This is a genomic window from Zoogloea sp. 1C4 (genome assembly GCF_009469605.1).
In the GTDB taxonomy this organism is placed as follows: Bacteria; Pseudomonadota; Gammaproteobacteria; order Burkholderiales; family Rhodocyclaceae; genus Zoogloea; species Zoogloea oryzae.
The window spans coordinates 1-110,956 of the sequence record NZ_SSXU01000004.1; the positions used below are offsets into that span (position 1 = coordinate 1).

The 110,956-nt window shown below is 68.1% G+C and carries 109 protein-coding genes and 2 pseudogenes; 59 read left to right on the forward strand and 52 right to left on the reverse strand.

Annotated features, from left to right (window positions below):
* Positions 1-112, forward strand: a pseudogene (locus tag GH681_RS05930) (IS5/IS1182 family transposase); the annotation flags it as partial.
* Positions 113-988: 876 nt separating this feature from the next.
* Here GH681_RS05930 and blaOXA read toward each other — a convergent pair.
* The 3 genes from blaOXA to GH681_RS05945 all read right to left on the reverse strand — a co-directional run bounded on the left by blaOXA (position 989) and on the right by GH681_RS05945 (position 3,395).
* On the reverse strand, positions 989-1,768 hold the full coding sequence (gene blaOXA / locus GH681_RS05935; RefSeq protein WP_153160519.1) for a class D beta-lactamase: 780 nt from the start codon (positions 1,766-1,768) through the stop codon (positions 989-991).
* 113 nt (positions 1,769-1,881) lie between these two features.
* Positions 1,882-2,211 carry a hypothetical protein gene (locus GH681_RS05940; RefSeq protein ID WP_153160520.1) on the reverse strand — a complete coding sequence of 110 codons (330 nt, stop codon included), beginning with the start codon at positions 2,209-2,211 and terminating at the stop codon, positions 1,882-1,884.
* A 218-nt stretch (positions 2,212-2,429) separates the two neighbouring features.
* Positions 2,430-3,395 (reverse strand): hypothetical protein, encoded by a 966-nt coding sequence (locus GH681_RS05945; RefSeq protein ID WP_153160521.1) that lies wholly within the window; start codon positions 3,393-3,395, stop codon positions 2,430-2,432.
* A gap of 198 nt (positions 3,396-3,593) precedes the next feature.
* Here GH681_RS05945 and GH681_RS05950 point away from each other — a divergent pair, with 198 nt between their 5' ends.
* The 4 genes from GH681_RS05950 (at position 3,594) to GH681_RS05965 (ending at position 6,439) form a co-directional block, all read left to right on the forward strand.
* Positions 3,594-4,499, forward strand: a complete 906-nt coding sequence (locus GH681_RS05950) for a DUF2167 domain-containing protein (RefSeq protein WP_153160522.1) — start codon at positions 3,594-3,596, stop codon at positions 4,497-4,499.
* Positions 4,500-4,629: 130 nt separating this feature from the next.
* On the forward strand, positions 4,630-5,340 hold the full coding sequence (locus GH681_RS05955; protein ID WP_228111797.1) for a site-2 protease family protein: 711 nt from the start codon (positions 4,630-4,632) through the stop codon (positions 5,338-5,340).
* Between the two features lie 86 nt (positions 5,341-5,426).
* A complete protein-coding gene (locus GH681_RS05960; protein WP_153160524.1) occupies positions 5,427-5,753 on the forward strand; it encodes a hypothetical protein in 327 nt (108 codons plus the stop codon).
* Positions 5,750-6,439 carry a hypothetical protein gene (locus GH681_RS05965; protein WP_153160525.1) on the forward strand — a complete coding sequence of 230 codons (690 nt, stop codon included), beginning with the start codon at positions 5,750-5,752 and terminating at the stop codon, positions 6,437-6,439. The genes GH681_RS05960 and GH681_RS05965 overlap by 4 nt, the downstream gene beginning before the upstream one ends.
* A gap of 94 nt (positions 6,440-6,533) precedes the next feature.
* Here GH681_RS05965 and icmF read toward each other — a convergent pair whose 3' ends face one another.
* Positions 6,534-9,800, reverse strand: a complete 3,267-nt coding sequence (gene icmF, locus GH681_RS05970) for a fused isobutyryl-CoA mutase/GTPase IcmF (protein WP_153160526.1) — start codon at positions 9,798-9,800, stop codon at positions 6,534-6,536.
* A gap of 220 nt (positions 9,801-10,020) precedes the next feature.
* On the opposite strand from icmF, the gene GH681_RS05975 reads away from it, so the two are divergent.
* The 4 genes from GH681_RS05975 to GH681_RS05990 are packed head-to-tail and all read left to right on the forward strand — an operon-like array spanning position 10,021 to position 15,906.
* A complete protein-coding gene (locus GH681_RS05975) occupies positions 10,021-11,013 on the forward strand; it encodes an AraC family transcriptional regulator (RefSeq protein WP_228111798.1) in 993 nt (330 codons plus the stop codon).
* Between the two features lie 29 nt (positions 11,014-11,042).
* Positions 11,043-13,139: a bifunctional diguanylate cyclase/phosphodiesterase gene (locus GH681_RS05980; RefSeq protein WP_153160528.1), complete on the forward strand. Its 2,097-nt coding sequence runs from the start codon at positions 11,043-11,045 to the stop codon at positions 13,137-13,139.
* Positions 13,136-15,187: a PAS-domain containing protein gene (locus tag GH681_RS05985; protein WP_153160529.1), complete on the forward strand. Its 2,052-nt coding sequence runs from the start codon at positions 13,136-13,138 to the stop codon at positions 15,185-15,187. The genes GH681_RS05980 and GH681_RS05985 overlap by 4 nt, the downstream gene beginning before the upstream one ends.
* Entirely contained in the window at positions 15,184-15,906 is a 723-nt protein-coding gene (locus GH681_RS05990) for a response regulator transcription factor (RefSeq protein WP_153160530.1), read from the forward strand. Before GH681_RS05985 ends, GH681_RS05990 begins: the two co-directional genes overlap by 4 nt.
* A 66-nt stretch (positions 15,907-15,972) precedes the next feature.
* Here the strand turns inward: GH681_RS05990 and GH681_RS05995 are convergent, their stop codons facing one another.
* On the reverse strand, positions 15,973-16,977 hold the full coding sequence (locus tag GH681_RS05995) for a cytochrome-c peroxidase (protein WP_153160531.1): 1,005 nt from the start codon (positions 16,975-16,977) through the stop codon (positions 15,973-15,975).
* A gap of 273 nt (positions 16,978-17,250) precedes the next feature.
* On the opposite strand from GH681_RS05995, the gene GH681_RS06000 reads away from it, so the two are divergent.
* Both GH681_RS06000 and GH681_RS06005 read left to right on the forward strand, forming a co-directional pair.
* The gene (locus tag GH681_RS06000) at positions 17,251-17,724 is read left to right on the forward strand and encodes a VOC family protein (RefSeq protein ID WP_153160532.1); all 474 of its coding nucleotides are present in this window, start codon (positions 17,251-17,253) and stop codon (positions 17,722-17,724) included.
* A 95-nt stretch (positions 17,725-17,819) separates the two neighbouring features.
* Positions 17,820-19,742 carry a transporter substrate-binding domain-containing protein gene (locus GH681_RS06005; RefSeq protein ID WP_153160533.1) on the forward strand — a complete coding sequence of 641 codons (1,923 nt, stop codon included), beginning with the start codon at positions 17,820-17,822 and terminating at the stop codon, positions 19,740-19,742.
* Between the two features lie 31 nt (positions 19,743-19,773).
* Here GH681_RS06005 and GH681_RS06010 read toward each other — a convergent pair whose 3' ends face one another.
* On the reverse strand, positions 19,774-20,631 hold the full coding sequence (locus GH681_RS06010) for a neutral zinc metallopeptidase (RefSeq protein ID WP_153160534.1): 858 nt from the start codon (positions 20,629-20,631) through the stop codon (positions 19,774-19,776).
* A gap of 408 nt (positions 20,632-21,039) precedes the next feature.
* Between GH681_RS06010 and GH681_RS06015 the strand changes: the two genes are divergently transcribed.
* Together GH681_RS06015 and fliW are read left to right on the forward strand one after the other, a co-directional pair.
* The gene (locus tag GH681_RS06015; RefSeq protein ID WP_153160535.1) at positions 21,040-22,605 is read left to right on the forward strand and encodes a DEAD/DEAH box helicase; all 1,566 of its coding nucleotides are present in this window, start codon (positions 21,040-21,042) and stop codon (positions 22,603-22,605) included.
* 208 nt (positions 22,606-22,813) lie between these two features.
* Positions 22,814-23,242 carry a flagellar assembly protein FliW gene (fliW, locus tag GH681_RS06020; RefSeq protein ID WP_153160536.1) on the forward strand — a complete coding sequence of 143 codons (429 nt, stop codon included), beginning with the start codon at positions 22,814-22,816 and terminating at the stop codon, positions 23,240-23,242.
* A gap of 66 nt (positions 23,243-23,308) precedes the next feature.
* Here fliW and GH681_RS06025 read toward each other — a convergent pair whose 3' ends face one another.
* Positions 23,309-24,517 (reverse strand): exo-beta-N-acetylmuramidase NamZ domain-containing protein, encoded by a 1,209-nt coding sequence (locus GH681_RS06025; RefSeq protein WP_153160537.1) that lies wholly within the window; start codon positions 24,515-24,517, stop codon positions 23,309-23,311.
* Positions 24,514-25,080 (reverse strand): DOMON-like domain-containing protein, encoded by a 567-nt coding sequence (locus GH681_RS06030; RefSeq protein WP_153160538.1) that lies wholly within the window; start codon positions 25,078-25,080, stop codon positions 24,514-24,516. Before GH681_RS06030 ends, GH681_RS06025 begins: the two co-directional genes overlap by 4 nt.
* A 96-nt stretch (positions 25,081-25,176) precedes the next feature.
* Here GH681_RS06030 and GH681_RS06035 point away from each other — a divergent pair, with 96 nt between their 5' ends.
* From GH681_RS06035 to GH681_RS06050, 4 genes are all read left to right on the forward strand, one after another.
* On the forward strand, positions 25,177-25,626 hold the full coding sequence (locus GH681_RS06035) for a PACE efflux transporter (RefSeq protein ID WP_153160539.1): 450 nt from the start codon (positions 25,177-25,179) through the stop codon (positions 25,624-25,626).
* 26 nt (positions 25,627-25,652) lie between these two features.
* Positions 25,653-25,856 carry a heavy-metal-associated domain-containing protein gene (locus GH681_RS06040; protein ID WP_153160540.1) on the forward strand — a complete coding sequence of 68 codons (204 nt, stop codon included), beginning with the start codon at positions 25,653-25,655 and terminating at the stop codon, positions 25,854-25,856.
* A 237-nt stretch (positions 25,857-26,093) separates the two neighbouring features.
* Positions 26,094-26,942, forward strand: coding sequence for an archaetidylserine decarboxylase (gene asd / locus GH681_RS06045; RefSeq protein ID WP_153160541.1), 849 nt, complete (start codon positions 26,094-26,096; stop codon positions 26,940-26,942).
* Between the two features lie 119 nt (positions 26,943-27,061).
* The gene (locus GH681_RS06050) at positions 27,062-28,255 is read left to right on the forward strand and encodes an MFS transporter (RefSeq protein ID WP_153160542.1); all 1,194 of its coding nucleotides are present in this window, start codon (positions 27,062-27,064) and stop codon (positions 28,253-28,255) included.
* On the opposite strand, the gene GH681_RS06055 is transcribed toward GH681_RS06050, so the two are convergent.
* The gene (locus GH681_RS06055) at positions 28,200-29,093 is read right to left on the reverse strand and encodes a cation transporter (protein ID WP_153160543.1); all 894 of its coding nucleotides are present in this window, start codon (positions 29,091-29,093) and stop codon (positions 28,200-28,202) included. The two genes, GH681_RS06050 and GH681_RS06055, sit on opposite strands and share 56 nt — an antisense overlap.
* A gap of 68 nt (positions 29,094-29,161) precedes the next feature.
* On the opposite strand from GH681_RS06055, the gene GH681_RS06060 reads away from it, so the two are divergent.
* The 5 genes from GH681_RS06060 (at position 29,162) to GH681_RS06080 (ending at position 37,390) form a co-directional block, all read left to right on the forward strand.
* Positions 29,162-30,058 (forward strand): radical SAM protein, encoded by an 897-nt coding sequence (locus GH681_RS06060; RefSeq protein ID WP_153160544.1) that lies wholly within the window; start codon positions 29,162-29,164, stop codon positions 30,056-30,058.
* Positions 30,059-30,200: 142 nt separating this feature from the next.
* The gene (locus GH681_RS06065; RefSeq protein ID WP_153160545.1) at positions 30,201-31,748 is read left to right on the forward strand and encodes a class I SAM-dependent DNA methyltransferase; all 1,548 of its coding nucleotides are present in this window, start codon (positions 30,201-30,203) and stop codon (positions 31,746-31,748) included.
* Positions 31,749-31,902: 154 nt separating this feature from the next.
* Positions 31,903-33,192 carry a restriction endonuclease subunit S gene (locus GH681_RS06070; protein ID WP_153160546.1) on the forward strand — a complete coding sequence of 430 codons (1,290 nt, stop codon included), beginning with the start codon at positions 31,903-31,905 and terminating at the stop codon, positions 33,190-33,192.
* Complete coding sequence (locus GH681_RS06075) at positions 33,189-34,244, forward strand: YhcG family protein (RefSeq protein WP_153160547.1); 1,056 nt, start codon at positions 33,189-33,191, stop codon at positions 34,242-34,244. The genes GH681_RS06070 and GH681_RS06075 overlap by 4 nt, the downstream gene beginning before the upstream one ends.
* On the forward strand, positions 34,241-37,390 hold the full coding sequence (locus GH681_RS06080) for a type I restriction endonuclease subunit R (RefSeq protein ID WP_153160548.1): 3,150 nt from the start codon (positions 34,241-34,243) through the stop codon (positions 37,388-37,390). Before GH681_RS06075 ends, GH681_RS06080 begins: the two co-directional genes overlap by 4 nt.
* 407 nt (positions 37,391-37,797) lie before the next feature.
* Here the strand turns inward: GH681_RS06080 and hflX are convergent, their stop codons facing one another.
* Entirely contained in the window at positions 37,798-39,126 is a 1,329-nt protein-coding gene (gene hflX / locus GH681_RS06085; protein ID WP_153160549.1) for a GTPase HflX, read from the reverse strand.
* A gap of 197 nt (positions 39,127-39,323) precedes the next feature.
* On the opposite strand from hflX, the gene GH681_RS06090 reads away from it, so the two are divergent.
* From GH681_RS06090 to rodA, 5 genes are all read left to right on the forward strand, one after another.
* On the forward strand, positions 39,324-40,136 hold the full coding sequence (locus GH681_RS06090; RefSeq protein WP_153160550.1) for a CPBP family intramembrane glutamic endopeptidase: 813 nt from the start codon (positions 39,324-39,326) through the stop codon (positions 40,134-40,136).
* Positions 40,137-40,157: 21 nt separating this feature from the next.
* Positions 40,158-40,571 carry a secondary thiamine-phosphate synthase enzyme YjbQ gene (locus GH681_RS06095; RefSeq protein ID WP_153160551.1) on the forward strand — a complete coding sequence of 138 codons (414 nt, stop codon included), beginning with the start codon at positions 40,158-40,160 and terminating at the stop codon, positions 40,569-40,571.
* A gap of 82 nt (positions 40,572-40,653) precedes the next feature.
* Positions 40,654-40,914 carry a hypothetical protein gene (locus GH681_RS06100; protein WP_153160552.1) on the forward strand — a complete coding sequence of 87 codons (261 nt, stop codon included), beginning with the start codon at positions 40,654-40,656 and terminating at the stop codon, positions 40,912-40,914.
* Between the two features lie 160 nt (positions 40,915-41,074).
* Positions 41,075-43,009: an amidohydrolase gene (locus GH681_RS06105; RefSeq protein WP_153160553.1), complete on the forward strand. Its 1,935-nt coding sequence runs from the start codon at positions 41,075-41,077 to the stop codon at positions 43,007-43,009.
* Positions 43,010-43,162: 153 nt separating this feature from the next.
* Entirely contained in the window at positions 43,163-44,332 is a 1,170-nt protein-coding gene (gene rodA / locus GH681_RS06110) for a rod shape-determining protein RodA (RefSeq protein ID WP_153160554.1), read from the forward strand.
* On the opposite strand, the gene GH681_RS06115 is transcribed toward rodA, so the two are convergent.
* Positions 44,319-44,918 (reverse strand): response regulator transcription factor, encoded by a 600-nt coding sequence (locus tag GH681_RS06115; protein WP_153160555.1) that lies wholly within the window; start codon positions 44,916-44,918, stop codon positions 44,319-44,321. The two genes, rodA and GH681_RS06115, sit on opposite strands and share 14 nt — an antisense overlap.
* A complete protein-coding gene (locus tag GH681_RS06120; protein ID WP_228111799.1) occupies positions 44,915-46,474 on the reverse strand; it encodes a sensor histidine kinase in 1,560 nt (519 codons plus the stop codon). The genes GH681_RS06115 and GH681_RS06120 overlap by 4 nt, the downstream gene beginning before the upstream one ends.
* Positions 46,475-46,631: 157 nt before the next feature.
* Between GH681_RS06120 and GH681_RS06125 the strand changes: the two genes are divergently transcribed.
* Genes GH681_RS06125 through GH681_RS06135 form a run of 3 tightly spaced genes read left to right on the forward strand, consistent with a single transcriptional unit; the run spans position 46,632 to position 48,770 of the window.
* Complete coding sequence (locus GH681_RS06125) at positions 46,632-47,900, forward strand: putative Na+/H+ antiporter (protein WP_153160556.1); 1,269 nt, start codon at positions 46,632-46,634, stop codon at positions 47,898-47,900.
* Positions 47,900-48,271 (forward strand): hypothetical protein, encoded by a 372-nt coding sequence (locus tag GH681_RS06130; RefSeq protein ID WP_153160557.1) that lies wholly within the window; start codon positions 47,900-47,902, stop codon positions 48,269-48,271. The genes GH681_RS06125 and GH681_RS06130 overlap by 1 nt, the downstream gene beginning before the upstream one ends.
* A gap of 16 nt (positions 48,272-48,287) precedes the next feature.
* Positions 48,288-48,770 (forward strand): universal stress protein, encoded by a 483-nt coding sequence (locus GH681_RS06135; RefSeq protein ID WP_153160558.1) that lies wholly within the window; start codon positions 48,288-48,290, stop codon positions 48,768-48,770.
* On the opposite strand, the gene GH681_RS06140 is transcribed toward GH681_RS06135, so the two are convergent.
* Positions 48,763-49,416, reverse strand: coding sequence for a c-type cytochrome (locus GH681_RS06140; protein ID WP_153160559.1), 654 nt, complete (start codon positions 49,414-49,416; stop codon positions 48,763-48,765). The two genes, GH681_RS06135 and GH681_RS06140, sit on opposite strands and share 8 nt — an antisense overlap.
* 109 nt (positions 49,417-49,525) lie before the next feature.
* On the opposite strand from GH681_RS06140, the gene GH681_RS06145 reads away from it, so the two are divergent.
* The 3 genes from GH681_RS06145 (at position 49,526) to GH681_RS06155 (ending at position 51,793) form a co-directional block, all read left to right on the forward strand.
* Positions 49,526-50,812, forward strand: a complete 1,287-nt coding sequence (locus tag GH681_RS06145) for a TIGR03862 family flavoprotein (protein WP_153160560.1) — start codon at positions 49,526-49,528, stop codon at positions 50,810-50,812.
* 54 nt (positions 50,813-50,866) lie between these two features.
* Positions 50,867-51,115: a GlsB/YeaQ/YmgE family stress response membrane protein gene (locus GH681_RS06150; protein WP_368666700.1), complete on the forward strand. Its 249-nt coding sequence runs from the start codon at positions 50,867-50,869 to the stop codon at positions 51,113-51,115.
* Between the two features lie 96 nt (positions 51,116-51,211).
* Positions 51,212-51,793, forward strand: a complete 582-nt coding sequence (locus tag GH681_RS06155) for a LysE family translocator (RefSeq protein WP_153160562.1) — start codon at positions 51,212-51,214, stop codon at positions 51,791-51,793.
* Here GH681_RS06155 and GH681_RS06160 read toward each other — a convergent pair.
* The 3 genes from GH681_RS06160 to GH681_RS06170 are packed head-to-tail and all read right to left on the reverse strand — an operon-like array spanning position 51,790 to position 54,573.
* Positions 51,790-52,632: an AraC family transcriptional regulator gene (locus GH681_RS06160; protein ID WP_153160563.1), complete on the reverse strand. Its 843-nt coding sequence runs from the start codon at positions 52,630-52,632 to the stop codon at positions 51,790-51,792. The genes GH681_RS06155 and GH681_RS06160 overlap by 4 nt on opposite strands.
* The gene (locus tag GH681_RS06165; protein ID WP_153160564.1) at positions 52,613-53,359 is read right to left on the reverse strand and encodes an SDR family oxidoreductase; all 747 of its coding nucleotides are present in this window, start codon (positions 53,357-53,359) and stop codon (positions 52,613-52,615) included. The genes GH681_RS06160 and GH681_RS06165 overlap by 20 nt, the downstream gene beginning before the upstream one ends.
* 11 nt (positions 53,360-53,370) lie before the next feature.
* The gene (locus tag GH681_RS06170; protein ID WP_153160565.1) at positions 53,371-54,573 is read right to left on the reverse strand and encodes an NYN domain-containing protein; all 1,203 of its coding nucleotides are present in this window, start codon (positions 54,571-54,573) and stop codon (positions 53,371-53,373) included.
* A gap of 87 nt (positions 54,574-54,660) precedes the next feature.
* Here GH681_RS06170 and GH681_RS06175 point away from each other — a divergent pair, with 87 nt between their 5' ends.
* Positions 54,661-55,050 carry a hypothetical protein gene (locus GH681_RS06175; protein WP_153160566.1) on the forward strand — a complete coding sequence of 130 codons (390 nt, stop codon included), beginning with the start codon at positions 54,661-54,663 and terminating at the stop codon, positions 55,048-55,050.
* Between the two features lie 31 nt (positions 55,051-55,081).
* Positions 55,082-55,693 (forward strand): 2-hydroxychromene-2-carboxylate isomerase, encoded by a 612-nt coding sequence (locus tag GH681_RS06180; RefSeq protein ID WP_153160567.1) that lies wholly within the window; start codon positions 55,082-55,084, stop codon positions 55,691-55,693.
* A 63-nt stretch (positions 55,694-55,756) separates the two neighbouring features.
* Here the strand turns inward: GH681_RS06180 and GH681_RS06185 are convergent, their stop codons facing one another.
* Positions 55,757-56,407, reverse strand: coding sequence for a hypothetical protein (locus GH681_RS06185; protein ID WP_153160568.1), 651 nt, complete (start codon positions 56,405-56,407; stop codon positions 55,757-55,759).
* 70 nt (positions 56,408-56,477) lie between these two features.
* On the opposite strand from GH681_RS06185, the gene GH681_RS06190 reads away from it, so the two are divergent.
* The 4 genes from GH681_RS06190 (at position 56,478) to GH681_RS06205 (ending at position 61,398) form a co-directional block, all read left to right on the forward strand.
* Entirely contained in the window at positions 56,478-58,388 is a 1,911-nt protein-coding gene (locus GH681_RS06190) for an ATP-binding cassette domain-containing protein (protein WP_153160569.1), read from the forward strand.
* Between the two features lie 105 nt (positions 58,389-58,493).
* The gene (gene thrH / locus GH681_RS06195; RefSeq protein ID WP_153160570.1) at positions 58,494-59,102 is read left to right on the forward strand and encodes a bifunctional phosphoserine phosphatase/homoserine phosphotransferase ThrH; all 609 of its coding nucleotides are present in this window, start codon (positions 58,494-58,496) and stop codon (positions 59,100-59,102) included.
* A 56-nt stretch (positions 59,103-59,158) separates the two neighbouring features.
* Entirely contained in the window at positions 59,159-60,034 is an 876-nt protein-coding gene (gene purU, locus GH681_RS06200; protein WP_153160571.1) for a formyltetrahydrofolate deformylase, read from the forward strand.
* Between the two features lie 509 nt (positions 60,035-60,543).
* Positions 60,544-61,398 (forward strand): PEP-CTERM sorting domain-containing protein, encoded by an 855-nt coding sequence (locus tag GH681_RS06205; RefSeq protein ID WP_153160572.1) that lies wholly within the window; start codon positions 60,544-60,546, stop codon positions 61,396-61,398.
* Between the two features lie 68 nt (positions 61,399-61,466).
* On the opposite strand, the gene GH681_RS06210 is transcribed toward GH681_RS06205, so the two are convergent.
* The 6 genes from GH681_RS06210 to GH681_RS06235 all read right to left on the reverse strand — a co-directional run bounded on the left by GH681_RS06210 (position 61,467) and on the right by GH681_RS06235 (position 66,369).
* Positions 61,467-61,799 carry a zinc ribbon domain-containing protein YjdM gene (locus tag GH681_RS06210; protein WP_153160573.1) on the reverse strand — a complete coding sequence of 111 codons (333 nt, stop codon included), beginning with the start codon at positions 61,797-61,799 and terminating at the stop codon, positions 61,467-61,469.
* Positions 61,796-62,905 (reverse strand): tRNA (uridine(54)-C5)-methyltransferase TrmA, encoded by a 1,110-nt coding sequence (trmA, locus tag GH681_RS06215; protein WP_153160574.1) that lies wholly within the window; start codon positions 62,903-62,905, stop codon positions 61,796-61,798. The genes GH681_RS06210 and trmA overlap by 4 nt, the downstream gene beginning before the upstream one ends.
* A gap of 117 nt (positions 62,906-63,022) precedes the next feature.
* The gene (locus GH681_RS06220; protein WP_153160575.1) at positions 63,023-63,499 is read right to left on the reverse strand and encodes a hypothetical protein; all 477 of its coding nucleotides are present in this window, start codon (positions 63,497-63,499) and stop codon (positions 63,023-63,025) included.
* Between the two features lie 161 nt (positions 63,500-63,660).
* Positions 63,661-65,217, reverse strand: coding sequence for an ammonium transporter (gene amt / locus GH681_RS06225; RefSeq protein ID WP_153160576.1), 1,557 nt, complete (start codon positions 65,215-65,217; stop codon positions 63,661-63,663).
* 14 nt (positions 65,218-65,231) lie between these two features.
* Entirely contained in the window at positions 65,232-65,570 is a 339-nt protein-coding gene (glnK, locus tag GH681_RS06230; protein WP_153160577.1) for a P-II family nitrogen regulator, read from the reverse strand.
* 49 nt (positions 65,571-65,619) lie between these two features.
* Positions 65,620-66,369, reverse strand: coding sequence for a TorF family putative porin (locus GH681_RS06235; protein ID WP_153160578.1), 750 nt, complete (start codon positions 66,367-66,369; stop codon positions 65,620-65,622).
* Positions 66,370-66,634: 265 nt separating this feature from the next.
* On the opposite strand from GH681_RS06235, the gene GH681_RS06240 reads away from it, so the two are divergent.
* The 7 genes and pseudogenes from GH681_RS06240 to GH681_RS06270 all read left to right on the forward strand — a co-directional run bounded on the left by GH681_RS06240 (position 66,635) and on the right by GH681_RS06270 (position 72,715).
* On the forward strand, positions 66,635-66,892 hold the full coding sequence (locus GH681_RS06240; RefSeq protein WP_153160579.1) for an accessory factor UbiK family protein: 258 nt from the start codon (positions 66,635-66,637) through the stop codon (positions 66,890-66,892).
* A gap of 66 nt (positions 66,893-66,958) precedes the next feature.
* Positions 66,959-67,534 carry a YceI family protein gene (locus GH681_RS06245; RefSeq protein WP_153160580.1) on the forward strand — a complete coding sequence of 192 codons (576 nt, stop codon included), beginning with the start codon at positions 66,959-66,961 and terminating at the stop codon, positions 67,532-67,534.
* A gap of 61 nt (positions 67,535-67,595) precedes the next feature.
* A complete protein-coding gene (locus GH681_RS06250; RefSeq protein WP_153160581.1) occupies positions 67,596-68,846 on the forward strand; it encodes a hypothetical protein in 1,251 nt (416 codons plus the stop codon).
* Between the two features lie 65 nt (positions 68,847-68,911).
* Positions 68,912-70,411, forward strand: a complete 1,500-nt coding sequence (locus GH681_RS06255) for a YifB family Mg chelatase-like AAA ATPase (protein ID WP_153160582.1) — start codon at positions 68,912-68,914, stop codon at positions 70,409-70,411.
* Positions 70,412-70,438: 27 nt separating this feature from the next.
* On the forward strand, positions 70,439-70,834 hold the full coding sequence (locus GH681_RS06260; RefSeq protein WP_228111800.1) for a hypothetical protein: 396 nt from the start codon (positions 70,439-70,441) through the stop codon (positions 70,832-70,834).
* Between the two features lie 10 nt (positions 70,835-70,844).
* Positions 70,845-72,056, forward strand: a pseudogene (locus GH681_RS06265) (multidrug effflux MFS transporter); the annotation flags it as partial.
* Positions 72,053-72,715 (forward strand): ceramidase domain-containing protein, encoded by a 663-nt coding sequence (locus GH681_RS06270; RefSeq protein WP_153160584.1) that lies wholly within the window; start codon positions 72,053-72,055, stop codon positions 72,713-72,715. The pseudogene GH681_RS06265 and the gene GH681_RS06270, both read left to right, overlap by 4 nt.
* A 51-nt stretch (positions 72,716-72,766) precedes the next feature.
* Here GH681_RS06270 and GH681_RS06275 read toward each other — a convergent pair whose 3' ends face one another.
* Complete coding sequence (locus GH681_RS06275; protein ID WP_153160585.1) at positions 72,767-73,312, reverse strand: NUDIX domain-containing protein; 546 nt, start codon at positions 73,310-73,312, stop codon at positions 72,767-72,769.
* Positions 73,313-73,408: 96 nt separating this feature from the next.
* Between GH681_RS06275 and GH681_RS06280 the strand changes: the two genes are divergently transcribed.
* Together GH681_RS06280 and GH681_RS06285 are read left to right on the forward strand one after the other, a co-directional pair.
* Complete coding sequence (locus GH681_RS06280; RefSeq protein WP_153160586.1) at positions 73,409-74,119, forward strand: hypothetical protein; 711 nt, start codon at positions 73,409-73,411, stop codon at positions 74,117-74,119.
* 97 nt (positions 74,120-74,216) lie between these two features.
* Positions 74,217-75,167, forward strand: coding sequence for a hypothetical protein (locus GH681_RS06285; protein ID WP_153160587.1), 951 nt, complete (start codon positions 74,217-74,219; stop codon positions 75,165-75,167).
* A 39-nt stretch (positions 75,168-75,206) separates the two neighbouring features.
* On the opposite strand, the gene GH681_RS06290 is transcribed toward GH681_RS06285, so the two are convergent.
* From GH681_RS06290 to GH681_RS06325, 8 genes are all read right to left on the reverse strand, one after another.
* Positions 75,207-75,707, reverse strand: a complete 501-nt coding sequence (locus GH681_RS06290) for a putative metalloprotease CJM1_0395 family protein (RefSeq protein ID WP_228111801.1) — start codon at positions 75,705-75,707, stop codon at positions 75,207-75,209.
* Between the two features lie 69 nt (positions 75,708-75,776).
* Positions 75,777-76,430, reverse strand: a complete 654-nt coding sequence (locus GH681_RS06295) for a hypothetical protein (RefSeq protein WP_153160589.1) — start codon at positions 76,428-76,430, stop codon at positions 75,777-75,779.
* A 210-nt stretch (positions 76,431-76,640) separates the two neighbouring features.
* Positions 76,641-77,360, reverse strand: coding sequence for an ABC transporter ATP-binding protein (locus GH681_RS06300; RefSeq protein ID WP_153160590.1), 720 nt, complete (start codon positions 77,358-77,360; stop codon positions 76,641-76,643).
* The gene (locus GH681_RS06305) at positions 77,357-78,145 is read right to left on the reverse strand and encodes an ABC transporter ATP-binding protein (protein ID WP_153160591.1); all 789 of its coding nucleotides are present in this window, start codon (positions 78,143-78,145) and stop codon (positions 77,357-77,359) included. The genes GH681_RS06300 and GH681_RS06305 overlap by 4 nt, the downstream gene beginning before the upstream one ends.
* A complete protein-coding gene (locus GH681_RS06310; RefSeq protein ID WP_153160592.1) occupies positions 78,142-79,242 on the reverse strand; it encodes an ABC transporter ATP-binding protein in 1,101 nt (366 codons plus the stop codon). Before GH681_RS06310 ends, GH681_RS06305 begins: the two co-directional genes overlap by 4 nt.
* A gap of 14 nt (positions 79,243-79,256) precedes the next feature.
* Positions 79,257-80,189, reverse strand: coding sequence for a branched-chain amino acid ABC transporter permease (locus tag GH681_RS06315; RefSeq protein WP_153160593.1), 933 nt, complete (start codon positions 80,187-80,189; stop codon positions 79,257-79,259).
* A 114-nt stretch (positions 80,190-80,303) separates the two neighbouring features.
* Positions 80,304-81,416, reverse strand: coding sequence for a branched-chain amino acid ABC transporter substrate-binding protein (locus GH681_RS06320; RefSeq protein ID WP_153160594.1), 1,113 nt, complete (start codon positions 81,414-81,416; stop codon positions 80,304-80,306).
* A 93-nt stretch (positions 81,417-81,509) separates the two neighbouring features.
* A complete protein-coding gene (locus tag GH681_RS06325) occupies positions 81,510-82,616 on the reverse strand; it encodes a branched-chain amino acid ABC transporter substrate-binding protein (RefSeq protein ID WP_153160835.1) in 1,107 nt (368 codons plus the stop codon).
* Positions 82,617-82,740: 124 nt separating this feature from the next.
* Here GH681_RS06325 and bamE point away from each other — a divergent pair, with 124 nt between their 5' ends.
* From bamE to GH681_RS06360, 7 genes are all read left to right on the forward strand, one after another.
* Complete coding sequence (gene bamE, locus GH681_RS06330) at positions 82,741-83,226, forward strand: outer membrane protein assembly factor BamE (protein WP_153160595.1); 486 nt, start codon at positions 82,741-82,743, stop codon at positions 83,224-83,226.
* Positions 83,227-83,456: 230 nt separating this feature from the next.
* Positions 83,457-84,977: an aldehyde dehydrogenase family protein gene (locus GH681_RS06335; RefSeq protein ID WP_153160596.1), complete on the forward strand. Its 1,521-nt coding sequence runs from the start codon at positions 83,457-83,459 to the stop codon at positions 84,975-84,977.
* 86 nt (positions 84,978-85,063) lie between these two features.
* A complete protein-coding gene (locus GH681_RS06340; protein WP_153160597.1) occupies positions 85,064-85,432 on the forward strand; it encodes a DUF779 domain-containing protein in 369 nt (122 codons plus the stop codon).
* A gap of 176 nt (positions 85,433-85,608) precedes the next feature.
* Entirely contained in the window at positions 85,609-86,550 is a 942-nt protein-coding gene (locus GH681_RS06345) for an NADH:ubiquinone oxidoreductase (protein WP_153160598.1), read from the forward strand.
* Between the two features lie 7 nt (positions 86,551-86,557).
* Complete coding sequence (locus GH681_RS06350) at positions 86,558-88,093, forward strand: nickel-dependent hydrogenase large subunit (protein ID WP_153160599.1); 1,536 nt, start codon at positions 86,558-86,560, stop codon at positions 88,091-88,093.
* The gene (locus GH681_RS06355) at positions 88,083-88,583 is read left to right on the forward strand and encodes a hydrogenase maturation protease (RefSeq protein WP_153160600.1); all 501 of its coding nucleotides are present in this window, start codon (positions 88,083-88,085) and stop codon (positions 88,581-88,583) included. The genes GH681_RS06350 and GH681_RS06355 overlap by 11 nt, the downstream gene beginning before the upstream one ends.
* Positions 88,580-90,655 carry an ATP-binding protein gene (locus tag GH681_RS06360; protein ID WP_153160601.1) on the forward strand — a complete coding sequence of 692 codons (2,076 nt, stop codon included), beginning with the start codon at positions 88,580-88,582 and terminating at the stop codon, positions 90,653-90,655. The genes GH681_RS06355 and GH681_RS06360 overlap by 4 nt, the downstream gene beginning before the upstream one ends.
* Positions 90,656-90,663: 8 nt before the next feature.
* Here GH681_RS06360 and GH681_RS06365 read toward each other — a convergent pair whose 3' ends face one another.
* The 3 genes from GH681_RS06365 to GH681_RS06375 are packed head-to-tail and all read right to left on the reverse strand — an operon-like array spanning position 90,664 to position 92,447.
* Positions 90,664-90,987 (reverse strand): DUF2149 domain-containing protein, encoded by a 324-nt coding sequence (locus tag GH681_RS06365; RefSeq protein WP_228111802.1) that lies wholly within the window; start codon positions 90,985-90,987, stop codon positions 90,664-90,666.
* Positions 90,984-91,502: a MotA/TolQ/ExbB proton channel family protein gene (locus GH681_RS06370; RefSeq protein WP_153160602.1), complete on the reverse strand. Its 519-nt coding sequence runs from the start codon at positions 91,500-91,502 to the stop codon at positions 90,984-90,986. Before GH681_RS06370 ends, GH681_RS06365 begins: the two co-directional genes overlap by 4 nt.
* 3 nt (positions 91,503-91,505) lie before the next feature.
* A complete protein-coding gene (locus GH681_RS06375) occupies positions 91,506-92,447 on the reverse strand; it encodes a tetratricopeptide repeat protein (protein WP_194271153.1) in 942 nt (313 codons plus the stop codon).
* Between the two features lie 247 nt (positions 92,448-92,694).
* Here GH681_RS06375 and GH681_RS06380 point away from each other — a divergent pair, with 247 nt between their 5' ends.
* A complete protein-coding gene (locus GH681_RS06380) occupies positions 92,695-93,147 on the forward strand; it encodes a regulator (protein WP_153160604.1) in 453 nt (150 codons plus the stop codon).
* A 6-nt stretch (positions 93,148-93,153) separates the two neighbouring features.
* Here the strand turns inward: GH681_RS06380 and GH681_RS06385 are convergent, their stop codons facing one another.
* The 3 genes from GH681_RS06385 to GH681_RS06395 form a co-directional block, all read right to left on the reverse strand.
* Positions 93,154-93,789: a response regulator transcription factor gene (locus tag GH681_RS06385; RefSeq protein WP_153160605.1), complete on the reverse strand. Its 636-nt coding sequence runs from the start codon at positions 93,787-93,789 to the stop codon at positions 93,154-93,156.
* A complete protein-coding gene (locus tag GH681_RS06390) occupies positions 93,782-95,179 on the reverse strand; it encodes an ATP-binding protein (RefSeq protein WP_153160606.1) in 1,398 nt (465 codons plus the stop codon). The genes GH681_RS06385 and GH681_RS06390 overlap by 8 nt, the downstream gene beginning before the upstream one ends.
* Positions 95,180-95,315: 136 nt before the next feature.
* Positions 95,316-96,338, reverse strand: a complete 1,023-nt coding sequence (locus GH681_RS06395; protein WP_194271154.1) for a PEP-CTERM sorting domain-containing protein — start codon at positions 96,336-96,338, stop codon at positions 95,316-95,318.
* Positions 96,339-96,535: 197 nt separating this feature from the next.
* Between GH681_RS06395 and GH681_RS06400 the strand changes: the two genes are divergently transcribed.
* Together GH681_RS06400 and GH681_RS06405 are read left to right on the forward strand one after the other, a co-directional pair.
* Complete coding sequence (locus GH681_RS06400) at positions 96,536-98,020, forward strand: YdiU family protein (protein ID WP_153160608.1); 1,485 nt, start codon at positions 96,536-96,538, stop codon at positions 98,018-98,020.
* A gap of 145 nt (positions 98,021-98,165) precedes the next feature.
* Positions 98,166-100,520, forward strand: coding sequence for a PAS domain S-box protein (locus GH681_RS06405; protein ID WP_153160609.1), 2,355 nt, complete (start codon positions 98,166-98,168; stop codon positions 100,518-100,520).
* 9 nt (positions 100,521-100,529) lie between these two features.
* Here GH681_RS06405 and GH681_RS06410 read toward each other — a convergent pair whose 3' ends face one another.
* The 4 genes from GH681_RS06410 to GH681_RS06425 all read right to left on the reverse strand — a co-directional run bounded on the left by GH681_RS06410 (position 100,530) and on the right by GH681_RS06425 (position 102,981).
* Positions 100,530-101,018: a hypothetical protein gene (locus GH681_RS06410; RefSeq protein WP_153160610.1), complete on the reverse strand. Its 489-nt coding sequence runs from the start codon at positions 101,016-101,018 to the stop codon at positions 100,530-100,532.
* Positions 101,015-102,010: a 4Fe-4S binding protein gene (locus tag GH681_RS06415; protein WP_153160611.1), complete on the reverse strand. Its 996-nt coding sequence runs from the start codon at positions 102,008-102,010 to the stop codon at positions 101,015-101,017. The genes GH681_RS06410 and GH681_RS06415 overlap by 4 nt, the downstream gene beginning before the upstream one ends.
* Positions 102,007-102,399, reverse strand: coding sequence for a hypothetical protein (locus GH681_RS06420; protein WP_153160612.1), 393 nt, complete (start codon positions 102,397-102,399; stop codon positions 102,007-102,009). The genes GH681_RS06415 and GH681_RS06420 overlap by 4 nt, the downstream gene beginning before the upstream one ends.
* Positions 102,400-102,471: 72 nt before the next feature.
* Positions 102,472-102,981 (reverse strand): hypothetical protein, encoded by a 510-nt coding sequence (locus GH681_RS06425; RefSeq protein WP_153160613.1) that lies wholly within the window; start codon positions 102,979-102,981, stop codon positions 102,472-102,474.
* A 169-nt stretch (positions 102,982-103,150) separates the two neighbouring features.
* Here GH681_RS06425 and GH681_RS06430 point away from each other — a divergent pair, with 169 nt between their 5' ends.
* Positions 103,151-103,447 (forward strand): DUF2502 domain-containing protein, encoded by a 297-nt coding sequence (locus GH681_RS06430; RefSeq protein WP_153160614.1) that lies wholly within the window; start codon positions 103,151-103,153, stop codon positions 103,445-103,447.
* On the opposite strand, the gene GH681_RS06435 is transcribed toward GH681_RS06430, so the two are convergent.
* The 10 genes from GH681_RS06435 to GH681_RS06475 all read right to left on the reverse strand — a co-directional run bounded on the left by GH681_RS06435 (position 103,444) and on the right by GH681_RS06475 (position 110,920).
* Positions 103,444-104,511: an ADP-ribosylglycohydrolase family protein gene (locus tag GH681_RS06435; RefSeq protein WP_153160615.1), complete on the reverse strand. Its 1,068-nt coding sequence runs from the start codon at positions 104,509-104,511 to the stop codon at positions 103,444-103,446. The genes GH681_RS06430 and GH681_RS06435 overlap by 4 nt on opposite strands.
* Positions 104,512-104,533: 22 nt before the next feature.
* Entirely contained in the window at positions 104,534-105,610 is a 1,077-nt protein-coding gene (locus GH681_RS06440; RefSeq protein WP_153160616.1) for a PHB depolymerase family esterase, read from the reverse strand.
* Positions 105,611-105,766: 156 nt separating this feature from the next.
* Positions 105,767-106,345, reverse strand: a complete 579-nt coding sequence (gene phaP, locus GH681_RS06445) for a TIGR01841 family phasin (protein ID WP_153160617.1) — start codon at positions 106,343-106,345, stop codon at positions 105,767-105,769.
* 146 nt (positions 106,346-106,491) lie between these two features.
* A complete protein-coding gene (locus GH681_RS06450) occupies positions 106,492-106,812 on the reverse strand; it encodes a hypothetical protein (protein WP_153160618.1) in 321 nt (106 codons plus the stop codon).
* 4 nt (positions 106,813-106,816) lie between these two features.
* Positions 106,817-107,392 carry a flavin reductase family protein gene (locus tag GH681_RS06455; protein WP_153160619.1) on the reverse strand — a complete coding sequence of 192 codons (576 nt, stop codon included), beginning with the start codon at positions 107,390-107,392 and terminating at the stop codon, positions 106,817-106,819.
* Between the two features lie 90 nt (positions 107,393-107,482).
* Positions 107,483-107,833 carry an adenosylmethionine decarboxylase gene (speD, locus tag GH681_RS06460; RefSeq protein WP_153160620.1) on the reverse strand — a complete coding sequence of 117 codons (351 nt, stop codon included), beginning with the start codon at positions 107,831-107,833 and terminating at the stop codon, positions 107,483-107,485.
* Positions 107,830-107,970, reverse strand: coding sequence for a hypothetical protein (locus GH681_RS23335; protein WP_194271155.1), 141 nt, complete (start codon positions 107,968-107,970; stop codon positions 107,830-107,832). Before GH681_RS23335 ends, speD begins: the two co-directional genes overlap by 4 nt.
* Positions 107,971-107,984: 14 nt before the next feature.
* Positions 107,985-109,469 (reverse strand): DUF4178 domain-containing protein, encoded by a 1,485-nt coding sequence (locus GH681_RS06465; RefSeq protein WP_153160621.1) that lies wholly within the window; start codon positions 109,467-109,469, stop codon positions 107,985-107,987.
* 19 nt (positions 109,470-109,488) lie between these two features.
* The gene (locus GH681_RS06470) at positions 109,489-110,505 is read right to left on the reverse strand and encodes an SPFH domain-containing protein (RefSeq protein WP_153160622.1); all 1,017 of its coding nucleotides are present in this window, start codon (positions 110,503-110,505) and stop codon (positions 109,489-109,491) included.
* 28 nt (positions 110,506-110,533) lie between these two features.
* Positions 110,534-110,920, reverse strand: coding sequence for a DUF350 domain-containing protein (locus GH681_RS06475; RefSeq protein WP_153160623.1), 387 nt, complete (start codon positions 110,918-110,920; stop codon positions 110,534-110,536).
* Positions 110,921-110,956 lie beyond the last annotated feature (36 nt).

Genomic DNA, 110,956 nt, shown 5'->3' on the forward strand with positions numbered 1-110,956 from the left:
GCTTCGCACCATCGGCCAGGCGCGGGCGAACTTTGCGCTGACGATGATGGCGGCCTGCTACAACCTGAAGCGGCTGGTTTACTTCCAGAAGGCCGGAATCAGGGCCTTCTGACGCCCGAAATGGGCCGAATCGCCGCTGCCCGAGGCGATTCGAGACAAAAACGGGACGGCACCGCCGAAGAAGGCGGTGATTTGCCGCAGGAATTGAACCAGATTCGGTCGCGATCATCGTTGCGCGGTGGGAGTGACTGAAAACCTCGGGTTATTCGAGGTGCCCTTACATGTCGCAAAGGCGAATGGCGCACGATGAATGCCAGACGCGCTTCTCCGCGATCTCCGGCAGCGCCGGGCAAGGGTTGATTCCACGCGCATCGAGGCGCTGCAACTTGTCCGCAGGGGGCGGTGGGCGATCGTCTGCTCTGAAGGGCGCTTTTTTATACTTTTTATACATCGGCGGTGCTACAAGGTGGGCCCTGCCAGCCCCCCAAAGATCGATCTCCATGCCGCCTCCAGATACTTCGATCCATTGGGTTGATATCGACGGATGTCTTCACGAAGTGTCAGTCATCGTGATCTCGGGACCGACGTGGTTCGCATATGGGCAGATCGGGAAGATATCGATCGGCGTAACGGGTGCGTCGATTGATCAGGCGCTCAATACCTGGAAAAAAAATGCCACCGAACGGCGCTTCGCTCGCTAGGGCGCTGCGTACTTCCGCCCAGGCTTTTCTCGATCGCCGTCCACCGCCCGGGCTCGGCCCCACGCTTCAACTCGGCGAGGAAGTTGGCGGCGGGCCAGAGAGCCTAGCCCTGGCCGTCACCAATGCCCGGCAGCACGCTTAGGCGAGCGACAACCCGCTCATCGATCACGACGTTCAATCTAGGCAGTGGGTCCAGCTTTAGCTGGGCGATTCTTCGCGTGTATTCACGCGCCGGTTTTCGCCCGCGGCTTCAGGACGCGCGCGATTTGCCGGCCTTTCCCGGCACTTCAGGGCGTGTCGGGGAGGATGCCGAGGGCTTTCAGCGAGGCCCTGGTAAGCGCCGGGCGCAGGGCCAGATCGGCCTGCTGGCGGATGTCGATGTTGGTGGCGAAGACCCAGGTGTCGTCCGGGGTTTCCACGTAGCCCACGTACCAGCCGATCTGCGGTGTGGCGCGGGCGGCCCAGCCGGTCTTGGCGTAGAGGGCGTAGGCCGGAGTGCGCTCGGCGAGCATCACGGCCTTGAGGGTGGCGTAGTTTTCGGCATCGAAGGGCAGTTGCCGGCGGACCACCTGCTTGAGAAACGCCACCTGCTCCTGCGCGCTGATCTGCAGCGCCCCATCCAGCCAGAAGGTGGTGGTGTCGAAAGGTTCGGTGAGCTCACCATAGCCGGCCTTGCGGATGTAGCGGCGGTAGGCTTCGCCGCCGACCCGCTCGGCCATCTGCTGGTAGCACCACACGCAGGAGACGCGGAAGGCGCTGGCCAGGGTCTGGTCGCGGTTCCAGTCGGGGATGTCATGCTGCCGGCCGTCCCACTTGAGCACGCTGTCGGCGGTGATGGCCTTTTCCTGCAGGGCGATCAGGGTATTGAAGACCTTGAAGGTGGACGCGGAGGCAAAGCGCCGCGCCGCCCGGGTGTCGTCGTGAATGAACGTGCGGCCGTCGCGCAGGGCGCTCACCACCAGCGTCCCCTCGACCTGCTGGCCGGCAAACACCGCGGCGATGCGGGCGTCCTCGGCAGACGCAAGCTGGGCGAAGGCGAAAAGGGCGACGAAGACGAGGCGTTTCACGGGCGGGACGCAGGGCGTGGCGGGTCCGTCATCTTACCGGCGCGACGGCCGCCATCGCCCATGAAAACGCCGCCCTCAGGCGGCGTGGGGTGGAACGACGATCGGGCTGGCGGTCAATTGGTGTCGCGGCCGCCGATCGGGCCAAGCTGCTGGTTCACATCGGACCACTGGGTCCAGCCGTAATAGGTGCCCTGATAGTAGCCGCCGCCTTGATAGGCATCGGAGTCCTTCATCATGTCGGTCCTGACCGGGCCTTGCGAGCCACCCGCGGCGGTGGGCTCCATGCTGTCGTAGGGATCGCTCCCCATGCTGCGGTGCAGGCTCATGTCGTAGGAAAACGCCTGCAGGCTGTCGTAAAGATCGGCTGCGCCGGCGGGCGCGACGGCCAGAACGCTTCCCATCAGGAAACCGGCACCGATTTTCGCCAAGAGACTCTTTTTCATGTTGTCCTCCTTTGGGTTTTCCTCCCTGAAAAAGAGTGGTGGAACAGCGCCCGGATGGACCCGGGAGCCACCCCCGATTGCAGGCGGGCACCTGAATGCCCGCCTGCCATGACCACCAGATTGACCCGCCCAGGAGGCAGGTCCGGATCGGCTTCTGTCACCTTTTCATCATAGTCGACGGATTTACTCAACAAAGGAGAATCGCCACACCGGGGCGATCACTTGGCGGCGGTGCGCAGCGGGCCGCTGCCCCGCTCGGGCGGCAACACGTCATCCAGCGCCAGCAGGGCCAGCACGCCGGCCACCAGCGAGCGGTGGGCCAGCGGGGTATTGGCATACCAGCGGGAGAGATAGCTGCGCAGGCTGCTGCGGGCGTCGTCGGGGTCGAGGTTCATGTAGCCGAGGGCCTGCCAGTTTTCCGGGTTGCGCTCGAAGAGGGGCAGCAGCAGATTGGCCAGCACCTCGTTCTTCTCGCGCAGATAGGGGTTGTGGCGCAGCTCGTCCTCGTGGGCCTGCAGCCAGGCAGCCAGCGGCGCGTCGGGCGGCAGGCGGCGGTGGCCTTCGGAGACCAGCAGGTCGAAGAAGCGCCGCAGCCGGTCGGCCTCGCCCGCCCATTCTGGCCCGGGTGGCTCCGATTCCCAGCGCTGGGCGAGATGACGCAGGGTGAACAGGGAGGCCGTCTCGCAGAGGGTTTCCTCGAACCACTGGTTATCCCGCCGGGGCGGGCTGCCTGCCGGGTGGGCGTCGTGGTTGGACATCACGTGACACAGCTCGTGGGCGAACTCGTAGGCGTAGAGGTGCCAGTTCTCGTCGCGGGCGTGCAGGCGGATGCGGAACTCGCCGCCAGGCCCGCGGCCGTACAGCGCCATCGGCGGGCCATCGGTGTGGGTGACGACGATGGGCGCGGTGAGCCCGCTCGGCAGGCGGGGCAGAAGCTCATCGGCCACGGCGTTCAGCACCGTCTCGATGGATTCCTTGCGCCCGCGCCCCCAGCCGCCGCCCTGCACCTGAATGCTCAGGCCGAGCTTGCGGCCTTGGGATTTCTTGACCGGCACCTCGCCGCCGTCGGCCCAGGCCAGGGAGCACATCACCGAGGCCAGGATGAAGGGCACGCGCATGCCCCGCCGCAGCCAGTCGGCCGTGACGGCATCACGGAAGAACGAGCGTCTGCGCTTCCTGTTCATGTCACCCGCGATCCGGCGACGGAGCCGGCCGGATGCCCGCCCCTCGTTCCATCATAGATCGCCCCGAAAGAATGCCAAGACGACCGGCAATCCGCCCTCCGAGTGCCAATTAGCACACAAAGTCTCACCCACCGTGGGCGTTATCATCGGATGTGATCCGTTCTCGTCACACTTTTTCACCTCCGGATCGGCCCCTAGATGATGATCTCTGCCCTTCGCCGCTCCCTTCTCACGCTGGCGCTCTGCCTTCCCTGCCTGTCCACGGCCCTCGCCGTCGATGCCCCGCCGACGGCTGCCGAGGCACGCATCGAGGCCGCGGCCCTGGCCGCCCAGGCCGCCGTGCAGATGGGCCCGCGGGAGATCGAGCTGGGCGACCAGGGCGTGCTCAAGCTGCCCGAAGGCTTCGGCTTCATCCCGAAGGCCGAGGCCCAGGCGCTGATGGAAGCCCAGGGCAACAAGAACGGCGGAAAGGGTTTCCACGGGCTGGTGGTGAGCCCCGATCTGGCCGGCTTCGTGGCGGTGGAGTTCACCCCCGCCGGCTACGTGAAGGACGAGGAAGCCCGCGACTGGAACGCCGACGAGCTCCTCAAGAACCTCAAGGACGGCACCGAAGCCGCCAATGCCGAGCGTCGCAGTCGCGGCCTGCCAGAATTCAACGTGGTCGGCTGGGTCGAGGTGCCGAGCTACGACCCCGCCACCCACCGGCTGGTGTGGTCGGTGGCCGCCCGCGCCAAGGATCCCCAGGGCCGCGGCGACGGGGTCAACTACAACACCTACGTGCTGGGCCGCGAGGGCTACTTCTCGATGAACCTCGTCACCAGCATGGATCGGGTCGAACTGGAAAAGCCCGCTACCCGCGAACTGCTGGCCGCCCTGACCTTCAACGAGGGCAAGCGCTACGCCGACTTCAACGCCGCCACCGACCGCATGGCCGAATATGGCCTGGCCGCGCTGGTGGGCGGGATGGCCGCCAAGAAGCTCGGGCTGTTCGCCAGCCTCGGGCTGTTCGTCGCCAAGTTCTGGAAGGTCGGCCTGCTGGCGATGGTCGGTCTGGGCGCCGGCGCCAGCCGTGTGCTGGGCCGAAAGAAGGACACCACGCCCTGATGTGAGCGCTTTCGCCGCCAGTCGAGAACTTGCCCACAAGCGGCATGTCCAGGAGAATCCACTGGCAAACTAATTCGGCATCTCGGATGGACGGCCCTGCGCGGGCCGTTTTTCATGGATGCACCCGGTCATGAAACTCCTCCTGCTTCTCCTCGGCGGCGCCAAGTTCGGCAAGCTGCTCACCACCGCCGGCACCATGCTGCTGTCCATCGGCGCCTACGCCCTGATCTGGGGCTGGCGTTACGCCGCCGGTTTTGTCGCGCTGATCTTCTGCCACGAGATGGGCCACTACCTGGCCGCGCGCCGGCGTGGCCTCAACGTGGGCGCGCCCACCTTCATCCCCTTCCTCGGCGCGTGGATCGAGCTGAAGGAGCAGCCCATGAACGCCGAGACCGAAGCCTACGTGGCGATGGCCGGCCCCGTGGCGGGCACCGCAGCCTCGTTGCTGTGCTATTTCGTGGCCCGCTCGGAAGGCAGCGACCTGCTGCTGGCGCTGGCCTATTCCGGCTTCTTCCTCAACCTGTTCAACCTGATCCCGGTGCCGCCGCTGGATGGCGGGCGGATGACCGGCGTGGTGTCGCCGAAGTTCTGGCTCGTCGGCGCGCCGGTGCTGATCGGGATCTTCCTGTGGCGCCCCAGCCCGATGCTGGTGATCGTCGCCCTGCTGGCCGCCCCCCACATGTGGCGCGCCTTCCGCGGCGAGGCCGCGCCTGCCCCCGGCTACTACGACACTCCGCCGGCCAAGCGCATCGAATACGCCGTGCTCTACCTGGGCCTGACCGCCTGGCTGGCCGTGATGACCCACGACGTGCACGAGATGCTGTCCGCCGTGCGCGGCTGATCTCCCCTCCGGTCCATCGACATGGACTAAGCCGCGCCCCGATCCTATGCTGAACGGAAGACACCCCGTCTTCCGAGGATCGCGCCATGCAAGCCCGCCGCCGGACATCCCCCGGCCTCATCGCCATCGCCCTCGCCTGCGGCGCCGCCCTGCTGGCGTGCGGCTGCACCACCGTCGTCATCCACAGCGACGGCGCGGTGAAGACCGAATCCCGCTTCGGCATCCTCCACCTGAACCTCGCCCCCGAACGCACCACCGCCGTTGCGGTGACGAGCGTGGGCGTTGTCGCCCTGCCGGGCAGCGTGAGCGTCGGCTATACGCGCTGGCAGGGCGTCGGACTGACAAGCGCGGACGGCAACCGCTGTCTGCTGGTTACCTTTGACTCACCTCAACAGACCGGAGCGGAAAAATGAACGCGAGAACCCCGCACTGCCACCTTGCCCTCTTCGCCGCGACGCTCGGCCTCGCCGGCTGCGTGACTGTCCCGATGGCGCCACTGGTGTATGGCTCGAAGACCGTCGGCGGACTGGACATCTCGACCAACACGAGCAGCGCAAACCCGGGCGTCAGCCTGTCGATCGGCTACAAACGGGACGACCTGGCGCTGGTGCCCGTTGCCGTGATGCAGAAGAAGGGACAGGCCGCCAACAGCAATGGCAAAGGCGGCGAAAAGCTGCGGATCGTCAGCGGCAACAACCTGGACAACGACGACGATGACGACGCCCCGCCGGCCACCGATCAAGCCCAGCCTGCGCTACCCGCCGGCACAGCCAAGAAGGGGAAGAACGCACCCAGGAACCCCGGCGGCAAGCAGGACGCGATGTCGGTCTTCGGCAGTTTCGAGGGGCGCGGATTCGGCACCGCCAGCCCCGTTGGCGCCCAGGCGCTCGCTGCCAATTATTTCTCGACCGGCGTTGCCGCCCAGACTCTGGCCGAAGGTGTCGGCAATGCGCTCGCCGCCGATCAGCTGCGCAAGTGTTTCGAAACGGTCAAGGACATTGCCAGTGGCCTGGTCGAGGCCGAACGGCCGGCCTACCTGAAGAAAGGCATCGACGCCTGCAGTGCCGCGGGGCAGGTGCCCATCGCCGCGGCCAAGTAGCCGGCTCCGCACATCCCGGCGCCCAAACGACAAACGGCGCCGAAGCGCCGTCTGTCGTGTCTCCCCCTCCCGGAAGCGGAGAGGGCGTGGCGGCTTACATGCTCCGCCGGTACTGACCACCCACGTCGTACAGCGCGGTGGTGATCTGGCCCAGGGAGCAGTACTTCACCGCATCCACCAGCACCGCGAAGACGTTGCCGTTTTCGATGACGGTCTCTTTGAGCTTCGCGAGCCACTTGGGCGCTTCCTCGGCGTTGCGGGCCTGGAAGTCGGCCAGGCGCTGGAGCTGGCTCTGCTTTTCGTCTTCACTGGAGCGGGCCAGTTCGATTTCCTGCTGGGCCATGCCCTTCGGGTTGAGGAAGGTATTGACGCCGATGATCGGGTAGGAGCCGTCGTGCTTCTTGTGCTCGTAATAGAGCGACTCTTCCTGGATCTTGCCGCGCTGGAAGCCGGTTTCCATTGCGCCCAGCACGCCGCCGCGGGAGCTGATGGCTTCGAACTCCTTGAGCACCGCTTCTTCGACGAGGTCGGTGAGTTCCTCGATGATGAAGGCGCCCTGGTTGGGGTTCTCGTTGTTGGCGAGGCCCCATTCGCGGTTGATGATCAGCTGGATCGCCATCGCCCGGCGCACCGATTCCTCGGTCGGGGTGGTGATCGCCTCGTCGTAGGCGTTGGTGTGCAGCGAGTTGCAGTTGTCGTAGATGGCGATCAGCGCCTGCAGCGTGGTGCGGATGTCGTTGAAGTCCATCTCCTGGGCGTGCAGCGAGCGGCCGGAAGTTTGAATGTGGTACTTCAGCTTCTGGCTGCGCTCGTTGGCGCCGTACTTGTTCTTCATCGCCACGGCCCAGATGCGGCGGGCGACGCGGCCGATCACCGAGTATTCCGGGTCCATGCCGTTGCTGAAGAAGAAGCTCAGGTTGGGCGCGAAGTCGTCGATGTGCATGCCGCGGGCGAGGTAGCTCTCGACATACGTGAAGCCGTTGGACAGCGTGAAGGCCAGCTGGCTGATCGGGTTCGCGCCGGCTTCGGCGATGTGGTAGCCGGAGATCGACACCGAGTAGAAGTTCTGCACCTTGTTATGGACGAAGAACTCCTGGATGTCGCCCATCATCTTGAGGGCGAATTCGGTCGAGAAGATGCAGGTGTTCTGGCCCTGGTCTTCCTTCAGGATGTCGGCCTGCACGGTGCCGCGCACGGTGGCGAGCACCCATTCGCGGATCTTCTGGTATTCGTCGTCGGTGGCGTCGCGGCCGTTCTGGGCCTTGAACTTGGCGAGCTGCTGCTCCAGCGCGGTGTTGAAGAACATCGCCAGGATGATGGGCGCCGGGCCGTTGATGGTCATCGACACGGAGGTGGTCGGGTTGACCAGGTCGAAGCCGTCGTACAGCACCTTCATGTCGTCCAGCGTGGCGATGGACACGCCGGAGTTGCCGATCTTGCCGTAGATGTCCGGACGCGGGTCCGGGTCGCAGCCGTAGAGCGTCACCGAGTCGAAGGCGGTGGAGAGGCGATGCGCGGGCATGCCCTCGGACACCTTCTTGAAGCGGCGGTTGGTGCGGAAGGCATCGCCTTCGCCGGCGAACATCCGGGTCGGGTCTTCACCTTCACGCTTGAAGGCGAACACGCCGGCGGTGAAGGGGAAGGAGCCGGGGACGTTTTCCTTCATCAGGAAGCGCAGGGTCTCGCCGTCGTCCTCGAAGCGCGGCAGGGCGACCTTGCGGATCTTGCTGCCCGAGAGGGATTCGGTGGTGAGGATGGTGCGGATTTCCTTGTCGCGGATCTTCACCACGTACTCGTCGGCCGAATACAGCTCGACGGTCTTCGGCCACATGTCGAGGAGCTTGCGGCTGGTGGCGGTGAGCTCGCCGTCCTTCCACTCGATGAGTTCGGCAAAGCTGCCGGCGTCCTTCTTGCAGCCTTCGAAGAGCTGCTTGGAGATACGCAGGGCCTGACGTTCGCGGGCGACGCGGGCCTGTTCGGACGTGTGCTTGTGGTAGCCACGCACGGTATCGGCGATCTCGGCGAGGTAACGGGTGCGCTCGGCCGGGACGATGGCACGGCCGCGGCTGGAGGCCTTCACCGCCACGATGGGCAGCTTGGCGCCGTGCAGCTTGAGGCCCTTGGCGGCGAGCGCCGGGGCCAGCGCCTGGTACAGGGCGGTCACGCCGTCGTCGTTGAAGCGGGCGGCCATGGTGCCGAACACCGGCATCTCGTCGGTGTTCTGGTTGAACAGCTCGCGGTTGCGCTGGTACTGCTTGCGTACGTCGCGCAGGGCGTCTTCCGCGCCCTTGCGGTCGAACTTGTTGATGGCCACGAAATCGGCGAAGTCGAGCATGTCGATCTTCTCGAGCTGGCTGGCAGCGCCGAATTCGGGGGTCATCACGTACAGCGACACATCGACGAAGGGGACGATGGCGGCATCGCCCTGGCCAATGCCGGAGGTTTCGACGATCACGAGATCGAAACCGGCCAGCTTGGTGGCGGCGATGACTTCGGGGAGGGAGACGGAGACTTCCTTGCCGGTGTCGCGGGTGGCCAGCGAACGCATGAAGATGTTCGGATGCTCGATGGCATTCATGCGGATGCGGTCGCCCAGCAGCGCCCCGCCGGTGCGCTTGCGCGACGGGTCGATGGAGATGATCGCAAGCTTGAGCTGGTCGTTCTGGTCGAGGCGGAAGCGGCGCACCAGCTCGTCGGTGAGGCTGGACTTGCCGGCGCCACCGGTGCCGGTGATGCCCAGCGCCGGGGTCTTGAGGCTCTTGGCGGCCTCGATGACCGCGGTCTTCACGGCGTCCGGGTAGGCGCCATTTTCAAGGCCGGTGATGATCTTGGCGAGCACGCGACGATCGCCCGACTTGAGGGCTTCCACCACGGCATCGGCACCCTGCGGGCCGGCGTGGGAGAGGTCCTGGTCGCACTTCTCGACGAGGTCGTTGATCATGCCCTGCAGGCCCAGCACCGCGCCGTCTTCGGGCGAGTAGATGCGGGTGACGCCGTAGTCATGGAGTTCCTTGATCTCGGCCGGGACGATCACGCCGCCGCCGCCGCCGAAGACCTTGATGTTCTCGCCACCGTTCTCGCGCAGCAGGTCGATCATGTACTTGAAGAACTCGACGTGGCCGCCCTGGTACGAGGTGATGGCGATGCCCTGCACGTCCTCCTGGAGCGCCGCGTTGACGATCTCGCCCACCGCGCGGTTGTGGCCGAGGTGGATCACCTCGGAGCCGGTGGACTGGAGAATCCGCCGCATGATGTTGATGGACGCATCATGCCCATCGAAAAGTGCTGCGGCAGTGACGAAACGCACCTTGTTCTTGGGCTTATAGGCGACGAGTTTCTTGGCAACGCTCAGGTCGGTCATGCTGTCTCCCCCAACTCATGTTTATCAGTCCTTGAATGGTAGAAGGCCGCCCACGCCTTTGCCATTGCCGTTGTCGACGGGATTCGTGCAAAATCCGCCAAACGGCAGGCAGCATCGCCAGCCCTGACTCCACCGGATCGGAGAACCCCCTTTGGCAAGCTCCGCAGCCCGCAAACGCACAAGCGTATCAATGGGTTTCGTCACCGGAATGCTTTCCGGAATGCTGCGTCGCAATATCGACCCAGCCCCCCACCTGGCCGGACTCGACATCGATCTTGCAGACGCGGCCAGTCGGGTGCCGGTCGACCGCTACGCAACCCTCTACAACCGGATCATCGCCGCCCTCGATGACGAAGGCTTCGGGCTGTTTTCCGGCAGCATGCGGCCGGGCAGTTTCGAGTTCCTGTGCCGCGGCATGCTCGGCGCCCCGACCCTCGCCGACGCCCTCGACCGCGCCCGGCGTTTCCTGTCCATCGTGCTGCCCGATCTGGCGGTGAGCATCGAACGCCGCGACACCCGGGCCGAGCTGCACATCGTCGAATCCGCGCCCCTCACCGCCCACCCGGACGACCCGGCGCGGGTGTTCGCCTTCGAGTGGCTGCTGCGCCTCCTCCACAGCCTGTCGTGCTGGCTGGCCGGGCGCGGGCTGGCGCTGGATTCGGTGGATTTCCCGTTCAGCCGCCCGGACCACGCCGACGACTACGTGCTGGTCTATACCGAACGCTCCAGCTTCGTCGGCGGGCAGCGCCTCACCGCCCACTTCAACGCCACCCTGCTGGACCTGCCGATCCGCCGCGATGAGGCCGCCCTCGCCAGCTTCCTCGAAGGCGCGCCGGGCCGCATCAGCATGCTCTACCGGCGCGACCGGGCCACCGTGCTGCGCGTGCGTGACCTGATCCGCGACGCCCTGCCGGCGAGCCTGTCGCAGGACGACGTGGCGAGCCGCCTGCACATGTCGCCGCGCACCCTGCACCGCCGCCTCGAAGAAGAAGGGGCAAGCTTCCGCGGCATCAAGGAAGCCCTGCGCCGGGACATCGCCCTGGCCCGCCTCACCAAGACCCGCCAGCCCATCGCCCAGGTGGCCGCCGACCTGGGCTACGCCGACACCTCGGCCTTCTACCGCGCCTTCACCGGCTGGACTGGCATGTCGCCCGAACGCTACCGACGGCAACTCGCCGGCCAAAGCCACGAAAAACGCGGCGACCCGTCCTAGAATTGCGTCATCCGTCCGTCCGCCACATCATGCCTCCTCCCCCACCTCTGACCGACGCCCTCGTCCGCGAAGCGGAGTCGCTGCTGCTCGGCCTGCTGCGCAACGACCTCATCGGCGTCTACGTCATCCAGGATCACGTGCTCCGCTACGCCAACCGGCGCTTTGCCGAGATGTTCGGCTATACCCCGGACGACATCAGCAACCAACCGGCGCTCGAGCAGTTCGTCGCGCCCCACGACCGGGAGCGGGTGCTCGCCAACGTGGCCCGGCGCATCCGCGGCGAAGCCAGCACGGCCCACTACACCTTCCGCGGCAAGCACCGCGACGGCCGCACCCTGGAGATGGAGGTCTTCGGCAACCGCACCCAGCTCGAAGGCCGCCCGGCGATCATCGGCCTGATGCTCGACATCACCGCCCGCAAGGCCGCCGAACAGACCACCGTCGAGCAGCTGCACTTCATCGGCCAGCTGCTCGAGGCCATCCCCAGCCCCGTGTTCTTCAAGGACGATCAGGCCCGCTACCTGGGCTGCAACAAGGCCTTCGAGACCTACATCGGCCGCCAGCGGGGCGAGCTCATCGGACGCTCCGTGTTCGACATCTCCCCGCCCGAGCTGGCCGCCCGCTACCACGAGGCCGACCAGCAGCTCTTCGACCACCCCGGCGTGCAGACCTACGAAGCCTCCGTCGAATCCACCGACGGCATGCGCAAGGAAGTCATCTTCAACAAGGCCACCTGGCTGCGCTCCGACGGCAGCGTGGGCGGCCTCGTCGGCGTCATCACCGACATCACCGACCGCAAGCAGACCGAAGCCCTGATCTGGATGCAGGCCAACTACGACCCGCTCACCGGCCTGCCCAACCGGCGCCTCCTCAACGACCGCCTCGCCGAGCAGATCAAGCGCGCCCAGCGCGACCAGGGCAGCCTGGCCGTGCTCTTCATCGACCTGGACCGCTTCAAGGAAGTGAACGACGCCCTCGGCCACGAAGCGGGCGACCAGCTGCTGATGGAAGCCGCCCGCCGCGTGGTGGGCTGCGTGCGCGGCACCGACACCGTGGCCCGCCAGGGCGGCGACGAATTCACCGTGCTGCTGCCCGGCCTGTCCGAGCGGGCGCCCATCGAGCGCATCGCCGAAGACATCATCCTGGCCCTCACCGAGCCCTTCCAGCTGGGTAACGAGCAGGCCTACGTCTCCGCCAGCATCGGCATCACCCTCTTCCCCCAGGACGCCGACAACCCCGTCGCGATCCTCAAGCAGGCCGACCAGGCCATGTACCACGCCAAGGAAGAAGGGCGTAACCGCTTCTCGTACTTCTCGCCCGCCATGCAGGAGCGCGCCATGCTGCGCGTGCAGCTGGGCAAGGACCTTCGCGCCGCCCTCGCCGAGCGCCAGCTCAGCCTGCAGTTCCAGCCCATCCCCAGCCTGTGCAGCGGCAGCATCCACAAGGCCGAAGCCCTGCTGCGCTGGACCCACCCCCAGCGCGGCCCGGTGCCCCCGGCCGAGTTCATTCCGGTGGCCGAAGAGCTCGGCCTCATCGACGCCATCGGCGCCTGGGTGTTCCGTCAGGCGGTGGCCACCGTCGCCCGCTGGCGCGACATGCAGCCCGCGGGCGCGACCGACGAGGTGCAGATCACCGTCAACGCCTCGCCCCGCCAGTTCGCCACCGGCACCTCGCTCGAAGTGCTGCTCGACGAGCTCGACCGTCGCAAACTGCCCGGCAGCTGCATCGCGCTGGAGATCACCGAAGGCCTGCTGCTCGACGAGCGCCCCACCGTCACCGCCCAGCTCGCCCGCCTCTCCGCGGCCGGCATCCAGATTTCCCTCGACGACTTCGGCACCGGTTACTCGGCGATGGCCTACCTCAAGCGGATGGACATCCACACCCTCAAGATCGACCGCTCCTTCATCCGCGACCTCACCACCGACCCGAGCGACCTCGCCATCACCGAGGCCATCATCGCCATGGCCCACAAGCTCGGGCTGGAGGTGGTGGCCGAAGGCGTCGAGACCGAAGCCCAGCGCGACTGCCTCATCGCCGCCCACTGCGACTACGGTCAGGGCTACCTGTTCGCCCGCCCGATGCCCGAGGACGCCTTCCTCGAACTCATCGCCTGCCAGCCCGCATGATCGCCCGCATCGCCACGCCGTTCATCAAGCCCAGCTCCCCCGAAGAGCTGCGCCGCTACGACCTGCTCCTCGCCGGCTTCGACCTGCTCGACCAGGCCATCGCGGTATTCGACGCCACGCCCAAGCTCGTCACCTGGAACAAGGCCCTGCTGCGCCTGCTGGATTTCCCCGAGGATCTGGTGCGCGTCGGCACGCCCTTCGAGGAGTTCCTGCGCTTCAACTTCCAGCGGGGCGAATACGGCAGCGGCGACGTGGAGCGCCTGATCGCCGAGCGGATGGCATCGGTGCGCGCCTTCCAGCCCCACAGCGCCGAGCGCACCCGCCCCAACGGCCAGGTGCTGGCGATCCGCGGCGTCCCAATCCCCAATCTGGGTTTCGTGTCGCTGTGGACCGACATCACCGAACAGCGCCGCTACGAGCGCCTGATCGAGAGCCAGAACGCCGAGCTCGAAACCCGCGTCCGCGCCCGCACCGCCGAGCTCGAAGCCGCCACCGCCCGCCTCGACGCACTGGCCGGGCAGCTGTCCCGCAGCGAAGAGCGCCTGCGCCTCATCATGGACGCCATCCCCGCCCTCATCGCCTACGTGGACGCCGGCGAGCGCTACCGCTTCGCCAACCGCGGCTACACCGAATGGTTCGGCTTCGACCGGGACGCCATCGTCGGGCGCAGCATCGAGGAAGTCTTCGGCGCCGAGGCCTACGCCCAGATCAAGCCCTACCTCGACCAGGCCGCCACCGGCGAGCAGGTCAGCTACGAATACTCCCGCACCAACGCCGCCGGCAAGCAGGTGTACGCCCGCAGCGCGGTGGTGCCCGAAGCCTCGGTGGCTGGCGGCGTGCAGGGCTACTTCGTGCTCTCCATCGACATCACCGAACAGAAGGCCAGCCAGGCCGCGCTGATCCAGGCCCAGAAGATGGAAGCCGTCGGCCAGCTCACCGGCGGTCTTGCCCATGATTTCAACAACCTGCTCACCATCATCACCGGCAACCTCGCCACCCTGCAGGACAAGCTCCCCGCCCACCAGGGCTACGAGGACTACCTCGCCCCGGCGCTCTCCGCCGCCCGCCGCGGCACCGAACTGATCCGCCGCCTGCTCACCTTCTCCCGCCAGCAGCCGCTGGAGCCCAGCCCGGTGGAAGTCGGCGCCCTGGTGCACGGCATGACCCAGCTCCTGTCGCGCTCCCTCACCGAGCGCATCGCGATCCACCTGGAGCTCCCCACCGAGAAGCTCTACGCGCTGGTGGACCCGCACCAGCTCGAAAACGCCCTGCTCAACCTCGCCATCAACGCCCGCGACGCCATGCCCGAAGGCGGCGAGCTGCGCATCGCCGTGGCCCGCCGCCATGTGTCGGCCAGCCTCGCCCTGCTGGTCGAGGTGCCCGCCGGCGAATACGTGCAGTTCGATGTCTCCGACACCGGCACCGGCATCCCGCCCGAGCTCCTGCCCCGGCTCTTCGAGCCCTTCTTCACCACCAAGGCCTTCGGCACCGGCAGCGGGCTCGGGCTGGCGATGGTGTATGGCTTCATCCGCCAGTCCGGCGGCAACATCCGCATCCTCAGCACCCCGGGCAAGGGCACCAACGTGCGCTTCATCGTGCCGATGACCGCAGCCCCCGCCGCCAGGCCCGTCGCGCCGCCGCCCGAGACCATCGACCTCGCCGCCGAAAGCCGCCTGGTGCTGCTGGTCGAGGACGAGCCCGAGGTGCGCAAGGTGATCCGCCAGCAACTCACCGAGCTCGGCTTTCCGGTGATCGAGGCCGCCAACGGCTTCGAGGCCCGGGCCATGCTGGAGGCCGTCGAGGACATCGCCCTCCTCGTCTCCGACACCGTGATGCCCGCCATGGGCGGCCGCGAATTGGCCGCCGCCGCCCGCAGCCTTCGGCCTACACTGCCCATACTGCTGATCACCGGCTACGCCACCGGCGACGCACCGCCGGGCACGCCCGACATCCCGACCCTGCGCAAACCCTTCGACCGGGCCGCCCTCGCCGCCGCCATCCGCGGCGCCGTGGCGCCCTTCGCCCCCTCGGAGCCCACCGCCCCATGACCACACCCGACAAGGACACGCCGCTCATCTTCGTCGTCGAGGATGAAGCCGACATCGCCCGGCTGATCGCCGGCACCCTCGCCGAATACGGCTTCCGCAGCGAAACCTTCGGCACCGGCCGGGCCCTGCTCTCCCGCGCCCGCCGGGAGCAGCCCGAACTCGCCATCCTCGACCTGGGCCTGCCCGACATGGACGGCCTGCAGGTGCTGCGCGAACTGCAGGAGAACCACCCCTGCGCGGCGCTCATCCTCACCGGCCGCGACGGCCTCACCGACCGGGTGCTGGGCCTCGAGCTCGGCGCAGACGACTACCTCGTCAAGCCCTTCGAGCCCCGCGAGCTGGTCGCCCGGGTGCGCTCCATCCTGCGCCGCTACCAGAAGGCCCCCGCCAGCGAACCCGCCGGCCACAGCGCCGTGCGCTTCGCCGGCTGGCATTTCGACATCGGCCGCCTCAGCCTCACCCACGAAGACGGCCGCGAGGTGAGCCTCTCCGCCGCCGAGGCCGCGCTGCTCCAGACGCTCCTCAAGCGCCCCAACAAGATCCTCACCCGCGAGCAGCTCATCGGCGAACGCGAGCTCGACCCCTTTGACCGCAGCATCGACGTGCGCATCTCCCGCCTGCGCCGCAAGCTCGAGGACGACCCGCAGGACCCGAAGATCATCAAGACGGTTTATGGCGCCGGCTACCTGCTGTGCGCCAGCGTCGAGTGGCTGGGCTGATCGGCCAACAAAAAACCCGCCCCGCCTGAGGGCGGAAGCGGGTTCGGGATCGACGCGAAAACAGCCTCAGTCGAAGGGCTTGGGCCGCGGCGTGGCATCGGCCGACGGCGGCAGGATCGGCATCGCAAACTGCGGCTGCTTGCCGGTCAGCGTCTTCAGGAAGGCCACGATGCGGGCGTTCTCCTCGGCGCTGAACTTGCGGCCCAGCTGCACCCGACCCATGGTGTCCACCGCTTCCGGCAGCGTGTTGGCCGCGCCGTCATGGAAGTACGGGTAGGTGAGCTCCACGTTGCGCAGGGTCGGCACCTTGAAGTTGAAGCGGTCGGCGTCCTGGCCGGTCACCGCCACGCGGCCCTCGGCCGGGCTGCTGGCCTTGTACGGCTCCACCACGCCCATCTTCTGGTACGAATTGCCGCCCACCGCCGGGCCGTTGTGGCAGGCCACGCAGCCGCTGTCCTTGAACAGCTTGTAGCCGGCCAGTTCGTCGGCGGTCAGCGCCTTCTTGTCGCCCTTCAGCCACTTGTCGAAGCGCGAATCCGGCGTCACCAGGGTTTCCTCGAAGGTGGCGATGGCCTGGGTCACGCGGTCGATGGTCACCTCGTCGCTGCCAAAAGCCTTCTTGAAGGCGCCGCGATAGCCGGGGATGGTCTTCAGGGTGCTCACCGCCAGGTCATGGCTGTAGGCCATCTCGCCCGGGTTGGCGATCGGGCCGCCAGCCTGGGCCTTCAGGTCAGCCGCACGGCCATCCCAGAACTGGGCCAGGTTGAAGCGCGAGTTGAGCACCGTGGGCGCGTTGATCGGGCCCTTCTGCCAGCCGTGGCCGATGGACGACTTGAGGTTGTCGCTGCCACCCATCGACAGGTTGTGGCACGAGTTGCACGAGATGAAGCCGGACTTCGACAGACGCGGATCGAAGAACAGCATCTTGCCCAGCTCGGCCGTGGCCGGGCTGGCGACGCGGGCGGGGGCGATCGGCTGGATGGGCTCGCCGCCGGCGGCAGCATTGGCTGCCGACAGCGGGGCAAGCAGGCAGGCAAGCAGCGCAAGGCCGGGCTTGAATTCGAATTTCATGGGACGCTCCAGTGGGTGATGACGGCGCCCGACATGCCCGCCGAAAGCTGCACGACAGGCTGGGCCGGACAGCCTTTGATTATCCCGCGCAAAACTTAAGCAATGCTTAAGCGATACCCGAATGTCGTCACCACCCGAAAACAAAGGCAAACCGGCCACCCATCGAAACACCCCGGGCGGCGCGACCCCGCCATCGGCACCGCGCCCCTTCCTCGCCCCGCCCCCCGCTCGTACAATTTCCGGTTCTGACTAAATAAACGAGGGAGAACAACCATGACCAGACCTTTCAAGATTCTCGGCGTCCAGCAGATCGCCATCGGCGGCCCGTCCAAGGATCGCCTGCGCACCCTGTGGGTGGACATGTTCGGTCTCGAGATCACCGGCAACTTCAAGTCGGAGCGCGAGAACGTGGACGAGGACATCACCGCCATGGGCAAGGGCCCGTTCAAGGTCGAGGTCGACCTGATGCAACCCCTCGACCCCGAGAAGAAGCCCGCCGTGCACACCACCCCGCTCAACCACGTGGGCCTGTGGGTGGACGACCTGCCGAAGGCCGTCGAGTGGCTGAGCGCCAACGGCGTGCGCTTTGCGCCGGGTGGCATCCGCAAGGGCGCGGCCGGTTTCGACATCACCTTCCTGCACCCCAAGGGCAACGAGGAGTTCCCCATCGGCGGTGAAGGCGTGCTGATCGAGCTGGTCCAGGCGCCGCCGGAAGTGGTGGACGCCTTCGCCAAACTCGCGGGCTGATTCACCCGCCGGGACAGATCATCGTCCCGGCATGCCCAAGGCGCGGGAAAACGAATACCATTCGCATTCCTGCGCCATTCAACCAGATTGATGCCATGAATCACTCCAGCCAGGCTCTGGCTGCACGCCTCGTTCGCCTGCTGCTGCTCTGTCTGGCCATTGCCGGATATCTCGCCTCATCGGTGGCCAGCGCCGCCCGCAACGAAACCGACTGGGACGGCGATCCGGTGACGCGTTTCCGGGCCAGCCCCAGTCAGGCCGAGCTCATGTGGCTGGACGCCCACCCCGAACTGCGGGTCGGCAACGGGCCCGACCACCAACCCTTCTATTCATGGCGCGACAAGCGCTACACCGGCCCCAGCGCCGACTACCTCGAGCTCCTCAGCCGGCGCACCGGGCTGCGCTTCACGTTCACCCGTTACGACGACTTCCCCAGCGCGCTGCAGGCCCTGGAGCACGGCAAGGTGGATATCATCCCCACCCTCACCCCCACCGAATCGCGTCGGCGCAAGTTCCTGTTCACCGGCGGCTACCTGCACTCCCCGCCCATCATCGTCACCCGCAGCGGCAACGGTGCGGTCGCCCTGCCGGGCAACCTGGAAGGCATCCGGATCGCCATCGAAAAGGGGCATGCATCCCTCGACGTCCTGACGCGCAGCCGCCCCAAGGCCATCTTCGTCGAAACCGCCACCTCCGCCGACGCCCTGCGCGCCGTCTCCAATGGCGACGCCGACGCCTACGTGGGCATGCTGGCGGTCGCCCATTTCTACATCGAGCAGCTCGGGCTGGCCAACCTGCAGGTGCGCCAGCGCTTCGACGCCGACCTCTCGGCGCTGGCCGTCGCGGTGAGCAACACCCAGCCGACGCTGATGGGCATCCTGCAAAAGGCAATGCGTTTCATCAGCGAGGAAGAGGGCAAGGCGCTGGTGCGCCGCTACCTGCCCCCGGGCGACGGCATTCCCGGCGTGTCCTTCCAGCTCACCGCGGCCGAACAGGCCTGGCTGCTCGGCCACGGGCCGGTACGGATGGGCTACGACCAGGCCTTCTATCCCCTCAGCTACACCAACCGCCACCATCAGGCCGAGGGCTACTCCATCGAGCTGTTCCGGCTGCTGCGCGACAAGGCCGGACTCACCGTCAACGAGACCGCCGGCCCGTGGTCATCGGTGCTCAAGAAGGCTTTCGGCGGCGACATGGACGTGCTGGTGGCCGTCGCCAACACCCCCGAACGCCGCGAGCACCTGCACTTCATCGGCCCCTATCTGTCGTCCCCCACCGCCATCGTCACCCGCAGCAACTTCCAGCAGGTGTGGGATCTGGCCAGCTTCACCGGGCGCAAGCTGGCCCTGCTGAAAGATCACTTCCTGATCAACCGCATCCGCAGCGCCTACCCCAGCATCCAGCTGATCGAGGTGACCACCCAGGAGGAAGCCCTCAGCCTGGTGGCCGCCGGCTCGGCCGACGTGGCCATCGGCAACCTCCACGCGGTCAATCGGCTCATCCAGTCGCGCTTTCTCGGCACCCTCTACATCGCCGGCCACGTGCCCGACGGCGACAGCGAGCTCTACTTCGGCGTCACCAAAGACGCCCCCGAGCTCGCCGCCATCCTGCGCCGGGCGCTCGAATCGGTCACGCCCACCGACATCGCCACCGCCAAGAACCGCTGGCTTGACACGGTGTACAACCCCGGCCAGCCGAGCACGCCGATCACCACCATCCAGCCGCTGCACCTGTGGCTCGGCCTCGCCCTTGCGGCCGGCTGCCTCCTCCTGGGGTTCGGGCTGACCCGCGAGCGCCTCGCCCGCCGCGAGACCGACGCGCGCCTGACTGCGCTCACCCGCGCCCTCGCCCCCCTCAACCAGAACCTCGGCCGCGATGCCGCCGCCCTGCAGCGGGCGCTGATGGACGACGACCCCGCCCTCGCCATCGACCTCGCCGGGCTCATCCAGACCACCCAGCACGGGCTCGAAGCCGCCCTTCGCGACGCCGTAAACGGCAAACCGCCGGCAGACACCTGAGGCATCCGCCGGCGGCCTGGCTCACGCGCCGCTACAGCGAACGCGCCTGGAAGGTGTTGCAGGCGTTCAGCTGGCCCGATTCCATCCCGCGCCGGAACCACCGCACCCGCTGCTCCGCCGAGCCGTGGGTGAAGCTGTCGGGCACCGCATAGCCCTGAGCCTGCTTCTGCAGGCTGTCATCGCCGATCGCCGTGGCGGCGCGCAGCGCCTCGTCCACATCGCCCGCCTCGAGGATGCCCCGGGCCGCGTCGGCGTTCTTCGCCCACACCCCGGCCAGGCAGTCGGCCTGCAGCTCGAGCCGCACCGACAGCGCATTGGCTTCCCGCTCGCTGGCGCGCTCCCGCGCCGCCTGCACCTTCTCCGAAATCCCCAGCAGGTTCTGCACGTGGTGGCCCACCTCATGGGCAATCACATAAGCCTGGGCGAAGTCGCCCGGCGCCTTGAAGCGGGTCTTCAGCTCCTGGTAGAAGGCCAGGTCGATGTACACCTTGCGGTCGGCCGGGCAATAGAACGGCCCCATCGCCGCCTGCCCCACGCCGCAGGCGGTGCGGGTGGCGCCGGTGAACAGCACCAGCGTCGGCTCGACGTATTCCTTGCCGCCGGCGCGGAAAAGCTGGGTCCAGGTGTCTTCGGTCTCGGCCAGCACGTGGCGGATGAACACCGTCTCCGCATCATTGGCCGGCGGCCCCGCGGGGCGCGACGCGCTGGGCGCCGGCGCCTGCACCGCCTGGTTCAGCACGACGCTCGGATCGACCCCGAAATACATTGCCACCAGCGCCAGCACGATCGTGCCCAGGCCGATCCCCCGCCCGCCGATGGGCATTCCACCGCCACCTCCGCCGCGCCGGTCCTCGACGTTGCTGCTCTCCCGGCTGTTGTCGAAACGCATCGATGTTCCTTTTTGGATGAGGGGTCAACAATAATCGGGGCGCCGCCCCGGCGCGAGGAAGCCCGCCACCCGCGCCCTTTTCGACACACAAAGTAACGCATCTGACGACTGGCTGCTGCGCAGCAGCGCCGCCTCGGGCCGGTTGATTTTTTTGCGTCGCAACATTTTCCTTGTGTCGCCTTGACATTATCGCTATAGTGCTCGGTCCGGTGCAAAGCGGTTCGCACCGAGTCACATCGTCCCTGACCTTCTATATCTCCCGTATTCGACGAGAGGTTGTCCTGATCGGTTAGTGCCGATATGCCAGTCAGGCAGCCTTATTGTTGCGCGCACATCCTGCGCCGCGACGCGTTGCCGTTTTTTCTTCGCGGGCACCGCATCCGCAGTACAAAGATAAAGGAAGCGAACATGGATTTCGCCAGCCTCGGCCTGTCCGAGAACATTGTCAAAGCCGTCAACGAAGCCGGCTATACCGACCCCACCTCCGTTCAGCAAGCCGCCATCCCTGCCGCTCTCGCCGGCAAGGATCTCGTCGTCTCCAGCCAGACCGGCTCCGGCAAGACGGCCGCCTTCATGCTGCCCTCCCTCGAGCGTCTGACCACCGAGCCGACCATCAAGGCCCGCGGCCCCCGCGTGCTGGTGCTCACCCCGACCCGCGAACTGGCCGTGCAGGTCACCGAAGCCACCAAGCGCTACGGCAAGAACCTGCGCTACGCCAAGGCCGTCAGCGTCGTCGGCGGCATGCCCTACCCGGTGCAGAACAAGCTGCTGTCCAGCCCCTATGAAATCCTCGTGGCCACCCCCGGCCGCCTGATGGACCAGATGAACAGCGGCCGCATCGACTTCGCCCGCCTCGAGATCCTGATCCTCGACGAAGCCGACCGCATGCTCGACATGGGCTTCGTGGACGACATCGAGGCCATCTGCGCCAAGCTGCCCGCCAGCCGCCAGACCCTGTTCTTCTCGGCCACCCTCGACGGCCAGGTTGCCCGCATGATGCAGCGCCTGCTGAAGGATCCGGAGCGCATCGAGATCGATTCCGCCCAGACCCGCCACGAGAACATCGAACAGCGCCTGATGGTTGCCGACGACATCGGCCACAAGAACCGCCTGCTCGACGGCCTGCTGCGCGATGTCGGCGTGGATCAGGCCATCGTGTTCACCGCCACCAAGCGTGACGCCGACGCCCTGACCCTCAACCTCGAGTCCATGGGTCACTCGGTTGCCGCCCTGCACGGCGACATGAACCAGCGCATGCGCACCCGCACCCTGGATCAACTCCGTCGCGGCCACCTGCGCGTGCTGATCGCCACCGACGTTGCCGCCCGCGGCATCGACGTGCGCACCATCAGCCACGTCATCAACTACGACCTGCCCAAGGTCGCCGCCGATTACGTCCACCGCATCGGCCGCACCGGCCGTGGCGGCTCCAGCGGCATCGCCATCAGCCTGGCCGAGCGCCGTGACGTGCGCCTGCTGCGCGCCATCGAACGCTACACCCGCCAGCCCCTGGCCGTGCACACCCTGCCGGGCCTCGAGCCGCGCAGCACCATGCCCGCCGACGACCGCCGCCCCGGCGGCCCCCGTCGCGAAGGCGGCCGCAGCTTCGGCAACGCACCGCGCTTCGGCGACAAGCGTCCGTCCGCCGGCCACGGTGGCGCCCGCTTCGGCGACAAGCCCGCCGGCGGTTTCGGCGGTGGCCGTTTCGACCGCAACGAGCGTCGTGACGACACCCGTGGCGACAGCCGTCCGGCCAGCCCGTGGGCCGGCCGCAGCGAAGGCACCCGTGATTTCGGCGACAACCGTCGCACCGAATTCGCCGACCGTCCGCGTCACCCGGAACACCGCACCGAGTTCCCCCATGTGGCCAAGCGCAGCTCGACCCACCACAACGCCGGCAGCGGCTTTGGCGGTGGCCGCAGCGGCGACGGCGGCAAGCCGCGTGCCGGCCGCACCTTCAACCGCGACCGCTAAGTCGCGGCGGTAGCTGCAAGCCAGATCAAGGGACGTCCTCGGACGTCCCTTTTTTCATCCCCCGGCCGGGCCGCCAAGCGCGGGAAAGCCGTCAAAAAACCCCTCTTCTCCCGGGGTTGATTCCCCCCGCCCCGCCTATGATGAAAGTACGCATCCGAAGGCGCGGACATCCGTGCCCGTCCGCGCTCACACCAAAGGGGGAACAACCATGAAAATCACCAGTCCTGTCGTCGGCGAAATGGAAGTCTCGGCCGACCGCGTCATCGACTTTCCGGCCGGCCTGCCGGGCTTCGAGAACTGCCGCCAGTTCACCCTGGTGCATACCGCCGACACCGATGCGCCCAAGCTGTTCGTGCTCCAGTGCCTGGACGATCCCCAGGTCGCCTTCACCGTCACCACGCCGGACATCCTCGGCCTCAACTACGAATTCACCCTCGGCGATGACGAGGTCGCCGCCCTTCAGTTGGGCAGCGCCGACGACGCCAGCGTGCTGCTGATCGTCAGCCGCGGCGAAGGCGCCTCGCCGGTGCGCGCCAACGTGATGGCCCCGCTGGTGCTCAACACCGCCACCCGTCGTGGCCTGCAGAAGATCATCGGCAAGGTGGACGCCAGCGTCACCCTCAAGGCCATCGGCTGACCCCGCCGCCAGCCGATGTAACAAGGGCGCCACCAGGGCGCCCTTTTTCATTGCGGCCAGCCGCGCTCAGTAGAGCAGGAAGGGCCGCCGGGTTTCGTCCCACTCGCGCTCGTCGGCCTGGGCCAGGGCGTCCAGATCGCCGGGGCGCGAGTTGCGGTCGTCCACCCACTCGCGCAGGATCTCCGAGCCGTTGATGAGGTCGATCGCCAGCCGGTCGTGCTCGTATTCGTAGGGGAAATCGCGCCACAGGGGGTAATCCCGGCGCAGGTGGCGGATCGCCTTGAAGGCCAGCGCCTGCACGCGCCACGGGCGGAAGGCCTCGTGGTTATAGTGGAGCGGATCTTCCACGTGGATCTGCACGCCGTTGCACAGCTTGCCGGCGTGCTTGTGGAAGGTGGGCTCGAACCAGCATTCGCGCAGCTTGCAGCCGGCCAGCCACTTGGGGGCGATGGTTTCCATGTGGGCGATGATCTGGCGGGCGTCGAGATCGGGCGCGCCGAAGAGCTCCAGCGGCCGGGTGGTGCCGCGGCCTTCCGAGAGCGTCGTGCCTTCCAGCATCACCGTGCCGGCGTAGGCGCGGGCCATCGACAGGTTGGGCGCGTTGGGGCTGGGGTTGATCCAGCTGCGCTCCGCCAGCGGCCAGCCGTAGCCCGGCGCGGCCTCGGGCTCCCAGCCCTGCATCGCGATCACCTCGCACTCCACATCCAGCTTGAGGGTGGCGATGAACCACTTCGCCAGCTCGCCCATCGTCATGCCGTGGCGCATGGGCAGCGGGCCGGCGCCCACGAAGCTCTCCCAGCCGGGCTGGAGCAGCGTGCCTTCAATCGGCCGGCCGGCGGGGTTGGGGCGGTCGAGCACCCACACCGCCTTCTTGTGCTTCGCGGCGGCCTCCAGCACATAGCGCAGGGTGGTGATGAAGGTGTAGATGCGGCAGCCGAGATCCTGCAGATCCACCAGCAGCACGTCGAAGCGGTCGAGCATGGTGGCCGTGGGGCGGCGCACCTCGCCGTACAGGCTGAACACCGGAATGCCGTGCTGGGGATCGAAGTAGTCGGGCGACTCGACCATGTTGTCCTGCTTGTCACCGCGCAGGCCGTGCTGGGGGCCGAAGGCGGCGGTGATGTGCAGATCCTGCAGGGCCATCAGGGCATCGAGGGCGTGGGTCAGGTCGCGGGTGACGGAAGCCGGGTGGGCGAGCAGCGCCACGCGCTTGCCGGCCAGCGGCTTGCGCAGGGCGGGGTCGGCGAGCAGACGGTCGAGGCCGAATTGGATCATGAGTTCACAGCTTTCAGGGCGAGGGCAAAGCCGTCGCGATGGTGGAAATCGGGCTGGGCGGCGGGATGGCGCAGGGCCCAGTAAGCGTGGCTGCCATCGGCGTGTTCGACGACGGCGGTGAGGCCGATCGATAGATCGCCCGGCGGAAACTGTTCGACGCCCAGGGTGACATCCAGTTCCAGCCCGGCGGCATCCCGGCGGGTTTCGATGCGCGGCGCGGGGCTGGCCGGCGACGCAATGCGCTGGCGGTAATCCGCAAAATCGAAGCGCATCCACTGGCCATTGGGCGAGAAGTTGAACTCCCGGTAGCCCGCCACGCCCGCCTGGGCGACGAACAGCTCGAAGCAGGTGTAAGCCCACAGGCGCTCGGGCGGCAGCGGCGTGGCCGGGTCGGGCACGCGCAGCGCGGCGAGGTCGCCGTCGAGGCGGTAGCGGATGACCAGCCCGTCCGGGCCGGCGGCCAGCGTCACGGCGATGCCGCTCACCGCGCCGTCCGGCAGCGCCGGGTGGCAGACGAGGGAGCGCAGTTCGAGCGGTTCGGTCGGGAACACGGCAGCGGGCATGGTGTCGGATCGAGATCGGGCGGCCCGGCAGTTTAGCCGGTCTCGCCCGGCGCGTTAAACTCCGCAACCCTCTCAGTTTGTAACCAGCCCCGCCCCATGTCCGCCACCGCGCCCGCCCTGCGCAGCCTGCCCGACCGCCTCCGCCAGATCGCCCTGTTTGAAGTGGGCGGGCTGCTGCTCATCACGCCGCCCTTCGTGTGGCTGTCCGGCGTTCCGCCGAAGGAATCCCTCACCCTGCTGGCCGTGCTGGCCCTGATGGCGGCCGTGTGGAACGGCGTCTACAACAGCAGCTACGACTGGATCGAAGGCCGCCTCACCGGCCGCACCGCCGACCGCCGCCCGTGGCCGCTGCGCATCCTCCACGCGGCCGGCTTCGAAGGCGGGCTGCTGCTCATGACCCTGCCGGTGATCGTCTGGTGGACCACCATGGGCTGGATCGAGGCGCTGGTGGCCGACCTGGGCCTCGCCGCCGCCTACACCGCCTACGCCTTCGTCTTCAACGTGGCCTACGACCGCCTCTTTCCCATCGAACCCCGCGCCCACTGAGCGCACATCCACCCCCGGAGCCCGCCATGCCCACCACCACCCTCACCATTTCCGGCATGCAGTCGGACGAATGCCTGCGCACCGTGATGAACGCCATCCAGGATCTGCCCCACATCGGCTACGTGGAGGTGTCCCTCGAAACCGGCCACGCCGAGATCGAGCACGGCACCCTGGTATCCGAAGGCGACATCCGCGCAGCGATCGAGGACGCCGGCTTCCCCACCCGCTGACGCCCCCGAACCTGCAGGTAGGACTTCAGTCCGACAGCGCCCCCGGCTCACCCGCACGAATCCCGAGCAGTGCGCCCCCGGTCCTGTAGGTCGGACTTCAGTCCGACATCGGGGCTTCGATCCAACGACGTTGTCGGACTGAAGTCCGACCTACAGGACCTACACGAACTCAGCCCGCGCGCCTCGGCCGGGCTCGGCGGCTATAATCCGCGCCTTCACCACCGCCGGGATCGCGCCGTGTCCGACCGCCTGAAAGTTCTCCCCCAATACCTCATCCCCAAGCAGGCGCTCACCATCCTGGCCGGCAAGCTGGCCAGCGCAAAGGCCGGCGGGCTCACCACCTCGGTCATCCGCTGGTTCGTCGGGCGCTACGGGGTGAACATGGCGGAAGCCGCCAACCCGGACATCGCCAGCTACCCGAGCTTCAACGAATTCTTCACCCGCCCGCTCAAGGCCGGCGCGCGGCCCTTTGCCAGCGCCGACTACCTGTGCCCGGTGGATGGCGCCATCAGCCAGTTCGGGCGCATCGAGCGCGACCAGATCTTTCAGGCCAAGGGCCACACGTATTCCACCACCGCGCTGGTGGGCGGCGATCGGGATCTCGCCCTGTGGTTCCACGACGGCGAGTTCGCCACGCTCTACCTCAGCCCGCGGGATTACCACCGCATCCACATGCCCTGCGACGGCCGCCTCACCCGGATGATCTACATCCCCGGCGAGCTGTTCTCGGTCAACCCGACCACCGCCCGCGGCGTGCCCGGCCTGTTCGCCCGCAACGAGCGGGTGGTGTGCGTGTTCGAGAACGACGAGACCGGCCCCTTCGTGCTGGTGCTGGTGGGCGCCACCATCGTCGGCAGCATGGCCACCGTGTGGCACGGCCAGATCAACCCGCCGCGCCCCGGCACCATCAAGGAATGGGACTACGCCCCGGGCCAGGTCACGCTTAAAAAGGGCGACGAGATGGGCCGCTTCCTGCTCGGCTCCACCGTCGTCATGCTCTTTCCCAAGGGGCGCCTCAGCTTCAACCCCGACTGGTCGCCCACCCGCGCGATCCGCATGGGCGAGGCGATGGGCAGCCGCGCCTGACCCCGAGCATCCTGCAGGTCCTGTAGGTCGGACTTCAGTCCGACAACACAGCCAGACCAGCGCGATGATGTCGGACTAAAGTCCGACCTACAGAAGCGCGAACCACCGGAGCCCTGCCGATGCGCCTGCCTGCGCTGCCCCTCATCGTCGTCGCCCAGCTGTTCGGCACGTCCCTGTGGTTCTCGGCCAACAGCGCCGGCGCCGATCTCATGCGCGCCTGGCAGCTCCAGCCGTCCGATCTGGGCCAGCTCACCAACGCGGTGCAGCTGGGCTTCATCGCCGGCACCTTGGGCTTCTCCCTCTCCGGCCTCGCCGACCGCTTTGCGGCGAGCCGCATCTTTGCCATCTGCGCGGTGCTCGGTGCGCTGGCGAATGCCGCCTTCGCGCTGCTGGCCGACGGCCTCGGCGCCGCGCTGCCGCTGCGCTTTTTCGTGGGGCTGGCGCTGGCCGGGGTGTACCCGCTGGGGATGAAGCTGGTGGTGAGCTGGGTGCCCCAGCAGGCCGGCGCGGCGCTGGCCTGGCTGGTGGGCATGCTCACCCTCGGCACCGCGCTGCCCCACGGGGTGCGCTTTCTCGATACCGGCTGGGGCTGGCAGGCCACGGTGCTGGTGTCGTCGGGCCTTGCGGTGCTGGCCGCCGGCCTCATCACGCTCCTGGGCGACGGGCCGCATCTGGTGCGCAAGCCCGGCGCCCCCACCCTGCGCCTGGGCCGGGTGATCCTCGCCTTCTTCGAGCCCCGCCTGCGGGCCTCGGCCGGCGGCTACTTCGGCCACCAGTGGGAGCTCTATGCCTTCTGGACCCTCGTGCCGCTGCTGGTGGGGCAGGTGACCGCCGGCAGCCCGTCCGGCCCCTCCTTCGCGGTGATCGGCATCGGCGCCGTCGGCTGCGTGGCAGGCGGTTTCCTCAGCCGGCGGATCGGCAGCGCCCGGGTCGCGGCCATCGCGATGGCGGTCTCGGCCCTGTGCTGCGCGATCTACCCCTTCCTCAAGGGCAGCCCGGAGTGGCTGCTGGGCGCGGTGATGCTGGTGTGGGGTGCCAGCGTGGTGGCCGATTCGCCGCACTTCTCCGCGCTCTCGGCCCGCGCCTGCCCGCCGGAGATCGTCGGCAGCGCGCTGGCCTTCCAGAACGCCATCGGCTTTGCGATCACCATGGGCTCCATCGCCCTCACCACCCGCCTGTGGCCCGCGCTTCACGAGCAGGTGGCGTGGATCCTCCTGCCCGGCCCGCTGCTGGGGCTCGTCGCCCTGTGGCCGCTGGTCAGGCAGGGAGGCGCAGAATCCGCACCGCCCCCGCCAGCACCATCGCCCCGATGAGGCTGCCGATCAGCCAGTCGGGCCACTGGGCGCCGGTCCATGCCACCAGCAGGCCGGCGACGATCACCCCGATATTGGCCAGCACGTCGTTGGCCGAGAAGATGTAGCTCGCCTTCATGTGGGCGCCGCCGTCCCGGTGGCGCGCCACCCTCAGCAGGCAGGCCACGTTGGCCGCCAGCGCCAGCACCGACACCCCCATCATCGCCCCGGCCAGGGGCGCCGCGCCGTGCAGGATGTGCTCCGTCACCTGGGCGAACAGCCCCAGCGCCAGCACCACCTGCAGCCAGCCCGCCAGCCGCGCCGCCTGCCGCTGCATGCCGGCGCCGCGCCCCACCGCGTAGAGCGCCGTGCCATACACCGCGGCATCGGCAAACATGTCCAGCCCGTCGGCCAGCAGACCCGACGAATCCGCCCACCAGCCCGCCACCACCTCGACCACGAACATCACCCCGTTGATCGCCAGCAGCCACCACAGGCTGCGCCGCTCGGCGGCTGGGTCGGACGCCGGGGCCGCAGGCATCGGCGCGGTGGCCGGGCCGCTGTCGACGAGCTCGGCGCCCATCCCCAGCTTCTGCAGCCGCCCCAGCACCACGCCCACCGGCACCGCGTGATCCACCACCAGCGTGCGCCCCGGCAGGTCGAAGCGCAGTCCCTGGGCCAGCCCGCCCAGCGCGGCGCGGATCTGCACCTCCTCCGACGGGCAATCCATGCCCGGCACCCGGAAGGTCGACCGGAAACGCGCCGCGCCTGCAGCCGGCTCACCGGCCGGCACCTGAGCCGACACCCCACCCTGCGGCCCGCAGCCGCAACCCGCCGAACACGACGCTCCGTCCTTCATCCCGCACCTCCGCAATCCAGTCGTCCGATGGTAGCCTCATCGACTGCACCGCAGCAAAGGCCCGCCCCATGTCCAGCATCCCCATCCGCTACGTCGAACCCGTCTTCCGCCCGCCCTCCGAGGCCCAATCCCTGATCCTGCCCGTCACCGACGGCTGCTCCTGGAACCACTGCACCTTCTGCGAGATGTACACCGCCCCGCAAAAAGCCTTCCGCGCCCGCGCCGAGGACGAGGTGCTGGAGAGCATCCGCCGCACCGGCCAGATGTATGGCGACCAGATCCGCCGCGTCTTCCTGGCCGACGGCGACGCGCTGGTGCTTCCCACCCGCCGCCTGCTGGCCATCCTCGACGCCATCCGCCAGCACATGCCCGCGGTGCATCGCGTCTCCAGCTACTGCCTGGCGCGCAACCTCAAGAAGAAGAGCGTGGAAGAGCTCGCCCAGCTCCGCGCGGCCGGGCTGGCGATGGTCTATCTGGGCGCCGAATCCGGCGACGACACGGTGCTCGAAAAGGTGAACAAGGGCGAGACCTTCGACTCCACCCGCAGCGCACTCGACAAGCTCGGCGAGGCCGGCATCACCCGCTCGGTGATGATCCTCAACGGCCTGGGCGGGCAGGTGTATTCCGCCCAGCACGCCGACAACTCCGCCCGCCTCGCCAACGCCACCCAGCCGGAGTACCTGTCCACGCTGGTGGTGAGCTTCCCCAAGGGCGAGGCACGCTTCCGTGAGGGCTTTGCGGAGTGGGAGCCGCTGGATCAACCCGCCCTTTTCCACGAGATGGAACGCTTCCTCAGTCAGCTCGACCTGCGCCGCACCGTGTTCCGCTCCGACCACGCCAGCAACTGGCTGGTGCTGAAAGGCACGCTGGGAGCCGACAAGGAACGCCTGCTCGCCCAGGTGCGGCAGGCGATTGCCGAACCGGGTGGCGCCCACCTGCGGCCGGCCTGGGCGCGGGGGCTGTAGCGCACGCCCCGGCGCCCCTTGCCCGATGGGCGCCGCCGCAGCGCCCGGTGTAACCTACCCGCCTTTCCCGGGCTTGCGCGTCAGACGCATGCAACATGCGTCCACGCAGCAGCCCTGACCGACGCCTCACCCTCGCATCCCCATGCTCGACGACATCAAGAAGATCCTCTGGGCGGCAGCCGACAAGCTGCGCGCCAACATGGATGCAGCCGAATACAAGCACCTGGTGCTGGGCCTCATCTTCCTCAAATACGTCTCCGACACCTTCGCCGCCCGCCGGGCCGAGCTGACCCGCCGCTTCCTCGACGAAGCCGACGACTACTTCCTGCACGAGTGCGACGACGAGATGCTCGCGGATGAGCTCGAAGACCGCGACTACTACAAGGAGGTCAACGTCTTCTGGGTGCCCGAAGCCGCCCGCTGGGAGCAGCTGCGCGCCGCCGCCAAACAGACCGACATCGGCAAGCGCATCGACGAAGCCCTCACCGTCATCGAGCAGGAGAACCCCAAGCTCAAGGGCATCCTCGACAAGCGTTACGGCCGCGCCCAGCTGCCCGACGGCAAGCTCGGCGAGCTGGTGGATCTCGTCTCCACCATCGGCTTTGGCGACGACCCCGGTGCCGCCCGCGACGTGCTGGGCCAGGTGTACGAATACTTCCTCGGCCAGTTCGCCAGCGCCGAGGGCAAGAAGGGTGGCCAGTTCTACACCCCGGCCAGCATCGTCAAAACCCTCGTGGCCGTGCTCGCCCCGCACCACGGCAAGGTGTACGACCCCTGCTGTGGCTCCGGCGGCATGTTCGTGCAGTCCGAAAAGTTCATCGAGGCCCACGGCGGCAAGCTGGGCGACGTGTCCATCTACGGGCAGGAATCCAACCCCACCACCTGGCGCCTCGCCGCGATGAACCTCGCCATCCGCGGCATCGACTTCAACCTGGGCAAGGAGCCCGCCGACACCTTCACCCGCAACCAGCACCCGGACCTGCGCGCCGACTTCATCCTCGCCAACCCGCCTTTCAACATCAGCGACTGGTGGCACGGCAGCCTGGAGGGCGACCCCCGCTGGCTGTATGGCGACCCACCCCAGGGCAATGCCAACTACGCTTGGCTCCAGCACATGCTGCACCACCTCGGCCCCACCGGCCGCGCCGGCATCGTGCTCGCCAACGGCAGCATGAGCTCCAGCCAGAACAACGAAGGCCAGATCCGCGCCGCGATGGTCGAGGCCGACGTGGTGGAGGTGATGATCGCCCTGCCCGGCCAGCTCTTCTTCAACACCCAGATCCCCGCCTGCCTGTGGTTTCTGGCCAGAAAGAAGACCGCCCGCCCCGGCGAGGTGCTGTTCATCGACGCCCGCAAGCTCGGCCGCATGATCAGCCGGGTGCAGGCCGAGCTGACCGACGAAGTCATCGACCGCATCGCCGCCACCGTCGCCGCCTGGCGCGGTGAAGCAGGCGACTACGCCGACCAGCCCGGCTACTGCCGCAGCGTCGCGCTCGCCGAGATTGCCGGGCACGGCCATGTGCTCACCCCCGGCCGCTACGTGGGCGCCGAGGCGGTGGAGGACGACGACGAAGCCTTTGCCGACAAGATGCGCTCGCTCACCGAAAAGCTCGGCGAGCAGATGGCGAAGGGGGCGGAGCTGGATGCCCTGATCCGCCAGAAGCTGGGAGTGCTGGGCTATGAGTTCTGACCGCCCACCCCAAACCATGAGCACCCCAACCCCCACCGTAGGTCGGGTTAGCCCACAGGGCGTAACCCGACAGGACACCGCCGCCGAAGTGGCAGCCGATGTCGGGTTACGCGAAGCTAACCCGACCTACGGGGCTGATTGCTCCTGGCCTCAGATGACTCTCCGCGAGGCGGGAGTCACCCTCATCGACTGCGACCACCGTACGCCTCGTACAGCTGAAAATGGTTATCCCTATATTGCGATTCCGCAGCTTAAAGATGGGCATATCCATCTGGACGGTGTTCGCCGAATCTCTCCAGCCGACTATTTCGAATGGACAAAGAAGCTCAAGCCACAGGAGCACGATGTAATCGTTGTTCGTCGCTGTAGCTCCGGTGACAGTGCCGTCATTCCAGCCAAGCTTGAATGCGCGATTGGCCAAAATTTAGTTGTGCTGCGAGCGGACGGACGGCATGTTTATCCGCCCTTCCTAAGGTGGCTTGTACGTGGTCCTGACTGGTGGAACCAGGTTGGCAAGTACATCAATGTCGGGGCTGTGTTCGATAGCCTTAAGTGTCGCGAAATACCGCATTTTGAACTTAGAGTCCCGCCTCTTCCGGTTCAGCGCGAGATTGCGTCTCTGCTTGGTGCCCTCGACGACCGCATCGCCCTCCTGCACGAAACCAACGCCACCCTCGAATCCATCGCCCAGGCGCTGTTCAAGTCCTGGTTCGTCGACTTCGACCCCGTCCGCGCCAGGCAGCAAGGGCTCGCCCCGGAAGGGATGGACGAGGCGACGGCAATGCTGTTTCCGGATGAGTTCGAGGAGTCGGAGTTGGGGCTGGTGCCGAGGGGGTGGAGGCTGATACCTCTGTCGAAAGCATTCGAAATCAATCCGAGCCGGAAGCTGAAGAGGGGCGAAACGGCCCCCTACCTCGACATGGCGAGCGTCAGCACGCAGGGACACATCGTCGGCGCTCCGATAGAGCGAGAGTTCGGCTCAGGTACCAAATTCGTCAATGGCGATACGCTCCTGGCGCGGATCACGCCTTGCCTCGAGAATGGTAAGACCGCTTACGTCGATTGCTTACCGGACGGTCAGACTGGCTGGGGTTCGACCGAATTCGTTATCCTGAGGCCTCAGCCGCCTTTGCCGTCGTACTACGCTTACCTTCTTTGCCGGCACGGGGCCTTCCGTAATTTCGCCATCCAAAGCATGTCCGGCACCAGTGGCCGTCAGCGCATCCAGAACGATGTGCTCGGCCGCTATCCTATCGCCGTCCCGCCACCAGCCTTGGCCGACGCGTTCGGACAGGTGGTTAGTGGGCTTCAGTCGACGATCGCAGCGAACCACGCCACCGCCCAAACCCTCTCCACCCTCCGCGACACCCTGCTCCCCCGCCTGATCTCCGGCCAGCTCCGCGTGCCCGAGACGGAATCGCAAATCGAGGAGGCCACCGCATGACCCCCGCCCCCCATGCCCCGAATCTCCCCGAGGACTACCCGGCGTGGCTGATCCGGCTCAAGACCGACATCCGTCATGCCCGTCAGCGTTCAGCGCTGGCCGTCAATGCGGAGATGGTCCAGTTGTACCGGCGCATCGGTCAGGAGATTCTGGCCCGTCGGGCCGAGCAGGGCTGGGGTACCAAGGTGATCGAGCGGCTGGCCAGGGATCTGAAGGATGCCTTCCCGGACATGCGCGGCTGGTCGGCCAGCAACCTGAAATACATGCGCTTCTTTGCCGAGCATTGCCCGGATGGCAAATTTGGTCAGCAGCCTGCTGACCAATTGCCGTGGTTCCACATCGTGACCCTGCTGACCAAACTGGCCAGCCCCGGGGAGCGGGCGTGGTACGCCGTGCGGGCCGTGCAGCTGGGTTGGTCGCGGCCCACGCTGGAACTCCACATCCGCAATCGCCTGATGGAACGGCAGGGCACTGCCGTAACCAACTTCGAGGCCCGCCTGCCCTCCCCTGATTCGGCCCTTGCGGCCGAAACCCTGAAAGACCCTTACCTCTTCGACTTTCTGGGTTTGGGAGACGATGCCCACGAGCGGGATATCGAAAACGGCCTGATCCGCCATATCACCCGCTTTCTGCTGGAGTTGGGGTCCGGCTTCGCCTTCATCGGACGGCAGTTCCGGCTGGAGGTGGCGGGCGACGAATTTTTCATCGACCTCCTTTTTTATCACACGCGCCTGAAGTGCTATGTGGTGGTCGAGCTGAAGGCGACGGCCTTCAAGCCCGAACATGCAGGCCAGCTCAACTTTTACCTCTCTGCGGTGGATGCGCAGGTGAAGGCGCCGGACGACAAGCCGACCATCGGCCTGCTGCTGTGCAAGCAGCAGAACCGGCTGGTCGCCGAGTACGCCCTGTCGGGGATCGAGAAGCCGATGGGCGTAGCGGAATACCAGCTGCTGCGCGACCTTCCCGCGTCGTTCGAGCGCAGCCTGCCCAGTATCGAAGCGATCGAGGCCGAGCTGACCGAAGAGATCGACAAGCTGGACCCGCAGAAATGACCGAAGACCAGCTCGAACACGAAGCCCTCGGCTGGCTGGCCGAGGTGGGTTACACGCCGCTTTACGGCCCGGAGCTGGCACCGGACGGCGAGCGCCCGGAGCGCAGCAGCTACCAGCAGGTGCTGCTTGTGGAGCGCCTGCGTGCGGCCATCGCCCGCCTGAACCCGCAGCTCACCACCGCAGCGCGGGAAGACGCGCTGCAACAGGTGCGGGATCTGGGCATCCCGGCGCTGCTGTCGGCCAACCGGCGGTTCCACCAGCTGCTGGTGACCGGCGTGCCGGTCGAGGTGCAGCGTGGCGGCGAAACGCTGGGCGACTTTGCCCGCCTGATCGACTGGGTCGATCCATCGAACAACGAATGGCTGGCGATCAACCAGTTCACCGTGAAGGGCCCGCACCACACCCGCCGGCCAGACATCGTGCTCTTCGTGAATGGCCTGCCGCTGGTGGTCATCGAGTTGAAGAACCCGGCCGACGCCAACGCCGACATCTGGAAGGCCTTCGAGCAGCTCCAGACCTACAAGGCCCAGACGCCGGACCTGTTCCAGTACAACGAGGTGCTGGTGATCTCCGACGGCTCGGACGCCCGCATGGGCTCCCTGTCGGCCGACGCCGAGCGCTTCATGCAGTGGCGCACCATCGACGGCATCGCCCTCGACCCGCTGGGTGAGTTCAACGAGCTGGAGACCCTGATCCGCGGCGTGCTCGCCCCGGCGCTGTTGCTCGACTACCTGCGCTACTTCGTGCTTTTTGAGGACGATGGCGGGCTGGTCAAAAAGATCGCTGGCTACCACCAGTTCCACGCGGTGCGGGCGGCGATCCAGCAGGTGATCGCGGCCTCGCGCCCCGGCGGCGCTGCGGCAACCAAGGGCAAGGGCGGCGTGGTATGGCACACCCAGGGCAGCGGCAAGAGCATCACGATGACCTGCTTCGCCGCGCGGGTGATGCAGGCCACGGCGATGGAGAACCCCACCATCGTGGTCATCACCGACCGCAACGACCTGGACGGCCAGCTCTTCGGCGTGTTCTCGCTGGCCCAGGACCTGCTGCGGGAGCAGCCGGTGCAGGCAGGCACCCGGCAGGATCTGCGCCGGCTCCTGGCCAAGCGCCCGTCCGGCGGCATCGTGTTTGCGACGATCCAGAAGTTCATGCCGGGCGAGGACGAGGACGTCTTTCCGCTGCTCTCGGACCGGCACAACATCGTGGTCATCGCCGACGAGGCCCACCGCACCCAGTACGGCTTCGAGGCGAAGCTCAAGACCTTCAAGCCCAGGGCCAGCGCCAACGACGCCGAGGGCCAGCTGGCCGCCGAGCCCCGGGCGGCCTATGTGGTCGGCTACGCCCAGCACCTGCGCGACGCGCTGCCCAACGCCACCTTCGTGGCCTTCACCGGCACGCCGGTATCCAGCGAGGACCGGGACACCCGCGCGGTGTTCGGCGACTACATCCACATCTACGACATGCAGCAGGCCAAGGAGGACGGCGCCACGGTGGCGATCTACTTCGAGTCGCGGCTGGCCAAACTGTCGCTGAAGGCCGACGAACTGCCCCACATCGATGACGAGGTGGATGAGCTGGCCGAGGACGAGGAGGAAAGCCAGCAGGCCCGCCTGAAGAGCAAGTGGGCGGCGCTGGAGAAGGTCGTCGGCGCCGAACCCCGCATCGCCAGCGTGGCGGCGGATCTGGTGGCCCACTTCGAGGAGCGCAACAAGGCCCAGACAGGCAAGGCGATGGTGGTGGCGATGAGCCGCGACATCTGCGTGCATCTCTACAACGAGATCGTGAAACTCCGGCCCGACTGGCACGACGATGACCCCGAGAAGGGCGCGATCAAGATCGTGATGACCGGATCGGCCAGCGACAAGGCGCTGCTGCGCCCGCACCTCTACAGCAAGCAGGTCAAGAAACGCCTGGAGAAGCGCTTCAAGGACCCGGCCGACCCGCTGCGGCTGGTGATCGTCCGCGACATGTGGCTGACCGGCTTCGACGCGCCCTGCGTGCATACCCTGTATGTGGACAAGCCCATGAAGGGCCACAACCTCATGCAGGCCATCGCCCGGGTGAACCGCGTCTTCAAGGACAAGCAGGGCGGGCTGGTGGTGGACTACATCGGCATCGCCAACGAGCTGAAGTCGGCACTGAAGGACTACACCGCCAGCAAGGGCCGCGGCCGCCCGACCGTGGATGCGGCCGAGGCATACGCCGTGCTGGAGGAGAAGCTCGACATCCTGCGCGGGCTGCTCCACGGCTTCGACTACGCCGACTTCCTGAGCGCCGGCCATCGGCGTCTCGCGGGCGCGGCCAACCATGTGCTGGGCATCAAGGACGGCAAGAAGCGTTTTGCTGATCAGGCGGTGGCCATGTCCAAGGCCTTCACCCTGTGCTGCACGCTGGACGAGGCCAAGGCGGTGCGCGAGGAGGTCGCATTCTTCCAGGCGGTGAAGGTGATCCTCACCAAGCGCGACCTGACCCACAAGAAGAAGACCGACGAGGAGCGCGAACTGGCGATCCGCCAGATCATCGGCTCGGCGGTGGTGTCGGAAGATGTGGTGGATGTGTTCGAGGCGGTGGGCCTCGACAAGCCCAACATCGGCATCCTCGACGATGAGTTCCTGGCCGAGGTGCGCAACCTGCCGGAACGCAATCTGGCCGTCGAGTTGCTGGAGCGCCTGCTGGAAGGCGAGATCAAGAGCCGCTTTGCGGGCAACGTGGTGCAGGAGAAGAAGTTCTCCGAGCTGCTGGCCAACGTGGTCAAGCGCTACCAGAACCGCGCCATCGAGACCGCTCAGGTGATCGAGGAGCTGATCGAGATGGCGAAGAAGTTCCACGCCGCCGCCACCCGAGGCGAGGAACTGGGCCTCTCCGAAGACGAGATCCGCTTCTACGACGCGCTGGCCAATAACGAATCGGCGGTGCGCGAACTCTCCGACGAGACGCTGAAGAAGATCGCCCACGAACTCACCGAGAACCTGCGCAACAACCTGACCGTGGATTGGTCGGAGCGCGAGAGCGTGCGCGCCAGGCTGCGCCTGATGGTCAAGCGCATCCTGCGCAAGTACAAGTACCCACCCGACCAGCAGGAAGGCGCCGTCGAGTTGGTGCTCCAGCAGGCGAAGGCGCTGGGCGAGGCATGGATGGCGGCGTGATCGGCAGTCGGACTTCAGTCTGACGACACGGCCGTACCGGAGAGGGGTGTCGGACTGACGCCCGACCCACGGGGCGGGGGGTGATTTTTCATCGACGGAGGGTGATTGCCACCCTCCGTCGCCTCATTATTAGGCGACGCTGCCTTATTTTTAGGCGACCGAGGGTAATCGGGACCCTCGATTGCCTAACTTTTAGGCGACGTCGCCTAAAGTTTAGGCAGCGCTGCCTAATTATCAGGCGGCATTGCCTAAGAATTAGGCAGCAGAGGGTAACGGAGACCCTCGGTCGCCTAAAAATGAGGCAATCGAGGGTCTCCGTTACCCCCTCCCGGATCGACCCGTAGGTCGGACTTCAGTCCGACAACACGGGTTGATGAGCGGGGGGGAATGTCGGACTGAAGTCCGACCTACAGGGATGGGGTGCTGCCCTCGCCGGCCTCGCCGATCTGCGTGCGCAGCTTTTCCAGCACATCGGCCTCGGTGCGCACGTGGAAGAAGGCGCCGGCTTCGTCGGCGCGTTCTTCGAGCACCTGGCAGTGGGCAAACACGGCCTGGCGCAGTTGCTGGGCGGACCAGGGGAGGAAGAGCTCGGCTTCGACCAGATCGCGCTGGAAGAAGGTGACGATGGTGCCGTGCAGGCGCATCACGTCGTCGGGGCGGCGGGCGCTCATCACGATGCAGCCGGGGTAGCGGGCCTCCAGTGCGGCGGCGTGTTCGGCCTGGGCTTCGGCGTCGCCCACGTGGTCGATCTTGTTGAACACACGGATGCGGGGCACTTCGTCGGCGCCGATCTCGGCGAGCACGGTGTCGGTCACTTCCAGCTGGCGCTCGAAGCCGGGGTCGCTGGCGTCGATCACGTGGAGCAGCAGCTCGGCTTCGAGGGCTTCGTCCAGGGTGGATTTGAAGGACGCGACGAGGCCGTGGGGCAGGTTCTTGATGAAGCCGACGGTGTCGCTCACCAGCACGCGGGGCACGCTCTCGGGGTAGAGGACGCGGACGGTGGTGTCGAGGGTGGCGAAGAGCTTGTTGGCCACCAGCACCTCGCTGCCGGTGAGGGCGCGCATCAGGGTGGATTTGCCGGCGTTGGTGTAGCCCACCAGCGCCACGCTGGCGAGGCCGCGGCTGCCCTGGCGGCGGGCGCGCTGGGTCTTGCGCTCGGCGTCCATAGCGATGATCTCCTGCTGCAGCTCGGCGATGCGGTCGCGGATCTTGCGGCGGTCGAGCTCGGTGAGGGATTCGCCCGCCCCACGGCCACCACCGCCGCCCCGCTGGCGCCCCTGGGAGCCGGCCAGCTTGGCCATCTCGCGCAGGCGCGGCGCCATGTAGCCGAGGCGGGCGATCTCCACCTGGGCCTTGGCGGCGCGGGAGCGGGCATTGCGGTGGAAGATCTCGAGGATGACCATGGTGCGGTCCATCACCTCGCAGCCCACTTCAACCTCCAGGTTGCGCGCCTGGGAGGGCGACAGCTCGTGATCCACCAGCACGAATTCGATCTCGCGGCCATCGTCGCCGGCCACGTAGTCGCGGACTTCCTGCCGCTTGCCGGCCCCCAGGTAGGCCGCCGTGTCGAACGTGGTGCGCTTCTGGACGAAGCTGTGGACGACCTGCAGGCCCAGAGTCTTGGCGAGTTCGCGCAGCTCGGTGAGCGAGGCGTCGAACTCGAAGTCGGGTACGTTGGGCAGCTGGACTGCGGCGATGACGGCGTAAATGGGGGTATCTCGGGCTTCGGTTTGCATGCGGCGCGGGGCGTCTCTCGAATGGTCAAAAGTGGAGTGTACCCGCCATGGGGCCGGGGGCCGCGAAGTTTGGTGACAGGGCGGGAAGAGGATGGGGTACGTGCTGCCCTGTAGGTCGGACTTCAGTCCGACAATACGGCCGGATCGGAGGGGGGATGTCGGACTGAAGTCCGACCTACAGGGCCCAAAGGGCCTGCATGGCGTTCTACAATCCGCCGCATCCCCACACCCTGCATGCCGCCATGTCCCTTCCGCGCCTTGCGCCCGGCATCGTCCCTGCCCTGATGGCGTGGATGCTGTACGGGCTGATCACCTTCGTCATCCAGTCGAGCAGCGGCATCTCGTATCTGGACTGGTTCAGGACGGCGGCCAATGCCTGGCGCACCGGGGTGCTGTCCCTCGCGGTGGGCAGCGTGGTCCTGCTGGGCTGGCTGGCCATCACCCGCTGGGATCACCTGTGGCGCGATCCGCGGCGGCTGCCGGTCAGCGGGGTGATGAAGGCGGCGATGGGGTTCTGGTGGGCGGCCATCGCGCTGCGCCTGGCCGGCGTGGACTGGCAGGCCGTGCCCCTCGACCTGCTGCTGGCGGTCGTGGTGTCCGGGGTGCTGGTGGGCTTTGCGGAGGAGACGCTGTTCCGCGGCTTCGTGCTGCGCGCCCTGCGGGAGGGCGGCCGGGCAGAATCCAGCGCGGCGCTATGGACGGCCGTCTGCTTCGGCCTGTTCCACCTGCCCAACGTGCTGATGGGCACCGGCGCGGTGGGGGTGATCCAGGTCTTCATCGCGGCCCTGAGCGGCAGCGTGCTGTACGTCTTCCGCCGCCACACGGGCCGCCTGTGGCCGGCGATGGTGGCCCACGGCGTGTGGGACATCTCGACCTTCCTCGCCGGCGGCTATGCCCAGCCCTGGCTCACCGCCACCACCCTTCCCATGCTGGGCCTGTCGGTGCTGGTGGGGATCGTGGTGCTCGCGAACATCGTGCGGGGCGACCGGCATGTGGTGATGCTCCCTTAACCCCAAGACCGACCACCGCCCATGCCCCATCAGCAGATCCTCAGCTTCACCACCCGCCCCCGCGCCACCCGCGACATCACCGCCGACGTAGCCGCGGTGGTGCGCGCCGCCGGCATCGATTGCGGGCTCGCCCACGTCTTCGTGCAGCACACCAGCTGCTCGCTGCTCATCACCGAAAACGCCGACCCGGACGTGCGGCGCGACCTCGAAACCGTCTTCGCCCGCCTCGCCCCCGACGGCGACCCGGCCTACCGGCATGATCTCGAAGGCGACGACGACATGGCCGCCCACGCCCGCAGCGTGCTGTCCGACGTGAGCCTCACCGTGCCAGTGGGCGGCGGCCGCCTGCTGCTGGGCACCTGGCAGGGCATCTTCCTGTGGGAGCATCGGGCGCAAAGCCACAGCCGGCGGGTGGTTGTGACGGTCATGGGCTGATTGCTCCGCGATGGCCAGCGGACGTTTCGGGGCGCATACTTTTCGAGCCGGCCTCCATGCCCGGTCGGACGGAGCCCACCCCATGAACCCCTCCGCAAAGCACGACACGCAATATCTGCTCGCCGCCGCCACCCTCGTCATCTTCGCGTCCATCGGCATGGCCTTCTGGTCCTGTCAGGACGGCAGCCACGAGGCCTGCCTGTACAACATCGGCCTCACGCCGGTGCTGGCCGTCGTCTTCTACGTGGTCGTCGGCGCCCCGCTCGCCCTTCTCGCCGCCTTCCTGCGCGACGAGGTCTTCGCCGACCAGCCCGACGACGACAAGTCACCGCCCGCCCAATAGGTGCCGACGCCCCCGCGGCCCGCCGCCATTTGTGACGATGGTTGGCTGATCGCCCGAACCCCAAGCCCGTCACGGGGATTCGGCGGCGCCGGTGCTATGCTCGGGGGATTAGCCACTGGCCGTGCCGCCACCGGCCATCGCGTCTTCCGGAGTACCGTTCATGAGATCCGCCCAGAAATCCCCCCTGTCCCTGCGCCCGCTGGTCGTGGCCACTGCCCTGGCGCTGGCCACCCCGGCCGTGCTGGCACAGACGGCCGCCAAGCCGGCCCCTGCGGCACCCGCCGCTGCGCCCACCGCCGCCGCTGCCAAGCCGGTGGCGACGCCCGCGCCTGCTCCGGCGACGGCCAAACCGGCCGCGCCTGCGGCGCCTGTCGCCCCCGCGCCGGCCACCGCTGCCGCCCCCGGCGCCCCGGCCGACCCGAACGCTGCCCCACCGGCGCCGCCTCCGCCGCCCCTGTCGGACATCATCCTCACCAACGGCGACATCATCACCCTCGACGACAAGCGCCCGAGCGCCCAGGCCATCGCCATCAAGGGCACGAAGATCATCGCGGTGGGCAAGAGCAAGGACATCCTGGCCCGCTGGAAGAGCGAGGGCACCGAGGTGGTGGACCTGGCCGGCAAGACCGTCGTGCCGGGCTTCATCGACGCCTGGGGCCAGATGTCGCGCCTGGGCCTCGCCACCGTGGCGGCGCAGCTGCAGTCGCCGCCGGAAGGCAGCGTTGCCGACGTGAATGGCCTGCTCCGCGCCCTGCGTGACTGGAGCCGCGGCGAGCTGGCCCAGCGTTTCGGGTGGACCATCGGCTTTGGCTACGACGACAGCCGCCTGCGCGAGCAGCGGCCCCTCTCCCGCACCGATCTCGACAGCGTCTCCCGCGACAAGCCGGTGCTGATCGTCCATGCCTCCGGCCGTCAGGTGGTGGCCAACAGCGAGGCGCTCAAGCTCGCCGGCATCACCCGCGACAGCATCGACCCGCCGGGCGGCAGCATCGGCCGCTGGCCGGGCTCGAAGGAGCCGGATGGCGTGCTCGAAGGCGCCGCCGCCACCGCCCTGCTCGGCGCGCTGCCGCAGCTCCCGAAGGACGAGCGGATGGCGATGATCCAGCAGGGCCAGAGCCTGATGCTGCAAAGCGGCTACACCACCGCCGTCGAGGCCCGCGCCACGCCCGACGACCTCGCGCTCTACACCCAGGCCGCGGATGCCGGCCTCCTCAAGCTCGACGTGGCCTTCTACGCCGATCTGGCCAGCGCCGGCAGCGTGCTCAAGGGCCACAAGAGCATCGGGCCCAAGTACTACAAGAGCCGCCTGCGCCTGGCCGGCGTGTCCTTCGCCCTGGATGGCGTAGCCGAAGACCGCAGCGCCTGGCTCACCCAGCCCTACCAGCTGCCGCCGCCGGGCAAGCGCACCAAGTTTGCCGGTTATCCCGGCGCGACGGACGAAGTGGCCACCGAGCTCGCCACCCGCGCCTACGCCAACGGCTGGCAGGTGGCGGTTCAGGCCAACGGCGACGCGGCCATCGACCAGTTCATCGGGGCGATCCGCGCCGCCGCCGCCAAGCACCCGGCCAAGGATCGCCACCCGCTGCTGGTGGGCGCCCAGACCATCCGCGACGACCAGCTCGACGCCCTCAAGGAGGCCGGCGCCAGCCTGAGCTTCGCGCCCCAGCGGCTGGTGCTGTCAAAGCCCGCGCTGGCCGATTACCTGCTCGGTCCCGAGCGCACCGCCCGCTTCGCCCCGGCGGGCAGCGCCCACGCCCGCGGCATCGCCACCCTGCTCCACGCCGATCCGGCCCTCACCGCCCCGTCGCCCTTCGGCGTGATGGCCGCGGCGGTGAAGCGCCCGGTGGGCGAAGACCAACAGCTCGATCCGCTTACCGCCCTGAAGGCCCTCACCCTGCTGCCGGCGCGGCAGCTGGGCGAAGAGAAGATCAAGGGCAGCATCGCCGCCGGCAAGCTCGCCGACATCACCGTGCTGTCGGCCAACCCCCTCAAGACGCCCACCGACAAGCTGGGCGAGATCCGCGTCACCGGCGTGGTGAAGGAAGGCGCCGCCGTCTTTGGCGGGCCGGACGGCGGGGTGCCGATCATCCGCTGACCCCTGCAGCCGGGCGCCAGCCGGTGCCCGGCCCTGCCCTCGTTAAGGGACACCCCTAAGCAGGAAACCTAAGCGACTCCCGAATTATCCCGGGCGCGGCGGATGGCTATAGTCGATGGTCACCGGCCAGTGATGGCCAGCCGCCCTGCCCGCATGAACAATTCGCTGCTCCTCAAGGCCGGCAGCGCGTGGCGCACCTTGCTCGCGCCCCTCGACCGGCCCCTCCTGCTGCTCACCGTCGTCCTGCTCGCCTTCGCCACGCTGATCATCTCCAGCGCGTCACCCCAGCGGATCAACGCCCACCTCACCAATCTGGCGGTGGGCGTCGCCTGCCTGCTCGCGGCGGCCCACGTGACACCCCAGCGCCTGCGCGTCGTCACGCCGCCGCTCTATATCGTGGGCATTGTGCTGCTCATCGCCGTGGCCCTGTTCGGCGACATCTCGAAGGGCGCCCAACGCTGGCTGAACCTGGGTTTCACCCGCATCCAGCCATCCGAGATCCTCAAGATCGCCGCGCCGCTGATGCTGGCCTGGTTCTACTTTCATCGGGACGGGGTGCTGCGCCACCGCGACCACCTCGCGGCGGTGGCCCTGCTGATGTTGCCGGTGCTGCTCATCGCCAAACAGCCCGACCTCGGCACGGCGATCCTGGTCTTCCTGGCTGGGTTCTTCGTGCTGTTTCTGGCCGGCATCCCGTGGAAGTGGATCGCCCCGCTGGTGGTGGGCGTGCTCGCCATCGTGGTGGTGCTGCTGCTGTTCGGCGACAGCCTGTGCGAGAAGGACCGGCCCTGGCCGCTGCTGCGCGAATATCAGAAGCATCGGGTATGCACCATGCTCAACCCCACGTCCGACCCGCTGGGCAAGGGTTTTCACATCATCCAGGCGATGATCGCCACGGGGTCGGGCGGGGTGTGGGGCAAGGGCTGGGGGCTGGGCACGCAGACGCAGCTCGACTTTCTGCCCGAGCGCCACACCGACTTCATCTTCGCGGTACTGGCCGAGGAGCTCGGGCTGGTCGGCGCGCTGGTGCTGCTGGCAATCTACATCCTGCTCGTGCTGCGGGGCATGTCCATCGCGCTCGCCACCAAGGACCGCTTCAGCCGCTACCTGGCGGGCAGCCTCACCCTCAGCATCTTCTCCTACGCCTTCGTGAACATGGGCATGGTGACGGGCATGCTGCCGGTGGTCGGCGTGCCGCTGCCCTTCATGAGCTACGGCGGCACCGCGCTGGTGATCCTGTGCATCTCGCTGGGGATGCTGATGTCCATCGCCCACGACCGCAACGCCGGCCGGGCGAGCAAGGCCGCCCTCAGCCCAGGCTGAGGCGCACCAGCTCGGCCACGCTGGCCACCCCCAGCTTGTCCATCATCCGCGCCTTGTGGACCTCGACGGTGCGCGGGCTGATCGCCAGCTCGGCCGCGATCTCGCGGTTGTGGCGCCCGGCCACCACCCGCTCCATCACCTCGCGCTCCCGCTGGGTCAGGCCGTCGATGCGGCGGCGCGCCTGGTCGCGGCTCGCCGCGGCGTCGAGGGTCTCGCGCTGGCGCGAGAAGGCTTCGCTGATGGCCGCCAGCAGCCGCCCCTCGTCGATGGGCTTCTCGAGGAAATCCACCGCCTGGGCACGAAACGCCGCCCGGGCCGAATCCACATCTCCGTGGCCGGTCATGATGACCACCGGCAGGCTGGCGCCCTGATCGAGCAGGGTGCGCTGCAGGGTCAGCCCATCCATGCCGGGCATGCGGATGTCCAGGAGCAGGCAGCCGCGCCAGTGGGGCTTGAAAGCCCGCAGGTAGCTGTCGGCGTCGGCGAACATGGCCACCCGGTAGTCGTGAATGCCCAGCAGCAGCCCCAGCGCGTCGCGCACCGAGGGGTCGTCGTCGACGATGAATACGGTCAGATTGTCGGTCATGGTGTGATGGCTTCCCGGATCGGCAGGACGAGCCTGAACTGCCCGTGGCCGGCGACCTCGCCCGTCAGGCTGCCGCCGTGCGCCTCGGCAATGGCCCGGCTGATGGCCAGCCCCAGGCCCATCCCGCTCGACTTGCCGGAATAGAAGGATTCGAAGACGAGCCCGAGCTCCCGCGCCGTGAGGCCGGGGCCGGAATCCTCGACGCAGATGCAGACCTGATCGTCCGCCGGGACGTCGGCCCTGAGGCTGACCCAGCGAGGCCCCGTGGCCTGCGCCTGCACCGCGTCGAAGGCATTGGACAACAGGTTGCGCAGCACGACTTCCAGCTGGAGCCGGTCGGCCAGCAGGTGGATGTCCGGCACCTCGTTCACCGTGAAGGCGATCCCCGCCGCGGCGGCCTTGTCCCGGTAATGTTCGGCGGCGGCCTCGACGAGGCTGCCCAGCGCCACGTCCTCGAGACGGGTGGCCCCGGTGCGGAAGAAATCCCGCAGCCGCTGGACCACCTCGCCGGCCCGGCGGGCCTCGCTGCGCATGCCGTGGATGGCCGCATCGAGCCGCGCCCCGCTCTCGCCCCGCGCCTTGAGGGTGTCGTAGGCCGAGGCGTAGGCGCCCATCGCGGTGAGCGGCTGATTGAGCTCGTGGGCCAGGGCGCCCGCCATCTCGCCGGCGGCGGCGAGGCGCAGGGTCTGGCGAAGCTCGTCGCTGGTGCGGCGCTGTTCATCCACCACGCCGCCGATGAGAAAGCCGATCAACGCCATCACGAAGGCCAGCATCTGCAGCTCGGCCACCGTCACCGCGCTGAAGTCGAGCCACTGCACCGCCACGATCACCCCGATCTGCAGCAGCATGGCCGAAACAATGGCGCCGGCCATGCCCTGGCGCGCCGCCGCCCAGGCGATCGGCACGAACAGCCAGTAGAACAGCTTGAACCCGCTGCCGCCGCCCAGCCCGAAGGCCACCAGCAAGGCCACCACGCACAGCAGCGCGTAGCCCAGGGTTTCCCAGCGCAGCAGCGCCGCCTTCAGCATCAGGCGGCCGCGCTCGCCGGCCAGCCACCAGAACAGCGGCATCGCCAGCGCAATGCCCACCATGTCACCCACCCAGAACTGCAGCACACCACCGCGCCAGCCCTCGGCCGGCAGCAGCCCCAGCGCGCAGAGGCCGGTGATGAAGAACACGCTGTTGAGGAGCGTGCCCAGCACCACCGGCACCATCCAGCCCAGCAGCGCCGAGCGCCCGTCGAGCAGCGATCCGGGCTCCATGCGCCGGCGGAGCACTTCCGCCAGGGCCAGATAGCCGCCGGCGAGCATCAGCGCCGACAACAGGCTGCGCCACCATTCGGGGGATACATCCCGCACGAGGAACTCGCTGGCCACCACCGCCACGACGAACGCCCCGCGCGCCAGGGGCCCCTGGCGCAGCACATAGACCAGCCCGAGGGCCGGCGCAGGGTTCCAGGGCGTGATGTTCAGTCCGTGCAGCGGATGGATGAAACTCGCCGCATCCAGGGCGATGTACAGGCTGACGAAGACGAGGGGGAGCAGACGCTTGCGCAAGAATGACGCCGAACAGATTGAGATGGCGCCATTGTGAAGCCGGCGCCCCGATCGCGTAACAAGGGAAACACGTACATGATTCCGCTAAGTGCTTCCCGGATTTCCCGGGGCGGCGCGGCCGGGTACCGTAAGGCCAACTCCTCACTGTTCCCGGATCATGCTCTCCCTGGCCGCATCTGCGCCTGAAATCGCCGCTGCCGCAATCTTTGCGGTCGCCGTCGCCCACACGTTCTCGACCCGCTTCTTCGCCCATCTGGCTCACCTCCAGCCCCGTCACGCCGGGCTGTGGCACCTGCTCGCCGAGGTGGAGGTGGTGTTCGGGCTATGGGCATTCGTACTGGTCGCCACCCTGTTCTGCCTGTCGGGGCAGGATGCCGCGGTGGCCTACCTGGAAGGACGCAACTTCACCGAACCGATGTTCGTGTTCGTGGTGATGGTGATCGCCGCAAGCCGCCCCATCGTCAGCACGGTGATCGGCGTGGTACGCCTGCTGGCGTCGGTGATTCCGATCCATCGCGCCGTGGCGACCTACTTCCTGTGCCTGTCGGTGGTCCCGCTGCTGGGCTCCTTCATCACCGAACCGGCCGCCATGACCCTCGCGGCGCTGATGCTGCGCGACGGTTACTACCAGCAGGGCCTGTCCAACCGGCTCAAGTACGCCACCCTGGGGATGCTCTTCGTGAATGTCTCCATCGGCGGCACGCTCACCCATTTCGCCGCGCCGCCGGTGCTGATGGTCGCCGCGAAGTGGCAGTGGGACACCCTCTACATGATCTCCCACTTCGGCTGGAAGGCGGCCGTCGCAGTGTTTGCGAATGCCATCATCCTCACGTGGTTCTTCCGCGAGGAGCTTGCCGAGCGGGGCCAGATCGACCCGGACACCCAACGCGCCCCGGTCCCCGTCACGATCAGCGGCATTCATCTCGCCTTCCTGATCGGGGCAGTCTTCTTCGCCCACCACCCGGTGGTGTTCATGGGGCTGTTCCTGTTCTTCCTGGGCTTCACCGAAGCCTACAAGACCCACCAGGACCGCCTGATCCTGCGCGAAGGCCTGCTGGTGGCGTTCTTCCTGGCCGGGCTGGTGGTGCTCGGCGGGCTCCAGCAGTGGTGGCTGCAACAGGCGCTGGTCGGCGTGGAGCCGACCCTGCTGTACTTCCTCGCCACCGCGCTGACCGCCCTGACGGACAACGCCGCACTGACCTACCTGGCCTCTCTGGTGGACGGCGTGTCGCCCGAATTCAAGTACGCCATCGTCGCCGGCGCGGTGACGGGCGGCGGCCTCACCTTCATCGCCAATGCGCCGAACCCCGCCGGCGTGGCGATCCTCAAATCGAACTTCGACGACGAATCCATCAGCCCGATGGGCCTGTTCCTGGCCGCGCTGCCCCCCACCTGCGTCGCCATCCTGGCCTTCCAGGTGCTGTGATGTCGGCCGCCAGCCCGATCCTCCGGTCACGCTGGCTGCAATGGGTGCTGGTCAGCCTGTTCCCACGCCTGCGGGCCTGGCCCGTGCGCGACTGGCCGGGCGTGCTGGAGAAGGCAAGATCGATCGAAGCGGACGTTGTCGAGCGCATCTCGGTGATCGCCAGCCTGGTGCTGGTGACCTGGCTGCTGCGCCCGCCGACTGGCCTCGACGTACCGCAACCCCTGCTCTTTCTGGCCCAGATGGTGATGGCGATGCCGGCATTGGTCGCGCTGACCGGGCCGTTCTACCTGCGACGGCTCCGCCGCGGCCTGCAGGCGGCCTACCGCCGGGATCATCCCCCCGCCGCGCCGCCCGGCGCCGACGCCCCCTGACACGGAGCGCGCGACCATGAACACCGCCGCCGCACAACCGGAAGACCACGCCCATCACCGGCTGCTGATCCCCATCGACGCCACCGCGGCGTCGAAGTGGGGGATTACCCACGCGCTCCGGACTCATCGGGAGGCCGGGCCGGTGGCGGTGTATCTGCTCTACATCGTCGCGCCGGTGTGCCACTGGACGGTGCGGCGCTTCCGCACCGAGCAGGAGATCCACCGCCACTTCGAGGCCCGGTCACGCGTATTTCTGGAAGAAGCCGCCCTGCCCCTGCGGGACGCCGGCATCGTCTGCCGCAGCCTGTTCCGCGAAGCGCCGCCCGTGCCTGGCATCCTCGATCTGGCCGAGCAGCTCGGCTGCACGGGAATCGTGGTGCCGGACCCCGGCTGGCCTGATCTGCTGGGCCGAAGTCTTGCCCGACGACTGCAGCGCGCCCGGCGCGGCATCCCCATCACCCCGGCCCGCCCGCCAGCAGCCCTGGAGCGGACTACTTGAGGCTGGACAGGTAGGCCACCACCGCCTCGATGTTCTGCTCGCCCAGGGCCATCACCGCGGCGGTCATCGGCGGGTAGATGCGCTCCGGGCCGCCCTTCAGGTAGCGCTTGAGGGTCTGGCGCAGGTATTCCGGCTGCTGGCCGGCGAGGCGCGGGAAGTTCTCGCCGCCGCGTGCCTCGGGGCCATGACAGCGCACGCAGTTGCGGGCAAACAGCTGGCCGCCCTCGGCCGAACGCGGGCCCGGCGTGGCCACCGACGGCGTCGCCGGCAGGTTGGCGTAGTAGTAGGCCACGCTGGCCTTCTCTTCCGCGCTCAGGGCCTTGCCCAGCCCCTGCATGAAGGGCTCCAGGCGCCGGCCGGTGCGGAACACCTCGATCTGGTTGAGCAGGTAAAGGGGATGCTGGCCGGCCAGGTTGGGCAGCTCGGCATAGCGGGCGCCGGCCTGCTCGCCGTGGCAGTTGGCGCAGAACTGGGCCACCTTGCGGCCGGCGTCGATGGCGGCCTTCTGCTCGACCGGCGTGCCTTTCTGCAGCCGCGCGAGGATGTCGCGTCCATCCGCCGGCGTCGCCGCCGCGGCCGGCAAGGCCAGCCCACATAACGCAGCGACCAGCAGTGTCGCCGCGGCCTTCGGTTTGATACCCATCATCGGAAACCCCTCTGTGGCTGGCTGGCGATATGACCCGCCGCGCCTGATATGGGCATTGTAGCTGCCCGCCTCGAACTACAATTCCGCCTTTGTCACAGTCATCGACCGCATGTCCGCCGCCTCCGCCCCCTCTCGCAGCACCGTTCGCGTCGCCATCATCGGCGGCGGGCCGGCCGGCCTGATGGCCGCCGAAACCCTGGCCGCCGCTGGCATTCATGCGGATGTCTTCGACGCCATGCCGTCGGTGGGGCGCAAGTTCCTGCTGGCCGGAAAGGGCGGGCTCAACATCACCCATTCCGAGGCGTTCGAGGCTTTCGTGTCCCGTTACGGCACGCGCCGCGCCCAGCTTGAACCGATGGTGACGGCATTTTCGCCCCAGGCCCTGCGCGACTGGGTCGAGGCGCTGGGCGTGACCACCTTTGTGGGCACCTCGGGCCGGGTGTTTCCCGCCGAGATGAAGGCCGCGCCGCTGATGCGGGCGTGGCTGCACCGCCTGCGCGAAGCCGGCGTGCGCATCCACGCGCGCCACCGCTGGACCGGCTGGAACGCCGACGGCAGCCTGGCCTTCACCACGCCCGCCGGGCCCCTGGCGGTGACGGCCGACGCCACCCTGCTGGCCCTGGGCGGCGGCAGCTGGGCCCGGCTCGGCTCCGACGGCGCGTGGGTGCCGTGGCTGGCGGAAAAGGGCATCGCCGTGGCCCCCCTGCGCCCGGCCAACTGCGGCTTTCTGGTGGCCTCGCCCCGCGCTGCGGCGGGCTGGAGCGAGCACCTCGCGAGCCGCTTTGCCGGCCAGCCCCTCAAGTCGGTGGCGATCCGCCTCGCCGGCGACGCGGCCCCACCCCGGGTCGGCGAAGCCATGCTCACCGCCGACGGCATCGAGGGCAGCCTGATCTACGCCCTGTCGGCCGCCATCCGCGAGCGCATCGAGGCCGCTGGCGAGGCGTGGCTGGAGATCGACCTCGCCCCCGGCCGGCCGCTGGAGCGGGTGCTGGCGGAAGTCGCCCATCCCCGCGGCGCCCGCTCGCTGGCGAGCCACCTGCAGAGCCGGGTCGGCATCGCCGGGCTCAAGATGGCCCTGCTGCGCGAATGCGTGCCCTCCGAAGATCTGGCCGATCCCGCCCGCCTGGCCAGCGCCATCAAGGCCCTGCCGGTGCGCCTCGTCGCGCCGCGGCCGCTGGACGAAGCGATCAGCAGCGCTGGCGGGGTGCGCTTCGAGGAACTGGACGACGGCCTGATGGTGAAGCGCCAGCCCGGCCTGTTCTGCGCCGGCGAGATGCTCGACTGGGAGGCGCCCACCGGCGGCTACCTGCTCACCGCCTGCTTCGCCAGCGGCCGGCGGGCCGGCGAGGGCGTGCGCGACTGGCTCGCGGCGCGGGCGGAGCGTCACACGATTTAACCTGCCGGTCATCGGTCGGGGGCTAGAGTGGCCCTTCTGCTTTTCACCTGAAGGATGACCGCCATGCTCTCCACCATCATCATCGGCCTCCTCGTCGGTCTCGTCGCCCGCTTCATCAAACCCGGCGACGACAACATGGGCTGGATCAAGACCATCCTGTTCGGCATCGGCGGCTCCTTGGCCGCCACCTACGGCGGTCAGGCGCTGGGCCTCTACCAGGCCGGCCAGGGCGCCGGCTTCATCGGCTCGGTGGTCGGCGCCGTCGTGCTACTGATCGTCGCCGGGAAGCTCGGCCTGAAGTAAACCGCAAGCCCGCCGGGGCAGTTTTGTTCAAGACGCCCGGCGGACATCGCCGCTACCTTGGGGTTTGTACCCTGCGAACTCCAACCGGTGATGTCCATGAACCTCGTCCTCTCGATGGCCGCCTTTGCGCTGGCGGCCTCCCTCTCCCCCGGCCCGGTGAATCTGGTGGCCCTCGGCGCCGGCGCCCGCCACGGCTTTCGGGCCAGCCTGCGCCACGTGACCGGCGCCACGGTCGGCTTCACCGTGCTGCTGGTGCTCACCGGCCTCGGCCTGCAGGAGATCCTCCAGCGCTGGCCGGGCCTGACCGACATCGTGCGCTGGGCCGGCGTAGCCTTTCTGGTGTATCTGGCGATCCGCCTGGCGGCCGATGATGGCCGGCTCGCTGCCGGGCCGGCCGACGCGGGGCCAACGCTGCTGGCCGGCGCGGTGATGCAGTGGCTCAACCCCAAGGCCTGGCTGGCCGCGGTGGCCGGCACCGGCGCCTATCTGGCCGACGGCGATCCGGCCCGGGTGTGGCTGTTTGCGGGGATCTACTTCGTGATCTGCTATCTGTCGGTGGGCAGTTGGGCCTACGCCGGCGCCCACCTGCGCCGCCACCTGGACAGCCCGGCGCGCATCCGCGCCTTCAACCGCCTGATGGCCGCGCTGCTGGCGGGCAGCGCACTGTTCCTGCTCTAAGCTGGGGCCCGGTACTGCCCCGGCGTGGCCGCCACCAGCCGCTTGAAGGCCCGGTGGAGGTGGGCCTGATCGGCAAAGCCGGCGTCCGCCGCCACCTCGGCGATGGCATGGCCACGACGCAGGCGGGCCCGGCTGTAGCGGATGCGCCGGTCGATGAGGAAGGCGTGGGGCGTGAGGCCGTAGCGCCGCTGGAAGGCGCGGATCAGGTAGGACTCCGACAGCCCCGCCGCGGCGCAGATGTCGCCCAGGCTGAGAGGCCGGGTGCAGTTGTCGGCGATGAACTCGGCGGCCCGGGCGAGCCGGTCGTCGGCGCCTGCGGGCACGGCCGGCGCCGGATCCAGGCGGGCCTGCAGCAGGGCGGCGAAGGCCACCGCCGCGCTCTCCTTCTCGAGCTGCTCGGCCTGCCCGTCGTGGAGCAGCGCCTGCAGGCGCATCAAGCCTTCGGCCAGCAGCGGATCGCGGCTTGCCGCGGTGGCAAAGGGCTGGAAATCCCGCCCGTCCGGGAGCCCCAGCGCCGCCTGCTGGCGGGCCAGCCACGCCGCGTCGAGGAACAGCATGTGGTACGCCCAGGGCTGGCCATCCACCGGGTTGCAGGCATGGACTTCCTCGGGATTGACCACCACCACCGAGCCCGGCCCCACCCGCTCGCGCAGGCGCCCGTTGGCATAGGTGCTGACGCCGCCGGTGATCACGCCGATGGAGAAGCTGTCGTGGGAATGGGGCGCGTAGCACACCCGCCGGCCGTCCTCGACCGAGCGCAGCTCGACGTGGGGCAGCGCCGCGTCGCGCCAGAAACGGGGCGCAGACGCAGCCGGCCGCTCAGCGTCCGCCGGCCACATCGAGGATGCTTCCGGTGGTGTAACTGGCCTCATCCGACAGCAGCCACAGCACGGCGCGAGCCACTTCGTCCGGCGTGCCGCCCCGCTGCATCGGCACGCCCGGCGCCAGCCGCGCCACCCGGCCGGGTTCGCCGCCACTGGCGTGGATCTCCGTCTCGATGAGGCCCGGCGCCACCCCATTGACGCGGATGCCCTCGGTCGCCACTTCCTTGGCGAGGCCCAGGGTGAGGGTGTCGATGGCGGCCTTGGAGGCGGCGTAATCCACGTATTCACCGGGCGAGCCGATCCGCGCCGCCCGGGACGACAGGTTGACGATGGCGCCGCCGCGCCCGCCGTGGCGGGTGGACATCCGCCGCACCGCCTCGCGGGCGCACAGGAAGGCGCCGGTGATGTTGGTGGCAAAAACGCGCTCGAGGCGCGCGGCGTCCATCTCGTCCACGCGCATCTGGCGGGCCAGGATGCCGGCGTTGTTCACCAGCGCATCCAGAGGGCCGAGGCGCGCGTCGGCTTCGGCGAAGAGCCGCAGCACGTCCGACTCGACCGCCACATCGGCCTGCACCGCGACGGCCGTTCCGCCCTGGGCGGCGATCTCGGCCACCACGGCTTCGGCGGCGCTGTGGTCGGTGTGATAGCTGAGGCACACGGCGTACCCCCGCGCGGCAGCCAGCCGGGCGATGGCGGCGCCGATGCCCCGGGAGCCGCCGGTGACGAGGAGATTCCGGCCCATCGAAGCCACCGTCAGGATTCGGTCTTGCGGGTGCGGCGGCGGCGGGTGGCCGGCTTGGGCTCGGCGGCCGGCGCCTCAGGGGCGGGCTCCGGCGCGGCCGGGGCGGCTTCGGTGGCCTTGGTGCTCTTGCGGCTGGGGCTACGCTTGCGCCGGGTGTCGGCCTTGGGCTGCGCTTCGGGCTCGGGTTCGGGGGCTAGCGCGGGTTCGGGCGGCGTTTCGATCACCGGCTCCGGCGCGACTTCGGCGGCCTTGGCCGACTTGCGGCTGCTGGTGCGCTTGCGGCGGCTGTCGGGCTTGGCGGCGGGGGCTTCGGGCACGGCGGGCGGCTCGGCGATTTCCGTGTGGTGTGCGACGACTTCGGACACCGGCAGGTCCACCGGCACCTGCTCATGGCGCGCGGCGCTGCTGCGATACACGTAGGCGCCGGATTTCTCGTCGCGACCGAACTCCAGCAGGCCGCGGGCCTGGGCTTCTTCGAGCAGGTTGCCGAAGGCCCGGAAACCATAGCGGGTCTCGCTGAAATCCGGCTTGCGGCGCTTGATGGCTTCCTTCAGCACCGACGCCCAGATCTTGCCGGTGTCGCCCCGCTCGGCCACCAGCGCGTCGAAGATCTGCACGGCGATCTCGATGCCCTTGGTGCGGCGGGCCTCCACGTCCTCGCGGCGCGGGCGGTCCTCGTCGTTGCGGCGCGACGGCTGGGCTTCCCTGGGTTCGCGGCGGGCGGCGGCGCGCTGGGTTTCGCGCACCAGGTCGTCGTAGAAGATGAACTCGTCGCAGTTGGCGATGAGCAGATCGGAGGTGGATTGCTTGACGCCCACGCCGATCACCTGCTTGGCGTTCTCGCGCAGCTTGGACACCAGCGGCGAGAAATCCGAATCGCCCGAGATGATCACGAAGGTATTGACGTGGCTCTTGGTGTAGCAGAGGTCCAGCGCGTCCACCACCAGCCGGATGTCGGCGGAATTCTTGCCCGACTGGCGCACGTGGGGAATCTCGATCAGCTCGAAGTTGGCCTCGTGCATCGTGGCCTTGAAGCCCTTGTAGCGATCCCAGTCGCAGTAGGCCTTCTTGACGACGATGCTGCCCTTCAGGAGCAGGCGCTCGAGCACCAGCTTGATGTCGAACTTCTCGTACTTGGCGTCGCGCACGCCGAGGGCCACGTTCTCAAAATCGCAGAACAGGGCCATGCTGGTGGATTCGGGCGAAGTGGCCATGGGCGTCTCCTGTCGTGAATGGCTGGCAGCTTACTCGCAATGGCTCACCCGTGTTAGGTTTCCCACCCCGCTTCGCAAGGCTCCCGCATGAACCGCCCCCTTCCACCGGCCGACGCCCGCGGCACCCGCGTCGCCCTGATCTTCGCCCTCGTCGCCGAACGCCTGTCGCTGTGGTACGAGCACGGCCAGTGGCCCACCGAGGCCCAGGGCGCCACCCTGTGCGCCGACTGGCTCGGCCGCACCAAGCGCAGCCTGCCGCTCACCGACCGGCGCCACCTGTCGGATCTGAGCGACCGGCTGGCCCGCCAGATCGCCGGCAGCCTGTCCCGCGAGGCCGGGCTGTACACCGTGCACGAGATGATGGAATCCCTCGACCCGAACCACGAATCCGAACTCGGCCAGACCTTGATGGCCGAATGCGAGCGCATGCTGGATGCCTCGCCCCCGCCGGGCGCCGACACCCCGCCCGGGTGCTAGACTCGGGTCATCCCCACCGCGGAGCCAACCCATGAGCGCCAAGACCCTGGATTTCTGGTTCGAGTTCGCCAGCTCGTATTCCTATCTTTCCGTGATGCGCATCGAGCCCCTGGCCCGCGACGCCGGCGTGACGATCAACTGGCGGCCCTTCCTGCTCGGGCCGGTGTTCCTGTCCCTGGGCTGGAACGACTCGCCCTTCAACATCTACCCGCCCAAGGGCCGCTACATGTGGCGGGATCTCGCCCGGCTGGCGGCGCGCTACGGCCTGCCGCTCACCATGCCCTCGCGCTTCCCGCGGAGCGGCGTGCTCGCCGCGCGGGTGGCGATCCTCGGCGCCGCCGAGCCGTGGATCGGCGATTTCGCCCGGGCGGTGATGAGCGCCAACTTCGCCAACGACCAGGACATCGCCGATCCGGCGGTGATCCACGCCATCCTCACCCGCCTCGGCCTGCCCGCCGACGCCCTGCTGGCCGACGCCACCGCCGAGCCCAACAAGCTCGCCCTGCGCCGCCAGACCGAGCAGGCCACTGAGCGGGGCCTGTTCGGCGCGCCCAGCTTCATCACCCCGGACGGCGAGATGTTCTGGGGCAACGACCGACTCGAAGACGCCCTGGCGTGGGTGGTGGACGGGCCGACGATCTGAACGCCCGCCGCCCATGAGAAAGGGGGCACGCGGCCCCCTTGCTTTACCAGCCGGCGAACCCGGCTACTTCGGCTGCTGTTCGGCGGCCTTCTTCGCCTTCTCGGCCTTCTTCTCGGCGTTCTTCGCTGCCCGCTCTTCGTAGTCGGCCTTGTCGCCGCGGGCCTGTTCGGCGCGCTGGGCAGCGGCCTGGGCCTCTTCGGCGCGGCGCTGGGCGTCGGCGGCTTCCTTGCGGTGGCGGGCTTCGGCTTCGAGCATGCCGCGACTCTTGGCCTCCTGCTCGGTCTTGATGCGCTCGGCGTCCTTTTCAGACAGGTGACGCAGGCGCTCTTCGGTCTCGGCGCGGTTGCGGGCTTCGGTCTCGGCGCGCTCGACGGCCTTCTGGGGCGCGGTGGCGGCCTCTTCGGTCTTGCGTTCGGTGTAGCGGCGGTTCTTGTCGGCCAGCTCGATGCGGCCGGCTTCCAGGTCCATCTGGCGGGCGCGGCGGATCTCCAGCACGCGGCGCTCCTTGGCCTGATCGAGGCAGCGATTGACCAGGAAGCGCTTGTAGCAGCCGATCTCCTCGTCGGTGAAACGCGCCTCGGCGGCATCGCGGATCGCGCCCGCCTCGGTGCGCAGCGCGGCGGCGCGGGCCATGTCGGGGGCCGGCTCGTCGGCGGCGAGGGCCGGACCGGCTAAAAAGAGGGCGCAAAGGGCGGCAGAAACGGGCAGGCGCATGGTGCAGCAGGGCGATGGACAACGGGACCGCTTACAATACCGGATTTGCCGCCTTCTTTCCTCCGCTCCCGTGATCCAGTTTCGTAACCTGCGCCTCGCCCGCGGCGTGAAGACCCTCATCGAAGGCGCCAGCCTGCAGATCCACCCCGGCTGGAAGGTCGGCCTCACCGGCGCCAACGGCTGCGGCAAATCCAGCCTCTTCGCGCTCCTGCGCGGCGACCTGCACCAGGACTCGGGCGATCTCGAGATCCCCGCCGCCTGGACCATCGCCCATGTGGCCCAGGAAACCCCGGCCCTCGCCCGCCCCGCCATCGACTACGTGCTCGACGGCGACGCCGAGCTGCGCCGCATCGAAGCCGCCCTTGAGGCCGCCGAGGCCGCCCACGACGGCGAGGAGATCGGCCACCTCCACGGCCGCCTGCAGGAGATCGGCGGTTACGCCGCCCGCGCCCGCGCCGCCGCGCTGCTCGACGGCCTGGGCTTTTCCGGCCCCGACATGGAGCGCCCGGTGGCGGATTTCTCGGGCGGCTGGCGGATGCGCCTCAACCTCGCCCAGGCGCTGATGTGCCGCTCCGACCTGCTGCTGCTCGACGAACCCACCAACCACCTGGATCTCGACGCGGTGATCTGGCTCGAGCAGTGGCTCGGCGACTACCGCGGCACGCTGGTGCTGATCTCCCACGACCGGGATTTCCTCGACGCGGTGGTCAATCAGATCGCCCACATCGAATTCCAGCGCCTCACGCTCTACACCGGCGGCTACTCCGACTTCGAACGCCAGCGGGCCGAGAAGTTGTCTCAGCAACAAGCTTTGTTTGAAAAGCAACAGCGCGAGCGCGCCCACCTGCAGAAGTACGTGGACCGCTTCCGCGCCCAGGCCACCAAGGCCCGCCAGGCCCAGAGCCGCATCAAGGCCCTGGAACGGATGGAGACCATCGCCGCGGCCCACATCGACACGCCGTTCAGCTTCAGCTTCCGCGAGTGCGGCGCCGCGCCCGATCCGCTCCTGCAGATCGAAGACGCCGCCGTCGGCTACGCCGACAAGCCGATCCTGGCCGGCATGAAGCTCACCATCCGCCCCGGCGAGCGCATCGGCCTCCTGGGCCGCAACGGCGCCGGCAAGTCGACCCTCATCAAGCTGCTCTCGGGCGGGCTCAAGCCCACCGCCGGCGAGCGCCGCGAAGGCAAGGGCCTCGCGCTCGGCTACTTCGCCCAGCACGCGCTGGAGAGCCTGCGCCCCGAAGAGTCGCCGCTCCAGCACATGCTGCGCCTCGACCCGCAGACCCGCGAGCAGGAGCTCCGCGACTACATCGGCGGCTTCGATTTCCGGGGCGACATGGCCACCACGCCCTGCGGCCCGTTCTCGGGCGGCGAGAAATCCCGCCTCGCCCTGGCCCTGCTGATCTGGGGCAAGCCCAACCTGCTGCTGCTGGACGAACCCACCAACCACCTCGACCTGGAGATGCGCCACGCCCTCACCCTGGCGCTGCAGGATTACGAAGGCGGGATGGTCATCGTCTCCCACGACCGGGCGCTGCTGCGCGCCACCTGCGACCGCTTCCTGCTGGTGGACGATGGCCGCCTGCAGCCCTTCGACGGCGACCTGGACGACTACAAGGCCTGGCTCGCCCAGAAGCGCAGCGCCGATGCCGCCGCCGCCCAGTGCCCGGACAAAGCCGCCGACAAGGCCAGCCGCAAGGCCGAACGCGAAGCCGCCGCCGCCGACCGCCAGGCCCGCCTCGCAGCCCGCCGCCCGCTGCTGAAGGAGCTCGAACAGCTCGACAAGAAGCTCGTCCCCTGGAACGCCGAGAAGGCCAAGCTCGACGAGCGCCTCGCCGACCCGGACCTCTACACCGGCCCCGACGCCGGCGAGGTGCCCAAACTCCTCAAGCGCCAGGCCGAGCTCACCGAGAAGATCGACGAAGCCGAACTGCGCTGGCTCGAACTCCACGAGGCCCTCGAAGCCATCCCCGCCGACTGAACCCTGCGTCACCAATCGCGACGGATTCGGCATAAGCCGTGCCGGTCTGTTTGCTAGAATCGCCCTTTCGCCAAAATCAACCGTCGTAATCTGGAGCTACCCGCCGTGCAACTCGTCTGTCTCGACCTCGAAGGTGTCCTCGTCCCTGAAATCTGGATCGAATTCGCGGAGCGCACCGGCATCCCCGAACTGCGTCGCACCACCCGCGACGAGCCCGACTACGACAAGCTGATGAAGTACCGCCTGGATCTGCTCAAGCAGCACAAGCTGGGCCTGCCCGACATCCAGAAGGTCATCTCCGAGATGGGCCCCGAACCCGGCGCCAAGGATTTCCTCGACGCCCTGCGCCAGGATTTCCAGGTCATCATCCTGTCCGACACCTTCTACGAATTCGCCATGCCGCTGATGCAGCAGCTGGGCATGCCCACGCTGTTCTGCCACAAGCTCGAAGCCGACGCCGAGGGCTACCTGGTTAACTACCACCTGCGCATGGCCAACCAGAAGAAGGAAGCCGTCCAGCGCTTCAAGGAGATCAACTTCAAGGTCATCGCCGCGGGCGATTCCTACAACGACACCGCGATGCTCAAGGAAGCCAACGCCGGCATCCTGTTCCGCGCCCCGGACAACGTCATCGCCGAGTTCCCGCAGTTCCCCGTCGAGCGCGAATACAGCGGCCTGATGGCCCAGATCCGCGCCGCCTCCGCCCGCATCTGATCTCCCCACAGCACCCGGTCGCGGCCCACCGGCCGCCGGCCGGTGCCGGACCCGCCATGCATCGCGAACGCTTCTACACCCTCTCCGCTTCCTGCCCCGACCGCACCGGCATCGTCGCCAAGGTCTCCGGCTTCATCGCCGAGCACAAGGGCTGGATCCTCGAAACCGCCCTCCACGCCGAGCCGGCCGTCGACGCCGACAGCCGCGGGCGCTACTTCATGCGCATCGAGATCCGCGCCGACTCGCTGCCCTTCATGCTCTCCGAGTTCCGCGAGCGTTTTCGCCCGATCGCCGAAGAGCTGAACATGGACTGGAAGATCACCGACTCGGCGGTCAAGAAGCGCGTGGTGATCCTCGTCTCCAAGCAGGAACACTGCCTCTACGACCTGCTGGCCCGCTGGCAGTCGAAGGAGCTCGACATCGAGATCCCCTGCGTGATCTCCAACCACGAGACCTTCCGCGGCTTCGTGGAGTGGCACGGCATCCCCTTCCACCACGTGCCCGTCACCCCCGACAACAAGGCCCAGGCCTACGCCGAAGTGCAACGCCTGTTCGAGGAATCCCGCGGCGACACCATGGTGCTGGCGCGCTACATGCAGATCCTCTCCCCCGAGCTGTGCGCCGCCCACCCGGGCAAGATCATCAACATCCACCACAGCTTCCTGCCCAGCTTCGTCGGCGCCAAGCCCTATCATCAGGCCTACACCAAGGGCGTCAAGCTGATCGGCGCCACCTGCCACTACGTGACCGCCGACCTCGACCAGGGGCCGATCGTCGAGCAGGACGTGATCCGCATCGACCACTCCGATTCGGTCGAGGACATGGTCCGCTACGGCAAGGACATCGAGAAGGCCGTGCTGGCCCGCGGCCTGCGCTACCACCTCGAAGACCGGGTGCTGATCCACGGCAACAAGACCGTCGTGTTCCGCTGACACCCGCTCCGCGGTCCGCCACCACCCCGCGTCGCCCCGCCGGCCTTTCGAGGCCGGCTTTTTTTCGTCCGGCCCCGGCGACCGGAATGGGTCATTCATCGACCGTGAAATAAGTCGCTGTAAGGATTTTCGACAGACCCGAATCGGGCGGAGCAACGGGAAACCCCCAGAACATTTCACTCCCCGGCTGCGCCCCAATTCGGGCCGCACGCGGCAAGGGCTCGACATCAAATCAATTTCCGCCGCGCAGAAGATCACACCCCAACCACGAATATGGCTTGCCATCTATTTCGACACAATTGGTCGAATTCCTTCGCTGCAATTCCATCGCGCGAAATTATGCACAGACCGGGCATTCACACCCTGCCAGACCGGCGTTACGCCCCCCAAGTCGGGGTGTTTTACATATTTTTGTAAATTAATTGCAAGCCACTTTGAGCAAACCAGATAAGACCATGAATTGAAAGAACTCTCAGCAGAATCAGCGGCTGGCATGCCGATTGCTAATAATGGCTGAACAAATCCGATTCAATCATCAAAATCAAGACGCAGGCCAGACAATCATGACTTTCAAGAAAGCCGCACTATCCATTCTCTCCGCTGGCCTGTTCGGCCTTTGCATGCAGTCGGCCAATGCCTCACCCTTTGCAGCATTGGCCGACATTGAAGGCAGCAACGCAGCCTTCACTACCACCAACCCCCATAGTGGCTCGGTGAACGACGGCGGCTTCGATGCCTTCGATACCTTCGGTTATTACCCCGACGGCCTTCCGTCCGGCATCAGCCTTCAGCGCACCGTCAATCTGCTGGCCGGTACCAATACCTACCGCTGGGTGGACAGCTTCACCAACACCGGCAGCAGCACCTTCTCGGGCCAGGTCCGTTTCTACGGCAACCTCGGATCGGACGGAAATGAGGTGGTGACCACCAATACTGGCTTCATGAAAGTCAGCAACGAATACTGGGCAGGCTCCGGCACCTGGGACCCGGTGCTGGCGCTGGTCAACGGCAACAACGCCTGGACGCTCGCCAACACCGCGGCACCCATAACCCCCAACGATTACAACGACTACATCACCCTGAGCCTCGCCGCCGGCCAATCGATCTCCGTGGCGCACTTCGCGATTCTGGTTCGCCCGGACGATTCCTTCAACTACTACAACGCGAGCGCTTCGGTCGCCAGCGCCACGGCCCTGGCCAATGCCCTGATTGCCGACCCGAGCGCCTACTGGACCGGCCTCTCCGCCAGCCAGGTCAGCCAGATCGCCAACTTCAGCACCAACGCCGTGCCGGAACCCGCCAGCCTGGCGCTGCTGGGCATCGGCCTGGCGGGCCTGATGGGGGCCCGTCGCAAGCAGGCTTGAGCCTTTCCAGCGCAAGCAAAAAAGGCCACGCATTGCGTGGCCTTTTCTATTTCGGGGCTGGCGCAGGTTCAGGCCTTCTTCACGAACTCCGACTTCAGCTGCATCGCGCCGAAACCTTCGATCTTGCAGTCGATGTCGTGGTCGCCATCCACCAGGCGGATGTTCTTGACCTTGGTGCCAACCTTGACCACCGACGACGAGCCCTTGACCTTCAGATCCTTGATCACGGTGACGCTGTCGCCATCCTGCAGCACGTTGCCGTTGGCGTCGCGCACCACCTTGGCCTCCTCGACCGGCGCGGTCTTGGGCCACTCGTGGGCGCATTCGGGGCAGACGAAGTTGTCGCCGTCTTCATAGGTGAATTCGGACGAACACTGGGGGCACTTGGGCAGGCTGCTCATGCGGGTTCCTTGGCGGCGGCGCGGCGCTTAAGCAGCAGGCCGCACTCGAGGTGATGGGTGTAGGGAAACTGGTCGAAGGCCGCGGCGGCGGCGATCTCGTGGGTGTCGTGGAGGGCCGCGACGTTCTCCTGCAAGGTGTTGGGATTGCAGGAGATGTACAGGATGTGGTCGAAACCCCGGGCCAGGGCGACGGTGCCGGCGTCGAGGCCGCTGCGGGGCGGATCGACGAACAGGGTCGAGAACCGGTAGCCGGCCAGATCGACGCCCTGCATGCGCCGGTATTCGCGGCCGCCGGCCAGCGCGTCGCTGATCTCCTGGCTGGCCATGCGCACCATGGTCACGTTGGCCACGCCGTTGGCCTCGAGGTTGAAGTGGGCGGCCTGCACCGAGGGCTTGCTCATCTCGGTGGCCAGCACGCGGCCGAACAGCGGCGCCAGGGCGATGGTGAAGTTGCCGTTGCCGCAGTAGAGCTCCAGCAGGTCGCCGCCGATGCCGGCCACCTGGGCGCGGGCCCAGCCGAGCATCTGGCGGTTCACGCCGCCGTTGGGCTGGGTGAAGCTGCCTTCGATCTGCTTGTACTTGAGCTGGCGGCCATCAAGCTCGAACTCCTCCAGCAGCCAGTCGCGGCCGATGACGATCTTCTGCTTGCGGCTGCGGCCGATGAGCTGCACGCCCATGTCGGCGGCAAGCTCGGTGGCGGCGGCCTGCCAGGCGTCGTCGAGGGGACGGTGATAGACCAGGCTGATCATCAGCTCGCCCGACAGCGTGGCGAGGAACTCCACCTGGAAGATCTTGCGCTTGAGCGGCTCGCTGGCCATCAGCCGGTCGCGCAGCACCGGCATCGCGGCGGCGATGGGGCCGGCAGCGGGCGCGAAGGCGTCGAGCACGATGGCCTGCTTGGGGTCGGCCGGGTCGAACATGGCGTAGTCGACCCGCGGGCCCTCGTGCCACATGCGGAACTCGGCACGCAGGCGATAGGCCTCGCGCGCGGATTCGAAGACCGCCGGCTCGGGCAGCCCGAAGGCGGCAAAATCAGCCTTGTAGCGCGCCACCTTGTCGGCAAGCTGGGCGGGGTAGTCGGCGGGGTTGAAACTGGGCAGGGGCATGTCACGCACGGAACGGCCGACGGGGCCGGTCCGATCAGAAATATGGGTGGGGGCGAGGGGCGGAATATACGCCTGTCGGCCGGACAAGGGAAAACACCGCCCCCGGCCGGGCCCGCGTCACACCAGCCGGACCTGCCAGCGATACCACCGGGCGGACAGCCGTTCGGCCAGGGCGCCGGCCATCGCGTCGAGCTGGGCGTCGAAGCTGCCGTCCTTGCCCCCCGCCAGGAAGGCGATCTTGTTGCTCCAGCCCACCTTCACACCGGGGCAGAGCCGGCCATCCACATCGACCGCTTCGTACTCGAAATCGGCCCGCCCCCACTGCTCGATGTTGAAGATGCGCGCCATCTCGCCGCTCTGCACGGCGATCACGTAGGTTTCGACGTAGGCGGCAAAATCCTGCTCGTCGGCGTATTCGCGCACATCCGCTTCGGGCGGGCGTTCGACGGCGTTGCAGGGGCCGAGGGCGATGACGAGGCAGGCGTCCTTGTAGAGCGCCTGCATGCGCTGCATGAGATTTTCGCTGGGGCCGTTCTCGGCCAGCGCCTTGAGCAGGGCGTCCTGCTCGATCTTGAACTGTTCGTACTTGTCCATGCGTGGTCGGGTGCGCCGCGATCCGGGATGGCCCGCGTCCGCGCCCGTCGATAAGAAAACCGGCGGAGACTAGCAGGTTGTCGCCCATCCTGCAGGCCTGCCCCGAAAACAGGACGGGCGCCCGAAGGCGCCCGCTCTGCTTGCTACCGGAGGAAAGCCGCTTACATGTGGTACGCGGTTTCGCCGTGGGAGGTGATGTCGAGGCCTTCGCGCTCTTCGTCTTCCGGCACCCGCAGACCGATGAACATATCCACCAGCTTGTAGGCGATGAAGGCGACGACGGCGGACCACACGACAGTGATGCCGACGGCGGTAGCCTGGATGATGACCTGGTCGGCGATCGAGTAGCCGTCAGCGACCTTGTTGCCGACGTAGTCCCAGATGCCAGCGCCGCCGAGGGACGGGGAGGCAAACACGCCGGTCAGGATCGCACCGAGGATGCCGCCGACGCCATGCACGCCGAACACGTCGAGGGAGTCATCGGCACCGAGCATGCGCTTCAGGCCATTCACGCCCCACAGGCAGACCACGCCAGCCAGCAGGCCGATCACGACCGCACCCACCACGCCGACGAAGCCGGCAGCCGGGGTGATCGCCACGAGACCGGCAACGGCACCGGACGCAGCGCCAAGGCCGCTCGGCTTGCCCTTGATGATCCATTCAGCCATCAGCCAGGCGAAGGCTGCAGCAGCGGTGGCCACCCAGGTATTCACGAAGGCCAGGGCGGCAACGCCGTTGGCTTCGAGGGCGGAACCGGCGTTGAAGCCGAACCAGCCCACCCAGAGCAGCGAGGCGCCGACGATGGTCAGGGTCAGGCTGTGCGGGGCGAAGGATTCACGACCGAAGCCGATCCGCTTGCCAACCATGAAGGCACCGACCAGGCCGGCCACGGCGGCGTTGATGTGCACCACGGTGCCGCCGGCGAAGTCGAGGGCGCCCTTCTGGAACAGGAAGCCAGCCGTCGCAGTGGCGGCATCGGCCGCTTCAGCGGAGGTGTAGGCATCCGGGCCCGCCCAGTACCAGACCATGTGCGCGACCGGCAGGTAGGAGAAGGTGAACCACAGCACCGAGAACAGCAGCACGGCCGAGAACTTGATGCGCTCGGCGAAGGCGCCGAGGATCAGGCCGACGGTGATCGCCGCGAAGGCGCCCTGGAAGGCCACGTAGATGAGTTCCGAGACGACCACGCCCTTGGTGAAGGTGGCGGCGACGGAATCCGGCGTGACGCCCTTCAGGAAGACCTTGTCGAGGCTGCCGAAGAAGGCGCTGCCTTCGGTGAAGGCGATCGAGTAGCCGTAGAGGACCCACAGCACGCTGATCAGCGAGAACACCGCGAACACCTGCAGGAGCACCGACAGCATGTTCTTGGCACGCACCAGGCCACCGTAGAACAGGGCCAGGCCGGGGACGGACATCAGGATCACAAAGGCGGTCGAGACGAACAGCCAGGCGTTGTCACCCTTGTTGGGGACGGGCGCCGGCGCCGCTTCGGCGGGAGCAGCTTCGGCCGCCTTGGCCTCGGCAGCGGGGGCCGCCGCTTCGGCGGCCTTGGCGGCAACCGGGGCTTCGGCAGGCTTGGCGTCGGCGGCGGGCGCCGGCGCGGTCACTGCAGGCGCGGCCGCAGCGGCGGCCGGAGCCTCCGCCTTGTCCTGCGCCAGCGCAGAGCCCGCAAAGCTGACCGCTACGGTGGCCAGCAGGGCTGCGAACAGTTTTTTCATGATGGCACGCTCCCTTACAGCGCGTCGGCACCGGACTCGCCGGTACGGATGCGGATGGCTTGTTCCAGGTCGAAGACGAAGATCTTGCCATCACCGATCTTGCCGGTGCTGGCCGCCTTTTCGATGGCTTCGATGACCTGATCGAGGATGTCGGTGTTCACCGCGGCTTCGATCTTCACCTTGGGCAGGAAATCGACAACGTATTCCGCACCACGGTACAGCTCGGTGTGGCCCTTCTGACGGCCGAAGCCCTTGACCTCGGTCACCGTGATGCCTTGCACGCCGATGGCGGACAGGGCCTCGCGGACTTCGTCGAGCTTGAAGGGCTTGATGATGGCGGTAACGAGTTTCATTTTGGGGTCCTCTGCTGGGCGGCCACGAGGACCGCCTGGCGGTTGGAAATTAGAAGGTGCGGGTCAGGGAGAACAGCACGCGGCCCTTGCCCAGATCCTTGCCGTAACCGTTGGTGTACCAGGCTTCGCTGGCGTTGGTGGTGATGTAGCTGAGGCCCACCACGGTGCCACTGAAGTCCTTGGTCACGCCGACCTTGTAGTCGGTGTAGCTGGCGCCGTTGGCGCTGGAGCCATTGACCTTCTGGCGACCGATGTGACCGATCAGGTTGACGGTGGGAACCAGTTCATAGGTGGCGGTCAGGTCCAGGTAACCGGAGTTCTTCGAGCCCACCCAGCCGAACAGGTCGGAGAAGGAGTGGGAATACTTCAGGGTCAGGAAGGTCCAGGTGCCGGCGACGTAGCCTTCCAGGGTGTTCGGGTTGTTGCCGTAGCCGGTGCCCGGGTAGAAGTACTGCAGCAGACCCACGTCGTAACCAAAGTCGCCGACGGTGTTCTTGTAGCCGCCGTAGAAGTCCCACTCGAGGCTGTTGCTGGTGGTGCTGTTGGCGTCAGACAGCCAGGACACGTTGGAACCCCAGGTGCCGGCGTAGAGGCCGCTGGCGTGGGCGTAATCGACACCGCCCTGGAGGGCCGGCTTGCGGTTGGTCTGGCCGATACCGCGGTAGAGGTATTCGGAAACCACGCCGACGTTGCTGGTGAAGGTGTGCTCGGGGGCCGGGGCGGCATCCGCGGCGCTCACCAGGGTGGGCAGGGCGACGCCGGCGGCGATCAGGGCGGAAGCGATGACGGACTTGCGCATGATGAGAATCTCCAGGTGGTCAAAGTTGGTGAGCACACATAAGCAACCGGTGTGCCAGTTTGCAAAACCTTTTAAAAAATATGGACATAACACTGACAAGCGCGTTTTGTTGCAGCGCATGAAATCCCGCCGACGCACCAGTTTGGAATCATGCACCAATAATGGGCGCTCTTTTGGTGCGCCCCGGCCTCGGCGCAGCCACCTCGGGACGGTGCTAAACTCAAAACCATCCCGACGATCTCAATTGCCAGTGAGGAACGCAGTTATGACCAACCCGAAAATCCTCGACGAAATCGGTGCCAAAGTCTCCGAACTCCTCGCCAACAGCCCCGCCAAGGACATCGAGAAGAACGCCCGCGCCCTGCTCGCCAGCGGTTTTTCCAAGCTTGATCTGGTGACCCGCGAGGAATTCGAAGTGCAGCGCGAAGTGCTCACCCGTACCCGCGAGAAGCTCGCCGACCTGGAGCACCGCGTCGCCCGCCTCGAAGCCGAGCTGGCGAGCCGCCCGCCCGCCCAGGACTGAGCCACCACCGCCGCAATCCCGAGGGCGCCACGGCGCCCTCTTCTTCGTCCGCCCCACGGAGCCGCCATGAAAACCACCCTCGCCGCCCACCTGCTGCTCGCCCTTGCCGCCGTCACCGCGCCTGCCCTGGCCGCCCCGGCCGGCTACACCATCGACCCGAACCACACCTTCCCGGTGTTCGAGGTGGATCACCTGGGCTTCTCCACCCAGCGCGGCCGTTTCAACAAGACGAGCGGCCGGATCACCCTCGACACCGCCGCCCGCCAGGGTTCGGTGGACGTCACCATCGACGCAGCCTCCATCGACATGGGCTTCGCCAAGTGGAACGACAACATGCGCGGCGAGAACTACTTCAACACCGACGCGCACCCAACCATCACCTTCAAGGCCGACCGGCTGGTGTTCGACGGCGAGCGCCCGGTCTCCGCCGAAGGCAGCCTGACGATGCTCGGCGTCACCAAGCCCGTCACCCTCACCATCAACCGCTTCCGCTGCGCCCCCCACCCCCTCAACAAGCGCGAGACCTGCGGTGCCGACGTGATGGCCACCCTCAAGCGCTCCGAGTTCGGCATGACCAAGTACATCCCGTCGGTGGGCGACGACGTGCGCCTGCTGATCGCCGTCGAAGCCTTCCGCGAATAACGCGACGCGCCGTCACACGCCCGAGGCAAGCTCTCCGCCCCCATCACCGCCCTCACACGCCATGGCTCCCCGCATCCGCTCCGGCCTCCTGATCCTCGCCGCTGCCCTCGGCCTCTCCGGCTGCGCCAGCGTCGGCCCCACCGCCCTCGACGACACCCGGCTGCAGTACAACGAGGTGGTCAAGCGCACCACCGAGCAGCAGCTGCTGCTCAACATCGTGCGCCTGCGCTACACCGACACCCCCAGCAGCCTCGGCGTGTCGGGCATCGCCGCGCAGTTCGAGCGCAGCCAGAGCGTCGGTCTGCTGCCCTTCTTCACCGCGGTGGGGGGCGACGCCAGCCGGGGCAGCTTCACCGCAGTGTTGCCCCAGGCCCAGGTGATGGGCGCCGACCGCCCCACCTTCAGCCTCACCCCGCTGGACGACCAGGAATTCACCCGCAAGCTGTTCACTCCGCTGCCCCTCGACGGGGTGATTTACCTCGCCAAGACCACCTGGCCGATCTCCAAGGTCTTCCGGCTCTACCTGGAAAACCTCAACTGGGTGCCCAACGCCCAGACCGCCAGCGGCCCCACCCCGCGGGAAGCCCCGCCGGTGAGCGACTTCCTGCGCGGCGTGGCGGCCCTGCAGACCCTCCAGGACCGGGGCGCCATCGTCTTCGGCCTCACCGAGCAGATCGAACAGGTGGGCGGCACCCTGCCCGCCGGCGCGGTATCGGCCACCGATCTCATCGAGGCCAGCAAGAACGGCCTCGAATACCGCCCGGCAACCGGCGGACGTGGCTGGCAACTGGTCCGCCGCGCCAACGTACCGGTGCTGCGCCTCGATCCGGACGCGCTCAGCTCGCCTGAGATGCGCGCCTTCGAAGAAGCCTTCCACCTGCGCCCGGGGATCACCGAGCTGCGCATCACCCAGGAAGCCCTCACCCCCTTCCGCTCGGCGCTGCCGAAAGACGGCGTCGCCAGCCTCGACCTGGAAACCCGCTCCCTGCTGCAGGCGCTGTACTACGTGAGCCACGGCGTGGACGTGCCCGCCGAACACCGCGCCCGCGGCCTCGCCACCATCACCCGCGACGCCGCCGGCCGCGAATACGACTGGAATGAGGTGATGCGCGACCTCTTCCACGTGCGCACCAGCCCCGAGCGCCCCACCCGCGCCCACGTCGCCGTGCAGTACAAGGGCCAGTGGTTCTACGTGGAAGAATCCGACCAGGACACCAAATCCACCTTCTCGCTGCTGGTCGAGCTATCCCGCCTCGAACTCGCCGGCAAGACCGGCCCCGGCCCGCAACTCACCCTGCCGATCGGGCGCTGAGGCCCCACCTGTAGAAATCCACAGCCCCAGGCGATACACTTCGCATTTTTGATGCGGAAGACATCATGAGCCTGGCTGTTCTTGCCAGCCGCGCCCTCGTCGGCCTGCAGGCACCCGAAGTGTGCGTCGAGGTGCATCTGGCCAACGGCCTGCCGGCCTTCACGCTGGTGGGCCTGCCCGACGTGGAAGTGCGCGAAGCCCGCGACCGGGTCCGCGCCGCACTCCAGACAGGGCAATTCGAGTTTCCCCAGCGTCGGATCACCGTCAACCTCGCCCCGGCCGATCTACCCAAGGAAGGCGGCTGCTTCGATCTCCCCATCGCCCTGGGCATCCTCGCCGCCTCCGGGCAGATCCCCGCCGACAAGCTCGACCACTACGAATTCGCCGGGGAGCTCTCCCTCACCGGCGAGCTGCGCCCGGTGCGTGGCGCGCTGGCGCTCGCCCGACAGGCCGCCGAGCGCGGGCGCATCCTGATCCTGCCCGCCGCCAACGCCCCCGAAGCCGCGCTGGTGAATGGCGTCACGATCCTCCCGGCCGCCAACCTGCTGGCGGTGGTCGCCCACCTGTGCGGGCACACGGTCATCGAGCCTTACGCCGGCGCCCCCCTCGTCCAGGCCCCGGACTACCCCGATCTTGCCGACGTGAAAGGCCAGAGCCAGGCCCGCCGCGCCCTCGAAGTCGCAGCCAGCGGGCAGCATTCGCTGCTGTTCTACGGCCCGCCGGGCACCGGCAAGTCGATGCTCGCCCAGCGCCTGCCCGGCCTGCTCCCGCCCATGGGCGACGCCGAGGCCCTGGAAAGCGCAGCGGTCCAGTCGGTCGAGGGCAGCTTCCGCCCCGAGCGCTGGCGGCAACGCCCGATGCGGGCACCGCACCACTCTGCATCCGCGGCGGCTCTGGTGGGCGGTGGCAGCACGCCGCGGCCCGGCGAGATCAGCCTCGCCCACCACGGCGTGTTGTTCCTCGACGAACTCCCCGAGTTCGACCGACGCGTTCTCGAAGCCCTGCGTGAGCCGCTGGAGACCGGCCACATCACCATCTCCCGGGCCGGCCGGCGGGCCGATTTTCCGGCCCGTTTTCAGTTGATCGCCTCCATGAATCCATGCCCCTGCGGCTACCACGGCCACCCGGACGGCCGCTGCCGGTGCACGCCGGACCAGATCGCCCGCTACCGGGGCAAGCTCTCCGGCCCACTGCTCGACCGCATCGACCTGCTCCTCGAGGTGCCCACGCTGCCGGTGGCCGATCTGCAGGGCGCACCGGCGGGCGAAAGCTCGGCGGCAGTGCGCGCCCGGGTCGCCAGGAGCCGTGCCATCCAGCATGCCCGGCAAGGCAAACCCAACGCGCTGCTGGCCGGTGCCGAGATCGACCAGTGGTGCCAACCCGACGAGCGTGGTGTCAAACTGTTGCGAACGGCCATCGATCGCCTGCGTCTCTCGGCGCGCGGTTACCATCGAATCCTGAAAGTCGCGCGTACAATCGCAGACATGAGCGAGGCCGAGGTCATCCAGGCCGCCCATGTGGCCGAAGCCATCCAGAGCCGCCGCGGCCTCACCGCTTTCATCTGATCAAATCCATCAAGCAGGAGTCTCTCCGTGGCATCCACCCCGTCCGCCGGCGCGCCCCGCGCCAAGAACTGGTTTCTGTGGTTCGTCGGCTTCGTCGTCGCCCTCGTCGCCTTGGCCGCCGCCTACACCTGGCTGGTGCTCAGCTGGAGCTATTCCTCGGGCGAACGCGCCGGTTACGTGCAGAAGTTTTCCCAGAAGGGCTGGCTGTGCAAGACCTGGGAAGGCGAACTGGCGATCGTCGCGATCCCCGGCAGCATGCCCGAGATCTTCAAGTTCACCGTACGTGACGACAAGGTTGCCGCCGAGATCAACACCGTGATGGGCAAGCGCGTCGCCATCAGCTACGACCAGCACCTGGGCATCCCCTCCACCTGTTTCGGCGAGACCGGCTACTACGTGAGCAAGGTCCACGCCGTCGAGTAGGAACCCCGCCCCGGAACACCTCTCCATGCCTTATGTCCAGCTGGCGGCGCTGCTTGCAGCGCTCGCCACCGTCGGTCCATTCTCGATCGACACCTACCTCCCGGCCCTGCACGCCATCGGCGCCGACCTGGGCGCCACCACCGTCCAGACCCAGCAGACCCTCACCGCCTACATGCTGCCGATGGCGCTGATGGTGCTGTGGCACGGCGCTATCTCCGACGCCTACGGGCGCAAGCGGGTGATCGTGGTGTCGATGCTGCTGTTCACCCTGGCCTCGGTGCTATGCGTGTTCGCCGGCAGCATCGAGATGCTGCTGGTGGGCCGGGCGCTGCAGGGCATCAGCGCCGGCGCCGGCATGGTGGTGGGCCGCGCGGTGGTGCGCGACCTGCACGACGGCCCCGCCGCCCAGCGCCTGATGAGCCACGTGAGCATGGCCTTCGCCCTCGGGCCGGCCATCGCCCCCATCCTCGGCGGCTGGATCTTCAGCGCCTTCGGCTGGCGCGCGGTGTTCGTCTTCCTCGCCCTGCTGGGCCTCGTGCTGGCGGCGCTCACGGTCTGGAAGCTCGACGAGACCCATCCGCCGGAAGCCCGCCACCCGCTGCATCCCGGCCCCCTGGCGCGGCGCTACTGGGGCGTGTTCACCTCGCCCGGCTTCCTGCTCCTCACCTTTGCGGTGAGCTACAACTTCAACGGATTCTTCCTGTACGTGCTGTCGGCCCCGGTGTTCCTGATCCAGCACCTGGGGCTGCCTGAAACCGGCTTCGGCTGGTTCTTCATCCCCACCGTGAGCGGCATGATGGCGGGCTCGGCCCTGTCGGCCCGGCTGGCCGGCGCGCTGTCCCCGGCCCGGACGATCGCCCTGGCGCTGGGCATCATGATCCTCGCCGCAGCCATCAATCTCGCCGTCACCAGTCTGATGGCGCCGGGCCTGCCCCAGTCGGTGCTGCCCATCATGCTGTACACCTTCGGCATGGCCATCGGCATGCCCAGCCTGACCCTCCTCGCGCTGGATCACTTCCCCACCCACCGGGGCCTTGCCTCCAGCTGCCAGAGCTTCCTGCAGATGCTGGTGAGTTCCATCACCGCAGGCCTCGTGGCCCCCGCCCTGTGGGATTCGGTGGGCAGCCTCGCCACCGGCATGCTGGCCAACCTCGCTGTCGGCCTGGGCTGTGCCGGGCTGTGGTGGGCCCTGTACCACCGCCGCGAAGGCCAGCCCAAATGAACTGGGCCGAGAGCATCGACCTGTACTGCGAGCGCACCGGCCCCGGCCTGTGGGCGGAGCCCTTAAACGCCCTCACCAACCTCGCTTTCCTCGCCGTGGCCGCCATCCTGTGGCGGCGGGCCGGGCGTAACGCGCCCTTCGACCTGCGCCTGCTGATCGGCCTGATCGCCGCGGTGGGTGTGGGCAGCGGGGGTTTCCACACGGTGGCGACCCGCGGCACCGCGATCCTCGACATCGGCTTCATCGCGATCTTCGTGGTGGCCTATTACCAGCGCTTCCAGGTGCGCGTGCTTGGCCGCAGCACCGCCGCCGCCTGGGCCGGCGTCGGCCTCTTCCTGATGCTGACCGGTGGCTTCGTCGCCGCCACCCGGCTGCTGCCACCCCTGCCCCTGAACGGCTCCGACGTCTACCTGCCGCCCTTCGTGCTGCTGCTGGCCTGTGCGGCCCGGGCCCGACCACGGGCACCGGCAGTCGCCCGCTGGCTGACGATGGCCTCCGCCCTCTTCGTGGTGAGCCTCACCTGCCGGGCGGTGGATCAGCTGGTGTGCGCCGCGTGGCCGGTGGGCACGCATCTGGGCTGGCATCTGGTGAATGCCGCGATGCTCTACTGCTGCATGGCCGGGCTGCTCGCCGCGCCCCGCTACCGCCCCTTCGGCTGAACGAAAACGGGGCGCCCGAAAGCGCCCCGTCAAAGCAGCCACCGCAGCGAATCAGCCCTTGCCCAGCTCCCGCTCGGCCCAGAACAGCGCGGTGATCGTCTTGCCGTCGGTGATGCGGCCGTCGAACACCGCGGCCCGCGCCTCGTCCAGCGTCAGATAGACGATCTCCAGAAACTCCCCCTCATCCCAGGCGTGGCCCACGTGCTTGAGGCCGCTGGCGAGGAAGATCTCGATGCGCTCGTCCGAGTAGCCGATGCACGGGTGCATCACGCCCAGATGACGCCAGTCGTCGCCCTCGTAGCCGGTTTCCTCCTGCAGTTCGCGCCGCGCGCAGGCCAGGATGTCCTCGTCCGGATCGAGCTTGCCGGCCGGCAACTCGAGGAAGGCCCGGTGCAGCGGATAGCGGAACTGCCGCTCGAAGATCAGCCGGCCGTCGTCACACACCGGGATCACTACCACCGCGCCCGGATGCTTGATGTATTCGCGCACGCCGCTCTTGCCGTCGGGCAGGCGCACCTCGTCGCGAAAGACGTTCAGCAGACGGCCCTGGAAGACCGGTTCGGAGGTGAGTTGTTCTTCGTGCAGTGGATCGTTCATGCCGGAGGCTCCGGGTAATGGCAAAGGGTGGAAGGATGGCACCCGCCCGCCGCCGTGACCAGCCCCCGGGGCCGTCTCCGGCATAATCGCGGCATCGTGACCGCCACCCTGCCTCCCGCCTTCCCGACGCTGCGCGACCAGCTCCTCGACCCCACCGGCGGGCTGGTCTATCACCTGCGCGCGGCGCGCCACCGCCGTCGCCTGTGGGCGCCCTTTCATGCCACCGTAGCAGGCTGGCTGGGCAGCTGGCAGCCCGGACGGCAACAACTGGTGATCGTCGGCCCCAACGCCGGCTACGCCCTGCCGGAAGGATTTCTCGCCCGCTTTGACCTCGTCACGGCGCTGGAGCCCGACCCCATCGCCCGCTGGCTGCTGGCCCGCCGGCCCGACGCTGGCCGGCTCGTCTTCGACCGCCTCGACTGCCTGACGACGTCCGACGGCCTAGCGCGGCTGGCGGCGCGATTTCCGGACGCGGCGGTCCTGTTCTCCAACGTCCTCGGCCAGCTCGACGCCCCCGGTGAAAGCTGGGCCGATCTGCTGGCCCGCCACCTGCCCGCGCACCCGTGGGCGAGCTACCACGACGTGATCTCGACCACCACGCCGCCCACCCGCGACACACCCTGCACGGTGACGGATAACGCGACGCTGGCCGATGTGCTGGCGCGGTTCTGGACGGGCGGTGAGCTCGCGGTGGCCGACCACGCCACCTTCCACCTGGGCGGCGCCGGGCCGCGGCGCTACGCGGTGTGGCCGATCACCCCGCGACGCTGGCATCTGGTGGAGTGGGTGGAGCACACACCCACCTGAACCGCCGTTCATAAACTATGCAACGCCACTGCAGATCGGTTTGGTGAAACAATCCGGGGCTGCCTCCACCGCTCTGCTACGAAGCCCACCCACCGCAATGACCAAGAAAACCGCATTCCTGCGCGCACTGTTCGCGCTCCTGGCCTGTCTCTCCGGGCTCGCCCACGCCGGCGAGTGGATCGCCGACGCAAACCAGTGCCAGGTCTGGAACCCCTTCCCCGCCCCCGGCGAAACCGTCGTGTGGAGCGGCGAATGCAAGAACGGCCGGATCTCCGGCCCTGGCTCCCTGACCTGGTCCAGGTACGGCAGGTTCAGCTCGCGGGAAGACGGCAACTTCATCGACGGAAAACTTCAGGGTGAAGGCTCGGACACCCTCGCCAACGGCGACAGCTACGAGGGCGATTACGTCGACACCATGTTCCAGGGCTTCGGCGTCTTCAAGAACGCCTGCTGCGGCCCGAACAGCTGTCCCGACAGCTGCGTGAAGCGGGGCTGGTGGCAGGACGGCAGGCTTCAGCACGCCTGCGCGTCGCGGGAGGCCTGCCAGAAGATCGTGAAGCTGGAAAACCTCGTCCGCAAGGCCGAACGGGAACTTCGCTGTGACGATGCCCAGAAGCTCGACCAGGAACTCAAGGCCCTCGCCCGCGGCGTGCTGGATTACGCCAGTTGCTCCCGCGAGCGCCAGTTCAACCAGACCCTGAAAAGCAGCGATCCCCAGGAGATGTACCTGGCTGCCGGCCGCTACGAATCCGACGGCGACCGGGGCCGGGCCAAAGCGGTCTATCGGCGAATCGTCGATCGTTTTCCGAAGCATGCGATGGCCATCAAGGCCACCGACCGGCTGACCCGCCTGGCCGACGTGGAGTCGGTGGAGGCCTCCAACCAGAACGCCATCAACCGGATGGAAGATGCACAGCGCGAAGCCCGCAGCGCCTCCTACAACCAATGCCTGAACCGCTACTCCGCGTGTCAGAGCAGTTGCGACGGGTTGCGGGATTCGTCCTCGCGGAACAGCTGCCGGAGCGGCTGCGCCGCCTGTTCGCGCTGACGTTACCCGCGCGCTGACGGCACCGGGCCGCGCGGTCGCTCAGGCGTAAGTATCGACGCGGCTGCCGCTGCCCGCACTGGCGCTGGCGATGGCCGCGTAGCTGGCAGCGGGGCCGCTGGCGTTGGCGGAAATTTCATTGTCCGGCGCATCGCCCGAAGGCTCAGCGGACGACATCTCCATCCGCGCCTCCATCGCCATCCGGTCTGCCTGGCTGGCGACCTGCCGATCCTGCGCCGACGGGTCGGTCGGCGCGAGGGCGGCGGCGCGGATGCGTTCGGCCCGGGCGAGGGTTTCTTCCGGCGTGCGGCCCTGGGAGACATCGATGCCCACCTCGCCACCGACGGCGTAGCGCTTGCCGTCCGGGCCGGTCTCGTAGGTAAAGCTGGCACCGTGGGTGATGAGGCCCGAACCGGCCGCCATGTGGGCCGATTCGTGGGCGCGGACGACCCGGTCACGGGCCTGCAGGCGATTGACGACCTGCTGATCGGACTCGGACAGGGCCGATCCCGCCGCCTGCCCGGCAGCGCCTGGGGAACGCAAGGTGGGGGCCGCAGCAGCCCCGAGCGCGGAAACCGACATGCGTGGGAAGAAAAAGCGCGTTACTGGCGCTTAAAGCCTAGACCGAAAAAAGCCCTTCGTCAGCTTTGCGCCCGCGATATTTCGCCGGGCACCCGTGCCCATGCGCCGCCGCGACAAGGCCAGCAGCCCCATGCCCAGCAGCAGCAGCGTGCCAATCGCCGGCTCGGTGACGGCAACAACCACTGGCGTCTGGGTGCCGGAAAAACGGCCCGCCCCGGTAAAGCCAAGGCCGGTGACAAAGGCGGTCGGGTCGGCCGGATCAAGCCCGGCGGAGACCTCGATGCCGGTCACCTGGAAGCGATCCACGCCGGCCGCGCCGAAATCGTAGGCCATGCCCCCGGCCAGATTGCCCGCCAGTAGCTGCAGCGCGCCAGCGGAATCGAAACCGAAGAGGTCATACAGGCCGTCGCCGATGCCGGCGGGCAGCAGCACCGAGCGAAAGTTGGGGTCGCCGGCGCCGGTGGCGTAGGTGTAGCCCACCGCCACGTAGGGGTCGATGTAGAAGGTTGCGCCGGGAACGACGGCCACATCGAAGCGAAAGCTGCCGTCGGCAACGGCCACCGGCAGGTGCACCGCCGGCCCGACCACGACGGACAGCGCCGGCAGCGGGGCCATGAAGACAAGGGCGAGGACCGCCGGACGGAGCAGGCGGAAGATCGGGTTGAGGGCGTTGAGGAGCGTCATGCACTGATCCGCTATTGTTGTCGTTTTCTGACATCCGCATGAAAGTTACGGGGGTCAGATCAACATCAAGCAATTTGCGCACCAAAGCGTGAAAAACCTGACACAGCGCGGCATACAGTTTTACACCGACACCCAAAATGGGCGTCGGTGTAAAAAATCCTGACAGCATCCACGGCCATCGGCGAGGCCCACCGGCGGCGCAGAACGGCGCTAAACCTCGCCCAGATAGGCGGCGCGCACCTTCGGATCGGCCAGCAGCGCATCGCCCGAACCGGTGAGGGTGATGTGGCCGGATTTCATCACGTAGGCCCGCTGGGAGAACTCCAGCGCCAGGTTGGCGTTCTGCTCCACCAGCAGGATGGTCACGCCCTCGGCAGCCACCGAACTGATCACCTCGAAGATCTTCTCGACCACCAGCGGCGCGAGGCCCATGGACGGTTCGTCGAGGAGCAGCAGCTTTGGCCGCGACAGCAGCGCCCGGCCGATGGCGACCATCTGCTGCTCGCCGCCCGAGAGCGTGCCCGCCACCTGCTGGAGCCGCTCCTTGACCCGCGGCAGCATGGTGAACACACGCTCCAGATCAGCCTCTACGGCGTCGTCGTCGCGCCGGCAGTAGGCGCCCATGCGCAGGTTTTCTTCGACCGTGAGGCGGGTGAAGATGCCGCGCCCTTCGGGCACCAGCGCCAGGCCCTGGCGCAGGCGCTTGTGGGCGGGCAGCTTCTCGATGCGCTGGCCGTTGTAGCGCAGCTCGCCGCCCGCGATGGGCAGGGTGCCGGCGATGGCGTTGAGGGTGGTGGTCTTGCCCGCGCCGTTGGCGCCGATCAGGGAGACGAGCTCGCCCTCGGCGAGTTCCAGGTCGATGCCCTTGACCGCTTCGATGGCGCCGTAGGCGATGCGCAGGTCGCGCAGTTGCAGGATGGGAGCACTCATGCCGCCGCCCCCGCCTTGGCGGTGCCGTGGCCGCCCAGGTAGGCGGCGATCACGGCGTCGTTCTGCTGGACCATGGCCGGCACGTCCTCGGCGATCTTCTTGCCGAAGTCGAGCACGGCGAGGCGGTCGCACAGGCCCATCACCAGCTTCACGTCGTGCTCGATGAGGAGCACCGTCACGCCGTCGTGGCGGATGGTCTGGACGAGTTCGCGGAGCTTGGCGGTTTCGGTGGCGTTCATGCCGGCGGCGGGTTCGTCGAGGGCCAGCAGCTGCGGCTCGGTGGCCAGCGCGCGAGCAATCTCAAGGCGGCGCTGGTCGCCGTAGGAGAGGTTCTTGGACACGGTGTCGGCAAAGCGCTCGATGCCCACGTAGCGGAGCAGTTCGAAGGCGCGTTCGGTGATGAGGTGCTCCTCCTCCCTCGCCTTGCGGGTCTGCAGCAGGATCGAGAAGGGGTTCGCGCGGGAGCGGATGTGGTGGCCGGCCATCACGTTTTCCAGCGCGGTCATCTCGCGGAACAGGCGGATGTTCTGGAAGGTGCGGGCGATGCCGGCGGCCACCACCAGGTGCGGCTTGCCGGTGGGCAGCTCGGTGCCGTTGAAGACCAGCTCGCCCTCTTCGGGCACGTAGGCGCCGGTGAGCACGTTGAAGAAGGTGGTCTTGCCGGCGCCGTTGGGGCCGATGAGGCCGTACACCTCGCCCTTGCGGATGGTCAGCGACACGTCGGACAGCGCGGTGAGGCCGCCGAAGCGCTTGGTGATGTTCCTGGCTTCGAGGAGGGTGATCACGCCTTGCCCTCCTTGCCCACCACGAGCTCGGGCTTCGAGTAGCGGCTGTGGGCGGGGATCAGGCCCGACGGGCGCAGCAGCATCATGAAGATCATCGCCAGGGACAGCAGCAGCATGCGCAGCACTTCAGGATCGAGGATGACCTTGTCGAACACCGCCTGCTGCACCGGCACCGCCACGTAGCGCAGCACCTCGGGCAGCGCGGTAAGCGCCAGCGCCCCGACGATCACGCCGGCCAGGTTGCCCATGCCGCCGAAGACGATCATCGTGAGCACCGCGATGGATTCCATCAGCGAGAAGCTCTCGGGCGACACGAAGCCCTGAAAGGCCGCGAACAGACCGCCCGACACGCCGCCGAAGGTGGCGCCCAGCGAGAAGGCAAGCAGCTTCATGTTGCGGGTGTTGATGCCGATGGCCTTGGCGGCCAGTTCGTCGTCTCGGATCGCCGCCCACGCCCGGCCCACCCGCGACACCTGCAGGCGCTGCACCAGCAGCACCGACAGCGCCACGAAGGCGAGGAACACGTAGTAGTACAGGAACAGCGAGTTGATGGTGATCTCGTCGCCCACCTTGAGGGGCTTGGAGATGTCCCAGCCGAACAGCACCAGCGGGTCGATCATGTTGATGCCCTGGGGCCCGTTGGTGATGTTGATCGGGTGGTTCAGGTTGTTCATGAAGATGCGCACGATCTCGCCGAAGCCCAGAGTGACGATGGCGAGGTAATCGCCCCGCAGGCGCAGCGTGGGCAGGCCGAGGATGATCCCGGCCAGCGCGGCAAACGCAGCCCCCATCGGCAGCACCAGCCAGAAGGGCAGATGCAGCTCGAAGTGAGGCGAGGCGAGGAAGGCGAAGGTGTAGGCGCCCACCGCGTAGAAGGCGATGTAGCCCAGGTCGAGCAGGCCGGCAAAGCCCACCACCAGGTTGAGGCCGATCGCCAGCATCACGTAGAGCATGGCGAAATCGAGGATGCGCACCCAGGTCTTGCCGAACAGCATGGCGATGAGCGGCGCGCCGAAGGCGATGGCGAGCACCACCCAGCGGGCGGCCGCCGGGTTGCGCTTGCCGAGATACGGAATGGCGAGGGCGAGTTCGTTCATGGTGACAGTGCTCCTCAGGCGCGGTCGGCCACGCGTTCGCCAAGCAGGCCGGTGGGCCGGAAGATCAGCACGATGCCGAGGATGATGAAGGCGAAGATGTCCTGGTAGCTGGAGTTGAGGAAGCCGAAGCTCATGTCCTCGATGTAGCCGGCGCCGATGGATTCCACCAGCCCCAGCACGATGCCGCCCAGCATCGCCCCGGCCAGGTTGCCGATACCGCCCAGCACCGCCGCGGTGAAGGCCTTGAGGCCGGGCATGAAGCCCATCGCATAGTGGGCGATGCCGTAGTTGGACGAGTACATCACCCCGGCCACAGCGGCCAGCGCCGAGCCGATCACGAAGGTGGCGGCGATGATCTTGTTGGTGTCGACGCCCATCAGGCTGGCGACCCGGTGGTTCTCGGCGGTGGCGCGCATGGCGCGGCCGAGGCGCGTCTTGTTGACCAGCAGCACCAGCCCGATCATCAGCACCGCCGACACCACCAGGATGACGATCTGCACCGGGGTGATGAACACGCCGGCCACCGGCTCGATGGGCGTGGTGGAAACCAGCTGCGGGAAGGTGTGGTAGTTGCGGCCCCAGATGATCATCGCGAGGGTCTGGAGGAGGAAGGAGACGCCGATGGCGGTGATCAGCGGAGCCAGCCGCGGCGCGTTGCGCAGGCGACGGTAGGCGGTGCGCTCGATGGTGTAGCCGAGGATCATGCACACCACGACGGAGACGCCGAGGCCGGCGAGTAGCGTGGGCACCAGGCCGAGCTCCGGGTAGTGGGTCTGGAGCAGGCTGATGGCTTCAAGGGCGACAAGCGCGCCGACCATCAGCACGTCGCCGTGGGCGAAGTTGATGAGCCCGAGGATGCCGTAGACCATCGTGTAGCCGAGGGCGATCAGCGCATACACGCTGCCGACCACGAGGCCGTTCACGGTTTGTTGGAGGAGGGTTTCCATGGATGACGCAACCCGGAGAGGGTGGAGAAGCGGGAGGGCGATTGTAGTCCGGCGGCCATCAGGCGATGCCGCCGGGCCGGAGCGCGCCGAGGCCGCTCCGGCAGGGGGCAGGTCTTACTGCACCGGCTCCCACTTGCCGCCCTTGAACTGATAGACGGTGACGGCGCCGTCCTTGATGTCGCCCTTGGCGTCGAAAGCGACGGTGCCGATCACGCCGGGGAAGTTGACCTTGCCGATGGCCGGAGCGTATTTGGCCGGGTCGGACGAGTTGGCGGCCTTCATGGCCTCGATGATCGCCGAGGCGGCGTCGTAGGCGTAGGGCGCGTAGATCTGCACGTCGGCGTTGAAGCGCTTCTTGAAGCGGGCGTTGAAATCCTTGCCGCCCGGCATCTTGTCCAGCGGCAGGCCCGGCTGGGTGCAATAGGCGTTGGGGCCGATCGCGTCGCCGGCCAGCTTGATGATCTCGCCGGTACAGCCGCCGTCGCCGGTGATGAACTTGGCGCCAATGCCCAGTTGCTTGATCTGCTTGAGCATCGGGCCGCCCTGGGTGTCCATGCCGCTGTAGACGATCACGTCCGGCGTCTTGCCCTTGATGCGGGTGAGGATGGCGAGGAAGTCGGTGGCCTTGTCGCTGGTGAATTCGCGGGTCACCACGGTGCCGCCGCTGGCCTTGACGGCCTTCTCGACCTCGTCGGCGAGGCCCTGGCCGTAGGCGGTGCGGTCGTCGATGATGGCGACCTTCTTGCCCAGGGTGGTGGCCGCGTACTTGCCGATGCCCAGGCCCTGCTGCACGTCGTTGGCGATGGTGCGGAAGGTGGACTTGAAGTTCTGCTGGGTGAGCCGGGGGTTGGTGGAGGCCGGCGAGACCTGCGGGACGCCGCCTTCGTTGTAGATGCGCGAGGCGGGGATGGAGGCGCCGGAGTTGAGGTGGCCGACCACGCCCTTCACGCCCGCATCCACCAGACGCTGGGCCACGGTGGTGGCGGTCTTCGGGTCGGCCGCGTCGTCTTCGGCCATCACTTCGAACTTCACCTTCTTGCCGCCCAGGGTCACGCCCTTGGCGTTGTATTCCTCGACGGCGAGGCGCACGCCGTTCTCGATGTCCTTGCCCAGGTGCGACTGGGTGCCGGTGAGCGGCGCGGCGGTGCCGAGCTTGACGACTTCCTGGGCCTGCACGGCGGATGCACCAAGACCGAGCACGGCAAGGGCGACAAGGGTGATTTTCATGCGGTTTTCTCCTCTGGAGGGTTCAGGCAAGGCGTTTCAAGCAAATTTGGCGCCACGCGCGCGGCGCCGTGTCGATCGTTTCGGCACCGGACGTCAGGGCCGGACTTCCCACTTGCCGGCATTGAACTGGTAGAGCGCCACGCCGCCTTCACGCACGTCGCCGTTGGCGTCGAAGGCGATGTTGCCGGTGACGCCCTTGAAGGCCACCTTCTGCATCAGCGGCAGGTATTTGGCGGGCTCGGCCGAGTTGGCGAGCTTCATGGCCTCGATGAGGGCGCTGGCGGCGTCGTAGCTGTAGGGCGCATAGAGCTGCACCGGCACGTTGAAGCGCTTGGTGAAGCGCTCGTTGAAGGCCTTGCCGGCGGGCATCTTGTCCATCGGGATGCCGGCCTGGGTGCAATACACGTCGGGGCTCATCGCCGCGCCGGCGATCTTGATCATCTCGGCGGTGCACGCCCCGTCGCCGCCCAGATACTTGGCGGTGATGCCCAGCTGCTTCATCTGCTTGAGGAGCGGCGCGCCCTGGGCGTCCATGCCGCCGTAGAAGATGGCGTCGGGCTTGGCGGCCTTGAGCTTGGTGAGGATGGCCGCGAAGTCGGTGGCCTTGTCGTTGGTGAATTCACGCCCCACCGGCTTCACGCCGCGCTGCTTGAGGCTGTCCACCAGCGCGTCGGCGAGGCCCTGGCCGTAGGCGGTGCGGTCGTCGATCACCGCGATGCGCTCGGCCTTCAGCACATCAACGGCAAAGCGGGCCATCGCGTTGCCCTGCTGGAGATCGTTGGCGATGACCCGGTAGGTGGTCTTGAAGCCCTGGCGGGTCAGCTTGGGGGTGGTGGACGATGGCGTCACCGACGGCACGCCGCCCTGTTCGTAGATGCGCGAGGCGGGGATTGCGGCGCCGGAGGTCACGTGGCCGACCACACCCTTCACGCCGGCATCCACCAGACGCTGGGCGACGGTGGTGGCGGTGCGCGGATCGGCCTGGTCGTCCTCGGCCATCAGCTCGAACCGGGCTTTCTGGCCGCCGAGGGTCACCCCCTTCGCGTTGGCATCCTCCAGCGCCAGCTGGGCGCCGAACTGCTCGTCCTTGCCCACATGGGAAATGGGGCCGGTGAGGGGGCCGGCAAAACCGATCTTCACCACCACGTCGGCGAGCGCCGCGGTGCTCGCGACCATCGTCACGCCGGCCACGGCCAGCATCGTCACGGAGCGTTTCACCTGTTCATCCTCCACAAAGGGTGTTCATGCCAGAATGGGCTGATTGTAACCAAGCCCGGCCATTTTGGCGGGTTGCCGCCACCTCGATACCGCTGGAGACCCTCCGATGCGTAAACTGCTGTCTTTCCTTCTTGGCGCCCTGGCCCTCGTGGGGCTCGCGGGCTGCGACGCGGTCAACATGAAAGACCTCAAACCCGGCGTTTCCACCGGCTACGACGTGCGCGACAAGTTCGGCACGCCCGGCATCGAATGGCGGAACAACGACGGCAGCGTGACCTGGGAATACACCCGCCAGCCCCAGGGCACCGAATGCTTCATGATCACCGTGGGGCCAGACAACCTCCTGCGCAGCATCGAGAACGTGCTCACCCCCGCCAACTTCGCCCGCATCCAGCCCGGCTGGACCAAGGATCAGGTTCGCCGCCTGCTGGGCAAGCCGCGCTCGGTGCAGAAGTTCGCCCTCAAGAAGGAAGAAGTGTGGGACTGGCGCCTGCCGCCGGAAATCAGCGTCGACGTCTTCTTCAACGTCCACTTCGACGAGGTCGGCGTGGTCACCGGCACCAGCCGCTCGACGGAACAAAAGAGCAGTTGAACCCGGGCAGGTGCTCCAGCGTGCACATGGCATGGAGCACCTGTTCAGATACTGGACACCCTGATGCACAGTTCGCGGCGCTGCAGCATTTTTCCGCCTTTCACCCAAGCGGCTGATAAACAAGACTTTTGACCGCATAGGCCGACTTGATTGCCTGCTGGCACGCGCCCTGCTGAATAGACGTCAACGCTGCACGAAGCGTTTTCGATCAAATTCAGGAGGAGACTTCCATGCTGTATGCACTGCCCGGTTCTGCTGACGCCAAGGTTCAATACAAGTCCCGCTACGACAACTTCATCGGCGGCAAGTGGGTTGCCCCGGTCAAGGGCGAGTACTTCGACGTCATCACCCCGATCACCGGCAAGCCCTACACCCAGGCCGCCCGCTCTGGCGCCGAAGACGTGGAACTGGCCCTGGACGCCGCCCACGCTGCCGCCGACAAGTTCGGCCGCACCCCGGCTGCCGAGCGTGCCAACCTCCTCCTGAAGATCGCCGACCGCCTCGAAGCCAACATCGAGAAGCTCGCCTACGCCGAGACCGTCGATAACGGCAAGGCCATCCGCGAAACCCTGAACGCCGACATCCCCCTGGCCGTCGACCACTTCCGCTACTTCGCCGGCTGCCTGCGCGCCCAGGAAGGTGGCATCTCCGAGATCGACGAGAACACCGTCGCCTACCACTTCCACGAGCCCCTGGGCGTCGTCGGCCAGATCATCCCCTGGAACTTCCCGATCCTGATGGCCGCCTGGAAGCTGGCCCCCGCCATCGGCGCCGGCAACTGCGTGGTCCTGAAGCCCGCCGAATCCACCCCGATCTCGATCCTGATCCTGACCGAGCTGATCGCCGACCTGCTGCCGCCGGGCGTGCTGAACATCGTCAATGGCTACGGCCGTGAAGCCGGCATGCCGCTGGCCACCAGCCGCCGTATCGCCAAGATCGCCTTCACCGGCTCCACCGCCACCGGCCGCGTGATCGCCCAGGCCGCCGCCACCAGCCTGATCCCCGCCACCCTCGAGCTGGGCGGCAAGTCCCCCAACATCTTCTTCGAGGACATCATGGCGGCCGACGACGCCTTCCTCGACAAGGCTGTCGAAGGCATGGTGCTGTTCGCCTTCAACCAGGGCGAAGTGTGCACCTGCCCGTCCCGTGCCCTGATCCAGGAATCGATCTACGACCGCTTCATGGAAAAGGTCATGGCCCGCGTCAAGGCCATCAAGCAGCTCAGCCCCCTCGACACCGACAGCATGATGGGCGCCCAGGCTTCCCAGGATCAGCTCAACAAGATCATGGCCTACATGGAAATCGGTCGTCAGGAAGGCGCCCAGTGCCTGACCGGCGGCGACCGCACCCACATGGACGGCGATCTGGCCGGCGGCTACTACATCCAGCCGACCCTGTTCAAGGGCCACAACAAGATGCGCGTCTTCCAGGAAGAGATCTTCGGGCCGGTGCTGGCCGTGACCACCTTCAAGGACGAAGCCGAAGCCCTCGAGATCGCCAACGACACCCCGTACGGCCTCGGCGCCGGCGTGTGGAGCCGTGACGGCAGCCGCGCCTACCGCATGGGCCGCAACATCAAGGCCGGCCGCGTGTGGACCAACTGCTACCACGCCTACCCGGCCCACGCCACCTTCGGCGGCTACAAGGAATCCGGCATCGGTCGCGAAACCCACAAGATGATGCTCGACCACTACCAGCAGACCAAGAACCTGCTGGTCAGCTACAGCCCGAACGCCCTCGGCTTCTTCTGATGTGTTTGTGTCGTCCCTGTTGTAAGTAAGGCAAGGTGTTGCGGGGCGGGAGGAATCCCGTCCCGCTTTTTTCTTGGAGGAGCCCCATGACACCGAGAATCATTGCCACCGACGCCGCCCTCGCCTTCATCAACGAGCTGCGCGGCGAGTTCGGCCCCCTGATGTTCGTGCTCTCCGGCGGCTGCTGCGACGGCAGCGTGCCCAACTGCTACAAGCTCGGCGAGGTCATCCCCGGCCAGACCATGCTCCTGCTCGGCGAAGTGGGCGGCGCCCCCTTCTACCTGGGCCACCAGGAGTTCGCCTACTACGGTTCGTCCCAGCTCACCCTCGACGTGCAGCCCGGCGGCGGCGGGGATTTCTCCCTCGACTGCGGCAAGGGGCGTGCCTTCGTCACCCGCTCGCGGCTGTTCAGCGACGAGGAGCTTGCCGCCGCGGCACCGGTTTCGGGCGGATAAACCACGCCCGACGTTGCCCGGCGCCCGCTTCGCGTATATCTTTTTATATAGACAACCTAAAGCTGCAGCGATTGGCTGACGTAACAAACGTCGAGCCCGGCCGTTGCAATCCGAAGGTCGGCTCGTCCGCGACCATCCCGGCGCGGGCAACACTCCAGCCCCGGCGGAACTCGACGATGGCAACCCTTCTCTGGCTTCAGACTGGCGCCTGCAGTGGCGACACCATGTCGCTCCTGAACGCCGACAGCCCATCGGTCGAGAGCCTTGTCCGTGGCGGCAGCCTCGACATCCTGTGGCACCCGTCCCTCAGCGCCAAGCCGGCCGGCGCCCTGGGCGAGCTGATCGCCGCCATCGAGGCCGGCACCCAGCCCCTCGACATCCTGTGCGTCGAAGGCAGCATGATCACCGGCCCCTACGGCACCGGCATGTTCGACAGCTACCGGGGTCGCGCCAAGATCGACATCACCCGCGCGCTGGCCGCGCGGGCGCGCCACGTGGTGGCGGTGGGAACCTGCTCGGCCTTCGGCGGCATCCCCGCCGCGCCGCCCAACCCCACCGACTGCACCGGCCTGCAGTTCGACCGCGAACAGCCCGGCGGAATGCTCCCGCCCGAATGGCGATCTGCGTCGGGCAACCCGGTCATCAACCTGGCCGGCTGCCCGGTGCATCCCAACACCATCACCCGCAGCCTCGCACTGCTGGCCCAGGACCAGCCCCTCGAGCTGGATTTCCTCAACCGCCCGCGCGCCTTTTTCAACAGCACGGTGCACCAGGGCTGCACCCGCAACGAATACCACGAGTACGACATCGAGGAAAAAGACTTCGGCGGCCGCGGCTGCCTGTTCTTCAACCTCGGCTGCCAGGGCCCCAACACCCTCGCCAACTGCAACAGTGATCTATGGAACCGGCGCAGCAGCAAGACCCGCGCCGGCGTGCCCTGCTTCGGCTGCACCTCACCGGGCTTCCCGCGGGATGGCGACCTGTTCCGCACCGAAAAGATCGGCGCCGTGCCGGTGGCCCTGCCCCTGGGCGTCTCCCGCGCCCACTACATGGCCTACAAGAACCTCGCCCACGCCGCTGCGCCGCTGCGCATCAAGAACCGGGACATGGAGACCTGACCCCACCATGGCCCGCACCACCCTCAACGTCGATCTCAACCGCGTCGAAGGCGACCTGGAGTTCCAGGTGGACCTGGACGGCAACCGCATCGTCGACGCCCGCTGCGTCGGCACCCTGTTCCGCGGCTTCGAGCAGCTCCTGATCGGCCGCGCGCCCAAGGACGGCCTCGTCATCACCCCACGGGTGTGCGGCATCTGCGGCACGGCCCACCTGTACACCGCGGCCCTCGCGCTGGAGCGCCTCGCCCAGCTGCCCGTGCCGCCCCAGGCCACGCTGATCCGCAACCTGTGCCTGATGGCCGAGAACATCCAGAGCGACCTGCGCCAGAGCTTCCTGTTCTTCACGCCGGATTTCATCCACCCCCGCTACGCCGGCCAGCGCCTCTACCCGGACATCGAAGCCGCCTTCGCGCCCCTCAAGGGCAAGGTGGTGCGCTCCACCCTGGCGGTGTCCCGCAAGGTGGTCGAGCTGGTGGCGATCTTCGGCGGCCAGTGGCCCCACTCGTCGTACATGCTGCCGGGCGGCGTCACCCGCGGCGCCTCCGCCCGCGACCTGATCGACTGCCAGGACATCGTCGATCAGGCCATCGAGTGGTACGAGCAGGACGCCATCGGCGACAGCCTCGACAACTGGCTGGCCCTCGACAGCAGCGACGCCTTCTTCAGCTGGCTCGAAGCCGACGCCCACGCCGCCAGCGCCATCGGCCTCCTCACCCGCTTCGCCCGCGCCATCGGCCTGCAGAAGATCGGCGGCGGCGCCCGCCACTTCCTGTCGGCTGGCGCCTGGCACGACCCGCAGCGCTGGGCCCCGCCCTACACCGACGGCGCCACCCTGATGCCCGCCGGCATCTACCACGCCGACGGGGCCCGCCTCGAAGCCTTCGACCAGGCCCTCGTCAACGAGCACGTCCGCCACGCCTGGTATCGCCCCTACCCCGGCGGCCGCCACCCCTTTGCCGGCGAGACGGTGCCCGACTACCAGCCCGACACCGACCGTTACACCTGGGCCAAGGCCCCGCGTTACGGCGATCTGGTCGTCGAGACCGGTCCGCTGGCCGAGCTCCTCGCCGGCGGCGACGCCCTGGTGGCCAGCCTGCTCGCCCTCGAAGGCCCCAACACCTGGCTGCGCCAGTTCGCCCGCCTGCGCCGCACCGCCCACACCCTGCACTGGATGAAGCACCATCTGGCCGAGCTTGCCGGCCTGATCGGCACGCCCCACTACCTGCCGCCCCCCGCCGACGCCTTCCAGCATGGCGAAGGCTACGGCTTCGTGCAGGCCGCCCGCGGCACCCTCGGCCACTGGCTGCAGATCGAAGACGGCCGCATCAGCCGCTACCAGATCGTCACCCCCACCGCCTGGAACGCCTCGCCGAAAGACAGCACCGGCCGCCACGGGCACTGGGAGGAGAGCGTGATCGGCGTCGAGCTGGCCGACCCGGCCGACCCGATCGAGATCGGCCACATCGTCCGCTCCCACGACCCGTGCCTGGTGTGCACGGTGCATTTCGTCGGCAGCGGGGAGCGCCATCGCTATGGCGTCTGACCTCCCCCGAGAGGGACGGGGCCTTGCGCCCCGCTCCATTCACGTCATCTGCTTCGGCAACGAGCTGCACGGCGACGACGGCTTCGGCCCCGCGGTGCACGCCCGCCTCGCCGCCTGGCCGCTCCCGGCCGGGGTGCGCCTGATGCGCGCCGACCTGGCCGGGCTGGCCGCCATCGGGTGCTTTGAGGGCTGCGCCGAAGCCATCATCGTCGACGCCGTCGCCGGCTTCGGCCCGCCGGGCTCGCTGCACGAACTCGACGCCGAAGGCTTCGCCGACGCCGCCGCCCGCGACGAAGCCCCGGCCGGCTTCCACGGCGCCGGGGTTGGCGGGCTGCTCCGGCTGCTGCCCGCCGCCCTCGACCACCTGCCGGCGATCCGTCTGGTGGGCGCCGAGGCCGGCCACATCGCGGCCTTCTCGCCGGGGCTGTCGGCCCCCGTGGCCGACGCGGTGGACGCCGCCGCCACCCGCATCCGGGCGCTGTGGTCATGACCCACACCGACGCCATCCCGATCCGCAACCTGCGCGAGGTCGTCGGCCGGCCGGACCGCCTGTGCGGCGTCGTCGCCCTGCCCGGGCACAACGCGCCGCTGCACATCCTGGTCGTCCAGCGCAACGATGGCTGGGTGGCGCTGCCCGCCGCCTGCCCCCACGAAGGCCACCGCCTCGACCACAGCCCCGAAGACAGCGACGGCCGCCTGATCTGCCCGGCCCACGGCCTGCAGATCGAGACCGCCGACGAGAACGCCATCCTCCAGGTGCGTCAGGTGGGCGACGACTTCTGCATCGTGACGACCGACAGCAGCGCCATCACGCACCCCACCCGGGGCGAGGTCGCCCGCCTGCGCATGGAGGTCGAAGCCCTCCGCCAGGCCAACGCCACCCTCGAACAGCAGATCACGGCCGTCACCGGCATGATGGACACCATGGTGGACGAGGTCAGCGCCAAGTCCCGCCTGCTCGAACAGCAGAGCGCCGAGCAGGTGCGCCTGAGCAGCTTCATCACCAACGTGATGGACACCATGGACAGTCTGCTGCTGGTAATCGACCGCTTCGGGCTCATCAGCCGCGCCAACGCCGCCGTCCGCCGCAGCCTGGGCATCAACCCGACCAAGCTCATCGGCGTCTCGCCCGACACCCTGCTCGCCGACGAGACCCTGGCCGGGCTGCGCGCAGCGTCCCCCAGCTTCGGCCCCGGCACGGTACTGTTCCGCACCATCCTGCAGCAGGGCAGCGTCGAGATGGAGACCTGCCTCGAGAGCCGGCTGCCCGGCATGGGCACGCGCCACTACATCCTGCGTGCCGCGCCCCTCCACGACCGCAGTGGCAAGCTCGAAGGCGTGGTCATCGTCGGTTCCGACATCACCACCCTGCGCCTGCGCGAGCAGGCCCTGAAGGACAGCGAGCAGCGCTTCCGCGACTACTCCGAAGTCTCATCCGACTGGTACTGGGAAACCGACGCCGACATGCGCTTCACCGGCTACATCGGCCGCGGCCCCGAGGGCCACACCATGATCGATCTGGTGCGCGGCCGCCGGCGCGAGGAGTTCGCCGCTCCGGAAGATCTGGCCGACACCGAAAAGTGGGCCCGCTTCCACGCCGCGATCGCCGCCCGGCAGGAGTTCCGTGATTTCGAGTACCGCGTCCACCACCCGGTGAAGCTCATCAGCTGGCTGAGCCTGTCCGGCCTGCCGGTCATCTCGCCGGAAGGCGAGTTCCTGGGCTATCGGGGCACCTCCAAGGACATCTCGGCGCGCAAGGCCATCGAGGCCGAGCTGCGCAGCCACCGGGACCACCTCTCCGAACTGGTCGCTGCCCAGACGGCCGATCTCGTCTCCGCCAAGGAAGCCGCCGAGCGGGCCAGCCAGCTCAAGAGCGAGTTCCTGGCCAACATGTCCCACGAGTTCCGCACCCCGCTCCACGGCATCATGTCCTACGCGCGGCTGGGCGAAACCCGCACCGGCCAGGTGCCCAACGAGAAGCTCATCAACTATTTCCAGCGCATCCACCAGAGCGGCTCGCGCCTCGCCGATCTGGTAAACGACCTCCTCGACCTGGCCAAGCTCGAAGCCCGCCGGATCAACTTTGCGCTGCACCCGGGCGACATTACGGTGGTCGTCGATCGGGTCCATGCCGATCTGGCGGCGCTGTTCAAGCAGCACGGGCTCAATTTCGCCATCGACCGCCAGACCCGCAACACCGTCGCCCGCATCGACCCCCAGCAACTCCACCACGCGGTGCAGAACCTGCTCTCCAACGCCATCAAGTTCTCGCCGCCGGGCGGCACCATCACCGTCACCTACCGGGATTGCATGCTCGGCAAGCGCGAGGCGGTCGCCTTCAGCGTGCGCGATCAGGGCGTCGGCATTCCGGTCGGCGAAGAGCAGCAGATCTTCGAGAAGTTCGTCCAGAGCAGCGCCACCAAGACCGGCGCCGGCGGCACCGGGCTCGGGCTGGCGATCACCAGCGAGATCGTCCGCGGCCACGAGGGCAGCATCAACGCCCGCAACCACCCGGACGGCGGCGCGGTGTTCGAGATCCGCATCCCGCGCAGCGCCGAATAAGCCCGGCGCTACTCCGGCACGTACACCAGCCCGCCGTCGGGCATCCGGTAGGCGCTGCCGGCGCGCACCCCGCCCGCCGCCGACTGGCTCGCCCCGTCGCCGCGGAAGTGCTCGATCTTCCGGCCCTCCTTCACCACCACCTCCATGCCCGGCGTGCCCGGGTTGCGCACCACCGTCACCCGCTCGTCGGTGAAGGGGTTGAGCGGGTTCTTCGCCACCGCCAGCAACAGCGCCGCGATGAGCACCAGAAACACGTCGATCAGGTTCACCACCGACAGCAGCGGGTCGTCCCCGTCGGCATCCTCCGTCAGCCGGCGCCGCAGGCCGCTCATCGCGCCACCTCGGCGGCCATGGCGGACGGGCGCAACGCCAGATCGCCCTTCTCGATGGCCAGCAGGTCGTCGGCATACCAGCGCCGGCGCACGTGGCCGACCCAGTAGGTCAGCGCCGCCGCGATCAACGCCAGGATCACCGCCGAGAAGGCCACCGTCAGGCTGCGCGACACGTCACCCAGATCGCCCTCACCCAGCGCCTTGAGGGCCGGGCCCATGGGGATCATCGTCGCCACCAGCCCCAGCATCGGCGCCATCCGGGTGGCGATGCGCACCAGCTCCAGCCGGGCCACGGCGATGGACTCCAGCTCGGCCGGCTGCAGGCGCGGGTCAGCCCGGCGGGCCAGGGCCAGCTCGAAGCCCGCCGCCACGCCCGCCCGGCGCTGGACCATCTGCCACAGAAAGGCGCCCAGCGCGTAGAAGGCGTACAGGAAGAGCAAGCCGATGGCGGCCAGCACCGGGATCAGGAACAGCTGGCTGGCCTCGTACATCAGGCCGTCGATGGAAGGGGGCATGGTTCAGGCTCCGGAAAGGACAGGGGAAGGGGCGACGCGCCGGCCCCGCAGGGCCTGGCCGAGGGCGCCGGCGGCAAAGGCGGCGAGCAGCACCGCCAGCAGGCCGGCGGCGGGTTGCGATGGGGCGGGCACGGCGGGCGAAGCCACCGGCTCGAGGCGCAGGCCGGCGGGTAGAGGCGGCGGGGCCGGATCGACGACAGGCCGGGCTTGGTCAGGCGCATCCGCCGGCGGCAGCGCTGGCGCGGCAACGGGGGGCAAGGCCGGCGTCTGGCTGAGCCGACGGGCCAGCGGCGCCGCCGGGCCCATGCGCTCCACCGGCCGCGCGGCCTGCTCCTGCAGTTCGCCCGGCAAGGGGCTGGCTTGCACCGGCGGCGGCACGCCCACGCCGCGGGTCGAGCCGTCCCGGTCGCCCACGTGGTAGCCGGTACGCAGGAATTCGATGGCGTCGGGGTTGCCCTCCGCCGCAGCGGCCTCGAACCACCGGCGGGCTGCGGCCTCGTCCTTCGGCACGCCCTTGCCCTCGTGGAGGGCGCTGGCGTAGTGGAGCTTGCCCAGCACCGCGTAGGGCGAATCGCCGGATTCGGCTGCGCGACGCATCAGCTCGGCCGCGCCGGCCAGATCGCGGGGGATTTCGGCGCCGTCCTGGAGCATCAGCGCCTTCCAGATCATTGCGCCGATGTAGCCGGCGGCGATGCAGCGGTCGAAGATCTTCATCGCCGTCGCGTGGTCGCCGCACTTCTCAAACAGGTAGCCCTTGCTGCACACCATCAGGCTGGCGGGCTGGTCGGCGAGGTATTCCAGGGTCTGGTCGCCCACCACATGGGCGAGGTCGGTGGGCTCGCCGGTCTGAGGCACCGGGCCGCCGCAGAACAGGTTGCCCGCCGCGGCCGCCGCGCCAGAGGCACACATCAGGGCCACAACAGCGGCCCTCTTCAGATCGAGCATGGTGGTTTCCGTCGGTTGCGGACAGGGCCACCGGGCACCCGTCTCCCGACCCACTCTAGGGCCGCGCCGGCGGGCGGTCTGCGGCATCCTGCCCTGGATCAAACGGGCAATTTGCCCGACCCCGGCCGCCCGCCAAGAACGGGCGCAATGCCCGGCGCCCGGCGGGCAGATTGACCTCGGCGAGCCCGCACCGAGCGGGGTTTACTGGCAGCCGCCAACCGGCCATACCCTCACCCCAGGAGACCCCATGCCCCACGCCTTCGACACCGACGCCATCCGCTGGCAGCCCTTCGGCGACTTTCCCCACTTTGCGTATTCGATCCTGCAGGTGGACCTGCCGCGCCGCATCGCCGACGTGCTGTTCCGCTTCGACGCCGGCCAGCAGATCGTCCTGCACCGCCACAAGGCCCTCAACCACACCTTCGTGATCCGCGGCGAGCACCGGCTCTACGAGATGGACGGCCGCCTGCGCGAGGTGCGCCCCACCGGCAGCTACACCGTCTCGCCCGCCAGCGAAGCGCCCCACCGGGAAGGCGGCGGCGCGGAGGACGCGATCGTGCTGTTCAGCATGCGGCCGCTGCCGGGCGAGATCCTCTACGAGATCCTCGACGACGCCGGCCAGACCATCGCCGAGCTGACGCTGGAAACCCTGCAGGCGCTGTTCGAGGCCCAGCAGGCCGCCGAGGCCGCGCCCGCCTGAACCGCCTCAGATCAGCCCGAGGCGCAGCGCCAGCCGGGTCAGCTCGATGTCGCTGCGCACGCCCAGCTTGCTCTTGATCTGGTAGTGGCAGTTCTGCACCGTCTTGGCCGAGATCGACAGGCGCGTGCCGATCTCCTCCGGCCCCAGCCCATCGAGCAAGAGGCGCAGGATCTCGAACTCCCGCGGGGCCAGCTCGGCGAGCGGCTCCCGCGGGCGGTCGATGAGGGCCAGGGCCAGCTCCGGCGCGATGTCCGGGCTGATCACCTGACGTCGCGCTGCCACCTGATACACCGCGTTCACCAGCACCTCGGGCGGGCTGCTCTTGGTCACGTAGCCCAGCGCGCCGGCCCGCAGGGCCTGGGTGGCGAAGAGCGGCTCCCGGTGCATCGAGAACACCAGGATGCGGGCGCCGGCGTCCCGCTGGAGCAGACGCCGGATCAGCTCGACCCCGCCCATGTCGGGCAGGCTCAGGTCGAGCACCACCACGTCGGGCCCGTGGATGCGGAAGCAGTCCATCGCCTCCCGGGCGGTGGCCGCCTCGGCCACGATGGCCAGATCGGGCCGGGTTTCCAGCAGGCGGCGGTAGCCCTCGCGCACCACCGCGTGGTCGTCCACCAGCAGCAGGCGGGTCTGTTCAAGCATCATCGTGCTCCGTGACCAGCAGCGCCTCGGGCGGAAAATCCGCCCGCACCCGCATGCCGCGGGGCGCCAGGGGTTCGAGGGCGAAGCGCCCGCCGAGGGCTTCGACGCGCTCGCGCATGCCCAGCACGCCCAGGCCGCTGCCCGGGCTGGGCGGGGCGTCGCCGTCGCCATCGTCCTCCACCCGCAGCCGGCAGCCGGCGCCGTCGCGCTCAAGGCTCACCGCCACCCGGCCGGGCGTGCCGTGGCGCAGGGCGTTGGTGAGGCTCTCCTGCACGATGCGGTACAGGCTCACGGTCAGATCAGCGGGCAGCGCGTCGATCTCGCCTTCCACCACCAGCGCAAAATCGCAGCCGGGCTGACGCCGCCGCCAGCCGGCCACCAGCTGATCCAGCGCGGCAGCGAGGCCGAACTCCTCCAGCCCCACCGGCCGCAGCTGGTGCAGGATGCCCTGCAGGCTCTCCATCATGTGGCCGGTCACCGCAGACACCGCCCGGGCCGCTGGCAGCAGCGTGGGGTCGGTCGATTCGGCCCGCGCGGCGATGAAGGCCGCCTCGGCCCCCACCGACGCCAGGCACTGGCCGAACTCGTCGTGCAGCTCGCGGGCCAGCCGGCGGCGCTCCTCCTCGCGCACCGCCAGCAGGCGCTGGGCCAGCTGGCGCTGGGCGGCGAGGGTCTTCTGGAGCTGCTCGGCCAGGTGGTCGAAGCCGGCGGCGATGCGGCGCAGCTCGATCAGCCGCGGGCGCGGCATCCGCGCCGACAGGTCGCCGGCCTCCATCCGCCCGAGCACCGCCAGGATCTGGTCCGCCGGCCGCAGCGCGCGGCGCACCGGGCGGTAGATCAGCAGGTTGAGGAGCAGGATCGCCAGGCTCATGCCCAGCACGGTGCGGATCTGCACCCACGCGGCGTGGCCCTCGCTGTCCAGATCCGGCGTGACGACGAACTCGCCCACCTTGACGCCCGGGTACTGGCCGATCACCCCGCGATAGGCGAGCTCCGGGCCAATCAAGCGCTCCAGCAGCCAGCGCACCGGGGCCGGCGCCGCGCCGTCTTCGTGGAAGCAGCGATTCACCACCGGACGTTTGTAAAGGTCTTCCACCGCCACGCAGATGCCCAGCAGCGGGCCGATGCCATCCAGCGTCGAGAGGGTCAGGCCGTCCAGGCTGCGCCGGAAGGCGTCACGCAGCTGGTCGGCCTCGCCGGCGATCAGCCGCTCGACGGTGACGCCGGAGCGGGAGATATGGCCCCGGATGCGCTCCCGCGTCTGGTGGAGCACCACCACCGTGGCCAGCACGCCGATGGCCAGCGCAAAGAGGCTCACCCGCAGGAGCAGGTGGTGCTTGAGATCCACCGCGGCCGGGGCGGCGGGCGGTGCGGGCGGGCGATCAGTCATGCAGGCAGAAGGGGGATGAGGACAAAGCCCCGCCACAGGCGGCAGGGCGCGGTGCGCCCCGCAGATTACCCCATCCTCGCCGGGCAATTTGCCCGCAGCGCCACGGCCGCGCGGAGCTGCCGTGGCGTGACTGCGCTCAGCGGCGGCGCAGCAGGCCGCCCACGCCCAGCGCGCCCAGCAGTAGCGCCAGGCTGCCGGGCTCCGGCGCCTCATGCACCGAGAAGGCGGTGGCGTCGGGGCTGGAGAAGTTGAGCGCAAACGGGTCGCCGTTGTACAGCGACACGCCGGCCAGATGGAAGGTGGCCTTGTCGTCGGCCAGACACAGCCAGCCGTTGTCGCGGTTGGTGCCAGGATCGCCGCAGCGCACGCCCACGGTGTAGGAGACGAAGGGATCGATGTTCAGCAGAAAGTCGTTGTCGAAAGTTTTCACCAGCTTGATGTCGGTGAAATCAAAGCTCCAGTCGCCCCGTGACGGCAGGAACAACCCGACTTCGAGCGGTGTGCCGTTTACATCGAAATAGACATTTTCCGACACGACCGAGCCGTGCTTGCTGGTCGCCTTGAGCACCGCGGAAACCGCCAGCGGAGCGAATTTCAGGTTCTCCTGGATCTTCAGGTCCACCCCGGCCTTCACGGTGCCGATGCCGATGTTGGCGCCCACGCCGGGCGAGGCAAAGGTCATCACGTCACTGGCGGAGGTGACCTGATCGAGGGCTGGCCCGGTAGCCAGCATGCCGCTGAGGGAATAATTGGCACAGATGATGCATACATCTCCGCCCAGAGCGTGGGCGATCACGTTGATGCGGGCCCCGATTGCAGACGTGAGCGACTGCCCGGCCGTACCGCTGAAGGCAAAGGTGCCGCGCCACATCTCGCTGTCGCCACCCACCCAGTCCATGTACGAACCGCTGATGGTGCCGGCGTAGGCGCCGGAGATCGTGCCGGTGCTGGCCGACACCGCGTACGAGATGCCCAGCCCTTCCGAGCCGAACATGCGCGACGAACTGAAGCTCGCCGACGAACCGCCGGGCCCCCAGAAGCTCTGGGTGGCCGCGTTGAAGAGGAGATTCTGGCTGTAGCTGACGACGGTGGCGTGGGCAGCCGGCGTGAAGGCAGCGCCGGCCAGCAGCGCGGCTGCCGTCCAGGATTTGAAAGACATGGTGAGACCCCCTGAAGCGTGTTGTTTTATCGACATGACAGGCCGCGACGCAAGCGCAGCCTGCGAAGCCCAGCCTATCCGACAAAAGGTTCCAGATCAGTTACACCCGGCTACCATCCGCCCCGGGCGGAACAAAGCCCCGGGCGCGCCAGTCCGACCCGCAGACTTCAAATAACAATCATTCCCCCAACACGATCATGCCGACCCTCGAAACCCTGCCCTTCGACAACGCCTTCGCCCGGCTGCCGGACGCCTTCTACACCCGGCTGCCGCCCACCCCGTTGCCCGATCCCTACCTCGTCGCCGCCAGCCCCGCCGCCGCCGCGCTGATCCAGCTCGACCCCGCCGAGTTCGCCCGGCCCGAGTTTGCCCACGTCTTTGCCGGCAACCAGCTGCTGCCGGGCAGCGAGCCCCTTGCCGCGGTGTATTCCGGCCACCAGTTCGGGATGTGGGCCGGCCAGCTGGGCGACGGCCGCGCCCACCTGCTAGGCGAAGTCGCCGGCGCAGGCAGCGGCTGGGAGATCCAGCTGAAGGGCGCCGGCCAGACACCCTACTCGCGCTTCGCCGACGGCCGCGCGGTGCTGCGCTCGAGCATCCGCGAGTTCCTGTGCTCCGAGGCGATGGCCGCGCTGGGCATCCCCACCACCCGCGCCCTGTGCGTGGTGGGCTCCAACGAGCCGGTGCGCCGCGAGACCATCGAGACCGCCGCGGTGGTCACCCGCCTCGCGCCGAGCTTCATCCGCTTCGGCTCCTTCGAGCACTGGGCCGCCCGCAAGCGCACCGACGAACTCCGCCAGCTGGCCGACTACGTGATCGACCGCTTCCGCCCCGAATGCCGCGACGCCGCCAACCCCTACGCCGCGCTGCTGGCCGATGTGGCCCGGCGCACCGCCAGCCTGATGGCCCAGTGGCAGACCGTGGGCTTCATGCACGGGGTGATGAACACCGACAACATGTCCATCCTCGGCCTCACCCTCGACTACGGCCCCTTCGGCTTCATGGACGCTTTCGACGCCGGCCACATCTGCAACCACTCCGACGACCACGGCCGCTACAGCTACCGCGCCCAGCCCCAGATCGGCCACTGGAACCTCTACGCCCTGGGCCACGCCCTGTCGTCGCTGGTGGGCGAGCGGGCCGACGTGCAGGCCGCCATCGAGGACAACTACACCACCACCTTCGAGGCCACCTTCATGGCCCGGGTGCGTGCCAAGCTGGGCTTTGCCGATGCGTTGCCCGGCGACGAGGATTTCGTCGGCGAGACCTTCGGCCTGCTCCAGCGCCTGCGCATCGACTTCACCCAGTTCTTCCGCTTCCTGTCGGCCCTGCCGGCCGAGGTGGACGACGCCCACCGCGCCGCCACCGACGCCCCGCTGCGCGACATCGTGGTCGACCGCTTCGCGCTGGACGCGTGGATCGACCTGTGGCGCGCGCGACTCAAGGCCGAAGGCCGGCCCGACGCCGAACGCCAGGCCGCCATGCGCGCCGTCAATCCCAAGTACGTGCTGCGCAACTGGATCGCCGAATCCGCCATCCGCGCCGCCCAGGCGGGGGATTTCAGCGAGACGGCCACGGTGCTCGCCTGCCTGTCGAAACCCTTCGACGAGCAGCCCGAGTTCGAGCGCTTCGCCGCCCCGCCGCCGGATTGGGCGGGGAGCCTGTCGGTGAGCTGTTCGAGCTGAACCCGGGCCTCGGCGCAGGCGGCCGGCCGACGGCCAGGCGGGGCTCGGATCGAGGACGGAGCAAAGCTGCACGAATCGTCAAATTTCGTGTCAGATTTGAACCTGCCGTGCCGTAAAGTCCTGCTGGCCCCACCGGAGTCCGTCCATGCCCTTTTCGCCGCCGGCCCACATTGCGTCGGCCCTTTTCGTTCACAGCCCGGAGGCTCTCGTCTGCTGCCGCCGGGACGGCGAGATCGTTGCCGTCAATAAGGCAGCGTGCCGGCTGGTCGGCTACGGGACGGACGGCCTCCTGGGGCACAACTTCGCCGGGCTGTGCGAGACGCAGCCCCTGCCCGGATTCGACACCGCCGCCGCAGCCGACCACTGGCAGGGCGATTTCCACTGCCGGCGGGCCAACGGCCACACCTTCATCGCCGAATTCCATGCCAGCGCCTTCCAGACCGACGCCGAGGGGCTGTGGATCTGCCTCGCCCTGCGCGACATCACCGGGCAGCGCCTCGCCGAGCAGCGGCTGCGCGCCAGCGACGACCGCCATGCCCGCGTGCTCGAAGGCAGCAACCAGGGTTTCTGGGAATGGAACCTCAAGACCGGACTCTTCGAGGTCAGCGCCCGCTTCGAGTCGATGCTCGGCTTCGCGGTGGGCGAGCGCAACCTGTCGGTGGAAGAATGGCCCAAGCTCGTCCACCCGGACGACTATGCGGCCGCCACGGCATCCATCGAGCGCCATCTCCACGGCCACGCGCCCTTTCATGAAGTCGAGCTGCGCTGCATCACCAAGGACGGTAGCTGGAAGTGGGTCCTGACCAAGGGCCGCGTCGTCGAGTGGGACACCGATGGCTCGCCGCTGCTGATGGCCGGCACCCACTCGGACATCTCGGAACGCAAGCTCGTCGAGGCCGAGCTGGACCAGCATCGCAACCACCTTGAAGAGCTGGTGCGCCAGGGCAGCGCCGAGATCGACATGCTCTACAACCAGGCGCCCTGCGGCTACCACTCCGTCGACACCCGCGGCCAGTTCGTCGCCATCAACGACACCGAACTGCGGATGCTCGGCTACAGCCGCGACGAGGTGGTGGGCAAGCTCAACATCCGCGACGTGCTGGCCCCTTACGAAATCGCCCGCTTCGAGCGGCAGTTTGTGGAGTTCCTCCAGACCGGGCGGATCACCGACGTGGAGTTCGACGTCCTGCGCAAGGATCGCAGCGTGCTGCCGGTGCGGGTCAGCGCCGAACTGATCCGCGCCCCTGGCAGCAGTCTCGCCTTCAGCAGCACGACGATGACCGACAACCGCGAGCGCAAGGCGATGGACGCCCGCATCGCCGCGCTCCACACCGAACTGGAGCGGCGCGCCATCGACGCCGAGGCCGCCAGCCGCGCCAAGAGCGCCTTCCTGGCCAACATGAGCCACGAAATCCGCACCCCGCTCAACGCCATCATCGGCATCACCCACCTGCTCCACCGCACCCCGCTCGACGCCCGTCAGGCGGCCCAGCTCGACAAGATCGACGCCGCCGGCCACCACCTGCTGCAGGTCATCAACGACATCCTCGACATCTCCAAGATCGAGGCAGACCGGCTCCAGCTCGAGCAGATCCCGCTGAACCCCACCGCGCTGCTCAATGAAGCCGCCGCGCTGGTGGGAAACCGCGCGGCCGAGAAAGCCCTGCGCCTCGTCGTGGAATCCCCGCCGGCACCGCCGTACCTCGTCGGCGACCCGACGCGCCTGCGCCAGGCGCTGCTCAACTACGCCAGCAACGCGATCAAGTTCACCGAACGGGGCACGGTCACCCTGCGCCTGTCCATCGCCGACGAAAGCACCGACGATGCGCTGCTGCGCTTTGAGGTGGAGGACACCGGCCCCGGGATCACGCCGGCGGTGCTGGCCAGCCTGTTCTCCACCTTCGCGCAGGGCGACAACTCCACCACCCGCAAGCACGGCGGCACCGGCCTCGGTCTCGTCATCGCGCGCCGCCTGGCCCAGCTGATGGGGGGCGACGCCGGCGCCACATCGACGCCTGGTGTAGGCAGCGTATTCTGGTTCACCGCCCGGCTGGACAAGGCGTCCGGCCCGATGGCGGCCCCCGACCCCGAAGCCGACAACCTGGAGGCGCTGCTGGTGGGCGCCCTTCACGGGGCGCGCGTGCTGCTTGCCGAGGATGAGCCGGTGAATCAGGAAATCGCCCGCGAACTGCTGGGCGAACTGGGGCTGTCGGTCGATGTCGCCAACAATGGCGCCGAGGCCGTGGCGATGGCCTCACAGGGCGGCTATGCGCTGATCCTGATGGACATCCAGATGCCGCACACGGACGGCCTCGCGGCCACCCGCGAGATCCGCGCGACACCCTGGGGCCGCGACGTGCCGATCATCGCAATGACCGCCAACGCCTTCTCGGAGGATCGCCAGCGCTGCACCGCGGCCGGGATGAACGACTTCCTCTCCAAGCCCGTCGAACCGACGCTGCTCTACGCCACGGTGATCCGCTGGCTGCGCCAGCACTGAAACCGGCGCTCAGAACACCCAGCCGCCGTGGCTCCCTGCCACGGCGCCGACCACCACGATCAGGCTGACGGTCAGCAGCACCACATGCACGCGCTGGATGCGCGCCATCGTGCCCAGCGGGTCGCGCCGGGCGTGGGCCTGAAAGAGCTTGTGAAGCACGAAGGGCTCCAGCACGAAGAGCATCAGCGCGAAGATCGTCCACACCGCCACCATCCCGTGCATCCACCACCAGCCGGCGAAGTCGGCAAAGCGGCTCCAGGCATCCAGCCGCCACACCAGCCACAGGCCCGATGCGCCCGCCAGCAGCACGCTCCAGCGGGCGATGGCGGCGAAGCGGTGCTCCAGGCGCTCGAAGAGCTCCAGCTGGCTGGCCGCCTCGGCCTGGGCCCGGCAAGCGGGGATCAGCACCATCGTCACAAAGGCCACGCCGCCAATCCACAGCAGCACCGCCAGCACGTGCAGCGCCCGGGCGATGGCAAAGTCGTTGAAGCCAGTCACTGGGATTTCCTCTCCGGTTTCGGTGCGGCAAACGCCGCCTCGTTGTGACGCGCCGCCTCGCCCGCCACCCACTGCAGCAGCGGGCCGCGGGGGTTGTCCTGCTGGGTGGTCTCGCAGGCGCTCACGCACTGGGCGCACTGGGTGCAGGTGAACATCGTGCGCTTGATGTTGCGCGGCTTGAGGCGCATCGGGCAGACGTGATCGCAGGCGCTGTAGCAGCTGGCGCAGTCGGCCGCCCGGTCGCGCTCGAAGCCGACCACCATCGCCTCCCGGTTACCCATCCACGCCAGGCTCTGGAACATCCCCACCGCGCAGGCGTAGCGGCAGAACAGGTGGCGGGCGAACAGGAACTCCGCCGACAGCACCACGGTGCCGGCGGTGATGAAGATGAACTCGTTGCGCGTCGGCGTGCCGGCCAGCAGGTGGCCATACACCTGGAAGGGCGGCAGCAGGTAGGTGAGCAGCACCACCGCCCACACGAAGGCAAAGCCCACCGCCAGCGGCACGGTGATGAACCACCAGCGGCTGTCGTAGCGCACCGGGCGGCCATCGGGCTCGCGGGGCGGGAGCTGGCGCGACTCCCACACGCTGGGCTTGCCGGTGGCCCGGCGCATGTAGGCGTTGATCGTCTCGACCACCGAGAAATGCGGGCACAGCCAGCCGCAGTACAGCCGCCCCCACTTCCACGACACCCAGATCAGCACCCCGCCGGCGACGAGGATGGGCAGCAGCACCCGGCCGATCACCCGCCCCACGGCGCCCAAAGCGTCGATGCGCCCGGCGGAGAAATCCTCCAGCCCGGCGTGCCATTCAAAGCCCAGCAGCCAGGCGTGGCCGGCTACAAGGTCGTAGCGCAGCAGGTTGAACACCGGCGCCAGGACGAACAGCACGAAGAACCCGGCCTGGGCCCAGCGCCGCAGCCGCTGACGGCCACCGTCGGGCGGCGCGGCGGCGGTGCCGACCAACTTGATGGGGATCACCCGCGCGTTCATGCCTTCGGCCCGATAAGCGGAAAGCGGAAGGGCTTGCCCGCCAGCGCCTTGGCGAGTCCGATGGCGCCGCAGAAGATCAGCGAGGAATGGCAGGTGGTGAAATACAGGATCACGATGATCCAGGTGTGGGGTGAGTCGTAGCCACCCGCCAGGATGATGGCGGCGTTGGCGATCACCAGCAGCGCGCCGGCCCACAGGCTGGCCGCCACCGTCTGGCGCAGGTGGTTGCGGGCCAGTTCCGGCGCCCGCTGGCGCTCCCGGAACCACAGCACCAGCAGCGCCACGAAGGCGATGCCCGGGATGATCATCAGGTTGGCCAGGTAAAGCGCCTCCGCGGCGACGGCGATCTCGCGGCCGGGGGTGTTGAAATCAAGGCTGGGATCATCCATGGCAGGCCCAGCTTAGTGCGCGGCGGCCGGCGCGTAATTGATGCACCGCAAGACCGGCCAGCACGCCGGCGCTCAGATCACCTCGAGCAGCTTGCCGCGCAGGTGCTCGGCCTCGCGGCGGCCGTCGCGGGAGCTGACGATGGCGTAGTACCACTCGTCGAAGAGGGCGCGCAGGTCGGCCTGGTTGCGGGCGGCCTCGATGCGATCCTGGAGGGAGCTCGTGCCCAGGGCGCCGACGAAGGCGTTGAGGGTGTTGAGCATGAAGTTGCGGGCCTTCTGCAGGCGCACCGGATCGTCGCCCGGCGGATGCAGCCGGAAGGTCGTCATCGACGGCATGGGGGCCGGTGCCTCGTGGGCCCGTCCGCCAGGCCCGGCCACGCCGGCCATCTCGATGTAGCCCTCTTCTTCGAGCAGGCCCAGGGTGTGCTGGAGGTCGTCGTACTGAAGCATGTCGCGCAGCTCGGCAACCGTGCGTTTGCCATCCACGAATATCAGCACCCGACGCACGCGCGGACTGAGCCCCCCGGCCCGGCTTGTGATCTCGGCGTGCCCACGCTCGGTCTTGGTAAAAATGACGGCCATGCTGTCTGTCTCCCCGTGTCCCGTGGTGCCGGGTGGTGATTGCTTTTTTCGGGACATTGTAACGATGTCATGCCGATGCGGGCAGCCGCCCATTCAGATTGTCGTCACCGGGCAGAACCGCCCGCCGGGCCGTATAGTCGGGGGGTCTTCCTCATCCTGCGAGCTGCTCATGCGTCCGATCCTCTGTCTGCCCTTGCTGCTTGTCGCCACGCTGGCTGCTGCGCCAGCCTCGGCCATCGACGTCGACCTGTCGATCCGCGCCCCAGGCGTGTCGCTCTACATCGGCGACCGCAACCGGGACGGCCGCTACTGGGACGGCGACCGCTGGCGCGACGCGGCCTGGTGGCAGGACAACTGCCATCGTTACGAGGGCCGCAAGAACTTCCGCGGCCGCTGCGAACCCCACCCGGGCCGCGGCAACGAAGGCCACTGCCCGCCGGGCCAGGCCAAGAAGGGCCGCTGCTAGACCGCCAGGGCCAGCCGCTCGGCGAGCCCCACCAGCTCGTCCGAGCGGGCAAGGCCGGTCACAAAGCGCCGGGGAATCCCCGACAGCCCCGCCTGGGCGCCCGCCAGCGCTCCGGCGAGCATCGCCCGGGCGAGGTTCTGCCCGCCGCCATTGACCGCGTGGAGCACCGTCGATTCAAAGTCGCCCGCAAAGCGCGCCGCCAGGTAATACGCCGCCGGAAACTGGTGATACACCGCGCAGGGCATGCCATACACCAGCGAGGCCTTCCACGCGGGCTCGATGCGCACGCCGGGGTCGAGCGCAGCGCGGGCGATGTTGGACGGGCCCAGCAGCGCGTCCGGCGACGGGAAGCGCCCCAGGGTGGGGGCTTCGGCGCCGGTCGGGGCCTGCAGGTTGCCGCTGGTCACCGCATGAAAGGGCAGCTCGCCGGATTTGACTCGCGCCATCAGCTTGCCCGACAGCTCGCCGTCGAGGGTGTGGCCTTCCACCAGCATCCCGAGCACCGCGCCGAAGGCGACGGTCATCGCCAGCACCGTGCCGTCGGTCTGGGTGAGCGCCGTGTTGCGGGTGACCGCCGACGCCAGTTCGGCCGGCTGGCGGGCGTAGCGCACCGCGATGGCGAGGATGCGCTCGGCGGCTTCGGTGGTGTCGGCGTTGCCGCCGCAGGCGCCCCACGGCTGGCCATCGACAACGCGCTTGCGCCAGGCTTCGCGGATCGACTGGCTGGTGTAGCCGCCGGGGCCGGCCATAGGCGTGCCGTCGATCTGCGGAAAGAATTCGGTGTCGAGGCGCTGGCAGAAATCCGCCTCGTCGTAGCCGCCGCGCTCCACCAGCGAGCGCAGGGTGAGCTCCAGCAGGATGCCGGCCTGGGACGGGTCGCCGGCCTTGAGTCCGGCGTGGTAGCGGCCGGGTTTCGGGTCGGTGTAGCCGGTGATCCACTCCCCGTAGTCGGCGCGCAGCTCGTCGAGGTTGTAATACCAGTGGGGCCCGAGGGCGAGGGCATCGCCGATGAAGGCGCCCAGCAGGGCACCGGCGGCGCGGTCTTGGAGGCGGTCGGCGGGCATGGCGGTCTCCGGTTAAAAAGGGTCAGAGCCGCGGCGCAGCCCCTTGTTCCATCCTAGCCGCGAAAAACGTCCATGCCAGACGCAAGGCGTCGGGCCCGGTGGGGTCGGAAAACGCCTGCCCGGACGCCCCGCCGCTCCAGGCGTGGCCCAGGCCGCGCACCCGCAACAGGCGCAGGTAGGGCTGGCGACCGGCCTTCCAGTCGTGACGGACCAGGGCGCGCCGGGCGCCGCGCTGCACCTCGTCCTCCTGCTCGCGCAGCACGGTGCCATCGGGCAGCAGGTCGAGCCACAGCCCGGCGGCGGCGCGGGCGCTCTCGAAGGACACCACCGGGTCCAGGTCGCCGTGGATCAGCACCAGCGGCGGCAGGCGCCGGCCGGCCAGGCGCTGGGCGATGGCGTCCGCATCGGGCGAGCGCCGCCCGCGCATGGATTGCCCGGCCTGCAGCGGCGTGGCGGCGCTGTGGGGCGCGGCGCCGGAGTGGCTGCCGACCGCGGTGAAACGCTCGGGATGGCGCAGCGCGAGGGTCATCGCCATCGCCCCGCCGGCCGACAGCCCAAGGGCGAACAGCGGCCCGGCGATGCGCGGGTTGGCGGCTACCGCGTGATCGACGATGCTCATCAACAACTGGGTTTCGAGCCCGACCCGGGCTTCGCTGCCAAACCAGTTCCAGCAGCGCTGGGGGTTGGCCTCCTGGGCCTGCTCGGGCATCAGCACCGCAAAGCCGCGGGACCGGGCGGTGACCGCGGCCCGGGTGACCGCCGCGAAGGCCGCCGTGTCCTGGGCGCAGCCGTGGAGCAGCAATAGCAGCGGCAGGGGCTTGCGGGCGCTGCCGCCGGTGGGGATGAACAGCCGGTAACGCCGCATCGCCAGCGGCCCGAGGCCCCAGCGGCCGTCATGCCAGCGTCCGCCGGTGATCGGCCTGGGGTCGTCGGTGGGCGTGGCGACGGCCTTCAGCATCCGCCCGGCCTGCTCGGCCAGCTCGCCGCCGGACTTCATGCCCTGCTTTGCGGCGGCCTTGCCGATGCGCGTCGATTGGCGCATGCCCGCACGGGTCAGCCTGACCAGCGCGGAAACCAGCGGTGACTTGCGACGACCCATCGATGGACTCCCGAAAACTGCACCGGCCCCGCGCCGGTCCGCCATCTTCAACCGGAACCCGCCAATGAAAAAGGCCCCGAAGGGCCTCTTTCATCGACTGCTTTTCAGCTTCATTCCACGCCGCGGCTATGACCCCGCGGCAGACTGGCTTGATGCTCAGGCAACCTTCAGCGCGGACACGGCAGCCTTGGTGCCCTTTTCAACGCTCTCGACGGCCACTTCGGCGGCCTTCTCGACGCTGGCCTGGGCGGCAGCGGCAACCTGCTTGGCGGCCTTGGAGGCGCCTTCGTAGGCGGAGTTGGCGTTGGCCAGGGCGGTCTTCACGGCCTTGACGGCAGCTTCGGAGCCGGCCGGGGCGTTCTTGAAGAGGCCTTCCAGGGCGGTGTCGAAGTTCTTGCCCAGGGCAGCGGCTTCGGCTTCGACCAGCTTGGTCAGCTCTTCCTGGGTGTCGCCACCGATCACGGAGAGGCTACGGCCGTAGGCCACGCTCTTTTCGACAGCCGGGGTCACGGCGCCCAGGTTCAGGGCGGCCAGGGCCTTCGGGTCCTTGGCGGAGATGATGGCCTTGGAGAAGGCGACGCTGTCGTCAAAGGCGGTGCGGGCGGTGGCCAGGTTCAGGGTGGACACGCGCTCGACGGCGGTGAACACGGCGGCAACGAAAGCGGAAGCGCTGGTCAGGCTGGCTTCGGCGTTGGTCTTGGCGGCGGCGGCAAGGGTTTCGGGGGTAACGGCCATGATGATCTCCTCAAGTTTGGGTTGGGCTTGCGATCACCGAACTGATTTCGGTATGGCTTCATGTTGCACCGCAGCAAAAACTTTTGCAAGCACTTTTTGCTGCGGTGCACAAAATATTTTCAGCCGCCCGAAAACCCCCTCATCCGCTACTCCGCCAGCAGATCGTCGCGCAGCTTGCGCAGGCCCTCCGGCATGGTCAGGGTGGTCATGTCCCAGCCCTCGGCAGCCAGTACGTCCACGAGACAGGCTTCCATCTCGGCGTGGGTGCGCTGCACGGATTCCATGATCCGGGCGTGGACGCCGAAATCCTCGGTGCGCATTGCCCGGCAGCTGGTCTGGTAGCGGAACAGCTCACGCAGACCCAGGATGTGCTGGGCCACCTGCCCGGGGCAGGCGCACTGGTAAATCAGCGCCTGGTCGATGATATGGGCGAGTTGTGAATTGTCGAAGACAACGGTCAGTTCCATCTGCTCACTCCTTGGCGTCGAAGGCTTCGCCGGTCGAGAAGAACGCGCCGCCGGCAATGTAGTGCAGGCTGCGCAGCGCATCGCCGCCGGATTCAAAATGCCAGCGCCCGTCGGAATACACCGCCGGGTCGGCCCAGGCGGCCACCACCTCACCCAGGAAGAGATCGTAGGTGCGCTGGATGTGGGGCTCGTCGATCACCCGGCATTCGAGCCAGCCGATGCAGCCGGTCGGCAGCGGGGCCGCCACCTTCGAGGCCGGCAGCGTGGCCAGGGCCAGGGCGTCGAACTTGTCGCCCTCCGGGCAATCCCGGCCCGACTGCGAGCCGGCCGCCACCACCTTGTCGGCGATGGCGCGGGTGGGCACCGCCAGCACGAACTCGCCGGAAGCGTCGATCAGCTCGCGGCTGAAGGTGCTGCGGTCAATCACCACCGCCACCTTGGGCGGGTCGAAATCCACGGGCATGCTCCACGCCGCCGCCATCACGTTGCGCTGGCTGCCGTGGGCCGACGACACCAGCACGGTGGGGCCGTGGTTGAGGAGGCGATAGGACTCGGGCAGGGGAACGGGCGTAGGGGTCATGGGGGCCGCCTTGCGTTTGGACAGGCGCCCATTCTAAATGAGTCGACGGGCCGTTTCGGCACCGCGCAGCCCATGCGGGCCACCGGCGTATCAGCCCCGCGCCACGTCCCGTCGCACGCAGCTCGCCGGGGCCAGGGCGGCCTCGATCACGTCCACCGCCAGCTCGGGCCGGGCGCTGCCGCACATGAAGACATCCACCGCCGCAAAGCCGTGCTCGGGCCAGGTGTGGATGCTGAGGTGGGATTCGGCCAGGAGCAGCACGCCGGTGACGCCGAGGCCCGGGCCGAAGGGGTGGAAGTGGCCGCCGAGCACGGTGCCGCCGGCGGCTCGGGCGGCGTCGCGGAGCAGGGTTTCGAGGGCGGCGGGGTCGGTGAGGCGCTCGGCGGCGACGCCGGTGAGATCGGCCAGCAGGTGGCGACCCCGGGGCAGGTGGGCGCTCACTTGTGGCCGCCTCCACCGGACGACCAGCTGCCGCCGGAGGAGCCGGAGCTGCTGCTCCAGCTCCGGCCGCTGCTGTTCGACTGGCCGCCAAGGTTGATCATGGTGACCACCACGACCACCAGGATGGCGTAAATCATGTAACCCACCCGCTTCATGAGTCGCCGCCGAACTTGTCGCTGAACAGGGGCGCCCACAAGAGGACCAGCCCGATCACCACCACGAACATCACGCCGCCGCCGCCCCGGCCGAACATGGCGATGGGCAGGTTGAGGAGCAGGAGGCCCGCCGAGAAGCTGGCAGCCAGACCGTAAAGCGCCTCGGCGGGGACGTGGGCGGTGTCGGCCTTGCCGGCGCTGGCAACGGCCGCAGCGGCCAGGGCCGGCTTGCCGAACCACGCGCCGATGCTCGCCGCCGTGACGCGCTGGGAAAGAGACCAGGTGATCTCGGCCGGCGTGCGTTCGCTGGTGAGGGTGCCGCGGCTGCCGACGTATTCGGTGACGCTGACCTTGTCGCCCACCTTCACCCGCCAGTTGAAGGCGCCGGCGGCGTAGGTGACCTCGGCGGTGTAGCTGTCCATGCGGGTGTAGGCGGCGTCGGCAAGGCGCACGGCGCTGGCCGAGACGGACTCGGGAAATACGTCAAGCACCTTGACCTTATCCCAGCCGGTGGCGGATTCCACCAGCCACAGAAAGCCGGCCGTCTCGCTGAAGAGCAGGCATTCCGTCCAGCCCTCGCCGGTGCCGGTGGTCTGCCGGCGCATCAGGCCGATGAGGGCGTAGCGGGCACCGTCGATGGTGGCGGCGTCGCCCAGGGCCAGGGTGGTGTGGGCCAGGGCTTCGCGGCGGACGGCCTGCATCACCTCGACGGTACCGGTGGAGGCGTCGGACACCGTGCCGCAGGCCGGGCAGTTGAGGTGGGCGGCCACCGCCGGGCGCCAGCTGATCGACGCGCCGCACGCCGGGCATTCGAGGCTGGCCGCCTTGCCGGGCAGCTTGCCGGCGCTGGCGGCGATCTCGGTGGGGCTGCGCAGCAACTGACACTTGAGGTCGGCCACCGTCACCGCCTTGCCGGCGTAGCGGCGCGGGGTGTCGCCTTCGGAGTAATCCAGGGTGAGGAAGCGGTGGGCCTGGCGGTAGTCGGCCACCTTGGCCTCCCAGCCGGCGCCCACGCGGAAGGGCAGCTCGCCCTCGCCGCCGGTGCAGCGGGCGGTGCGCAGATCGGACGCGGTGTAGCTCACGCCATCCCAGCGGTACAGGCCGCCGGGCACGATCTGGCCGAAGGGCGGCGCATCGCCGGCGAGGCCGGTGTCGAGGGTGACGGCGTACTGGCCGGAGGCGTCCGACAGCCAGCCGGTGCCGCCGTCGTCGAAGAGGATGTACCACTCGTTCCAGAAGCCCGCGTCGTAGCGCAGCTGGATGCGCCCCACCACGCCAAAGCGCCGCCCGGCGTAGATGCCGGACGTGGTGATGCGGATCGGCGAGTAGTCCTCGAGCGTGGCGGACATCTTGCCGGCGTCACGCACCGCATCGCCGTCGCGCAGCAGGGTGCTGCGGCAGTACTCGCACACCGCCATCGCCGAGGTGGGCGAGCGGAACACGACTTCGGCCCCGCAGCTGGGGCAGGCGAGCTTGAACACGGTCAGGGCAGGCGGTGGATCAGCCGATCAGCTTTTTGAGGATCTCGGCCTTCGCCGAATCGTAGTCGGCCTGGGTGACGAGGCCCTTGTCGAGGAGCGCCTTGAGCTTGGCGAGGCGCGCTTCGGGATCGTCGGCGGCCGGCGCAGCAGCAGGCACCGGAGCAGCAGCCGGCGCCTGGCTGGCGCGCATCGAGTCCATCATCACCTGGCCCATGCCCACGCCCGCAGCCAGCCCTGCCCCCACGCCAGCGATGCCGCCTTCGTTCTGGGCGGCCAGGGGCATCGACGTGGCCACCTGGTACTGGGTGTACCTGCCCATGTCGCCCACCATGCCCATGGAGATGCGGGTGTCGATGGCCTTTTGCAGCTCTTCGGGCAGCGAGATGTTCTCGACCGCGAAGTTGTCGAGCGCGAGGCCGTAGCGCTCGAAGGTGGGCAGCATCGCCGCGCGCATCTTGTCGGCCAGCAGGATCTGGTTGGCGGCCATGTCGAGGAAGGGCAGCTCCGAGCCGCCGAGGGTGGCGCTCATGGTGGCAACCACCAGATTGCGCAGCTGCTGCTCGAGCTCGTCGACGGTGTAGCTCGCCCGGGTGCCGCTGATCTCGGTGAAGAAGTGCTTCGGATCGACCAGCTTGTACGAATACATGCCGAAGGCGCGCAGCCGCACCATCCCGAAATCCTTGTCGCGGATGGTGATGGGCTGCGGCGTGCCCCACTTGCGGCCCAGCTGCAGGCGGGTGCTGAAGAAGTACACGTCCGACTTGAAGGGCGACTCGAAGAGCTTGTCCCAGTTTTTAAGGTTGGTGAGCAGCGGGATGGTCTGGGTGGTGAGCGTGTAGCGCCCCGGCCCGAACACATCCGCCACCTTGCCCTCATTGACGAACACCGCCATCTGGGAATCCCGCACGGTGAGGCTGGCGCCGTACTGGATCTCGAAATCCTCCATCGGGTAACGCCAGGCCAGCGTGCCGTCGGAATCCTCGTTCCACTGGAGGACGTCGATGAACTGCTTCTTGATGAATGATCCGAGGCTCATGGTTTCTCCTGCTGGATGAAAGGCGGTTTCAGGACATGCACGCTGCGTTGATGATGCCCACCACCAGCGATACGATGCCGGCGGTGGCGCCGGCGGCCACGTTGTTGCCGGCAAGTTGATCAGGCAGCCGCGGGAAAGCCCGGGCGAGCACCGCGTAGGTGACGACCTGCACCGTGAGGCCGGCGGCGCACCACATCATGAACAGCGGGTAACTGTCGTTGTGGAGGATGCTCGACGCGACGGTGAGCGAGAAGCCGATCACCGCGCCGCCCAGCGACAGGGCCGGCGCCACGAAGCCCTGGCGGATCAGCACCAGCTCGTGGAAGGGCGTGACCGCCATGTAGATGCCGGCGAACGCGGCAACCATCGCGAGGCCCGAAGTGAGGTGCAGGAAGTAACTGATCAGCGCGTCCATGGCCCGAGTCCGAATCTGCAAGCGGGGCATTTAGCC

Bases quoted from the DNA above. Each gene is read 5' to 3' on its own strand.
- GH681_RS05940 (WP_153160520.1), bottom strand. From the start codon at position 2,211: ATGAAAAAGAGTCTCTTGGCGAAAATCGGTGCCGGTTTCCTGATGGGA.
- GH681_RS05945 (WP_153160521.1), bottom strand. From the start codon at position 3,395: ATGAACAGGAAGCGCAGACGCTCGTTCTTCCGTGATGCCGTCACGGCC.
- GH681_RS05950 (WP_153160522.1), top strand. From the start codon at position 3,594: ATGATGATCTCTGCCCTTCGCCGCTCCCTTCTCACGCTGGCGCTCTGC.
- GH681_RS05955 (WP_228111797.1), top strand. From the start codon at position 4,630: ATGAAACTCCTCCTGCTTCTCCTCGGCGGCGCCAAGTTCGGCAAGCTG.
- GH681_RS05960 (WP_153160524.1), top strand. From the start codon at position 5,427: ATGCAAGCCCGCCGCCGGACATCCCCCGGCCTCATCGCCATCGCCCTC.
- GH681_RS05965 (WP_153160525.1), top strand. From the start codon at position 5,750: ATGAACGCGAGAACCCCGCACTGCCACCTTGCCCTCTTCGCCGCGACG.
- icmF (WP_153160526.1), bottom strand. From the start codon at position 9,800: ATGACCGACCTGAGCGTTGCCAAGAAACTCGTCGCCTATAAGCCCAAG.
- GH681_RS05975 (WP_228111798.1), top strand. From the start codon at position 10,021: ATGCTGCGTCGCAATATCGACCCAGCCCCCCACCTGGCCGGACTCGAC.
- GH681_RS05980 (WP_153160528.1), top strand. From the start codon at position 11,043: ATGCCTCCTCCCCCACCTCTGACCGACGCCCTCGTCCGCGAAGCGGAG.
- GH681_RS05985 (WP_153160529.1), top strand. From the start codon at position 13,136: ATGATCGCCCGCATCGCCACGCCGTTCATCAAGCCCAGCTCCCCCGAA.
- GH681_RS05990 (WP_153160530.1), top strand. From the start codon at position 15,184: ATGACCACACCCGACAAGGACACGCCGCTCATCTTCGTCGTCGAGGAT.
- GH681_RS05995 (WP_153160531.1), bottom strand. From the start codon at position 16,977: ATGAAATTCGAATTCAAGCCCGGCCTTGCGCTGCTTGCCTGCCTGCTT.
- GH681_RS06000 (WP_153160532.1), top strand. From the start codon at position 17,251: ATGACCAGACCTTTCAAGATTCTCGGCGTCCAGCAGATCGCCATCGGC.
- GH681_RS06005 (WP_153160533.1), top strand. From the start codon at position 17,820: ATGAATCACTCCAGCCAGGCTCTGGCTGCACGCCTCGTTCGCCTGCTG.
- GH681_RS06010 (WP_153160534.1), bottom strand. From the start codon at position 20,631: ATGCGTTTCGACAACAGCCGGGAGAGCAGCAACGTCGAGGACCGGCGC.
- GH681_RS06015 (WP_153160535.1), top strand. From the start codon at position 21,040: ATGGATTTCGCCAGCCTCGGCCTGTCCGAGAACATTGTCAAAGCCGTC.
- fliW (WP_153160536.1), top strand. From the start codon at position 22,814: ATGAAAATCACCAGTCCTGTCGTCGGCGAAATGGAAGTCTCGGCCGAC.
- GH681_RS06025 (WP_153160537.1), bottom strand. From the start codon at position 24,517: ATGATCCAATTCGGCCTCGACCGTCTGCTCGCCGACCCCGCCCTGCGC.
- GH681_RS06030 (WP_153160538.1), bottom strand. From the start codon at position 25,080: ATGCCCGCTGCCGTGTTCCCGACCGAACCGCTCGAACTGCGCTCCCTC.
- GH681_RS06035 (WP_153160539.1), top strand. From the start codon at position 25,177: ATGTCCGCCACCGCGCCCGCCCTGCGCAGCCTGCCCGACCGCCTCCGC.
- GH681_RS06040 (WP_153160540.1), top strand. From the start codon at position 25,653: ATGCCCACCACCACCCTCACCATTTCCGGCATGCAGTCGGACGAATGC.
- GH681_RS06050 (WP_153160542.1), top strand. From the start codon at position 27,062: ATGCGCCTGCCTGCGCTGCCCCTCATCGTCGTCGCCCAGCTGTTCGGC.
- GH681_RS06055 (WP_153160543.1), bottom strand. From the start codon at position 29,093: ATGAAGGACGGAGCGTCGTGTTCGGCGGGTTGCGGCTGCGGGCCGCAG.
- GH681_RS06060 (WP_153160544.1), top strand. From the start codon at position 29,162: ATGTCCAGCATCCCCATCCGCTACGTCGAACCCGTCTTCCGCCCGCCC.
- GH681_RS06065 (WP_153160545.1), top strand. From the start codon at position 30,201: ATGCTCGACGACATCAAGAAGATCCTCTGGGCGGCAGCCGACAAGCTG.
- GH681_RS06070 (WP_153160546.1), top strand. From the start codon at position 31,903: ATGACTCTCCGCGAGGCGGGAGTCACCCTCATCGACTGCGACCACCGT.
- GH681_RS06075 (WP_153160547.1), top strand. From the start codon at position 33,189: ATGACCCCCGCCCCCCATGCCCCGAATCTCCCCGAGGACTACCCGGCG.
- GH681_RS06080 (WP_153160548.1), top strand. From the start codon at position 34,241: ATGACCGAAGACCAGCTCGAACACGAAGCCCTCGGCTGGCTGGCCGAG.
- hflX (WP_153160549.1), bottom strand. From the start codon at position 39,126: ATGCAAACCGAAGCCCGAGATACCCCCATTTACGCCGTCATCGCCGCA.
- GH681_RS06090 (WP_153160550.1), top strand. From the start codon at position 39,324: ATGGCGTTCTACAATCCGCCGCATCCCCACACCCTGCATGCCGCCATG.
- GH681_RS06095 (WP_153160551.1), top strand. From the start codon at position 40,158: ATGCCCCATCAGCAGATCCTCAGCTTCACCACCCGCCCCCGCGCCACC.
- GH681_RS06100 (WP_153160552.1), top strand. From the start codon at position 40,654: ATGAACCCCTCCGCAAAGCACGACACGCAATATCTGCTCGCCGCCGCC.
- GH681_RS06105 (WP_153160553.1), top strand. From the start codon at position 41,075: ATGAGATCCGCCCAGAAATCCCCCCTGTCCCTGCGCCCGCTGGTCGTG.
- rodA (WP_153160554.1), top strand. From the start codon at position 43,163: ATGAACAATTCGCTGCTCCTCAAGGCCGGCAGCGCGTGGCGCACCTTG.
- GH681_RS06115 (WP_153160555.1), bottom strand. From the start codon at position 44,918: ATGACCGACAATCTGACCGTATTCATCGTCGACGACGACCCCTCGGTG.
- GH681_RS06125 (WP_153160556.1), top strand. From the start codon at position 46,632: ATGCTCTCCCTGGCCGCATCTGCGCCTGAAATCGCCGCTGCCGCAATC.
- GH681_RS06130 (WP_153160557.1), top strand. From the start codon at position 47,900: ATGTCGGCCGCCAGCCCGATCCTCCGGTCACGCTGGCTGCAATGGGTG.
- GH681_RS06135 (WP_153160558.1), top strand. From the start codon at position 48,288: ATGAACACCGCCGCCGCACAACCGGAAGACCACGCCCATCACCGGCTG.
- GH681_RS06140 (WP_153160559.1), bottom strand. From the start codon at position 49,416: ATGATGGGTATCAAACCGAAGGCCGCGGCGACACTGCTGGTCGCTGCG.
- GH681_RS06145 (WP_153160560.1), top strand. From the start codon at position 49,526: ATGTCCGCCGCCTCCGCCCCCTCTCGCAGCACCGTTCGCGTCGCCATC.
- GH681_RS06150 (WP_368666700.1), top strand. From the start codon at position 50,867: ATGACCGCCATGCTCTCCACCATCATCATCGGCCTCCTCGTCGGTCTC.
- GH681_RS06155 (WP_153160562.1), top strand. From the start codon at position 51,212: ATGAACCTCGTCCTCTCGATGGCCGCCTTTGCGCTGGCGGCCTCCCTC.
- GH681_RS06160 (WP_153160563.1), bottom strand. From the start codon at position 52,632: ATGTGGCCGGCGGACGCTGAGCGGCCGGCTGCGTCTGCGCCCCGTTTC.
- GH681_RS06165 (WP_153160564.1), bottom strand. From the start codon at position 53,359: ATGGGCCGGAATCTCCTCGTCACCGGCGGCTCCCGGGGCATCGGCGCC.
- GH681_RS06170 (WP_153160565.1), bottom strand. From the start codon at position 54,573: ATGGCCACTTCGCCCGAATCCACCAGCATGGCCCTGTTCTGCGATTTT.
- GH681_RS06175 (WP_153160566.1), top strand. From the start codon at position 54,661: ATGAACCGCCCCCTTCCACCGGCCGACGCCCGCGGCACCCGCGTCGCC.
- GH681_RS06180 (WP_153160567.1), top strand. From the start codon at position 55,082: ATGAGCGCCAAGACCCTGGATTTCTGGTTCGAGTTCGCCAGCTCGTAT.
- GH681_RS06185 (WP_153160568.1), bottom strand. From the start codon at position 56,407: ATGCGCCTGCCCGTTTCTGCCGCCCTTTGCGCCCTCTTTTTAGCCGGT.
- purU (WP_153160571.1), top strand. From the start codon at position 59,159: ATGCATCGCGAACGCTTCTACACCCTCTCCGCTTCCTGCCCCGACCGC.
- GH681_RS06205 (WP_153160572.1), top strand. From the start codon at position 60,544: ATGGCTGAACAAATCCGATTCAATCATCAAAATCAAGACGCAGGCCAG.
- GH681_RS06210 (WP_153160573.1), bottom strand. From the start codon at position 61,799: ATGAGCAGCCTGCCCAAGTGCCCCCAGTGTTCGTCCGAATTCACCTAT.
- trmA (WP_153160574.1), bottom strand. From the start codon at position 62,905: ATGCCCCTGCCCAGTTTCAACCCCGCCGACTACCCCGCCCAGCTTGCC.
- GH681_RS06220 (WP_153160575.1), bottom strand. From the start codon at position 63,499: ATGGACAAGTACGAACAGTTCAAGATCGAGCAGGACGCCCTGCTCAAG.
- amt (WP_153160576.1), bottom strand. From the start codon at position 65,217: ATGAAAAAACTGTTCGCAGCCCTGCTGGCCACCGTAGCGGTCAGCTTT.
- glnK (WP_153160577.1), bottom strand. From the start codon at position 65,570: ATGAAACTCGTTACCGCCATCATCAAGCCCTTCAAGCTCGACGAAGTC.
- GH681_RS06235 (WP_153160578.1), bottom strand. From the start codon at position 66,369: ATGCGCAAGTCCGTCATCGCTTCCGCCCTGATCGCCGCCGGCGTCGCC.
- GH681_RS06240 (WP_153160579.1), top strand. From the start codon at position 66,635: ATGACCAACCCGAAAATCCTCGACGAAATCGGTGCCAAAGTCTCCGAA.
- GH681_RS06245 (WP_153160580.1), top strand. From the start codon at position 66,959: ATGAAAACCACCCTCGCCGCCCACCTGCTGCTCGCCCTTGCCGCCGTC.
- GH681_RS06250 (WP_153160581.1), top strand. From the start codon at position 67,596: ATGGCTCCCCGCATCCGCTCCGGCCTCCTGATCCTCGCCGCTGCCCTC.
- GH681_RS06255 (WP_153160582.1), top strand. From the start codon at position 68,912: ATGAGCCTGGCTGTTCTTGCCAGCCGCGCCCTCGTCGGCCTGCAGGCA.
- GH681_RS06270 (WP_153160584.1), top strand. From the start codon at position 72,053: ATGAACTGGGCCGAGAGCATCGACCTGTACTGCGAGCGCACCGGCCCC.
- GH681_RS06275 (WP_153160585.1), bottom strand. From the start codon at position 73,312: ATGAACGATCCACTGCACGAAGAACAACTCACCTCCGAACCGGTCTTC.
- GH681_RS06285 (WP_153160587.1), top strand. From the start codon at position 74,217: ATGACCAAGAAAACCGCATTCCTGCGCGCACTGTTCGCGCTCCTGGCC.
- GH681_RS06295 (WP_153160589.1), bottom strand. From the start codon at position 76,430: ATGACGCTCCTCAACGCCCTCAACCCGATCTTCCGCCTGCTCCGTCCG.
- GH681_RS06300 (WP_153160590.1), bottom strand. From the start codon at position 77,360: ATGAGTGCTCCCATCCTGCAACTGCGCGACCTGCGCATCGCCTACGGC.
- GH681_RS06310 (WP_153160592.1), bottom strand. From the start codon at position 79,242: ATGAACGAACTCGCCCTCGCCATTCCGTATCTCGGCAAGCGCAACCCG.
- GH681_RS06315 (WP_153160593.1), bottom strand. From the start codon at position 80,189: ATGGAAACCCTCCTCCAACAAACCGTGAACGGCCTCGTGGTCGGCAGC.
- GH681_RS06320 (WP_153160594.1), bottom strand. From the start codon at position 81,416: ATGAAAATCACCCTTGTCGCCCTTGCCGTGCTCGGTCTTGGTGCATCC.
- GH681_RS06325 (WP_153160835.1), bottom strand. From the start codon at position 82,616: ATGCTGGCCGTGGCCGGCGTGACGATGGTCGCGAGCACCGCGGCGCTC.
- bamE (WP_153160595.1), top strand. From the start codon at position 82,741: ATGCGTAAACTGCTGTCTTTCCTTCTTGGCGCCCTGGCCCTCGTGGGG.
- GH681_RS06335 (WP_153160596.1), top strand. From the start codon at position 83,457: ATGCTGTATGCACTGCCCGGTTCTGCTGACGCCAAGGTTCAATACAAG.
- GH681_RS06340 (WP_153160597.1), top strand. From the start codon at position 85,064: ATGACACCGAGAATCATTGCCACCGACGCCGCCCTCGCCTTCATCAAC.
- GH681_RS06345 (WP_153160598.1), top strand. From the start codon at position 85,609: ATGGCAACCCTTCTCTGGCTTCAGACTGGCGCCTGCAGTGGCGACACC.
- GH681_RS06350 (WP_153160599.1), top strand. From the start codon at position 86,558: ATGGCCCGCACCACCCTCAACGTCGATCTCAACCGCGTCGAAGGCGAC.
- GH681_RS06355 (WP_153160600.1), top strand. From the start codon at position 88,083: ATGGCGTCTGACCTCCCCCGAGAGGGACGGGGCCTTGCGCCCCGCTCC.
- GH681_RS06360 (WP_153160601.1), top strand. From the start codon at position 88,580: ATGACCCACACCGACGCCATCCCGATCCGCAACCTGCGCGAGGTCGTC.
- GH681_RS06365 (WP_228111802.1), bottom strand. From the start codon at position 90,987: ATGAGCGGCCTGCGGCGCCGGCTGACGGAGGATGCCGACGGGGACGAC.
- GH681_RS06370 (WP_153160602.1), bottom strand. From the start codon at position 91,502: ATGCCCCCTTCCATCGACGGCCTGATGTACGAGGCCAGCCAGCTGTTC.
- GH681_RS06375 (WP_194271153.1), bottom strand. From the start codon at position 92,447: ATGCTCGATCTGAAGAGGGCCGCTGTTGTGGCCCTGATGTGTGCCTCT.
- GH681_RS06380 (WP_153160604.1), top strand. From the start codon at position 92,695: ATGCCCCACGCCTTCGACACCGACGCCATCCGCTGGCAGCCCTTCGGC.
- GH681_RS06385 (WP_153160605.1), bottom strand. From the start codon at position 93,789: ATGCTTGAACAGACCCGCCTGCTGCTGGTGGACGACCACGCGGTGGTG.
- GH681_RS06390 (WP_153160606.1), bottom strand. From the start codon at position 95,179: ATGACTGATCGCCCGCCCGCACCGCCCGCCGCCCCGGCCGCGGTGGAT.
- GH681_RS06395 (WP_194271154.1), bottom strand. From the start codon at position 96,338: ATGTCTTTCAAATCCTGGACGGCAGCCGCGCTGCTGGCCGGCGCTGCC.
- GH681_RS06400 (WP_153160608.1), top strand. From the start codon at position 96,536: ATGCCGACCCTCGAAACCCTGCCCTTCGACAACGCCTTCGCCCGGCTG.
- GH681_RS06405 (WP_153160609.1), top strand. From the start codon at position 98,166: ATGCCCTTTTCGCCGCCGGCCCACATTGCGTCGGCCCTTTTCGTTCAC.
- GH681_RS06415 (WP_153160611.1), bottom strand. From the start codon at position 102,010: ATGAACGCGCGGGTGATCCCCATCAAGTTGGTCGGCACCGCCGCCGCG.
- GH681_RS06420 (WP_153160612.1), bottom strand. From the start codon at position 102,399: ATGGATGATCCCAGCCTTGATTTCAACACCCCCGGCCGCGAGATCGCC.
- GH681_RS06425 (WP_153160613.1), bottom strand. From the start codon at position 102,981: ATGGCCGTCATTTTTACCAAGACCGAGCGTGGGCACGCCGAGATCACA.
- GH681_RS06430 (WP_153160614.1), top strand. From the start codon at position 103,151: ATGCGTCCGATCCTCTGTCTGCCCTTGCTGCTTGTCGCCACGCTGGCT.
- GH681_RS06435 (WP_153160615.1), bottom strand. From the start codon at position 104,511: ATGCCCGCCGACCGCCTCCAAGACCGCGCCGCCGGTGCCCTGCTGGGC.
- GH681_RS06440 (WP_153160616.1), bottom strand. From the start codon at position 105,610: ATGGGTCGTCGCAAGTCACCGCTGGTTTCCGCGCTGGTCAGGCTGACC.
- phaP (WP_153160617.1), bottom strand. From the start codon at position 106,345: ATGGCCGTTACCCCCGAAACCCTTGCCGCCGCCGCCAAGACCAACGCC.
- GH681_RS06450 (WP_153160618.1), bottom strand. From the start codon at position 106,812: ATGGAACTGACCGTTGTCTTCGACAATTCACAACTCGCCCATATCATC.
- GH681_RS06455 (WP_153160619.1), bottom strand. From the start codon at position 107,392: ATGACCCCTACGCCCGTTCCCCTGCCCGAGTCCTATCGCCTCCTCAAC.
- GH681_RS23335 (WP_194271155.1), bottom strand. From the start codon at position 107,970: ATGATTTACGCCATCCTGGTGGTCGTGGTGGTCACCATGATCAACCTT.
- GH681_RS06470 (WP_153160622.1), bottom strand. From the start codon at position 110,505: ATGAGCCTCGGATCATTCATCAAGAAGCAGTTCATCGACGTCCTCCAG.
- GH681_RS06475 (WP_153160623.1), bottom strand. From the start codon at position 110,920: ATGGACGCGCTGATCAGTTACTTCCTGCACCTCACTTCGGGCCTCGCG.